Source organism: Tepidiphilus baoligensis (assembly GCF_012911495.1).
In the GTDB taxonomy this organism is placed as follows: domain Bacteria; phylum Pseudomonadota; class Gammaproteobacteria; order Burkholderiales; family Rhodocyclaceae; genus Tepidiphilus; species Tepidiphilus olei.
The window spans coordinates 110,906-204,819 of the sequence record NZ_JAAAUB010000003.1; the positions used below are offsets into that span (position 1 = coordinate 110,906).

Annotated in this window: 91 protein-coding genes and 4 pseudogenes; 51 read left to right on the forward strand and 44 right to left on the reverse strand. The window is 63.4% G+C overall.

Annotation, left to right across the window (positions count from 1 at the left end; all coding sequences use genetic code 11):
* Positions 1–13 precede the first annotated feature (13 nt).
* On the reverse strand, positions 14–283 hold the full coding sequence (locus GV368_RS03460; RefSeq protein WP_142803950.1) for an HPr family phosphocarrier protein: 270 nt from the start codon (positions 281–283) through the stop codon (positions 14–16).
* A gap of 124 nt (positions 284–407) precedes the next feature.
* On the opposite strand from GV368_RS03460, the gene GV368_RS03465 reads away from it, so the two are divergent.
* The 5 genes from GV368_RS03465 to GV368_RS03485 all read left to right on the forward strand — a co-directional run bounded on the left by GV368_RS03465 (position 408) and on the right by GV368_RS03485 (position 5,563).
* Positions 408–1,199, forward strand: coding sequence for an alpha/beta fold hydrolase (locus GV368_RS03465; protein WP_142803949.1), 792 nt, complete (start codon positions 408–410; stop codon positions 1,197–1,199).
* A 134-nt stretch (positions 1,200–1,333) separates the two neighbouring features.
* Positions 1,334–3,256, forward strand: a complete 1,923-nt coding sequence (gene mnmG / locus GV368_RS03470) for a tRNA uridine-5-carboxymethylaminomethyl(34) synthesis enzyme MnmG (RefSeq protein ID WP_169115458.1) — start codon at positions 1,334–1,336, stop codon at positions 3,254–3,256.
* Positions 3,253–3,921, forward strand: a complete 669-nt coding sequence (gene rsmG, locus GV368_RS03475) for a 16S rRNA (guanine(527)-N(7))-methyltransferase RsmG (protein ID WP_206673248.1) — start codon at positions 3,253–3,255, stop codon at positions 3,919–3,921. Before mnmG ends, rsmG begins: the two co-directional genes overlap by 4 nt.
* Positions 3,921–4,712 (forward strand): ParA family protein, encoded by a 792-nt coding sequence (locus GV368_RS03480; RefSeq protein ID WP_169115459.1) that lies wholly within the window; start codon positions 3,921–3,923, stop codon positions 4,710–4,712. Before rsmG ends, GV368_RS03480 begins: the two co-directional genes overlap by 1 nt.
* Positions 4,712–5,563, forward strand: coding sequence for a ParB/RepB/Spo0J family partition protein (locus GV368_RS03485; RefSeq protein WP_169115460.1), 852 nt, complete (start codon positions 4,712–4,714; stop codon positions 5,561–5,563). Before GV368_RS03480 ends, GV368_RS03485 begins: the two co-directional genes overlap by 1 nt.
* Positions 5,564–5,567: 4 nt before the next feature.
* Here GV368_RS03485 and GV368_RS03490 read toward each other — a convergent pair whose 3' ends face one another.
* Positions 5,568–7,487, reverse strand: a complete 1,920-nt coding sequence (locus GV368_RS03490) for a sigma-54-dependent Fis family transcriptional regulator (RefSeq protein WP_169115461.1) — start codon at positions 7,485–7,487, stop codon at positions 5,568–5,570.
* Positions 7,488–7,741: 254 nt separating this feature from the next.
* Here GV368_RS03490 and adh point away from each other — a divergent pair, with 254 nt between their 5' ends.
* The 9 genes from adh (at position 7,742) to GV368_RS03535 (ending at position 17,995) form a co-directional block, all read left to right on the forward strand.
* A complete protein-coding gene (adh, locus tag GV368_RS03495; protein ID WP_169115462.1) occupies positions 7,742–9,262 on the forward strand; it encodes an aldehyde dehydrogenase in 1,521 nt (506 codons plus the stop codon).
* A 177-nt stretch (positions 9,263–9,439) separates the two neighbouring features.
* Positions 9,440–10,495, forward strand: coding sequence for a zinc-dependent alcohol dehydrogenase family protein (locus tag GV368_RS03500; protein WP_169115463.1), 1,056 nt, complete (start codon positions 9,440–9,442; stop codon positions 10,493–10,495).
* Positions 10,496–10,596: 101 nt separating this feature from the next.
* Positions 10,597–10,974, forward strand: coding sequence for a DUF779 domain-containing protein (locus GV368_RS03505; protein WP_169115464.1), 378 nt, complete (start codon positions 10,597–10,599; stop codon positions 10,972–10,974).
* Between the two features lie 142 nt (positions 10,975–11,116).
* Positions 11,117–11,914 (forward strand): ABC transporter ATP-binding protein, encoded by a 798-nt coding sequence (locus tag GV368_RS03510; RefSeq protein WP_206673249.1) that lies wholly within the window; start codon positions 11,117–11,119, stop codon positions 11,912–11,914.
* Positions 11,904–13,868: an AMP-dependent synthetase/ligase gene (locus GV368_RS03515; RefSeq protein ID WP_169115466.1), complete on the forward strand. Its 1,965-nt coding sequence runs from the start codon at positions 11,904–11,906 to the stop codon at positions 13,866–13,868. The genes GV368_RS03510 and GV368_RS03515 overlap by 11 nt, the downstream gene beginning before the upstream one ends.
* A gap of 1 nt (position 13,869) precedes the next feature.
* Positions 13,870–14,757 (forward strand): branched-chain amino acid ABC transporter permease, encoded by an 888-nt coding sequence (locus GV368_RS03520; RefSeq protein WP_169115467.1) that lies wholly within the window; start codon positions 13,870–13,872, stop codon positions 14,755–14,757.
* A 3-nt stretch (positions 14,758–14,760) separates the two neighbouring features.
* On the forward strand, positions 14,761–15,834 hold the full coding sequence (locus GV368_RS03525) for a branched-chain amino acid ABC transporter permease (RefSeq protein WP_142803940.1): 1,074 nt from the start codon (positions 14,761–14,763) through the stop codon (positions 15,832–15,834).
* 41 nt (positions 15,835–15,875) lie between these two features.
* The gene (locus tag GV368_RS03530; protein WP_142803939.1) at positions 15,876–17,126 is read left to right on the forward strand and encodes an ABC transporter substrate-binding protein; all 1,251 of its coding nucleotides are present in this window, start codon (positions 15,876–15,878) and stop codon (positions 17,124–17,126) included.
* Between the two features lie 47 nt (positions 17,127–17,173).
* Complete coding sequence (locus GV368_RS03535; RefSeq protein WP_169115468.1) at positions 17,174–17,995, forward strand: ABC transporter ATP-binding protein; 822 nt, start codon at positions 17,174–17,176, stop codon at positions 17,993–17,995.
* Positions 17,996–18,032: 37 nt separating this feature from the next.
* On the opposite strand, the gene GV368_RS03540 is transcribed toward GV368_RS03535, so the two are convergent.
* The gene (locus GV368_RS03540) at positions 18,033–18,473 is read right to left on the reverse strand and encodes a PaaI family thioesterase (protein WP_169115469.1); all 441 of its coding nucleotides are present in this window, start codon (positions 18,471–18,473) and stop codon (positions 18,033–18,035) included.
* Positions 18,474–18,620: 147 nt separating this feature from the next.
* Between GV368_RS03540 and GV368_RS03545 the strand changes: the two genes are divergently transcribed.
* The 9 genes and pseudogenes from GV368_RS03545 (at position 18,621) to GV368_RS03585 (ending at position 25,659) form a co-directional block, all read left to right on the forward strand.
* Positions 18,621–18,977, forward strand: coding sequence for an ATP synthase subunit I (locus GV368_RS03545; protein ID WP_169115470.1), 357 nt, complete (start codon positions 18,621–18,623; stop codon positions 18,975–18,977).
* A gap of 9 nt (positions 18,978–18,986) precedes the next feature.
* Positions 18,987–19,838 (forward strand): F0F1 ATP synthase subunit A, encoded by an 852-nt coding sequence (atpB, locus tag GV368_RS03550; protein WP_169115471.1) that lies wholly within the window; start codon positions 18,987–18,989, stop codon positions 19,836–19,838.
* Between the two features lie 101 nt (positions 19,839–19,939).
* Positions 19,940–20,184, forward strand: a pseudogene (gene atpE, locus GV368_RS03555) (F0F1 ATP synthase subunit C).
* Between the two features lie 49 nt (positions 20,185–20,233).
* Positions 20,234–20,707: a F0F1 ATP synthase subunit B gene (locus tag GV368_RS03560; RefSeq protein WP_169115473.1), complete on the forward strand. Its 474-nt coding sequence runs from the start codon at positions 20,234–20,236 to the stop codon at positions 20,705–20,707.
* Positions 20,708–20,710: 3 nt separating this feature from the next.
* Positions 20,711–21,253: a F0F1 ATP synthase subunit delta gene (locus tag GV368_RS03565; protein ID WP_169115475.1), complete on the forward strand. Its 543-nt coding sequence runs from the start codon at positions 20,711–20,713 to the stop codon at positions 21,251–21,253.
* A 10-nt stretch (positions 21,254–21,263) separates the two neighbouring features.
* Complete coding sequence (gene atpA, locus GV368_RS03570; protein ID WP_142803932.1) at positions 21,264–22,802, forward strand: F0F1 ATP synthase subunit alpha; 1,539 nt, start codon at positions 21,264–21,266, stop codon at positions 22,800–22,802.
* A gap of 33 nt (positions 22,803–22,835) precedes the next feature.
* On the forward strand, positions 22,836–23,705 hold the full coding sequence (gene atpG, locus GV368_RS03575) for a F0F1 ATP synthase subunit gamma (protein WP_142803931.1): 870 nt from the start codon (positions 22,836–22,838) through the stop codon (positions 23,703–23,705).
* A 29-nt stretch (positions 23,706–23,734) separates the two neighbouring features.
* Positions 23,735–25,132 (forward strand): F0F1 ATP synthase subunit beta, encoded by a 1,398-nt coding sequence (atpD, locus tag GV368_RS03580; RefSeq protein WP_169115477.1) that lies wholly within the window; start codon positions 23,735–23,737, stop codon positions 25,130–25,132.
* 86 nt (positions 25,133–25,218) lie between these two features.
* Positions 25,219–25,659: a F0F1 ATP synthase subunit epsilon gene (locus GV368_RS03585; RefSeq protein ID WP_169115479.1), complete on the forward strand. Its 441-nt coding sequence runs from the start codon at positions 25,219–25,221 to the stop codon at positions 25,657–25,659.
* 53 nt (positions 25,660–25,712) lie between these two features.
* On the opposite strand, the gene GV368_RS03590 is transcribed toward GV368_RS03585, so the two are convergent.
* From GV368_RS03590 to GV368_RS03605, 4 genes are read right to left on the reverse strand one after another with little or no spacing between them, the layout of a single operon-like run.
* Entirely contained in the window at positions 25,713–26,300 is a 588-nt protein-coding gene (locus GV368_RS03590) for a hypothetical protein (RefSeq protein WP_169115481.1), read from the reverse strand.
* Between the two features lie 3 nt (positions 26,301–26,303).
* Entirely contained in the window at positions 26,304–27,176 is an 873-nt protein-coding gene (locus GV368_RS03595; protein ID WP_169115483.1) for a Tim44 domain-containing protein, read from the reverse strand.
* Between the two features lie 18 nt (positions 27,177–27,194).
* Complete coding sequence (gene ubiE / locus GV368_RS03600) at positions 27,195–27,929, reverse strand: bifunctional demethylmenaquinone methyltransferase/2-methoxy-6-polyprenyl-1,4-benzoquinol methylase UbiE (protein WP_055423307.1); 735 nt, start codon at positions 27,927–27,929, stop codon at positions 27,195–27,197.
* A gap of 37 nt (positions 27,930–27,966) precedes the next feature.
* Positions 27,967–28,587 (reverse strand): TetR/AcrR family transcriptional regulator, encoded by a 621-nt coding sequence (locus tag GV368_RS03605; RefSeq protein WP_055423306.1) that lies wholly within the window; start codon positions 28,585–28,587, stop codon positions 27,967–27,969.
* A gap of 213 nt (positions 28,588–28,800) precedes the next feature.
* Between GV368_RS03605 and GV368_RS03610 the strand changes: the two genes are divergently transcribed.
* Complete coding sequence (locus GV368_RS03610; protein ID WP_198289008.1) at positions 28,801–29,238, forward strand: HPP family protein; 438 nt, start codon at positions 28,801–28,803, stop codon at positions 29,236–29,238.
* 181 nt (positions 29,239–29,419) lie between these two features.
* On the opposite strand, the pseudogene GV368_RS03615 reads toward GV368_RS03610, so the two are convergent.
* From GV368_RS03615 to nifH, 14 genes and pseudogenes are all read right to left on the reverse strand, one after another.
* Positions 29,420–29,554, reverse strand: a pseudogene (locus tag GV368_RS03615) (arsenical-resistance protein); the annotation flags it as partial.
* Positions 29,555–29,681: 127 nt separating this feature from the next.
* Positions 29,682–30,764, reverse strand: coding sequence for a molybdenum ABC transporter ATP-binding protein (modC, locus tag GV368_RS03620; protein WP_169115485.1), 1,083 nt, complete (start codon positions 30,762–30,764; stop codon positions 29,682–29,684).
* On the reverse strand, positions 30,761–31,432 hold the full coding sequence (gene modB, locus GV368_RS03625; protein WP_169115487.1) for a molybdate ABC transporter permease subunit: 672 nt from the start codon (positions 31,430–31,432) through the stop codon (positions 30,761–30,763). The genes modC and modB overlap by 4 nt, the downstream gene beginning before the upstream one ends.
* A gap of 6 nt (positions 31,433–31,438) precedes the next feature.
* Positions 31,439–32,182, reverse strand: a complete 744-nt coding sequence (modA, locus tag GV368_RS03630) for a molybdate ABC transporter substrate-binding protein (RefSeq protein ID WP_169115489.1) — start codon at positions 32,180–32,182, stop codon at positions 31,439–31,441.
* Positions 32,176–32,769, reverse strand: a complete 594-nt coding sequence (locus GV368_RS03635; RefSeq protein ID WP_169115491.1) for a nitrogen fixation protein NifQ — start codon at positions 32,767–32,769, stop codon at positions 32,176–32,178. The genes modA and GV368_RS03635 overlap by 7 nt, the downstream gene beginning before the upstream one ends.
* Positions 32,770–32,774: 5 nt before the next feature.
* Positions 32,775–33,092, reverse strand: a complete 318-nt coding sequence (gene fdxB, locus GV368_RS03640) for a ferredoxin III, nif-specific (protein ID WP_169115493.1) — start codon at positions 33,090–33,092, stop codon at positions 32,775–32,777.
* 9 nt (positions 33,093–33,101) lie between these two features.
* Positions 33,102–33,317, reverse strand: a complete 216-nt coding sequence (locus tag GV368_RS03645; RefSeq protein WP_206673251.1) for a CCE_0567 family metalloprotein — start codon at positions 33,315–33,317, stop codon at positions 33,102–33,104.
* On the reverse strand, positions 33,314–33,781 hold the full coding sequence (locus tag GV368_RS03650; protein ID WP_206673252.1) for a NifX-associated nitrogen fixation protein: 468 nt from the start codon (positions 33,779–33,781) through the stop codon (positions 33,314–33,316). Before GV368_RS03650 ends, GV368_RS03645 begins: the two co-directional genes overlap by 4 nt.
* Before the next feature lie 11 nt (positions 33,782–33,792).
* Positions 33,793–34,191 carry a nitrogen fixation protein NifX gene (gene nifX / locus GV368_RS03655; protein WP_169115495.1) on the reverse strand — a complete coding sequence of 133 codons (399 nt, stop codon included), beginning with the start codon at positions 34,189–34,191 and terminating at the stop codon, positions 33,793–33,795.
* A gap of 34 nt (positions 34,192–34,225) precedes the next feature.
* On the reverse strand, positions 34,226–35,572 hold the full coding sequence (gene nifN, locus GV368_RS03660) for a nitrogenase iron-molybdenum cofactor biosynthesis protein NifN (protein ID WP_169115497.1): 1,347 nt from the start codon (positions 35,570–35,572) through the stop codon (positions 34,226–34,228).
* Positions 35,573–35,575: 3 nt separating this feature from the next.
* Entirely contained in the window at positions 35,576–36,985 is a 1,410-nt protein-coding gene (nifE, locus tag GV368_RS03665) for a nitrogenase iron-molybdenum cofactor biosynthesis protein NifE (protein WP_169115499.1), read from the reverse strand.
* A gap of 19 nt (positions 36,986–37,004) precedes the next feature.
* Positions 37,005–38,543 (reverse strand): nitrogenase molybdenum-iron protein subunit beta, encoded by a 1,539-nt coding sequence (nifK, locus tag GV368_RS03670; protein ID WP_169115501.1) that lies wholly within the window; start codon positions 38,541–38,543, stop codon positions 37,005–37,007.
* A gap of 65 nt (positions 38,544–38,608) precedes the next feature.
* Positions 38,609–40,063, reverse strand: a complete 1,455-nt coding sequence (nifD, locus tag GV368_RS03675; protein ID WP_169115503.1) for a nitrogenase molybdenum-iron protein alpha chain — start codon at positions 40,061–40,063, stop codon at positions 38,609–38,611.
* A 133-nt stretch (positions 40,064–40,196) separates the two neighbouring features.
* Positions 40,197–41,072: a nitrogenase iron protein gene (gene nifH, locus GV368_RS03680; protein ID WP_169115505.1), complete on the reverse strand. Its 876-nt coding sequence runs from the start codon at positions 41,070–41,072 to the stop codon at positions 40,197–40,199.
* A gap of 582 nt (positions 41,073–41,654) precedes the next feature.
* On the opposite strand from nifH, the gene GV368_RS03685 reads away from it, so the two are divergent.
* Positions 41,655–41,876 (forward strand): P-loop NTPase family protein, encoded by a 222-nt coding sequence (locus tag GV368_RS03685; protein WP_169115507.1) that lies wholly within the window; start codon positions 41,655–41,657, stop codon positions 41,874–41,876.
* 8 nt (positions 41,877–41,884) lie between these two features.
* Here the strand turns inward: GV368_RS03685 and GV368_RS03690 are convergent, their stop codons facing one another.
* The 9 genes from GV368_RS03690 to GV368_RS03730 all read right to left on the reverse strand — a co-directional run bounded on the left by GV368_RS03690 (position 41,885) and on the right by GV368_RS03730 (position 49,335).
* Entirely contained in the window at positions 41,885–42,784 is a 900-nt protein-coding gene (locus tag GV368_RS03690; protein ID WP_169115509.1) for an SIR2 family NAD-dependent protein deacylase, read from the reverse strand.
* A gap of 2 nt (positions 42,785–42,786) precedes the next feature.
* The gene (gene nifT / locus GV368_RS03695; RefSeq protein ID WP_169115511.1) at positions 42,787–42,996 is read right to left on the reverse strand and encodes a putative nitrogen fixation protein NifT; all 210 of its coding nucleotides are present in this window, start codon (positions 42,994–42,996) and stop codon (positions 42,787–42,789) included.
* Positions 42,993–43,295 (reverse strand): nitrogen fixation protein NifZ, encoded by a 303-nt coding sequence (locus tag GV368_RS03700; protein ID WP_169115513.1) that lies wholly within the window; start codon positions 43,293–43,295, stop codon positions 42,993–42,995. Before GV368_RS03700 ends, nifT begins: the two co-directional genes overlap by 4 nt.
* A 20-nt stretch (positions 43,296–43,315) precedes the next feature.
* Positions 43,316–43,639: a HesB/IscA family protein gene (locus GV368_RS03705; RefSeq protein ID WP_169115515.1), complete on the reverse strand. Its 324-nt coding sequence runs from the start codon at positions 43,637–43,639 to the stop codon at positions 43,316–43,318.
* A gap of 15 nt (positions 43,640–43,654) precedes the next feature.
* Positions 43,655–43,873, reverse strand: coding sequence for a 4Fe-4S binding protein (locus GV368_RS03710; RefSeq protein ID WP_169115516.1), 219 nt, complete (start codon positions 43,871–43,873; stop codon positions 43,655–43,657).
* 33 nt (positions 43,874–43,906) lie between these two features.
* The gene (gene nifB, locus GV368_RS03715) at positions 43,907–45,463 is read right to left on the reverse strand and encodes a nitrogenase cofactor biosynthesis protein NifB (RefSeq protein ID WP_169115517.1); all 1,557 of its coding nucleotides are present in this window, start codon (positions 45,461–45,463) and stop codon (positions 43,907–43,909) included.
* 254 nt (positions 45,464–45,717) lie between these two features.
* Positions 45,718–47,343, reverse strand: coding sequence for a nif-specific transcriptional activator NifA (nifA, locus tag GV368_RS03720; protein ID WP_235933657.1), 1,626 nt, complete (start codon positions 47,341–47,343; stop codon positions 45,718–45,720).
* Positions 47,344–47,614: 271 nt separating this feature from the next.
* On the reverse strand, positions 47,615–48,904 hold the full coding sequence (locus tag GV368_RS11610) for a methyl-accepting chemotaxis protein (RefSeq protein ID WP_408033896.1): 1,290 nt from the start codon (positions 48,902–48,904) through the stop codon (positions 47,615–47,617).
* Between the two features lie 104 nt (positions 48,905–49,008).
* Positions 49,009–49,335: a PAS domain-containing protein gene (locus tag GV368_RS03730; protein ID WP_169115519.1), complete on the reverse strand. Its 327-nt coding sequence runs from the start codon at positions 49,333–49,335 to the stop codon at positions 49,009–49,011.
* A gap of 303 nt (positions 49,336–49,638) precedes the next feature.
* Here GV368_RS03730 and nifV point away from each other — a divergent pair, with 303 nt between their 5' ends.
* From nifV to GV368_RS03760, 7 genes and pseudogenes are all read left to right on the forward strand, one after another.
* Complete coding sequence (gene nifV / locus GV368_RS03735) at positions 49,639–50,760, forward strand: homocitrate synthase (protein ID WP_169115568.1); 1,122 nt, start codon at positions 49,639–49,641, stop codon at positions 50,758–50,760.
* A 45-nt stretch (positions 50,761–50,805) separates the two neighbouring features.
* On the forward strand, positions 50,806–51,117 hold the full coding sequence (gene nifW / locus GV368_RS03740) for a nitrogenase-stabilizing/protective protein NifW (RefSeq protein WP_206673255.1): 312 nt from the start codon (positions 50,806–50,808) through the stop codon (positions 51,115–51,117).
* Positions 51,118–51,131: 14 nt separating this feature from the next.
* Positions 51,132–51,983 (forward strand): electron transfer flavoprotein subunit beta/FixA family protein, encoded by an 852-nt coding sequence (locus GV368_RS03745; RefSeq protein ID WP_169115521.1) that lies wholly within the window; start codon positions 51,132–51,134, stop codon positions 51,981–51,983.
* A gap of 161 nt (positions 51,984–52,144) precedes the next feature.
* Positions 52,145–52,884: pseudogene (locus tag GV368_RS03750) on the forward strand (electron transfer flavoprotein subunit alpha/FixB family protein); the annotation flags it as partial.
* 69 nt (positions 52,885–52,953) lie between these two features.
* Positions 52,954–53,097 carry a hypothetical protein gene (locus tag GV368_RS11070; RefSeq protein WP_206673257.1) on the forward strand — a complete coding sequence of 48 codons (144 nt, stop codon included), beginning with the start codon at positions 52,954–52,956 and terminating at the stop codon, positions 53,095–53,097.
* 18 nt (positions 53,098–53,115) lie between these two features.
* Positions 53,116–54,414, forward strand: a complete 1,299-nt coding sequence (locus GV368_RS03755) for an FAD-dependent oxidoreductase (RefSeq protein ID WP_169115522.1) — start codon at positions 53,116–53,118, stop codon at positions 54,412–54,414.
* Positions 54,411–54,704 (forward strand): ferredoxin family protein, encoded by a 294-nt coding sequence (locus tag GV368_RS03760; protein ID WP_169115523.1) that lies wholly within the window; start codon positions 54,411–54,413, stop codon positions 54,702–54,704. The genes GV368_RS03755 and GV368_RS03760 overlap by 4 nt, the downstream gene beginning before the upstream one ends.
* Positions 54,705–54,798: 94 nt before the next feature.
* On the opposite strand, the gene arsA is transcribed toward GV368_RS03760, so the two are convergent.
* The 5 genes from arsA to GV368_RS03785 form a co-directional block, all read right to left on the reverse strand.
* A complete protein-coding gene (gene arsA, locus GV368_RS03765) occupies positions 54,799–56,583 on the reverse strand; it encodes an arsenical pump-driving ATPase (RefSeq protein ID WP_055423305.1) in 1,785 nt (594 codons plus the stop codon).
* 26 nt (positions 56,584–56,609) lie between these two features.
* Positions 56,610–56,993 (reverse strand): arsenite efflux transporter metallochaperone ArsD, encoded by a 384-nt coding sequence (arsD, locus tag GV368_RS03770; RefSeq protein WP_055423304.1) that lies wholly within the window; start codon positions 56,991–56,993, stop codon positions 56,610–56,612.
* A gap of 66 nt (positions 56,994–57,059) precedes the next feature.
* Positions 57,060–58,106, reverse strand: coding sequence for an ACR3 family arsenite efflux transporter (gene arsB / locus GV368_RS03775; protein ID WP_169115524.1), 1,047 nt, complete (start codon positions 58,104–58,106; stop codon positions 57,060–57,062).
* Entirely contained in the window at positions 58,103–58,528 is a 426-nt protein-coding gene (locus GV368_RS03780) for an arsenate reductase ArsC (protein ID WP_206673258.1), read from the reverse strand. The genes arsB and GV368_RS03780 overlap by 4 nt, the downstream gene beginning before the upstream one ends.
* A gap of 2 nt (positions 58,529–58,530) precedes the next feature.
* Positions 58,531–58,893 carry an ArsR/SmtB family transcription factor gene (locus GV368_RS03785; RefSeq protein ID WP_169115526.1) on the reverse strand — a complete coding sequence of 121 codons (363 nt, stop codon included), beginning with the start codon at positions 58,891–58,893 and terminating at the stop codon, positions 58,531–58,533.
* Positions 58,894–59,028: 135 nt separating this feature from the next.
* On the opposite strand from GV368_RS03785, the gene chrA reads away from it, so the two are divergent.
* Positions 59,029–60,195 (forward strand): chromate efflux transporter, encoded by a 1,167-nt coding sequence (gene chrA, locus GV368_RS03790; RefSeq protein ID WP_169115527.1) that lies wholly within the window; start codon positions 59,029–59,031, stop codon positions 60,193–60,195.
* A gap of 100 nt (positions 60,196–60,295) precedes the next feature.
* Positions 60,296–61,087, forward strand: a complete 792-nt coding sequence (locus GV368_RS03795; protein WP_169115528.1) for a GNAT family N-acetyltransferase — start codon at positions 60,296–60,298, stop codon at positions 61,085–61,087.
* A 178-nt stretch (positions 61,088–61,265) separates the two neighbouring features.
* On the opposite strand, the gene GV368_RS03800 is transcribed toward GV368_RS03795, so the two are convergent.
* Both GV368_RS03800 and GV368_RS03805 read right to left on the reverse strand, forming a co-directional pair.
* Positions 61,266–61,772, reverse strand: coding sequence for a GNAT family N-acetyltransferase (locus GV368_RS03800; protein ID WP_169115529.1), 507 nt, complete (start codon positions 61,770–61,772; stop codon positions 61,266–61,268).
* Entirely contained in the window at positions 61,769–62,047 is a 279-nt protein-coding gene (locus GV368_RS03805) for a type II toxin-antitoxin system TacA family antitoxin (protein ID WP_169115530.1), read from the reverse strand. The genes GV368_RS03800 and GV368_RS03805 overlap by 4 nt, the downstream gene beginning before the upstream one ends.
* A 350-nt stretch (positions 62,048–62,397) precedes the next feature.
* Here GV368_RS03805 and mads1 point away from each other — a divergent pair, with 350 nt between their 5' ends.
* Genes mads1 through GV368_RS03850 form a run of 9 tightly spaced genes read left to right on the forward strand, consistent with a single transcriptional unit; the run spans position 62,398 to position 74,520 of the window.
* Positions 62,398–62,634 (forward strand): methylation-associated defense system helix-turn-helix domain-containing protein MAD1, encoded by a 237-nt coding sequence (gene mads1 / locus GV368_RS03810; RefSeq protein ID WP_169115531.1) that lies wholly within the window; start codon positions 62,398–62,400, stop codon positions 62,632–62,634.
* Positions 62,634–65,363 (forward strand): DUF499 domain-containing protein, encoded by a 2,730-nt coding sequence (locus tag GV368_RS03815; RefSeq protein WP_169115532.1) that lies wholly within the window; start codon positions 62,634–62,636, stop codon positions 65,361–65,363. The genes mads1 and GV368_RS03815 overlap by 1 nt, the downstream gene beginning before the upstream one ends.
* Complete coding sequence (locus GV368_RS03820; RefSeq protein WP_169115533.1) at positions 65,363–66,361, forward strand: hypothetical protein; 999 nt, start codon at positions 65,363–65,365, stop codon at positions 66,359–66,361. The genes GV368_RS03815 and GV368_RS03820 overlap by 1 nt, the downstream gene beginning before the upstream one ends.
* Before the next feature lies 1 nt (position 66,362).
* Positions 66,363–67,103 carry a TIGR04255 family protein gene (locus GV368_RS03825; protein WP_169115534.1) on the forward strand — a complete coding sequence of 247 codons (741 nt, stop codon included), beginning with the start codon at positions 66,363–66,365 and terminating at the stop codon, positions 67,101–67,103.
* 1 nt (position 67,104) lies between these two features.
* Positions 67,105–67,581, forward strand: coding sequence for a hypothetical protein (locus GV368_RS03830; RefSeq protein WP_169115535.1), 477 nt, complete (start codon positions 67,105–67,107; stop codon positions 67,579–67,581).
* Positions 67,559–67,960 carry a type II toxin-antitoxin system VapC family toxin gene (locus tag GV368_RS03835; RefSeq protein WP_169115536.1) on the forward strand — a complete coding sequence of 134 codons (402 nt, stop codon included), beginning with the start codon at positions 67,559–67,561 and terminating at the stop codon, positions 67,958–67,960. Before GV368_RS03830 ends, GV368_RS03835 begins: the two co-directional genes overlap by 23 nt.
* Before the next feature lie 12 nt (positions 67,961–67,972).
* Positions 67,973–71,239: a DUF1156 domain-containing protein gene (locus tag GV368_RS03840; RefSeq protein WP_169115537.1), complete on the forward strand. Its 3,267-nt coding sequence runs from the start codon at positions 67,973–67,975 to the stop codon at positions 71,237–71,239.
* Positions 71,236–71,733 carry a hypothetical protein gene (locus tag GV368_RS03845; RefSeq protein WP_169115538.1) on the forward strand — a complete coding sequence of 166 codons (498 nt, stop codon included), beginning with the start codon at positions 71,236–71,238 and terminating at the stop codon, positions 71,731–71,733. The genes GV368_RS03840 and GV368_RS03845 overlap by 4 nt, the downstream gene beginning before the upstream one ends.
* Before the next feature lie 9 nt (positions 71,734–71,742).
* On the forward strand, positions 71,743–74,520 hold the full coding sequence (locus tag GV368_RS03850; protein ID WP_169115539.1) for a DEAD/DEAH box helicase: 2,778 nt from the start codon (positions 71,743–71,745) through the stop codon (positions 74,518–74,520).
* 138 nt (positions 74,521–74,658) lie between these two features.
* Here the strand turns inward: GV368_RS03850 and GV368_RS11615 are convergent, their stop codons facing one another.
* Positions 74,659–76,161 carry a methyl-accepting chemotaxis protein gene (locus tag GV368_RS11615; RefSeq protein WP_194240881.1) on the reverse strand — a complete coding sequence of 501 codons (1,503 nt, stop codon included), beginning with the start codon at positions 76,159–76,161 and terminating at the stop codon, positions 74,659–74,661.
* On the reverse strand, positions 76,161–76,712 hold the full coding sequence (locus tag GV368_RS03860; RefSeq protein ID WP_169115541.1) for a PAS domain-containing protein: 552 nt from the start codon (positions 76,710–76,712) through the stop codon (positions 76,161–76,163). The genes GV368_RS11615 and GV368_RS03860 overlap by 1 nt, the downstream gene beginning before the upstream one ends.
* A gap of 159 nt (positions 76,713–76,871) precedes the next feature.
* Between GV368_RS03860 and GV368_RS03865 the strand changes: the two genes are divergently transcribed.
* Genes GV368_RS03865 through GV368_RS03880 form a run of 4 tightly spaced genes read left to right on the forward strand, consistent with a single transcriptional unit; the run spans position 76,872 to position 82,473 of the window.
* Positions 76,872–78,821 carry a hypothetical protein gene (locus tag GV368_RS03865; protein WP_206673259.1) on the forward strand — a complete coding sequence of 650 codons (1,950 nt, stop codon included), beginning with the start codon at positions 76,872–76,874 and terminating at the stop codon, positions 78,819–78,821.
* Positions 78,818–80,458 carry a PEP/pyruvate-binding domain-containing protein gene (locus tag GV368_RS03870; protein WP_169115542.1) on the forward strand — a complete coding sequence of 547 codons (1,641 nt, stop codon included), beginning with the start codon at positions 78,818–78,820 and terminating at the stop codon, positions 80,456–80,458. The genes GV368_RS03865 and GV368_RS03870 overlap by 4 nt, the downstream gene beginning before the upstream one ends.
* The gene (locus tag GV368_RS03875; RefSeq protein ID WP_169115543.1) at positions 80,451–81,623 is read left to right on the forward strand and encodes a glycosyltransferase family 4 protein; all 1,173 of its coding nucleotides are present in this window, start codon (positions 80,451–80,453) and stop codon (positions 81,621–81,623) included. Before GV368_RS03870 ends, GV368_RS03875 begins: the two co-directional genes overlap by 8 nt.
* Before the next feature lie 10 nt (positions 81,624–81,633).
* On the forward strand, positions 81,634–82,473 hold the full coding sequence (locus GV368_RS03880) for a UDP-2,3-diacylglucosamine diphosphatase (RefSeq protein WP_169115544.1): 840 nt from the start codon (positions 81,634–81,636) through the stop codon (positions 82,471–82,473).
* On the opposite strand, the gene GV368_RS03885 is transcribed toward GV368_RS03880, so the two are convergent.
* Positions 82,417–84,270: a GGDEF domain-containing protein gene (locus GV368_RS03885; protein ID WP_206673260.1), complete on the reverse strand. Its 1,854-nt coding sequence runs from the start codon at positions 84,268–84,270 to the stop codon at positions 82,417–82,419. The genes GV368_RS03880 and GV368_RS03885 overlap by 57 nt on opposite strands.
* 257 nt (positions 84,271–84,527) lie before the next feature.
* Between GV368_RS03885 and GV368_RS11725 the strand changes: the two are divergent.
* Both GV368_RS11725 and GV368_RS11730 read left to right on the forward strand, forming a co-directional pair.
* Positions 84,528–85,151 (forward strand): annotated as a pseudogene (locus GV368_RS11725) (EAL domain-containing protein); the annotation flags it as partial.
* A gap of 595 nt (positions 85,152–85,746) precedes the next feature.
* Positions 85,747–87,876: a methyl-accepting chemotaxis protein gene (locus tag GV368_RS11730; RefSeq protein WP_169115545.1), complete on the forward strand. Its 2,130-nt coding sequence runs from the start codon at positions 85,747–85,749 to the stop codon at positions 87,874–87,876.
* Positions 87,877–88,129: 253 nt separating this feature from the next.
* On the opposite strand, the gene GV368_RS03895 is transcribed toward GV368_RS11730, so the two are convergent.
* The 3 genes from GV368_RS03895 to GV368_RS03905 all read right to left on the reverse strand — a co-directional run bounded on the left by GV368_RS03895 (position 88,130) and on the right by GV368_RS03905 (position 90,805).
* The gene (locus GV368_RS03895; RefSeq protein WP_169115546.1) at positions 88,130–88,894 is read right to left on the reverse strand and encodes a TorF family putative porin; all 765 of its coding nucleotides are present in this window, start codon (positions 88,892–88,894) and stop codon (positions 88,130–88,132) included.
* Positions 88,895–89,228: 334 nt separating this feature from the next.
* Positions 89,229–90,011 carry a 2-ketocyclohexanecarboxyl-CoA hydrolase gene (badI, locus tag GV368_RS03900; RefSeq protein ID WP_169115547.1) on the reverse strand — a complete coding sequence of 261 codons (783 nt, stop codon included), beginning with the start codon at positions 90,009–90,011 and terminating at the stop codon, positions 89,229–89,231.
* Positions 90,012–90,037: 26 nt separating this feature from the next.
* Complete coding sequence (locus GV368_RS03905; RefSeq protein ID WP_169115571.1) at positions 90,038–90,805, reverse strand: glucose 1-dehydrogenase; 768 nt, start codon at positions 90,803–90,805, stop codon at positions 90,038–90,040.
* A 324-nt stretch (positions 90,806–91,129) separates the two neighbouring features.
* Here GV368_RS03905 and phoB point away from each other — a divergent pair, with 324 nt between their 5' ends.
* Together phoB and GV368_RS03915 are read left to right on the forward strand one after the other, a co-directional pair.
* Positions 91,130–91,831 carry a phosphate regulon transcriptional regulator PhoB gene (gene phoB / locus GV368_RS03910; protein WP_169115548.1) on the forward strand — a complete coding sequence of 234 codons (702 nt, stop codon included), beginning with the start codon at positions 91,130–91,132 and terminating at the stop codon, positions 91,829–91,831.
* Positions 91,828–93,180, forward strand: a complete 1,353-nt coding sequence (locus GV368_RS03915; RefSeq protein ID WP_169115549.1) for an ATP-binding protein — start codon at positions 91,828–91,830, stop codon at positions 93,178–93,180. The genes phoB and GV368_RS03915 overlap by 4 nt, the downstream gene beginning before the upstream one ends.
* Here the strand turns inward: GV368_RS03915 and GV368_RS03920 are convergent.
* The gene (locus tag GV368_RS03920) at positions 93,148–93,810 is read right to left on the reverse strand and encodes a hypothetical protein (RefSeq protein WP_169115550.1); all 663 of its coding nucleotides are present in this window, start codon (positions 93,808–93,810) and stop codon (positions 93,148–93,150) included. The genes GV368_RS03915 and GV368_RS03920 overlap by 33 nt on opposite strands.
* Positions 93,811–93,914 lie beyond the last annotated feature (104 nt).

Here is a 93,914-nt window from a genome sequence, read left to right on the forward strand (position 1 = left end):
GCCGCTCAAGCGTTTACTCCCCTTCGCCGAATCGGTTGCGGATGAGCTCGACGATGGCCTGCAGGGCTTCGTCGGCACGTTCGCCCTCGGTCTCGATCTCGACCTTGCTACCTTTGGCGGCAGCGAGCATCATCACGCCCATGATGCTCTTGGCGTTGACCCGTCGTCCACTACGACTGATCCAGATCTGACAGGGGAACTGGCTGGCGAGCTCGGTGAGCTTGGCCGAGGCCCGCGCGTGCAGTCCGAGCTTGTTGATGATTTCGACTTCGGCTTTGGGCATGGTGGTGGTGATGTCGGAAAAGGAATTGGTCTCATTCTAACGAATGCGACGGAAAAACGCTCCTTTTTCCACCAGAATCGGGGTGATGCTAGACTACATGAACTCAATGGGGTGAAAGGAAATCATGGCGTTCGTCGACATCGACGGAATCAATCTGGAATACGAATGGTGGCGGCCGCGGGAGGCAGCCGCGGAGTCCTCGCCCGTCGTGTTGTTGCATGAAGCTCTGGGATCGGTGTCGATCTGGCGGGATTTCCCGCAGCGCCTCGCGGACGCTCTGCGCCGTCCCGTGATGGCCTATTCACGACAGGGTTATGGGCGCAGTGGGCGAGAAGGTCGTCCGCGCGGTTTGGATTACTTGCACCGCGAGGCTTGGCATTGGTTGCCGCGAGTGCTGGAAGCGCTGGAGATCGAGCGCCCGGTGCTCGTGGGGCACAGCGACGGGGCTTCGATCGCTCTCCTCCACGCCGCTTCCGGTATGGCGCCCCAGCCAGAAGCGGCGGTGCTGATCGCGCCGCACGTCGAGGTGGAACCGGAGGCGATCGCCGGAATCGAAGCGGCCGACCGGCTGTGGCATACGACCGACTGGCCGCAGCGCCTGGCGCGGCATCAGCCCGATCCGCAACGTGTATTCGCCGAGTGGCGTGATACTTGGCTCTCTGCCGCGTTTCGCGCGTGGAACATCGAGGCGGAGATCCCGAAGATCGCCTGTCCGGTGCTGGCAGTGCAGGGTGATCGGGACGAATACGCGACCTTGTCCCAGATCGAGAAAATCGCCCTAGGGGCGCCCCGTGGGAAGATGGTGGTATTGCCGCAGTGTGGCCACAGCCCGCATCGGGAACGGCCCGATGCATTGATCGCGGAGATCGCCCGGTTCCTCGACGAGCTCGACGAGCTCGTCGAAAAGCGTGCATGAACGGCGGGCCTGCTGGGTGTGGTTGAGCAGGCTGTAAGCGGGGCTCTTCGCCCGCGGCGGACACTGAACCCTTTGCTGTTCTTTGGCGTCGAAAACGCCTATAATGAAAAGTTTTCCTCGATCATCGCACGCCCATGATCTTTCCCGAACGCTTCGACGTCATCGTCGTCGGCGGCGGCCACGCCGGGACCGAAGCGGCCTTGGCCGCGGCGCGCGCTGGCGCGCGCACGCTGCTGCTGACCCACAACCTCGACACCCTGGGGCAGATGAGCTGCAACCCCTCCATCGGCGGCATCGGCAAGGGGCATCTCGTCAAGGAAGTCGACGCCTTGGGCGGGGCGATGGCGCTCGCCACGGACGAAGCCGGCATCCAGTTCCGCATCCTCAATGCGAGCAAGGGGCCGGCGGTGCGCGCCACCCGCGCCCAGGCCGATCGCGTGCTCTACCGCAAGGCGATCCGTAAGCGCCTGGAGAACCAGCCCAATTTGTGGCTCTTCCAGCAGGCGGTCGACGACCTGCTGGTGCAGGGCGATCGCGTGCAGGGGGTGGTGACGCAACTCGGTATCCGTTTCGAGGCCCCGGCGGTGGTGCTCACCACCGGCACGTTCCTGAACGGCCTCGTGCACGTGGGCCTGTCGCGCTACACGGCCGGCCGGGCGGGCGATCCGGCTTCCGTGTCGCTGGCGCAGCGGCTCGCCGAGCTGGGGCTGCCCAAGGGGCGCCTGAAAACCGGCACGCCGCCGCGGCTCGATGCGCGCACCATCGACTTCTCCCGCTGCACCGTGCAGCCGGGCGACGATCCCGAGCCGGTGTTCAGCTTTCTCGGCTCGCGCGCCCTGCATCCGCCGCAGCGGCCCTGCTGGATCACGCGCACCAACGCGCGCACGCACGAGATCATCCGCCGCAACCTCGACCGCTCGCCCATGTACTCCGGCGTGATCGAGGGGGTGGGGCCGCGCTACTGTCCCTCGATCGAGGACAAGATCCACCGCTTCGCCGACAAGGACGGGCACAACGTCTTCCTCGAACCCGAGGGGCTGGAGACGAACGAGATCTATCCCAACGGCGTGTCCACGTCGCTGCCCTTCGACGTGCAGATCGAGATGCTGCGCACCATCCCGGGGCTGGAGCGGGTGCATGTGCTGCGTCCCGGCTACGCCATCGAATACGACTACTACGATCCGCGCCACCTCAAGCACAGCCTCGAGACCAAGCACTTCCACGGGCTTTTCTTTGCCGGCCAGATCAACGGCACCACCGGCTACGAAGAGGCCGCGGCGCAGGGGCTCCTCGCCGGGGTCAATGCCGCCCGGTTCGCGCTGGGGCACGAGCCGTGGTGGCCGCGACGCGACGAGGCTTATCTCGGCGTGCTCGTCGATGATCTCGTCACCAAGGGCGTGAGCGAACCTTACCGCATGTTCACCTCGCGCGCCGAGTTCCGCTTGCAGTTGCGCGAGGACAACGCCGATCTGCGGCTCACCGAGATCGGGCGTCGCCTGGGGCTGGTCGATGATCTGCGCTGGACGGCGTTCTGCCGCAAACGCGAGGCGATCGAGCGCGAGACCGCGCGTCTGCAGGCACAGCGGGTCGTGCCGGCCCGACTCTCGGCCGAAGAGGCGCAGACGTTCGCCCAAGTACTGGGCGCGCCGCTCGAGCGCGAGGCGAGCTTCTTCGATCTGCTGCGCCGCCCGGGGGTGCGTTACGAGGAACTCATGACCTTGCCCGGCGCGCCGGATCTGCCCGAATGCGACCCAGCCGTGATCGAGCAGCTCGAGATCGCTGCCAAGTACCACGGTTACCTCGCGCGCCAGCACACCGAGGTCGAGCGGCTCAAGGCTGCCGAGGCGGTCCGCATTCCGCCGGGGATCGATTATTCCCGCATCCCGGGGCTGTCGCGCGAGATCCAGCAGAAACTCGCCCAGCACGCGCCGGAAACCCTGGGGCAGGCGAGCCGCATCCAAGGCGTGACGCCGGCGGCGATCGCCATTTTGCTCGTGTGGCTGCGCCGCGGCGAATCCGCGCCCCAGACCGAAGTGGCGCCGGAGGGCGCCGAGTGAGCCCTCGCGCTCCTGCGCCGCTGGACGAGACCGCGGCGCGCGCCCTGCTCGAAGAAGGCGTCGCTGCGCTCGGGCTTTCCTTGCCCGCGGCGACGCTGGATGCGCTGTGGCGCTACGCCGGGCTGCTCGTGAAGTGGAACCGCGTCTACAACCTCACGGCGATCGCGCGGCTCGACGAAGTCGTCACCCACCACCTGCTCGACGCGCTCGCCGTCTGGCCTTGGGTGCGGCAGGAACGGGTGCTCGTCGACGTCGGCTCCGGCGCAGGGCTGCCGGGGCTCGTGCTTGCCCTCGTGGCGCAGGCCGAGGAAAGTCCGCTCGTCGTCCATTCGCTCGACGCGGTGGCGAAAAAAATCGCCTTTCAGCGCCAGGCGGCGATCGAATTGGGGCTGAAAGGATTCCATCCCTGGCACGAACGGGTCGAGCGCTGGCGGCCGCCGGCGCCGATCTCGGGTATCATCTCGCGAGCATTCGCGCGCTTCGACGAGTTCGTCGCGCTCACCCGCCACCTCCTGTCGCCGGGTGGGCACTGGTATGCCATGAAAGGGCCGCGCCACCGCGACGAACTCGCCGGCCTGCCGGCGGACGTGGTGACACGAGTCGTTCCGCTGGACGTGCCGGGGCTTGCCGAGGCGCGCCATCTCGTGATCGGGGAATTTCGCTGATGGGCCACGTGTTTTGCATCGCCAACCAAAAGGGCGGGGTCGGCAAGACCACGACCAGCGTCAACCTTGCCGCGGCGCTCGCCCGGCGGGGGCACCGCGTGCTGCTCGTCGACCTCGACCCGCAGGGCAACGCCACCATGGGCAGCGGCATCGACAAGCGCACGCTCGAGCGCTCCGTCTATCAGGTGCTGGTGGGGCTGTCGGGCCTGGAAGAGGCAACGTTGCGCTCCGAATCCGGCGGCTACGACGTGCTGCCCGCCAATCGGGAACTCGCCGGGGCCGAAGTGGAGCTCGTCGACCTGCCGCGACGCGAATTCCGTCTGCGTGACGCGCTTGCCGCCACTCCTGCCGCCTACGATTTCGTGCTCATCGACTGTCCGCCGTCGCTGTCGCTGCTCACGCTCAACGCACTCACCTGCGCCCACGGCGTGATCATTCCAATGCAATGCGAATACTATGCGCTCGAAGGCTTGTCGGATCTGGCCAACACCATCAAGCGGGTGCATGCGAACCTCAACCGGGACTTGCGCATCGTCGGGCTGCTGCGGGTGATGTTCGATCCGCGCGTGACGCTGCAGCAGCAGGTCTCGGAGGAAGTGCAGCGCCATTTCGGCGAGAAAGTCTTCACGACGGTGATCCCGCGCAACGTGCGCCTGGCTGAGGCGCCGAGCCACGGCATGCCCGGAGTCGTGTTCGATCCCCGCGCACGAGGCGCGCTCGCCTACCTCGAATTCGCCGCCGAGCTGGAACGGCGCCTGGGCGTGTCAGCCCCGCTCACGGAGGCGCACTGATGGCGGCGGGCAAGCGCAAGGGCCTGGGTCGCGGACTGGACGCGCTGCTGGGCGCACCGGTTTCGACCGCGGAGGAGACGTTGTGCCATGTCGATATCGATCGCATCGATCCCGGCCGCTACCAGCCGCGCACGCGCATGGATCCGCAGGCGCTAGAAGAGCTCGCCGCCTCGATCCGTGCCCAGGGCGTGATGCAGCCGCTGCTGGTGCGTCCCGTGGGCGAGCGCTACGAGCTCATCGCCGGCGAGCGGCGCTGGCGTGCCGCCCGCATGGCCGGGCTGCTGGAAGTGCCTTGCCTCGTGCGTGAGATTCCGGACGAAGCGGCGCTGGCGATGTCGCTCATCGAGAACCTCCAGCGCGAGGATCTCAACCCCATCGAAGAGGCCCTGGGGTTGCAGCGGCTCATCGACGAATTCGGTATGACGCACCAGCAGGCGGCCGAGGCCGTCGGTCGCAGCCGCTCGGCGGTCACCAACCTGCTGCGCCTGTTGCAATTGGCCGAACCGGTGCGCGAGCTGCTGATGGAAGGCGCCTTGGAGATGGGCCACGCGCGGGCGCTGCTCGCGCTCGCCGTGCCGCAGCAGGTGGAGCTCGCCCGGCGCGCCGCGGCGCAGGGTTGGTCGGTGCGCCAGACCGAACGCGCCGTGCAGGCGCTGCTCGCTCCGCCCGCGCCCAAACCCGAAGCGGTGAAAGACCCCGACTGGCGGCGGCTGGAAGAGGCGCTTTCCGAACACTTCGGCGCGCCAGTCCTCATCAAGCGCCGCCGCGACGGGCGCGGCACGCTCGAGATCGCCTTCGCCGACGACGACACGCTCGAGGGCCTGCTCGAACGCCTGGGCGTGCGGGCCTGAACGGTCAACCCGCCGCTTGCGCGGGGGTGCTGCCCATCTCGCGCAATTTGCGGTAGAGCGTGGCGCGGCTGATGCCCAGGCGCCTTGCCGCCGCCGTGCGGTTGCCGCGGCTTGCGACGAGCGCCCGCTCGATCGCGGCGCGCGACAGGGTTGCCAGTTCCAATGTCTCTTCCTGCCCTTGCGGCAGGGAGGGGGACATGCCGGCCCGTGGCCGCAACGCCATCGCCAGCCCCTCGGGCAGCGCATCCCAGCCGATCACCGTTTCCTCCTCATCCACCAAGGCCGCGGCTACGCGCAGCGCCTGCGCCAGTTCCCGCACGTTGCCCGGCCAGGAATGGGCCGCGAACGCGGCGGCCACCTCGGGCGCGAGCCTCAGGTCCCGGTCCGGCGCGCAGGCGCGCAGGATGCGCTCCACCAGCACGGGTAGATCGCTGCGCTCGCGCAGCGGCGGCAGGGTCAGCGTCAGGCCCGCCAGCCGATAGTAGAGATCGGCGCGGAATCGCCCCGCCTCGACTTCTGCCGGCAGGTCGCGGTGCGTGGCCGCGATGAGCGCAAACTCGACGCGCACCGGTTTTCCGCCCAGTGGCACGACCTCCTTCGTCTCCAGCACCCGCAGCAGTCGCCCCTGCAGCGCGAGCGGCATGTCGCCGATCTCGTCGAGAAAGAGCGTGCCGCCGTGCGCCTCGCGGATGCGCCCGAGGCTCCCCTCGCGGCGCGCGCCGGTATAGGCGCCGGGGGCATAGCCGAAGAGCTCGGCCTCGATGAGCGCTTCCGGTAACGCAGCGCAATTGACCGCTACGAACGGTTTGTCGCGCCGCGGCGAGCTGCGATGGAGGGCTTGGGCGAAGAGTTCCTTGCCCACGCCGCTCTCGCCGCGCAGCAGGATGGGGATGTCCTTGTCGAGCACCCGACGGGCCTGGGCGATGACCCGGCGCAGCGCCTCGTCGCCGGTGTCGAGCTCGGCCAAGGCATCGTTGGCCGGTGCAGGATCGGCGCGGCGGATCACGACGCGCGCGCGGCGTCCTTCGAAGCGCGCATAGAGGGGATTGCCCTGCGGATCGTACAGCAGCACCGGTTCGTCGCCGCGCGGCACGGGGGCGGCGCGGCGGAAGAGCCGTTCCAGTGGCACCGCACCAAGCTCCTCGTGCCGTAGAGAAAAAAGGCGGCGGGCAGCGGAATTGGCTGCCACCACGCGACCGTCGTCGTCCACGCAGACGATGGCGTGATCGACGAAGCTGCCCAGGGCGTGCGCATCGCGATGCAAATGGATGCGCAGACCGCGGTGGCGGGCAACGATGGCGTGGTTCTCGATCAGGCGCACCGCCGTATCGACCAGGGCGCGGGTGTGTGGATGGTGGTCGTGCCAGTCGCAGGAGACGTCGAGCACCGCCACCAAGCGGCCAGTGCCGTCGAAGATGGGGGCGGCGGTGCAGGCGAGAAATTCGTTGCAGCTCAGATAATGCTCCGGCCCCAGCACCTCGACCGGAGCCCCTTCGGCGATCGCCGTACCCACGGCGTTGGTGCCGCGCACGCCTTCGTGCCAGATCGCACCGCGGGCCAGGTGGACCCGTTGCGCGCGTTCGAGGAAGCGCGGATCGCCGCTCGTCTCGACGATGACGCCTTCAGGGTCTGCCAGCGCGAGGACGCTTCGTCCCTCCTGCAGATTGCCGAAAACGCTCTCGAATACCGGGCGGGCGTAGCGCAGCCATTCTTCCAATCGTTCGCGGGCGGTGGTGAGTCGAGGCGTATCGACCAGACTCTCCTTGACATCAGGATGTCGATCGCATGAAAGGCCTTTTGCACGGCAGCGCTGCCACGAGCGCACGATCTCGGGTGCCAGGTGCAGCGCGGTGAGCTCTCCCCGTTCGATGAACGTCTGACGGGCGAGTGCGACCGATTCCAGCGATGGAGTCAGCATGGTCATCCTTCGTCCCTCCTTTTCCATGCTTGTATGACTGTTTTTCTTGTTGATTCGTCGAATCTGAGACGATGAGACGGTCGATGTCTCATTTTGCGACGTCTCGCTGAGACAGCATAGCAAAAAAATCCTTGGATCAATGGATAAAGAGGTTCGTTTCAGGATTGGCACGATGCTTGCAATCTCGTCTTGCCTGCGCCTTGGCAAGGGCGCATGGAGTTTTCCATCGGTTTCCTACCATCAGAAGAGGAGAGGAGCACATGACTTATCCGTTCCCTGGCGATCCGTCCGCCCCGGTCCAGTTCAAGGCCAAGTACGACAACTTCATCGGCGGCAAATGGGTGCCGCCCGTCAAGGGGCAGTACTTCGACAACATCACGCCCATCACTGGCAAGGTGTTCTGCCAAGCGGCGCGCTCCACGGCCGAAGACATCGAGCTCGCGCTCGATGCCGCGCATGCCGCCAAGGAGAAATGGGGCAAGACCCCGCCGGCGCAACGCGCGAAGATGCTGTTGGCGATTGCCGACCGCATCGAGCAGAACCTGGAAAAACTCGCCTACGCCGAGACCGTCGACAACGGCAAGCCCATCCGCGAAACCCTTGCGGCCGACATTCCGCTTGCCGTCGATCACTTCCGCTACTTCGCCGGCTGCATCCGCGCCCAAGAAGGGACGCTCTCCGAGATCGACGAAAATACCGTCGCCTACCACTTCCACGAGCCGCTGGGCGTGGTCGGGCAGATCATTCCCTGGAACTTCCCCATCCTGATGGCGGCCTGGAAACTCGCCCCGGCGCTGGCGGCTGGCAACTGCGTGGTGCTCAAGCCCGCCGAGCAGACGCCCGTGAGCATCATGGTGCTCATGGAGCTCATCGCCGACATCATCCCGCCGGGGGTGGTCAACGTCGTCAATGGCTTTGGGCTCGAGGCGGGCAAGCCCCTGGCCACCAGCCCGCGCATCGCCAAGATCGCCTTCACCGGCGAGACCACCACCGGCCGGCTCATCATGCAGTATGCCAGCCAGAATCTCATCCCGGTCACGCTGGAGCTCGGCGGCAAATCGCCCAACGTCTTCTTCGAGGACGTGGCCGCGGCCGACGACGACTTCTTTGACAAGGCAATCGAAGGCATGGTGCTCTTCGCCCTCAACCAGGGCGAAGTGTGCACCTGTCCTTCGCGCGCCCTCATCCAGGAGTCGATCTACGACAAATTCATGTCGCGCGCCCTGGAACGCGTCAAGGCGATCAAACAGGGCAACCCGCTCGATCCGACGACGATGATCGGCGCTCAGGCTTCCTCCGAGCAACTGGAGAAGATCCTCTCCTATCTCGACATCGGCAAGCAAGAGGGGGCGCAGTGTCTCATCGGCGGCGAACAGGCCAAGCTGCCTGGAGAACTCGCCGGCGGTTACTACGTCAAGCCCACGATCTTCAAAGGGCACAACAAGATGCGCATCTTCCAGGAGGAGATCTTCGGCCCCGTGCTGGCGGTCACCACCTTCAAGGACGAGGCCGAGGCGCTCGCGATCGCCAACGATACCCTCTACGGTCTGGGCGCGGGCGTGTGGACGCGCGACGGCAGCCGGGCCTATCGCATGGGCCGCGGCATCCAAGCCGGTCGGGTGTGGACCAACTGCTACCACCTCTATCCGGCGCACGCGGCCTTCGGCGGTTACAAGCAGTCCGGCATCGGCCGTGAGAACCACAAGATGATGCTGGAGCATTATCAGCAGACGAAGAACCTACTGGTGAGCTACTCGCCGAAGAAGCTGGGCTTTTTCTGACGGGTCTAGCAGCACGGTCGGCACAGCCGCCCGTGCTGCAGCCCTGGGCTCATGGGCAATCAAAAAAATCCTACAAGAGAGGGTTGACAAGAAGGTTCGTATAAACTAAGGTTTATACACCTATAGACAGAAGTCGTGGGTGACTCAACATACTAAAAGAATGAAGGAGAGCATGTGATGAAAGCCGCTGTGATGGTCAAACACCGCGAAGCGCTGAAGATCGACGAACTACCCAATCCTAAGCCGGGTCCAGATGATGTTGTCCTACGGGTTGAGGCTTGTGGTATCTGTCGCTCTGATTGGCACGCTTGGCAAGGGGATTGGGCTTGGGTCGGCATCTCGCCCGATCTGCCCATTGTGCCAGGGCATGAGATCGGTGGCGTGGTCGAGGAGGTGGGCAGTAACGTCAAGAAATACCGCAAAGGGGACGCCGTCACGGTGCCTTTTCACTCCGCCTGTGGCCATTGTGAATATTGCCTGCAGGGCAGACCTAACATCTGCGAAAACGTCGTCATTTTTGGTCTGAGTACCGGCTACAACGGCGGCTACGCCCAATACGTAGTTGTGCGCAATGCCGATTTCAACCTCATTCGCCTGCCCGAGAACGTCGATACTATGGCGGCCGCTGCCATCGGCTGCCGCTACATGACCGCTTTCCACGGGGTGGTACGTGCCGGCGGAAAACCTGGAGAGTGGGTGGCGGTGCATGGCGCCGGTGGCGTGGGATTGTCGGCGGTGCAGATCGCTGCAGCCCTGGGCAAAAACGTGATCGCCGTCGACATCGACCAAGCCAAGCTCGAGAAGGCCAAACAGGAAGGGGCGGTGGCCGTGGTCAATGCCAAGCGCGATAAAGTCCCTGAGGCGATCAAGGAAATCACCAAAGGCGGGGCGCATGCCAGCATCGAAGCCTTGGGTGTGCGTGAGACGACGCTCAATTCGGTCTTGTCGCTGCGTCGCGGCGGACGGCACGTGCAGGTCGGGCTCACCACCAAGGAAGAGGGCGGCATGATCTCCTTGCCGGTCGACCTCTTCGTCGCCCTCGAGGCCGAGTTTGTCGGCAGCTTTGGCAATCCGCACCCCGACTATGCCGGCCTGCTCGCCCTCATGTCTCAAGGAAAGCTCAATCCGAAGTCGCTCATCAGTCGTGAGGTGGCGCTCGAGGAGGTCAACGACGTCTTCAAAGCGATGAGTGAATACAAAACGATGGGGTTCAATGTAATCACCCGGTTCTAAACCCTGCTTCACTCGTTGCCCGCGGAGGCAACCGGGTTTAGGCCGCTCATCCATCTTTCGGGGGAGGGTGACCTCCCCCGAAGTGTATTCGGAGAACAGACATGGCCGAGATTTCCCTTCAAGTGATCGCCACGCCGGCCGCGCTCGAGCTCATCAAAAGGCTCCAGGAGAAGTACGGACCCGTGATGTTTCATCAATCCGGCGGTTGCTGCGACGGATCTTCCCCCATGTGCTATCCGCAAGGGGAGTTCATCGTGGGCGACAACGATGTCCTGCTCGGCGAGATCGGCGGGGCGCCGTTCTACATCAGCAAGCCGCAGTTCGAGTACTGGAAACACACGCAGCTCATCATCGACGTCGTGCCCGGCCGCGGCGGCATGTTCTCCCTGGAAAATGGCGAGGGGGTGCGTTTCCTCGTCCGTTCCCGGCTTTTCACCGACGAGGAATATGCGGCCCTGCTGGCGGCCGGCAAGGTGTGAGCATCGTTGCCATGCAACAAATTCCATCTCGTTCCCCCCCCTCTTGACCCCCTATCGGAGTTCCTCTAGTATCTCCCCTATACGATAACAAACGTTCATCGCACCATCATTCGATATTGCGATGCAGTACAAGGAGGGAGGAGTGGCGACGACGGCCGAAGCCGCGCGCAGGGTTGCGCTGCGCTGTGAAAACGTCAATCGCTGGTTCGGCGGCCTGCATGCGCTCAAGGGCCCCGATCTGGCGATCTTCCAAGGTGAAATCTTCGGGTTGGTGGGGCCGAACGGCTCCGGCAAGACCACCCTCGTCAATACCGTCACCGGTTTTTATCCGCCGCAGAAAGGGCGGGTGTTCCTGTTCGACGAACAGATCAACGGGCTTCCCCCTTATCGCATCGCGCAAAAGGGCGTGGCGCGCACCTTCCAGAACGTCGCGCTCTTTCGCGGCCTCACCGTGCTCGACAACATCCTCGTCGGGCGTCACATCCACATGCGCCCGAGCGCGCTCGCCACGCTCGGCTACTGGTGGTGGGCGAAGAAAGAGGAGGTGGCCCACCGCGCCAAGGTCGAGGACGTGATCAACCTACTGCAGCTCGAAGACGTGCGCGACGAGCCCGTCGACGTCATTCCCCTGGGCCTGCAAAAGCGCGTCGAGCTCGCTCGGGCGCTGGCCGCCGAGCCGCGGCTGCTGGTGCTCGACGAGCCCATGGCCGGCATGAACCAGGAAGAGAAAGAGTACATGGTGCGCTTCATCCTGGATGCGCACGAGGATCTCGGCCTCACCATCCTCATGATCGAACACCACATGGACGTGGTCACCTCGATCTGCCACCGCGTGGCGGTGTTCAACGACGGCGTGAAGATCGCCGAAGGGCCCCCGCGCGAGACCATCAACGACCCGGCCGTCGTGGCCGCCTACATCGGAGCGAGCGATGCGGCCTGACGATCTGCCTCGAGCCCTGCCCTGGCGTCCCCACGACTGGCGTAAAGGGGATCACCTGCTCGCGCTGCTCGCCGCCAACGCCTCGAGCCATCCGGCCGAGATCGCCATGCGCGAACGCGACCGCGGCATCTGGCGCGAATACACCTGGCAGGATTATCACGACACGGTGCTCGCCTTCGCCGCCGGCCTCGAATCCCTTGGCGTGCGTCCCTTCGAGGTGGTGCAGATCGTCGGCGACAACCGGCCGGCGCTCTATTTCGCCATGGTCGCGCTGGGGGCCTTGCGCGCCATCGCCTCGCCGGCGTATCCCGACGCCACGCCCGAGGAGATCGCACTGCTCGCCGAGCGCGAAGACGTGCGCTGTGCCGTCGTCGAAGACCAGGAGCAGGTCGACAAGCTGCTGCAGCTGGAAAAGGAGCACGGTGAACGCTACCGGCTCATCGTCTACGACGACCCGCGCGGTCTGGCGGGCAAGATGCCCGAGCGTTTCGTCGCCTTTGCCGAGGTCGTCGCGCGCGGGCGCGAGCGGCTCGCCGCCGACCCCATGCTGCGTCAGGCCCTACTCGAACGTCCTTCGCCCTACGACGTCGCCGTGCTACTGCATTCATCCGGCACTACCGGCACGCCCAAGGGGGTGCCCCTCAAGCACGGCCACGTGCTCTCGGCGGTACGCAACGCCGCGCAGGCGGGTTACTTCCAGAACGGCGACGTGCACGTCGCCTACCTGCCCATGGCGTGGGTGGGCGACTACATCTTCTCCATCGGGGCGGCCTTCGCCCTGCGTTTCGCGGTGAACATCCCCGAGCGACAGGAAACGGTGATCCGCGACCTGCGCGAGATCGCCCCCACCGTCTTCTTTTCTTCGCCGCGTGCCTGGGCCGGCATGATCACCCGCATCCAGGTGGGGATGGACGAATCCACCCCGCTCAAGCGCCGACTCTACGAGCATTTCATGGCCTTCGCCATCGAGCTCGAGCGGCGGCGCCTGGCCGGCGACCCGCCCTCGCTCGGTGCACGGCTGTGGCGGGCGCTGGGCGAGTGGATGATCTATGGTCCGATCAAGGACCAGCTGGGGCTTGCCCGCGTACGGCGCGCCTATACCGCCGGCGAGGCGATCGGCGAGGACGACTTCCTTTTCCTGCGCGCGCTCGGCGTGCCGCTGCGCCAGTTCTATGGCCAGACCGAGAACTGCGCCCTGTGCGCCGCCCAGTCGGCCGATGACGTCAAGCTGCACACCGTCGGACGTCCCTTCCCCGGCGTGGAGGTGAAAATCGCCGACAGCGGCGAGATCCTCGTGCGCGGTGACAACGTCTTCGACGGCTACTACGACAATCCCAAGGCGAGCGAAGAGGCCCTGGAAGACGGGTGGCTGCACACGGGCGATGCCGGCTACTTCGAAGAAGATGGCTCGCTCGTCGTGCTCGGACGCTTGTCGGAAGTGGCCTACACCGCCTCCGGCGAGCGCTACGTCGCCACCTACGTCGAGAACCGCATCAAGTTCAGCCAGTACGTCAAGGACGTCTGCGTCATCGGCGAGAACCGTCCCTTCCTTTCCGCCATCGTCTGTATCGACCTCGAGGCGGTGGGGCACTGGGCGGAGGAACACGGCGTGCCTTACACCTCCTATGCCGACCTGTCGCAGAAGCCCGAAGTCTACGATTTGGTCGCCGGCGTCATCGCGCACGTCAACGATGTGCTGCCGTCGGGGCTGCGCATCCGCCGTTTCGTCAATTTGCACAAGCCCTTCGACCCGGACGACGGCGAAGTCACGCGCACGCGCAAGCTGCGTCGCAAGGTGATCTACGAGCGCTATGCACCCATCCTCGAGGCGCTCTACGATCCGGCGCGTCGCGAGATCGACTTCCAAGCGACGATCACCTACGAAACCGGCGAGACCGGCGTCATCGCCCGCCGTCTGCGGCTCTACGACGTCGCCTCGGCGCAGGGAGAGTGAGATGGACTTCTTGTTTCTGGCCGAACTCTTCGTCAATGGCCTGAGCACCGGGCTCATGTACAGCCTCGTGGCACTGGGCATCACCTTGATCTACAAGGCGAGCGGCGTGCCCAATCTGGCGCAGGGCGCGATGGTGATGTTGTCGGGTTATCTCGTCTGGGCCGTGGTGAGCCTTCTTTCCTGGCCGCTGTGGCTGGCGATCGCGCTCGCGGCGGTGGGCATGTTCCTCTTCGGTCTGGCCACCGAACGCTGGCTGCTGCGCCGCATGGTGGGGCAGCCGGTCATCATGATCGTCATGCTCACGCTCGGGCTGGACATCTTCCTGCGTGGAGTCGTACCGGGGCTGCTGGGTGCGGCGCCCAAGCGGCTCGACCTGGGCATCGGCCTCGCGCCCATCGTCGTGGCCGACGTTTTCGTCAACCGCGCCTACCTCATCGGGGCGATCGGGGCCATGGTGCTCATCGCCGCGGCCATGCTTTTTTTCCGCACGCGGCTCGGCACCAAGCTGCGGGCGGTCTCGGACGATCACGTCGCCAGCTGGGCGGTAGGCATTTCCGTGGAGCGCGCGATCGGCATCTCTTGGGGCATCGCCGGCGTGGCCGCCGTGGGGGCCGGTACCATCTGGGGCTCGGTGCAGGGGGTGGACTGGACCTTGTCTGCGTTGCTCTTTCCCGCCATCGCCGTGGTGATCCTGGGCGGTATCGACAGCCTCATCGGGGTATTCGTCGGCGGGCTGGTGGTAGGCGTGCTCGGCTCGGTGATCCCGGGCTATCTCGACCCCATCGTCGGCGGCGGCACGCGCGACGTCGTTACTTCCCTGCTGATCGTGCTCACCATCCTCTTCCGGCCCTACGGCATGTTCGGTCGCGAAGACATCGAGAGGGTCTGATCCATGTTCTACCGTCTCTCCGGCGTCCACCATACCCGCTACGAAGACACGCGTCGGCTGTGGCCCATTCCTGCCGACCGGCGGCTGGTGGCGGTGCTCTTCCTGCTCGCGCTCAGCGCCCCCCTGTGGCTCTCCGAGCTCTACCTGCAAAACTACCTCCTGCCCTGGCTCATCTGGAGCGCGGCCGTTCTGTCGCTGACGCTCCTCATGGGGGTCGCCGGGCAGCTGCACTTCGGCTACGCCGCGGTGATGGCCATCGGAGCCTATTCGGCGATCCACCTCGTGCGCCTGGGAGTGCCCTTCGAACTCGCCTTCATCGGGGCGGGGCTCGTCGCGGCGGTGATCGGTTGTCTGTTTGGGGCGGCAGCCCTGCGCGTCAAGGGGCTCTACCTCGTGATGGCCACGCTCGCCATGCAGTACCTCGTCGACTGGGTCATCGTGAACGTTCCGGCGATCTCGGGCGGGGCGCACGCCACGCTACAGGCGCCCGAAGCCCGCGTGCTCTTTTTCTCCTTGTCCGATGGACTCACTCGGTACTACTTCGCCTTCTTCTGGGCGGTGTTCATGACGCTTTTCCTGCTCAACACCAAGCGCACCAGTTTTGGACGGGCACTGGTGGCCATCCGTGACAAGGATTACGCCGCCTCGGTGATCGGCGTGAGCCCCTTCAAATACAAGCTGCTCGCGTTCTTCACCAGCTCGTTTTTCGGCGGCATGAGCGGGGCCGTGCTGGCCTTCTGCTTTTACCGGGCCGTGACGCCGGAGCAATTCGGTTTCAACGTCTCGACCCAGCTCGTGGCCATGGTGCTCGTCGGCGGCCTGGGCAGTGTGATCGGCGCCTATCTCGGTGCGGCCTTCGTGCTACTCACGCCGATGATCCTCTCCAACGGCATCGCGGCGCTGTCGGATGCCGGCTGGCTGTCGGTGTCGGCAAACCTGCTCGCGCACCTGCCGCTCATGATCTACGGCGCGCTCATCATCGGCTTTCTGCTCGCCGAACCGTTGGGGCTGGCGAAGCTCTACGACAACATCCGCAATTACTTTCTCGTGTGGCCGTTCAAGCACTCGCGCCGCTGATGGAAATTTCAGGTGGTTCATCACGACAAGGAGGAGACGTAATGGAAACGACGTTCAAGAAAGGCATGCTGGGGGCGCTATTCGCCACGGCTGTATTGGCCGGCGCGCCAGCACTGCAGGCGCAGGAGACGGTGAAGTTCGGCCTGTTCCACGACTTCACCAAGGTCTACACCTTCGTGGCCGACGAGTTCAGCCAGGGGCAGCGCGACTACCTCACGCTGATCAACGAGGAGGGTGGCATCAAGGGGCAGAAGTTCGAGGCCATCGTGCGCGACCACGGCAACGAGCCGCAGCGCGGCCTGGAGCTCTACAACCGCGCGCGCGAGGAAGGCGCGATCTACTTCATGTTCCTGAGCACGCCGGTGGCCAACGCCGTCGTACCGCGGGCGTTGCAGGACAAGGTGGTACTGGGTACGCCGCTGCACGGGCGAGGTGACGCCATGGTGGGCGAGGCCTTCCCCTACGTCTTCCCCATGATGGCCACTTACTGGTCGCAGGCGACGCGTCTGCTCAAGTACGTCGAGGACACCCAAGGGGGGCTCAAGGGCAAGAAAATCGCGCACGTGCACATCGATACTCCCTTCGGGCGTGAGCCTTTGCCCATCTTGCAAAAGCTCGCGGAGCAGAAGTCCTTCGAGTTGCGCACGTTCGCTTATCCGAGCCCGGGTAATGAGCAATCGGCGGTATGGTCGGACGTTCGACGGTATCGTCCCGACTTCGTGCTGATCTGGGGAGCGGGCAACTCGCAAATGGTGTCGGTGCGCGAAGCAGTGCGCAACGGCATCGATCCGGCGAAGATCCTGTCGGTGGTCTGGCTCACCGAGACCGACATGAAGAACATCGGCGAGAGCACGGCCATCGGCATCAAGCGCGTCGAAGTGGTGCAGCCCGGCCGCGATCATCCCATCATCCAGCGCATCCTCGACAAGGTCTACAAGACCGGCAAGGGCGCCGGGCCAGAAGCGCGAGTGGGTAACACCTACTACAACTACGGCGTGGCCGACATGGTGATCGCGACCGAAGGGGCCAAACTCGCCCTGGAAAAACTCGGTCCGCCGCTCACCGCCGAAAAACTCAAGGCAGGGTTGGAGATGGTGAACAATCTCGACACCCAAGGCTTCATGCCACCCGTGACGATCACGCCGCAAGATCACCAGGGTGGCGGTCAGGCGCGCGTGTCGCAGTGGGACGGCAAAGCCTGGGTTCCCGTGAGCGATTGGGCTGCGGCCTATCAGGACGTGGTGTGGGAAGAAGCCCGCGCGAGCGCGGCGAAGTTCAGCCAGGCGAAATGAGGGGAGGCGGCGCCGGGGATGTCCCCGGCGCCGTACAGGGAGCGAGCATGAGCCAAACGGGCGATACGCGTGGCACGGCCCCCGTGCTGTTGCGACTATCCAACGTCGAAGTGATCTACGACAAGGTGTTCTTGGCGATCAAGGGGATCTCGCTCGAGATCCGCGAGGGGGACATGGTGGCCTTGCTCGGCGCGAATGGCGCCGGCAAGAGCACCACGCTGAAATCGGTGAGCGGTCTGCTCGCGCCCGAGCGCGGCGAGGTCACCCGCGGGCACATCGAGTTCGCCGGGCGCGATCTGGGCACGATGCCCGCGCCGCAGCGCGTGCACCTGGGTATCGCCCACGTGCTCGAGGGGCGGCGCGTCTTCGGGCATCTCACGCCGGAGGAAAACCTCATCGCCGCCTACCGGGGGCGCGACCAGCGCCGCTACCTGCAGCTGCGAGACATGGTCTATGGTTACTTCCCGCGCCTGGTCGAGCGGGCGAAATCGAAGGCAGGTTATCTCTCCGGCGGCGAGCAGCAGATGCTGGCCATCGGCCGGGCGCTGATGACCGAGCCGAAACTTCTGATGCTCGATGAGCCGAGCTTGGGGCTCTCGCCGCTCTTCGTCAAGGAGATCTTCGGCATCATCCGCACGATCAACGAGAAAGAGCGCATGAGCGTCCTCCTCGTGGAGCAGAACGCCGTGGCGGCCCTGAACGTGGTGCAGTATGCTTACGTCGTCGACCAGGGGCGCATCGTGATGGACGGTCCTGCCGAGGTGCTACGGCAAAACCCCGATATCCAAGATTTTTACCTGGGGGGCAGTCACGCCGTCGATTACCACAACGTCAAGCACTACCGCCGGCGCAAGCGCTGGCTGGCTTGAAATGGCGAGGGCGCGGCCGCCGCGGCGGCTGCGCCCATTATTCCCGATCGGGCAAGCCGATCATGGTGGCCGTCATCAACGCCACCTGCTCGCGCCCGTCCGCGCGTTCCATCCAGCCTTCGCCCAGACACACCGTGAGGGTGCGCCCGGCGCGTACCACGCGCCCTATCGCCACCAAGCGATCGCCTCGGGCGGGTGCGAGCAGGTTGGTCTTGATTTCCACCGAGAGCACCGCATGGCCGGGAGGCATGAGCGAATAGGCGGCATAGCCGAGCGCGCTGTCGAGGACGGTGATGACGACCCCGGCGTGCAGGAAGCCGTGCTGCTGCGTCAGATCGGCGCGAAAGGGCAGAACGATCTCCACTTCGCCCGGTTCGACCCGGGTGATCTCGGCGCCAAGGGTCTGCATCACGCGCTGGCGGGAGAAACTATCGCGCACGCGGGCCACGTAGTCGGGATCGACGGCAGTGAAAGGCATGAATTTCTCCTGGACAGGAAATCGAACCGTGATTTTAATCGAGGGAAAAGCGGATTCGATCGAAACGGGCGAATGGTGTAACGAAGTTTGACAGCAGCGCTCGATGTGCTTTAGAATCCACGGGATTTTTCGCAGGGGGTGGCCGCTGTGGGCACGGGTTTGATGCGCCTCGCGGCATGGCAGTTGGTTGTCGGGCTGCTCGTCGTGCTGGCGGCTTGGGCCGTGGCCGGGGAGGCGGTGGGTCGATCGGCGGCGATCGGAGCGCTCTCGGTGTGTATCCCCAATGCCGCGTTCGCCGCTTATCTGACGTTGCGCGCATGCTTGGGCTCACCCTCGGCAGTCGGATTCTTGGCCGGTGAGTTTTTGAAGATCGCCGCCATCGTGCTGTTGCTGTTCGCGTTCGTGCGACAGGGGGCCGTGGAGAGCTGGCCGGCGCTGCTCGCGGGCTTGATCGTGGCGCTCTATGCGAACGTGGCGGTTGCTGGATTTTTACGCAAAATCTGAGGGAAAAGCATGACTGCAAGCGCACAGGGGCCAACGGCGTCCGAATATGTCGTCCATCACTTGACCCACTTGAATACCCTGGGTGGGCCGCAGAAAGACATCGTCGACTTTTCGGTGATCAATCTCGATACGCTCTTTTTTTCGGTTCTGCTGGGATGGCTGACGGTCTACCTCCTGTATCGGGCGGCGAGAAAAGCCACATCCGGCGTGCCGACGCGCTTTCAGGCGGCGGTCGAGATCCTGGTCGAGATGGTTGCCGATCAGGCCAAGGGGGTGATTCACAGCGCCGAATCGCGCAAGTTCGTCGCGCCCCTCGGGCTGACCGTGTTCATCTGGATTTTCTTCATGAACGCGATGGATCTGGTGCCGGTCGACCTATTGCCCCGTATCTGGGAAGGTATTTATGTGGCTGCCGGGGGTGACCCGCACCACGCTTATCTCCGCGTGGTGGCCACGGCGGACATCAATGCTACTCTGGGGATGTCCATCGGAGTTCTGCTCATCTGCATTTATTACAACGTGAAGATCAAGGGACTCGGGGGGTGGTTGCATGAGCTCTTCACCGCGCCCTTCGGCAGCCATCCGCTGCTCTACCCGATCAACTTTCTCATGCAGATCATCGAGTTCCTTGCGAAAACGCTCTCGCACGGGCTGCGACTCTTCGGCAACATGTACGCCGGTGAGCTCATCTTCATTCTGATTGCGCTGCTCGGTGGTACCGCCACCGTGCTCGGTTTCGTCGGCCATGTCCTGGCCGGTACGGCGTGGGCCATCTTTCACATTCTGATCATCACCTTGCAGGCGTTCATCTTCATGATGCTGACGCTGGTCTATGTGGGACAAGCCCACGAGGGGCATTGAGCCGAGGCCGGTGGCGGGATCGCGTTTCGCTGCCGGCAGTCGCGCGTAAACGTTGTAAAATCTTGCTTTTCTTTTTTCGTCATCAACCACTAGGAGTCGTCATGGAAAACGTTCTGGGTCTCGTCGCGCTCGCCGCTGGTCTCATCGTCGGTCTTGGGGCCATCGGCGCCTGTATCGGTATCGCCATCATGGGGTCGAAATACCTCGAAGCCTCCGCCCGTCAGCCCGAGCTGATGAACGCGCTGCAAACCAAGATGTTCCTGCTCGCCGGTCTGATCGACGCGGCGTTCCTGTCGGCGTCGGTATCGCGATGATGTTCGCGTTCGCCAACCCGTTCCAGCTCTGATCCTCGGAGTCGTGAACGCCCATCCGTTTTTTCATAGGGGGCAGACGTCGTGAATTTGAACGCAACCCTCATCGCCCAGCTGGTGGTGTTCTTCATCCTCGGCTGGTTCACGATGAAATACGTGTGGCCGCCGATCGTCAAAGCGCTCGACGAGCGTTCGGCCAAGATCGCGGAAGGGCTCGCAGCAGCCGACAAGGCCAAGGCGGATCTCGCGCTGGCCGAAAAGAAAGCCGTCGAAGAGCTGCGCAAGGCGCGCGAGGAAGCGGCCCAGATGCGTGCCGCGGCCGACAAGCAGATCGCCAAGCTGATGGAAGAGGCTCGTGCCGAATCTGCCCGCATCATCGCCCAGGCGCGTGAGGCGGCCGAACAGGAAGCGCGCGCTGCCGTCGAGCGGGTCAAGGAGGAGCTGCGTGAGGAAGTCGCCCGGCTCGCCGTTGCCGGGGCCGAACGCATCTTGCGCCGCGAGATCGACGCCAAGGCTCACGCCGAGCTCTTGGCCAACCTCAAAAAGGAACTCGTCTAAGCCATGGCCGAAAAAGTCACCATCGCTCGCCCCTATGCGGAGGCTGCGTTCTCGCTGGCGCTCGGGGCTGGTGCGCTGGAGGCCTGGTCGCAAGCGCTGGAGCGGCTCGCTGCCCTCGTCACCCTCGACGAGGTGCGTAGCGTCCTGCTCGATCCCAAGGTCGACGATGAAAGCAAGGCGGGTCTGCTCCTGGATCTCGCCGGAGTCGACCAGCAGCTGCCCGAAGCGGTGCGGAATTTCGTGCAGATGTTGGTAAAGAACGACCGTGTCTTGCTCTTACCGGAGATCCATGCGCTGTTCGTCGCCCGGAAGAACGATCACGAAGGCGTCGCCGTCGCCAAGGTCACGAGCGCGTTTGCGCTCGACGAGGCGACTCGGGAACGTCTCAGGCAAGACCTGGAAGCCCATTTCAAGAAAAAACTGCAACTCGAAATCACCGTCGATCCGGATCTGATCGGAGGGGTGCGGGTGCAGGTGGGCGACGAAGTGATCGACGCTTCCGTACGTGGCAAGCTCGCGAACCTGGCCGCTGCGCTCAAAATCTAGGAGTCATTCGATGCAACTCAATCCCTCTGAAATCAGCGACCTGATCAAGAGCCGGATCCAGAACCTGCAGCTGTCCGCCCAGGCCCGCAACGAGGGCACCGTGGTGTCGATCGCCGACGGCATCTGCCGTATCCACGGTCTGGCCGACGCGATGCAGGGCGAAATGCTGGAGTTTCCCGGCAATACCTACGGACTCGCGCTCAACCTGGAGCGTGATTCGGTTGGTGCGGTGGTGCTCGGCGACTACGAGCACATCTCCGAAGGCGATACGGTCAAGGCCACCGGCCGCATCCTCGAAGTGCCGGTCGGTCCCGAACTGCTCGGACGCGTGGTCAATGCGCTGGGTCAGCCGATCGACGGCAAGGGTCCGATCGAGGCCAAACTCACCGACAAGATCGAGAAAGTCGCCCCTGGCGTCATCTGGCGTAAATCGGTGTCCCAGCCGGTGCAGACGGGCCTCAAGGCCGTCGATACGATGATCCCGATCGGCCGTGGCCAGCGCGAGCTGATCATCGGCGACCGCCAAACCGGTAAGACCGCGGTGGCCGTCGACACGATCATCAACCAGAAAGGCCAGAACATGTACTGCATCTACGTGGCGATCGGGCAGAAAGCCTCGACGATTGCCAACGTGGTGCGCAAGCTCGAAGAACACGGTGCGATGGAGTACACCACCGTGGTGGCCGCCTCGGCTTCCGATTCAGCTGCCATGCAGTATCTGGCTGCCTACGCCGGCTGCACCATGGGCGAATACTTCCGCGACCGCGGTCTGGACGCCCTCATCATTTACGACGACCTAACGAAACAGGCTTGGGCCTATCGTCAGATTTCGCTCCTGCTGCGTCGTCCGCCGGGGCGCGAGGCTTATCCGGGGGACGTGTTCTACCTGCATTCGCGGCTGCTGGAGCGCGCTGCTCGGGTCAACGAGCAGTACGTCGAAAACTTCACCAAGGGCGAGGTCAAGGGCAAAACCGGCTCGCTCACGGCACTGCCGATCATCGAGACGCAGGCCGGTGACGTTTCCGCCTTCGTGCCGACCAACGTGATCTCGATCACCGACGGTCAGATCTTCCTCGAAACCGATCTCTTCAACGCCGGCATTCGTCCGGCGGTCAACCCCGGCATCTCGGTGTCGCGGGTGGGGGGTGCGGCCCAGACCAAGGTCATCAAAAAGCTCTCGGGCGGTATCCGAACCGACCTCGCGCAGTATCGGGAACTGGCGGCGTTCGCCCAGTTCGCATCCGATCTCGACGAGGCCACCCGCAAGCAGCTCGAGCGCGGCCGCCGCGTCACGGAACTGCTGAAACAGCCGCAATACTCGCCGATGAACATCGCACAGATGGCGGTGTCGCTGCTGGCGGTCAACAACGGCTACTTCGACGACGTTCCCGTGGAAAAAGTGCTGGCGTGCGAGCATGACATGCACCAGTACGTGGCGCAGCAGCTGCCCGAAGTGATCGAGCGCATTCTGAAGACGGGTGAGCTTTCCGCGGAGGACGAAGCGCGTCTCAAGGATGCGATCGCCGCGTTCAAGAAATCCTGGGTCTGAGCGCACGGGCCACGGCACTAGGAGAAACGGGATATGGCCGGTAGCAAAGAGATACGAGGCAAGATCAAGAGCGTGCAGAACACGCGCAAGATCACCAAAGCCATGGAAATGGTGGCGGCCTCCAAGATGCGCAAAGCTCAGGAGCGGATGCGGACGGCCCGTCCCTACGCCGAGAAGATCCGTCGGCTCGCCGCCCATCTGTCGCATGCCACCGTCACCGAGTTTCGCCATCCTTTCCTCATCCAGAGGAAGCCGGTGAAGCGGGTCGGGCTCGTGCTCGTGACGACGGACAAAGGGCTTTGCGGTGGCCTCAATACCAACATCCTGCGGCACACCGTCAACACCATGAAGTCTTGGCAGGAAAACGGGGTCGAGGACATTCGCGTGGTGGCGATCGGCAACAAGGGCCTGGGGTTCATGCAGCGCATCAAGGCCAACGTCGTGGCCGAACGCACCCATCTGGGTGACCTGCCACATCTCGACCAGATCATCGGACCGGTGCGCGTGCTGCTCGACGCCTATACCGCCGGTGAGATCGAGGCGGTGCATCTGGCTTATACCCGTTTCGTCAATACGATGAAACAGGAGCCGGTGGTCGAGCAGCTGCTGCCACTGACCGGTGAGCGGCTAGGGGCGCCGGAGCATGCGTGGGATTACCTCTACGAGCCCGATCCCCAGTCGATCATCGAGGAGCTGCTGGTACGCTATCTCGAGACGATCGTCTATCAGGCGGTGGCCGAGAACATGGCCTCCGAGCAGAGCGCCCGGATGGTGGCGATGAAGGCGGCTTCCGACAATGCGGGCAACGTGATCAAGGAGCTGCAGCTCATCTACAACAAATCGCGGCAGGCGGCGATCACGAAAGAGCTCGCCGAGATCGTCGGCGGCGCGGCGGCGGTGTGACGGACAATGCACAATCGAGGAAATACACGATGACAACGGGTACGATCGTTCAATGCATCGGCGCGGTGGTGGACATCCAGTTCCCCCGCGATGCGATGCCGAAAATCTACGAAGCCTTGAAGCTGGAAGATACGAGCGAGTTTGCCGAGACCGGGCTCACGTTCGAGGTGCAGCAGCAGATGGGCGATGGTGTCGTTCGTACCATCGCCTTGGGTTCGAGCGACGGGCTGCGCCGCGGCATGAAAGTCAAGGCCACGGGGGCGCCGATCTCCGTTCCGGTCGGTTCCGGCACGCTGGGCCGCATCATGGACGTGCTGGGGCGCCCCATCGACGAGGCCGGCCCCATCCAGGCCGAAGAATACCGCTCGATCCACCAGAAGGCGCCGAAATTCGACGAGCTCTCCCCGTCGGTGGAGCTGCTGGAGACCGGCATCAAGGTGATCGACCTCATCTGCCCCTTTGCCAAAGGAGGCAAGGTGGGTCTGTTCGGCGGCGCCGGCGTGGGCAAGACCGTCAACATGATGGAGCTCATCAACAACATCGCCAAGCAGCACTCGGGTCTGTCGGTGTTCGCCGGTGTGGGCGAGCGTACCCGCGAGGGCAACGACTTCTACCATGAGATGCAGGAGTCGAACGTTCTCGACAAGGTGGCGATGGTCTTCGGCCAGATGAACGAGCCGCCGGGCAACCGTCTGCGCGTGGCGCTCACGGGTCTGACCATGGCGGAGAAGTTCCGCGACGAGGGTCGCGACATCCTCTTCTTCGTCGACAACATCTACCGCTACACGCTGGCCGGTACCGAAGTGTCGGCGCTACTCGGGCGGATGCCTTCGGCGGTGGGTTACCAGCCGACGCTCGCCGAGGAGATGGGCAAGCTGCAGGAGCGCATCACCTCGACCAAGGTGGGTTCGATCACCTCGATCCAGGCGGTGTATGTGCCGGCGGACGACCTGACCGACCCGTCGCCCGCCACCACCTTCCTTCACCTCGACTCGACCGTGGTGCTGTCGCGCGACATCGCCGCGCTGGGGATCTATCCCGCGGTCGATCCGCTCGATTCCACCTCGCGCCAGCTCGACCCGCTCGTCGTGGGTGAGGAGCACTACAACGTGGCCCGTGCCGTGCAGGCGACGCTGCAGCGCTACAAGGAACTGCGCGACATCATCGCCATTCTCGGCATGGACGAACTCTCGCCGGAAGACAAGTTGGTCGTGGCCCGCGCGCGCAAGATCCAGCGCTTCCTGTCGCAGCCCTTCCACGTGGCCGAGGTGTTCACCGGCAGCCCCGGCAAGTTCGTGCCGCTCAAGGAGACGATCCGCGGCTTCAAGATGATCGTCGAAGGGCAGTGCGACGACATTCCCGAGCAGGCGTTCTACATGGTCGGCACCATCGACGAAGCGATGGAAAAGGCCAAGAAACTGCAATGACGGTCTCGGCCGCCGTGGTGTTGTGGCGGCCGTGATCGCGCGCCGCGGCATCTCGTCCGCGGCGCCTTCGACGAGGGGATGCAAAGATGGCGATGACCGTACATGTCGATGTCGTGAGCGCCGAGGAGCAGATTTTCTCGGGGCTCGCGGAGCTGGTCGTGCTGCCCGGCGAGGCGGGCGAGCTGGGGGTGCTGCCGGGGCATGCGCCGCTGCTTTCCCGTATCCGTCCGGGAGCAGTGCGCATCAAGGTGCCGGATCGCGACGAGCCGGAGATCATTTTCGTGGCTGGCGGCATGCTGGAGGTGCAGCCCAGCCTGGTGACGGTGCTCGCCGATACGGCGATCCGCGGCCGCGATCTGGACGAGGCGCGGGCGATGGAGGCCAAGCGCCGGGCCGAGGAGGCTTTGAAGGACCAGCAGGCGAAGATCGACTACGCGCGGGCGCAGGCCGAGCTGCTCGAGGCCGTGGCGCAGCTGCAGACGATCGAGCAGATGAAGCGCCTGAAGAACCGCGTGGGCGGCACCTGAGCCGCCTGCTGTTCGGAGGTGGAAAAGAAAAAGGCCGCGACATGCGGCCTTTTTCACTTGTGTGCCGCTGTGCCGGAGGCCAGGCGTGCGATGCGCCGGCGTAGGGCGTCGAGTTCGCGGGTGAGCGCCGCCGCGTCTGCCTGCAGCCGTTCGTATTCGGCGCGAGAGGGGAGCAGCCCCTCTTCTTCTTTCAGGGTTTCGATCAGGTTGCCGCTGATCGCCTCGCCGGCATTGCGCAGGGCGGCGAGACCGGCGCGCATGAGCGCATGCAGGCGCAGCCCCAGGATGGGGCCAAACCGCTCGGCAAACCAGTGTTCCAGCGTTGGGGCAGGTTCGGAGAAGGCCTTGGCGAGCAGCTCGGCGATCGCCGCTTCGCCCTCGACGTGCGTGCGCACCGCGGCGCCTTCGGCGAGCAGCCTCCGCCGCAGGACTTCTTCGAGGCGCAGGCGGATCGTCACGGCGGGCGCAACGGCAGCATCGGGCAGCAGTCGGCCGTTTGCGTCGATTCGCAATCCCAAGGGCGGCAAGGGTTCGATTTCGAGGCGTACCGCAGCGCCGGCGTGGGCGGCGAGCCGCTCGCGCCACCAGGGGACTTCGTCGAGGTGACGCTCGAGCGCCGCCGTGAGCACCCCTTGCCACATGGTTCAGGCAACCGGTTGGATGCCGGCAAGCCGCCAGCCGCCGCCGTGGAGCGGTTTGACCAGATGCCAGTATTCGCTGAAGGGTTGCGGCGGGGCGTCGCGCGACTCGCGCAGGCTACCGGAGAATTCGACCGTGGCGACGTAGTGGTCCCCTTCGAGGGAGAGATCGACGAGGCGCGCTTCCAGCATCACGATGTCGGTCTTCTCACCGGGAGTCTGCCCACCCTGGCGGTGCAGGTCGGCGAGCAGCTCCGGCGTGACGAGGGAGGCAATGGCTTCCCAGTCGCCGCGGTCGTGCGCTGCCTGCAGTTCGACGAAACGCCGCTTGGCTTCGGCGAGGAAGGCGGCTTCGTCGAGCTGGGCGCGCAGGTCGTCAGCGACAGGAGTGCCGTTGGCCGGCGCTGCAGGGGGCGCGCTCATGGCGGGCCCGGTCATCGTGCGCTCGGTCGCTCCGGCGTAGGCCGGTTCGGGCGCGCGCCGTGCTCCGGCGAAGCGGCGAAAGAGGGCGAAGAGCACGACGGCGAAGAGCACGAGGAGGAGCAGAGAACCGAATTCTTCGCTCAAGCCCAGGTGCTGGAAGAGCGCTGCCAGCCCTAGGCCGGCAGCGAGTCCAGCGAGGGGACCGAGCCAGGAGCGTTTGGGCGCCGGCTGCGGCGCGGTGCTGGGTTGCTGCGCCGGTGTCTGGCGCTGGGCGGGGGCCTGGGTGGGAGAGGTCGGACTTGCCGGTTTCGGCGCCGGGGAGAGGGGGGCAGAGGGGGTGATGTTGCGCTGCAGGCCGCCACCGCTGCCGCCGCCGAGGCGTTTGGCTTCGGCTGCGTCGAAGAAAGTAAAGGAGGCGAAGAGCGCGAGCAGCAGGGTGAGGAAGGGGCGTTTCATGGGACCTCCGTTAAGGGCTTACAGCTTGCGGCCGAGGTGCAGGGCGACCACGCCGGCGGTGAGGTTGTAATAATCGACGCGATGAAAGCCGATGCGTTCCATCATTGCCTTGAGCGTTTCCTGGTCGGGATGCACGCGGATCGATTCGGCGAGGTAGCGGTAGCTCTCGGCGTCGTGGGCGATTTTCTCGCCCAGCCAAGGTAGGACCTTGAAGGAATAGAGGTCGTAGGCCGGTGAAAGAGGGGCCCAGACGCGGGAGAATTCGAGCACGAGGAGTCGCCCGCCGGGCTTGAGCACGCGGTGCATCTCGGCGAGCGCCGTTTCCTTGTGCGTCATGTTGCGCAGGCCGAAGGCGACGCTGACGCAGTCGAAATGATCCGAGGGGAAGGGGAGCGCTTCGGCGTCGCACTGCGCCGTGGGCACGAGCACCCCTTCGTCGAGGAGCCGGTCGCGCCCGCGCGCGAGCATGGCACCGTTGATGTCGGTGAGCCAGACTTCCCCGGTGGGGCCCACGCGCCGGGCGAAGGCGAGCGCCAGATCGCCCGTGCCGCCGGCGATGTCGAGCACGCGGTGGCCGGGGCGTACGCCGGAGACGGTCACGGCGAACTTTTTCCACAGCCGGTGCAGGCCGAGCGACATGAGATCATTCATCAGGTCGTACTTGCCGGCGACCGAGGAAAATACCCGGCCAACGAGGTGTTTCTTTTCGGGTTCGGGTACCTTGCGGAAGCCGAAGTCGGTGACTTCGTTCATGGCGTACCTGTTTCTCCACGGCATCGATGCGAAGCATTCATGATAACGCATCGTGCCGCGGGGTGGACGAATCAGCCGAAACGGTCGGTGCTGTCGTCTTCGGTCTGCTCTGCGCCAGGATGGTCTGGGTTGCTTGCCAGGCGCTGCGAGGGGAATCTTTCTCTCCGAGCACGAGCGCCGTCACGATGGCTCCTTCGAGGAGCAAGAGTACTTGTGCAGCGAGGCGTCCGGCGGCGGATTCCTCGGTGAGTGGTGACACGATCTCTTTGATCTTCTTTCGGATCGCTTCCTTGTGAGCCTTGGCGGCGAGGTGGATCGGATCATCCGGTGCTGGATACTCCGCCGCGGCGCTGATGAACATGCAGCCGTTGAAGGTGGGTTCGTTGAACCAGCGTTCGTGCCAGACGAACACCGCTTCGAGTCGTTCCCAAGGTGAGTCGAACGAGGCGACGAAGGCATCCATCGCAGCGCGAAACGCTGCGTCGCGTCGCTCGAGGACGGCGGCGATCAGGGCGTCCTTCGAGGGAAAGTGTTTGTAGAGCGTCATCTTGGAGACGCCGGATTCGGCCACGATCCGATCGATGCCGACGGCGTGGTAGCCGTGAGCGTAGAAAAGGCGCTCGGCCGTATCGAGTAGGAGCTGGCGGGTGTCGCGCATCGGAAGCATCGCTGTGGCAGGCAAGGTGAAGTATATGGGAAGAGAAGGGCAAGCCCAAGTTGACATATACAGACAGGTCTGTATTATCAGTTTCGTGCCTCTTGCACGCCATCTTTCGACGACGCTTTGGGAGCCCCTCATGATCGGATTCGTCAGCAAATGGAAAATTGGCGGTGCCGTATGCCCGCCGCGAGCCCCTTTGGGGGATATCGCTTGGGCCGGACTCGGGGGGCAATCGCGATCGCCGTGGTGGCCTATGCTTCGAGCCGGGCGCAGCTGCCGCTCGTTCTGGGTTCGTTCGGCGCCAGTTGCGTGTTGCTCTTTGGATTTCCCGATAGCCCCTTTTCCCAGCCGCGCAACGTGATCGGTGGCCACTTGCTCGCTTCACTCGTGGGCTTGGTGTTCCTGCATCTGCTCGGGGATGCTTGGTGGAGCATGGCGCTGGCGGCGGGCTGCACGATCGCCGGGATGCAACTCACCCGTACCGTCCATCCGCCGGCCGGCTCGAACCCGGTCATCGTCATGCTCTCGGGGGCGTCGTGGCCGTTCTTGCTCACGCCGACCTTATGCGGGGCGCTCGCCCTGGTCGGGGTGGCGTTGATCGTCAATAACTTGCGCACGGGGCGAGCGTATCCCACATACTGGTGGTGAGCGTGGAAAGGGGCGTTCGGTGCAACGAGGCGTCCCTTTCCTTTTCCTGCCTCAGGCCGCAGCGCAGTAACGGCTCTTTTCCCCGGCATCGACGAGCTGCCACAGACCGTCGCGACCGACGGGTTCCTGGGCACGCCGCGGGATGAGCACACAGGGATTGCCGGCGTGCAGGGTTCGGTGCTCACGCCGCGCGGCGTTCGTACCAGCCGCGGGTGAGAGGCACGAATTTCACGACCAGCAGCATCGCCGGCACCTCGATCAGCACGCCGACCACCGTGGCGAGCGTCGCCCCGGAGGAGAGGCCGAAGAGGCTGATGAGCAGAGGATTGCGGCTTGCTGCGGGAATGCGCGCGTCGAGCACCTTACCTTGATGAGCACATCGACGTCGGCAAGCGTCTGGCGCCTAGCGATTGCCTCGCGCGCGACGATTGCCCCACGAGCTTTCAACGCAGCACCGCCACCGCCTTGATCTGCGCCCATACGGTTTGTCCGGGGTGCAGATCGAGCCGGGCCACAGAGCGGCGCGTGACGCGCGCGAGCAGGGCGGATTCTCCCACAGTGAGCCGCACCAAGGCGTCGGCCGGATGATCGTCTTCGCCGATTTCCTCCACCCTCGCTGGCAACATGTTGAGCACGTTGGTGTCCTGATGCGGCGAGCGCGCGAGGCTCACGTCGCGCGCGAGCACTCGCAAGCGCAAAGGGGCGCCCAGGGGCAGATCCTCACGGCGCACCCACAGCCGGCCGCCCAGGAAGGCGACGCACATCAAGGCCCACGTCTCGTCGTGCTCGGCAACGTTTCCCTGCAAGACCACGCCGGCCTCCTCGCCCAGGCGGATCGGCGTATCCAGCAGCACGAGCACTTCTTGCAAGGGGCCGCTGGCGAGCACTTTACCCGTGCGCAAAACCACCAGGTAGTCGGCCAGGCGCGCAACTTCATCGGGCGCGTGGCTGACGTAGACGATGGGAAGGTCGAGCTCGTGCGGCAGACGTTCCAGGTAGGGAATGATCTCCTCCTTGCGCCCGACGTCCAGGGCCGAGAGCGGCTCGTCCATCAGCAAGAGGCGCGGCGAGACGGCCAAGGCTCGGGCGATGGCCACCCGTTGGCGCTCACCGCCGGACAAAGTCTGGGGACGACGCTCGAGCAGTGGGGCGATCCCCAGCAACTCGATCGCCTGCTCCAAGGCGATGCGCCGCTGCGCCGGCGGGACGCGCCGCAGACCATATTCGACATTGCCGCGCACCGACAGATGGGCAAAAAGGCTCGCCTCCTGGAAGACTACCCCGATCGCCCGTCGATGCGCCGGTACGAAAACTCCCTTGGCGTCGTCTTGCCAGATTTCGTCTGCGAAGCGAACGAACCCTCGCGCTCGCATCAAGCCGGCCAGGGCGCGCAGGCAGCTCGTCTTGCCCGAACCGGAAGGGCCGAAGAGGGCGCTCACCCCGCGTCCGGGCAGGGACAAGGATACCCCCAGCGAAAAATCGGCGAAATCGGTGTGTAACTCGGCCTCGATGCCTCTCTGCTTCATCGCTTGCCCTGCCCGAAGAAGTTGAGCAGCACCAGGACGACGAAAGAGAAGAGCACGAGGATGAGCGCGAGCCGATGCGCTTCGCCATATTCCATCGCCTCGACGAACTCATAGAGTTGGACCGAGGCGACGCGCGTCTTCCCCGGGATGTTTCCCCCGATCATCAGGACGACGCCGAATTCTCCCATCGTATGGGCGAAACTGAGTACTCCGGCGGTGAGAAAACCTGGGCGGGCGAGCGGCACGGCCACGGTGAAAAAACGATCCCACGGCCCGGCGCGCAAAGTGGCGGCCACCTCCAAGGGGCGATCGCCCATCGCTTCGAAGGCATTCTGGAGGGGCTGGACGAGGAAGGGCAGAGAAAAAATCACCGAGCCCACCACGAGTCCGGAAAAGGAGAACGGCAGCAGCCCCCAACCGAGCTGCTGGGTGAGCCAACCCACTGGCCCATGGGGCCCCAAGACGAGGAGGAGATAGAAACCGATCACGGTGGGCGGCAGGACGAGCGGTAGCGCCACGACCGCGGCGATCACTCCCTTGAGGCGGCGAGACCGCGTGCGCGCGAGCCACCATGCGAGCGGCGTTCCTAACAAGAACAATACCGCTGTCGTCACCGCTGCGAGCCGCAGCGACAGGGCCAAGGCCGCCCAAGCTCCCGCGCTCACCACACCGGCTCACTCGAAGGAATAGCCGTAGCGCTGGATGATCGCCCGGGCCGGTTCGCGCTTCAGATAGGTGAGCAGTTCGCGCGCCGCCGGTTCGTCCTTGCCCCGGACGAGCAAGACGGCGTCTTGCCGGATCGGATCATAGTCTTCTTGCGGTACCAACCACGCCGATCCCTTTATCTTTCCATCTTCATAGACTTGCGACAACGCGACGAACCCGAGCTCGGCCGCCCCGCTCACGACGAATTGGTACGTCTGGGTGATCGACTCGCCCCAGACGATCTTCGGTTCGAGGCGCGTGGCCAGTCCTCGTTTCTGCAGGACCTGCATCGCCGCTTTGCCATAAGGAGCGAGCTTGGGGTTGGCGACGGCCAGATGCGTGAATTCCCCCGTCTCCAGGATCTTGCCTTGGTCATCCACGACGAGCGTGGGACTCCACAGCACCAGTTTTCCCACCGCGTAGGTAAAACGCGTACCCGGCACGGCGTAGCCATCGCGTTCGAGGGCGGCCGGTGTTTCGTCGTCGGCGGCCAGGAAGACCTGGAATGGGGCGCCATTGACGATCTGGGTGCGGAAATTGCCGGTCGAACCGAAACTCAGGCTCACCTTGTGCCCCGTCTCGCGCTCGAAGGCGGCGGCGATCTCTTTCATCGGGGCGGTGAAGTTGGCCGCCACGGCCACGATCACTTCGGCGGCCCCAGCAGACGAGGACGAACCGAGGGCCCAAGCGACGAAGCACACCAGCTTCAGCATACCCCCACCGATTCGGGTACCGTCTCGGGACCGAAGCAGTCGCGATAATCCTCGCAGGCGGTGCACTGGGGGGCTCGACATGCGATTGCTTCTTTCTCGCACAGCTGTTTGTACAAAAATCGTTTCCATTTCATGTCCTGGGTATTACGACGCACCAACGAAGGGAAATACTGCCCCAGCAGTGTAGTCAGTGCCGCACGATGGGGGAGACGCATATCCTGCCATAGATGCTGCTCCCCGAGACAAGCGAGCGCCACGGCTCGGGCAAGCCACAACGTCGTCTCATCCCGCACCGCAGCATGCTCGAGCAGCAACACCACCAAGTCCGGAATCTCCTCCGCCTCGCGGGGAAATTCGCGTGGCGCGTGTTCGAGCGCCGTGCGCAAGCTCGCCGCCGCTGCGCCCGGAAAACACCGAGCCAGGAGCCGATCGAGTGCTGCGCGTGGCCACCCCAGTCGCTCCAAAGACAAGCGCATACCCGCCGCTCGCGCCAACATCGCCGCCAAGGGACGCGTCGCCTCGTCCGGGGCGGCCGCCCGCTCCAGCAAGTACGTGAAAAGTTTCTCGTCTAAGCCACAGGCCGCCATGAGACTCACTCCAGCGCCGCCGGAGCGTGCGTATAACACGATTTGGGACAGATCTTCGCGCACGCCTCGCAACCGACGCAATGCTCTGGATGCACGATAGTCATCACCTTACGCTCGTAGGATTCGTCGTCCTCATCGCCATCGTCCCCCAGCGTCAGGACGATGGCCTCGCCCCCCTCGGTCAAGCCCATCAGTTGCAAGACATTCCGGCCACAGACGCGAAAACAGCGCCCACAACCGATGCATCGGCTCTGATCCAAGGCAGCGACGAAGCGCGGCGTCCACGTCGATCCGCTGGGTAATGTCACCTGGAAAACGGCCATGTCGCACTCCTAACTTCCTGCCTGCGCCAGTCGCCGGCGTGCCGCCTCGAGCTGTTCGAATGCGGTCACGGTCTCTTGCGCCACCGCCATCACCCGGTCCAACCCCACCGGTAATTCCTCGGACAAATCATGCAGCGCCATGCGCGCCGCCATCGCTCGAGCATTGAGCCGCTTGACCTCTGCCTTCAACGCCTCCTGTGTCTCCATTGCCTTGCCCCCGTTCATCCGTCTTTGCCCGCCAGCGCTGGATAACGCAAGATCATCGCCACACCAGCCTCAACCAAGGACTCACCCGCGGCAGCGAGCAACTCCACGGTCTCGAATCCAAAGCGGTGTACATCGCGCAATGTCTTGTCGAGGACGACGAGCCGCCCCGCTACTAGGACGACCCGCCCAAACCCCTCGGGATGCATCTTCAGCAGCGGCGTCACTATGACGCCGGTGCGCCGCTCGATCGCTAGCCCCACCGCGTTGTAGAACATCTCCAAACGCCACAACGTCTCCGGGTCGGGGTTATCCAACAACGGTAAGGTGCGCTTCTGCGCGCGCGTCACCACGTACGGAGCGAGTAGCTGCGCATCGCGCTTTCCTTCCCACGTCCCATGCAGATCCTGCGCCCGCCACTGCTTGACGAGCTCGCCAAGGAACGCCGAATCGGGCAATACCGTCGGCACTTCCTTCTCAATCATTTCTTTCGCCATCATTCCTCCTCGAATGCGAATGATTGTCGCTGCCTTTTCAATACCGCCTTGCGTAACCAGGGTGGCGGCGTGCCGCGCAGGACATTCTCCAATTGGCGCAGCAAGGACTCGATCGGCTCCGGTTGTGCCACCTTGATCGGATGGATGTTCTTGGCTACCACCCGCGCCGCTCCTGACCCGCCGATGGCCGCGACGTAGAGAATGGCGCACTCCTCGATCGCCGTGAGCTTCGGTCCGAGTTTATCCTCGTTGCCATCCTCCTCGAGGCCTTCGCTAAACTGCACCAGTTCGACCAAATGCGACCCTTCGGCCGTCACCTCGTAGATGGCGATGTGCTTGGCCCAACCGAAATGCGCATCGACTCGTTGGAGGTCTTGCGTACAAAATGCGACTTTCATGAAAGCTCCTTGCGTCCCGATGGATGGATCCGTCTCAATGAGCTGCAAGCGACGCACGAAGATCGTCATTGCATCGCTCCCCACCCTCGTGTCCCGACTCGTGTGCCAGCAGGGTGTTGGCCACACGAAACAGCAATTCCCGGGTACCGCGATAGCCGATCGACACGCGGTGCGCCGCCCCCAGACGATCGAATACAGGCAAACCCACGCGCAGCAGCGGCACCCCGAGGCGTTCGGCCATCTGCCGACCGTGCGAGTGCGTCAGCAACAGGTCACAGCCAGCGGCTCGTTGTTCGAGATCGTCGAGATCCCCGACGACCACCTCGCGCGTCGGCAGCGTCTCGAGCAGCGGCGATTCGGAGGTCGTCACCACGGCATCGAGTTGTGCGCCCATTCCGGCAAGAAAGGTTCCCAAGCCCAACAGGAGATCGGGTTCCGCACCGAGGGCGACCCGCTTCCCCCCGGTGAAAAAATGGGCGTCGAGCATCGCGTCGAGCAGCTGGCTGCGTTGTCGGCGCAATCGCGCTGGCACCGGCCGTCCCGAGAAGCGAGCAAGCGTCTCCATGAGCCGGTCACTTGGTTCGAGCCCGATGAGCGTATCGAAGCATTCGTAAGGCACCCCACAGCGTTCGGCCAACAGCCTGGCAGCCGGCTCCTGCGCCCGACCGACGGCGAGCGTATACTCGGCCGCACCGAGGCTGCGCAGCTCTCCGATCGTCGTCCCTCCCATCGTCGTCGGTACGAATTGTTGTGGGACGTGCCCATCCATCGACCCCGAGAGATCGGGCACCAGCACTGCACGCAAACCGAAGGCTTCGATCATCTCGCGCAAGCATTCTAGATCACCCGGCGTCAGGGACGGGCCGGCGAACACGTTGACCCGCCCCGCTTCGCGCGGGCACGGTTCGGCGAAAGTCTCGACGCACCGCAGCACCGCTTTTGCCCACCCTTCTTGCAAACCTCCAAGATAATCCGGGGTCGAAACGTAAAGAATCGCCAACTCGTCGAGCTCGGGATGTGCCTGGCGAAAAAGGCGAAGCTGTCCCTCGACGTCCTCGCCTTTGGTCTCAGTAAGACCGGTCGACGCAATGCCGATGAGACCCGCCTTGGTTCGCTCGGCGATGTTGAGGATCGCCTGTTCCAGATTGTCCATGCCGCCAAGGATGGTGGAAACTTCGTTCATCGCCGTGGTCTGCAGCGGGACCATCTCCCGAAAATGGCGCACGAGGAGCACCAGGGCGAAGGCCGTACACCCTTGCGACCCATGTAGCGTCGGCATGCAACGATCCAAGCCGAGGAAAGCGAGCGCAGCCCCCAAGGGAGCACTCATCTTGAGAGGGTTGATCACTCCCGCTTTGGGCGAACGCAGGATCGTGGCCATCGCTCACTCCCTTCCCGTCGTCGAGGAGACCCTCTCGTCCCACGGTGCAGGCCGGCGTACCTGCTGCCACATCGGATTGGAGAGTGCCTTGTCGATTTCCCGTACCAGATTCAGCATTCCACGGTAGCCCGCATAGGGATGGTGCCGCTCCTGATTGATGTCGAGCCAAGGCATCTTCGCCTTGAGCGCCACGAACTGTGAGCGTCCGCCCGAGAGCATGATGTCGGCACGCGATTCGCGCAGCATGGCGTACATGGTGCGCTGAGGCAATTCGTCGAACATGTGCGCCTCCTCGCCCATCAACGCCTTGATGCGCTCCTTGTCCTCGGCGGTAGATTTCTTCACACTGGTGCCGACGATCTCCATTCCCAGTTCCTGCAGGGCCGAGACCACTGACCAGGACTTAACCCCGCCGGTGACGAGCAGCACACGCTTGCCGTGCAAACGCTCTCGGTAGAACTGGGCCTCACGCCAGAACGCCGCTTCCTCGCGCGCGATGATCGCCTCAGTACGCGCGCGCAGCCCCTCGTCGGCGCCTTGGGCGATCAGCAGCTCGGCGAAGCTTCGCAGCGCCGCGCTGGTGTCGGAGACGCCGTAGAAGGATCCTTCGAAAAACGGGATTCCATAGCGCTCCTGCATCTTGCGCGCAAGGTTGATCATCGCTTTCGAGCACACGAGCATCGCGGCGCGAGCCCGATGACTGCGCGCGATGTCGTGGTAGCGACCGTCGCCGGAGATGCTGGCGCGTACCCGCAGCCCCATCTCCTCCAGCAGAGGTTTGACTTGCCAGAATTCGCCGGCGAGGTTGTATTCCCCAATGATATTGACGTCGTAGGGCGAAATGTCGTCGGGCTCTTCGGTCCCGATGACGTACTCGAGTAAGGTCTCGGCAGCGAGCTTGTTGCCTAAATTCTTGCTGCCGACGAAACCCGGCGCATTGACGGGAATGACGGGTTTGCCGAAGCGCTCGCGCGCGGCCTGACACACGGCCTCGACGTCATCGCCGATCATCGCCGGCACGCAGGTTTGATAGACGAAGATCGCCGGCGGATCGTAGCGCTCGATGAGCGCCTTGATCGTGCGAAAGAGTTTCTTCTCCCCACCGTAGATTACCTCCAGCTCGCCAAGATCGGTGGTACAGCCAGTGCGATACAAGCGGGGCCCCGAAGAGCAGGCGCCGCGGTTGTCCCAAGAGTTGCCTTCGCAGGCGATGGGGCCGTGAACCAGATGCAGCGCGTCGGCGATCGGTTGCAAGGCGATCTTCGCCCCATCGAAGGCGCAGCCCCCGGCGGCCGCTCCCGGTTGCAAGACTTTGCTGCACCCTTTCTTGCGAGCCTCGTTCGATTTGCCCTGATTCTTTGTACACCCAGGCTCGTCGAAAACCTGCTGGATCTTTTGGGCTAGCGCGCTCACGGCCTGCTCCCAGGAAGTTTCAACGGATGATGTCGAAGCTATAGTCCGTCTTGGCCGTCGTCATCGAACGACGATCCATCTCATCGAAGATTTTGTCGAGGATCCAGACCAGCACGTTCATCCCTCCCTGATAGCCCCACACTGGATAGCGGTGATGATGATGGCGATCGAAGATCGGAAAACCGATGCGGATAAGCGGAGTGCCCGTGTCGCGCTCAAGGAACTTGCCGTAGGTATTGCCGATGAGAAAATCGACTGGTTCGGTAAAAAGCAGCGAACGCATGTGCCACAAGTCCTTGCCAGGATAGACGTGACATCCCTTGCCAAAAGGCGAGGCGTCGAAGAGCGCTTGGACGCGCTCGGCCCAATGCGTACCGCCGTTGGTCGAGAGCACATGGACGGGTTCAGCCCCGAGTTCGAGGAGAAATTCCGTGAGCCCGAGGCAGAGGTCAGGGTCGCCGTAGAGGGCAAAGCGCTTACCGTGCAAGTGACTGCACGAATCAGCGATGGCATCGACGAGCCGGCCACGTTCCTTGGTGAGCTCGGCCGGGATCGGGCGCCCGCTGAGGCGGGACACCGCCATGAGGAAGCGGTCGGTCGCGGCTACGCCGATCGGATGATTGAACGCTACCGTCTCCTGCCCCTTGTCTGCAATATAGGCGAGCGTCTTCTCGGTGCAATATTCCTGCATCGAAAGGGTCGCGGTCGCATTGAGGGCGGCTTTTGTCTCTTCAAGCGTGGTCCCCCCGTCGTACATACGGAAGGTTCCGTCGGTCGGAGTATCCCAAACGTCACTGGTATCCGAAAGGATGGTGTACTTGACCCCCATAAGAGAGAGGATGCGCTTGATCTCGCGCAGGTTGCCGACGGTGTAGCCATCGAAGCCGCCGATGAAGTTGATCCGCTCTTCCGGCACCCGCTCTCGGTGCTCCCAGAAGTGCGTCAAGATGCCGCGCATTGTGTTGTCGTACCCCGTGACGTGGCTACCAACGAAGGCTGGCGTGTGCGCGAATGGGACGTCGAAGGTCTCGGGCACGCTGCCCTTCGCTTTGGCATTCTGGATGAAGGCATTCAAGTCGTCACCGATGACCTCGGCCATGCAGGTGGTCGAGACGGCAATCATCTTGGGCCGGTATAGTGTGTAGGCGTTGGCCAAACCGTCGATCAGATTGTTGAGGCCCCCAAACACTGCCGCATCTTCAGTCATCGACGAGGACACGCAGGACGTGGGCTCCTTGAAATGCCGCGAAAAGTGGCTGCGATAATAAGCGACGCAGCCTTGGGAACCATGCACGAAAGGCAAGGTCCCCTCGAAGCCCAAGGAAGCGAACACCGCCCCCAGCGGCTGGCATGCCTTGGCAGGGTTGATGGTGAGCGCCTCGCGGGCGAAGTTCTTCTCGCGGTATTCCCAGCCTTTCGTCCAGTCGCGTACTTCCTGCACCCGATCGTCGGGCGTCCCGCATTCGAAGTTCTTTTTCTTGTTCTCGAACATCTCGGTGTATTCCGGCTGGCGGAACAAGGTGAAATGGTCGAGCACGTGATCGGCACTTTGTGTCATTTTTCGCTACCTCGGTAAAGGTACCCGAAGGCACCGTATCGCATCAAAACCCCGTGTGAACTGCGTCACAGCCAGGGAGCCTTGGTTCGGTTCCACACCGGGTTGTTGATCGCCATGTCCATGTCGCGGGCAAAGATGGCGAAGCCGTCATAGCCGTGGTACGGACCGGAGTAGTCCCAGGAGTGCATCTGACGGAACGGGACCCCCATCTTTTGGAAGACGTATTTCTCCTTGATGCCAGAGCCGACGAGGTCGGGACGGATCTTCTCGACGAACCGCTCTAGTTCGAATTCGGTCACGTCGTCGTAGATCAGCGTGCCACCCTTGATGTCATGCGTCGTCCGTTGATAATCGTCGTTGTGCCCGAATTCATAGCCGGTGCCGACGACCTCCATGCCGAGGTCTTCGTAGGCGCCGATCACGTGGCGCGGGCGCAAGCCGCCCACATAGAGCATCACCTTCTTGCCCTCAAGCCGCGGACGGAACTTGGCGATCACGGCGTCGACCATCGGCTGATATTTCGCGATCACCCGCTCGGCCCCTTCCTTGATGTGATCGTCGAAGAAACTGGCGATCGTGCGCAGCGATTCAGCGATCTTGGTCGGACCGAAGAAGTTGTACTCGACCCAAGGGATGCCGTACTTTTCTTCCATGTGCCGGCTGATGTAATTCATCGAACGGTAACAGTGCAGCACGTTGAGCTTGGCCTTGGGCGTGTTCTCCAGCTCGGCCAAGGTCCCGTCCCCCGACCATTGCGCGATCACGCGTAAGCCCATCTCTTCGAGCAAAATGCGCGACGCCCAGGCATCGCCACCGATGTTGTAGTCCCCGATGATGGCCACATCGTAGGGGCTCGGTTCGAAAGTGGGGGAACGCTCCCCGGCTTTGTCGAATACCCAATCGCGGATCGCATCGTTGGCGATGTGATGCCCCAGCGACTGGCTCACGCCACGAAAACCCTCGCAGCGCACTGGAACGATGGTCTTACCGCCATACTCTTTCGACTTATTCTTGGAGACGGCCTCAATGTCATCGCCGATCAGCCCGATCGGGCATTCGGACTGGATCGAGATGCCGTGATTGAGCGGGAAAAGGTCCTGAATCTCGTCGATGATCTTGGCGAGCTTCTTGTCCCCACCGAAAACGATGTCCTTTTCCTGGAAATCGGAGGTGAATTGCATCGTCACGAAAGTGTCTACGCCCGTCGTGCCGATGTAGTAATTGCGGCGGGCCGCCCAGGAATATTGCCCACAGCCGACTGGGCCATGGGAGAGATGGATCATGTCCTTGATCGGTCCCCAAACGACGCCTTTCGACCCGGCGTAGGCGCAGCCGCGGATCGTCATTACTCCGGGGATGGACTTGATGTTGGATTTGACCCCACAATCAGCTTTACCTTCCTCGTAGACTCCGAGGTGCTTGGCACGGCGTTTGGCGGTCTTCTCCGGATAAGCTTCGAGGACCTCCTTGATGAGCTCTTCCGGATTCACTTCGTCGATGCGTTCGGCGACGGCACTCATGTTTCGACTCCTTCCTAACATCTGTTCGTGGGTTCTGGGGGCAAGGCAGCTCTAGCAAGCGCTCGGCAAAAGGCCGCTCCCTTTGGCAAGATCTCGCCGAAGGAGGGCCGGCCATGACGACCGGCCCATGACCTCAAGCCACCGCCGCTGCTTTGCCGACGACGGACTCGTCGACCTGGGCCATGACGCCATGTTCCATGAGCAAGTCTTCGAGTTCGTCCATCGTGATTGGCGTCGGGATTACGCCTTTGCCGGCGTTGTTGTGGATCTTGTTGGCCAAGGCCCGGTACTCATCAGCTTGCTTCGAATCAGGGGCATACTCGACTACCGTCATGCGTCGCAGCTCGGCATGCTGAACGATGTTGTCACGCGGGACGAAATGGATCAGCGTTGTGCCCAGCTTCTTTGCCAAAGCATCGGCCAGTTCCCACTCTTTGTCGGTCTTGCGCTCATTGCAGATCAGACCGCCCAGACGAACTCCGCCCGAATTGGCGTACTTCAGGATGCCTTTGGCGATGTTGTTCGCCGCGTACATCGCCATCATCTCGCCGGACATGACGATGTAGATCTCCTGTGCCTTGTTCTCCCGAATCGGCATGGCGAAACCGCCGCAGACCACATCACCGAGCACATCGTAGGAAACATAGTCGATGCCCTCATAAGCCCCTTCTTCCTCGAGAAAGTTGATCGAAGTGATCACACCGCGTCCGGCGCAGCCGACCCCTGGCTCGGGACCACCCGACTCGACGCAGCGAATCCCTTTGTAGCCGATTTTCATCACATCATCGAGTTCGAGATCCTCGACCGTCCCGGCCTCGGCCGCCAACGACAGAATGGTGTCCTGCGCCTTGGCGTGCAGGATCAGGCGAGTGGAATCGGCCTTAGGGTCGCAGCCGACGATGAGGATGCTCTTGCCCATATCGGCGAGCGCGGCGAGGGTATTTTGTGACGTGGTGGACTTCCCAATGCCACCTTTACCGTAAAACGCGATTTGGCGCAGTCCAGACATGACGTTCTCCTTCAAGGGTTGAGGTTCGGCGAAGACAGAAAGCGTTTCGGAACCCTACTTACTCGCATCCCCCATTGCTCTTCTTCTCGATGCGCCCGAAGCCAACTTTACTGCTCGATTTCTAAATAGCAAAGGTCGTGCCAACCTCGATAATTTGCATAGCTGATTGATTTAATTGAAAATTTTTAAAAAATGATGAGATTGAGCTCTGTCGTTACCCAGACAAAGAAGTGTCGTTTTGTCTCGAACCGGACAAACTCCCTCACCAAGGAAGCACTGTAAGCTCATTGTCTCCCGTCGCTTCTGCTCGAATGTTCCATACCTGTTGGGGTAGCGCGTATTGGGCGACACGCTAAATTGACCCCCTGGCGTCGTCAGCCAGGAGGTGTGTCATGCGGGAGAAAAAGTGGCCCGGCACGCGGTGCGCTCTGGCCGCCGTGCCCGCGCGATCGATCCGCAGCCCTTCGAAGGGTTGGTAGGCCGCGCGTTCCAGGCGGGCTCACCCACGGTCGAATCCGTGGGCACGAGCCCGTTGGCCCTGGCACTCACCGAGTACGAGGCGCTCGTCGGAGGAAGCTTTTGGTGCACCCCGATCACGAACGGCTTATGGCCATGCTCACGCGCTTGAAGCTCATCGCCATGCGCGATCAGATCGACAGCCTCCTCGACGAAGCGGCCCGACGTGAGCTCAGCCTGCACGAGACGCTCGGCTTTCTGTGCGAGCACAAGATCGCTCGTAAAGACGAGCGGCACATCCAGATGGGGCTGTCTGTCGCAGGTGGATCAATTCCTGATGTCGATTGAAACCATTATCATGCAAGCGCAAGCGCAGAACATTTCTCAGGGACAGGATCTTCCCTGTTTGTTTCCTGGAATAGGGTTGCGACCACGGCCTCCAGTGGCGAAGCAAGCGGCGTGATGCCATGGCGTTCGAGGAAACGGGCTTCGTTACGCGTTGGCGGCTCGGACAGGACCGCCCAGTGCCGTTCGCTCGATCGTTTCATGATCTGCGCTGCGAAAATGCGCTCGAGTTGGGTACGAAAGCGGCAACCCAGGAAGAGAAAGCTACGCCCTCGTCGCAGGGTGCGTACGACCTGGGGAATGGGCGTCTGGATGTCGATCTCCGTCAGGATTTCAACGAAATCGGAATCCGACACGAGGCAATGTCCGTTGGGCTTCACTGAACCCAAGGGGCTATAGATGACGGTATTCCACGTCTCCGCTTCTTCGAGATCAGTGAGGCTGCCATCGGCTTCGTAGGCAGCGACCCAACCGCCCCGAGACTCGGTCTGGCTCAGTCCCAGGAGCTGTCCCCACAATGAGTGAGTGTCGGCTAGCGCTCGGGCCATAGCGTCGTCGTACCAGGTGTTGACGATCAGGAGCGGTTTGCCCGGCAAACGGCCAAGATGGCGGTGCAAGGCAGTGAGCGGGGCTGCTGCGGCAAAGGCGTCTTGCATGAGCCGCGCAAGCGTCTTGCGGTGCTTGAAATTCTCGATGAACTGGGCTGCCGCCGTAAGATTGCTCTGCAGACGGTGCGGTACGCTCACCTTGGCGGCGAGTTCGGCGACGAGTCGTTCCGGGGAATCGGGAATCGGGCACGGCGCGGCGCTCAGGGAGAATACGCCGGGACCAAGATAGGGAACGACGTCACCGAGCGCGATCGCTCGCGAGATCGCGCGCAGGTGCGCTACGTCTTCCTCGTGGCATTGCATTTTCATTCTCCCAGGCGGCGGGCCTCGACCGTGACCGGAAAGGAAGTCTCTGCCGCCATTTCGGGTAACATGAGGCGCCAGCCGTTGGCCAAAGTGACTTCGCCGCCCCAGAGCTGCGCTCGTTCCATTGCGACGATAGGTTCTTCAAGATCTTTCTTCGCCACGTAGGCGGTGAAGCCGCCGTCGGCCTGCTTGCGAATCATGACTTTCACGCGCACTCCTTGGGTTGCCCGCCTCCAGCGGCTTCGACGGCCTCGAGTTCCTTGGCTCGCATGCCGACGAGTCGGGCCCGGTCGACGAAATCCACGGCGTAGATGTAGAACTGCTGCAAAAAAGTTCCGATCCCTTGGACGTAGCCGACATCTCCTTTACACACCAGGATCTCGCCAATCTCAGCGCCTGGGAAGGTACCGTCGTTGCGCACGTTCTTGCGCGCACGAACTTTCTGCCCATAGGTAAATACCGGTGCCTGCAAGAGTTCGATTTCCTCGTTGCGGCGAATCTGGCTCATTGCCTTTTCTCCGTCGTGATTCAGACCGTGGCGCAGGTCGAGAGCGTTACCGGTTTGGGCACCAGGCACATGAGCACGCTGCTCGTCGGGCTTTCAGCGTAGTGCAGGATCGTTCCTTCGAGGAGGGGCAGGCTCTCCGGCGGAACGAAGAAAGTCAGCCCTTTTACCTCGATTACCTGATCGCCATCGATCGGCTCGGGTTCCACGCTAAAGTCCGCCGTCACGCCGATGCACCCACCTCCTTTGACCAGCAGGCGAAACCCGCCCCGGCCTTCGAGGCCGCTCATGCGAAGCATCCGGCGTACGAATTTTTCTGCCGTCGTCGTCAGTTTGAACGTCTCCATGGGCGAGCTCCTGATTTAGGCGACATAGCGCGGTCGACTCGTGTCGATGACGCAGGTATTGTCGACGGGGCAAGCCAGGACGCACTGAGGATCGTCGAAATAGCCGATACACTCGGTGCATTTTTCCGGGTTGATGACGAAGATGCCCCCCTTCTCGCGAATCGCTTGGTTCGGACACTCGGCTTCGCAGGCGGAGCAACCGGTGCATTGCGAGGCGATGATTTTGTACGGCATGAGCGTTCTCCTTGGGTGAGGGTCAAAGATGGATCAAGCGGCGACGTAAGCACCTTGGCGAATTTGCGCATCGCCTCGACGGCGGACAACATATTCACCTCGGTGATACAACTCCAGGCATTCTTGGTAATAACGCAAGACGGAGGGTTCGATGTATTCGAAGCGGTACCGATCGATCACGGCGATACCGGCAGCGTCGAGCTGCTCCTGAGGGCAGCGACCGATCTTGGCGACGAAAACGGCATCGCAGTCGGCGATCGCCTGGATCACGGTCTCGAGTGTTTCCTCTTCGCCGTACCCCCCCTGACAATAGGCGTCTACCCTACGGTGGCCGATGAACACCACTCCCGCAGCTCCCACCTCATAGATTTGGAATTCCCGCACGTGGCCGAAGTGCTCGTTGATGCGTCCGTGCCCTCGGGTAGCGACGGCGATACGCAAGGTCAAGGATTCGTTACCCAGGCTGGAGAGCTTGTCGCGTTCGGCGCGGGTGGCTGCTTCCATCGCTGCGCGTTCGGCCTCGACCGTCTCACGATAGAGGCGACGCGCTTCGAGGTCATAGGCAGGAAGGCGCTCGTCCAGTTGATCGAGCGCAAACTCGCTGCTGCGGTCTTCACCTAACAGCCCCACTGCGTCGGCACGGCATTGTCGGCAGTGCCGCATGAGGTTGGCACCGCCGGCACAACGGTCTTGCAAGGCTTTGAGCTCTTGCGCCGTCGGGCCACGGCGCCCTGATAGGCCGAAAACCGTGCCATGCTCCGGTGCAGAGATGAGCGGCATGATGTTGTGCAGGAACGCGCCTCGGCTCTTGATGGCAGCGTTGACCTCGATCAAGTGTTCGTCATTGATGCCAGGAATCATGACGGAGTTGACCTTACAGAGAATGCCGCGCTCCGTCAGGCGCTCCAGCCCGAGCAGCTGCTGTTCACTGAGGATGCGAGCCGCTTCCTTCCCCGTCCAGCGCCGATGGCGCCAGAAGATCCAGGGGTAAATCTCCTGTCCGATCTCCGGGTCGATCATGTTGATGGTGATCGTGACGTGGTCGATGTTGTAAGCGGCGATCCGATCGACGAGGGCGGGCAGCGCCAAGCCGTTGGTCGACAGGCACAGTTTGAGATCCGGTGCAAGCTGCGCCACACGCTCGAAGGTCTCAAAGGTCTTCTGAGGATTTGCCAAAGGGTCTCCCGGCCCGGCAATCCCCAGAACTGAGAGCTGCGGCAGACGCGCGGCCACGGCAGCAACCTTGCGCGCTGCTTGCTCCGGCGTCAGGCGTTCGCTGACCACGCCGGGACGGGATTCGTTCGCGCAATCGTACTTGCGATTGCAGTAGTTGCATTGAATGTTGCACGCCGGGGCCACCGCCACGTGCATGCGGGCATAGTGGTGGTGCGCTGCTTCACTGTAACAGGGATGATCCTTTACTTTTTCCCAGATCGCGGCGGGGAGCTCTTCGGCCACGGCCCTCGAGCCACAGCCGCTCTTGCCCGCTGACGCGGTGCTGGAACATCCGCCGGCAAGCACAGCTTCCCCTCTCCCGAGCGACTTGAGTTGATCGAGGCGAATGACGGCCGTCGTGTGTTGCGGGTTCATGTCAGACTCCTTTCTGGGGTCACGGGAGCATCGAGCGACCTCCTCTAGCATTGTCATGCAAGAAGCTTGCCAGATAAAAGTTCATTGTTTTTAAAAGGCATTTTTTCCAGAACTAGGGCTCTTGTCGCGATTCGGACATAAACCGCACATCGTTTGGGCACGTCTTGTCGCGAACTGGACAGTCAGAAACGACGACGCCCGAGCGCAGTCTCGGCTCGGGCGTGTCCAGGAAGGGAGGAAAGGAGATAAAGGGGCTACAGGCGTTTGATGGGGATGCCATACTTGCGTAAGGCGTAGCCGATCTGCCGCGGCGTCAGGTTGAGCATCCGCGCTGCCTTGGCCTGCACCCAACCGCACTGCTCCATCGCCCGTAGCAAGCGTTCACGCTCCCCTGGCAAGGCGGCCGCCGAGTCGGGTTCGAGCTCTGCTGGGGCGATAGGAAGCTCGACGGGTAGATCCTCGGGCCAAGCCTGCGCGGCCGGTTTTTCGGGCATTCTGCCGGCGAAGTTCCTCTGTAACATCCGGCTGAGGCATCGGTCATGCCGGCATGGGAGATCATCGAGCTCGATGCGCTCGCCCCGCGCCATTGTCGCGACCCGTTCGACGCAGTTTTCCAACTCACGCACGTTACCAGGCCAGTTGCAGCGCACCATCGCTTCGAGCGCTGCGGGAGCGATACGCAACGCTCGATCATTGTCGCGATTGAACCGATCGAGGAAATGCTCGATGAGCAAAGGAATATCCTCTCGTCGTTCGCGCAAAGGGGGCAAGAAAATAGAAATGACGTTGATCCGGTAATACAAATCGGCGCGAAACAGCCCCTTGGCAACGTCGGCTTCGAGATTGCGGTTCGTCGCCGCGATCAGGCGGACATCTACTTTGATGGTTCGATTGCCTCCAACCCGCTCAAACTCACGCTCCTGCAAGACACGTAGTAATTTCGTCTGAAACCCGGGGGAAATCTCACCCAGCTCGTCGAGAAACAGCGTCCCCCCGTGTGCCAGCTCGAAGCGCCCCTTGCGTTCTTGCGTGGCACCAGTGAATGCGCCTTTTTCATGACCAAACAGCTCGGATTCGAGTAAGGTCTCGGTCAAGGCGGCACAGTTGACCTTGATGAACGGCCCATCGCGGCGAGGGCTCAGATAATGGATTGCCCGTGCAATGACCTCTTTACCCGTACCACTTTCGCCACGTAAGAGTACGGTGGCTTTGCTCGGTGCTGCTTGGTGAACTTCGGCAAAGACTTCTTGCATACACTTGCTGCGGCCGATCACGTTGTCGAGACGGTATTTGTCTTGCAAGGCACGTCGCATGTGGCGTTGTTGCATCAACAACGCCTCGCGCTCACTGATCACGCTCTGATAAAGGCGAGCCGCCTGTCCGAAGAGATTGGCCACCATGGTCAGAAAACGCAAGTCGGCTTCGAAGTTGACCTCGGACTGTCGCCCATATTCGCGATCGATGCTCAATACCCCGATCGCCTCGCGCCCGACCTTGATTGGCACCCCCAGGAACGCAATCCGAGAAACACCATCTAGACTGCGGGCACCGGTCCGGTTCAAGAAAAAAGGCTCTTGGGCCACGTCGGGAATCACAATGGGCATCCCGTTTTGCAGGATGCGGCCGACAACCCCCTCTCCAGGGCGGAAACGACCTCGCAGCTTTTCTGCCTCGGACAGCTCGGATGCTTCAAAAACGTGCAATTCCCCAGAGGGTTGCACCAAACTGATCATGCCGCGGCGCATGTCCATGTGTGAGGACAGGATTGACAACACCTGTCGCACGGTTCTTTGCAGGTCAAGGGAAGAATTTAGTATCTTGCTGATTTCGTAGATGGTTACGAGCTCGATCTTATGACGTTGTGTCAACACCGTTCCCATGTTCATGCCCTCGGTCGACTCCAGAGCCAAGGCGGCCCTAGAGAACATACAGCAAAATCCAAGCCATCTTTCGTGGAATCGGACTGTGGTGAGGGTGAGCGTCACCGCTCCCATTGGCTGGTGATCGCCGCCGCGATGGTGTTGGTCGAAATTGGCACTAACAAGGATATTTTTGGCATTGCCGACACCTAGTCTCCTAGGAAGGCATCCGCCCAGGCAACAACAAGTCGGCCGGCAAGCGCAAGTCCGGTTACATCCACAAGGGCAATCTCTACGCGATCAGCTCGCGCATCGTATCACGACGAATGAATAATGCATCGCGTTGGGCGTCTATGAAATTGTCTTGGGCCAGACACTTCGATGGTTCCGGAACGGAACGTGTTGCGAGGCAGAATTGCCCCAGCATCATTCCCATGCCTTGGGCGGTAGACTCCAAAGTCACCACGGCCTGCTCTCCTTGGCGAGCGAGCTGCTCGAGTCCTTCAGCCATCTTCGCCATCTGGTCGATGGTGATGGTCTCCTCTTCCATCGCATGAGCCAAGCCTTCGACTCGATCGGAAATAGCGTGCGAAGCGTGCTCGATCTCTTCGATCCTGCGTTCGACCCCACGGATTTCCTCTACCGAAGCCTGTGTAGACTGCACGGCGTCTTCGACCGAACGAAGCCCCAACTGCATGAGTTCGAGCGTCTTTTGCACCTCCAGCTCCATGCCCTTGATCATCGCTTCGATTGACGTACTTGCCTTGGCGGAGGACTCGGCGAGCTTGCGGACCTCGTCGGCGACGACAGCAAACCCTTTGCCCTGTTCCCCTGCTCTAGCTGCTTCGATCGCCGCGTTGAGCGCCAAGAGATTCGTCTGTTCGGCCAAGGTGTGGATCGAACCGATTCGGTGATGCATCTCGTCCATCGAAGCCTGCAGCGAATCGCAGGCAGACGCGAGGTGCTGAAGATGGGACGACACCGTTTGCGTCTGTTGCGTCCCCTCCTGCACCGTCTGCGTCACGGCCCGGGTCGTCGCCAAAATCTCCGTCACGCGTGCGGACGCATGCGCCGCGTGCTCGGTGATTTCCTCCAAGGTCAACGCTAGGCGGCGCGTCGACTCAGTCATGTTCTGGGCGACTTCGGCCTGCTCCATTGCTGTTTCCAATGTTCGTCTCGCCCGCGCCTTCTCTTCGCCAATTTCCTCTCCCAGACGACGATCGGTCTGTCGCAGTGTGATCACCGTCTCGTAGAAGCGCGCCCGAATGACTTTCAAGGTATCAATCAGATCGCGCAATTCGTCCTGATGGTCATCATCACGGTCTTCTTGCAGATCGAGCTTCGCCAAAGCACCGGCCATCGCCTGGACGTTGCGCAATCCCCGGCGCAGGCGGCGATCCAGAGCTGCGGCGAAGACCAAGGACAGCAATACCGCTGCAGCCGTCACACCCCCGGCAGCAAACTCCTGCTGCCGCCACGCTAGTGCCCAAGCCGACGCGACCCAAGTTATCATGAACACGACCAAGGTCCACAGCCTCTGGCGCAGACTCAGCCGGGCGAAAACCCGCCGGTAAAGCGGCAAACGCGGTTTCCCCCGCTCGAGCGTGACCGCAAAGCCAGCGCTCATCTTCGTGTAGAGCGCCTCGGCCGCCTTGCGTTCCTGCGGGGACACAGGCAAGCGGATGCTCATGTAGCCCGAGCCATCGGGCAGGGGGCTACCGTCGCTTTGACCCAATAATGGTCACCGTCACTGCGTCGATTCTTGACGATTCCTTGCCAGACGTGCCCCGTTCGAACCGTCTCCCATAAATCGCGAAACGCCTCCGGTGGCATGTCGGGATGGCGGATGACGTTGTGTGACTTTCCCAGAAGCTCCTCCCGCGGCATGCCGACGTAATCGCAAAAATCCTCATTGGCATAAGTGATCCGTCCTTGGAGGTCGGTATGGGAGACGATCACGACATCGTCGCGTACGGGATATTCCTTCTGGGTGACGGGTTGATTGTTGCGCATCGATGGAACTCCCTGAAAGTGGGCGACAGACCCTTCTAGGAATAACAGCAAGATCGGTGCCATTTTTTGCAATGCAGCAATCCCATCGCGGAGCAAAATTTTCCTCGTCCCGACAAGCACATGGTCGACACTGCCAATGTCCGGCCTTCGTTTCTAAACTGTCGCAAACACGACAAGGATGTCGCATTTGCAGCATTCGTCGTCGCGAGATTCATCATAACACATTGTTTTTATGAGTAATTAGACGATGGCACGCTCGTTGCTACCTGCTGAATGCAGAATGCACGACCAAGGAGCACGATGATGATCACCATTAACGACACGACGCTTCGCGACGGTGAACAAACCGCCGGTGTCGCGTTTACGCTCGAAGAGCGCCTCACGATCGCCCAATCCCTCGCGCGCGCAGGCGTCCCGGAGATGGAAATCGGCATCCCGGCCATGGGCCCTCAAGAACGCGAGGAAATCCGCGCCATCGCCCGCCTCGGTCTGCCGAGCAAACTGATGGTCTGGGGACGCATGTGCGAAGCCGACCTCAATGCCGCCCTTCAATGCGGGGTCGACCTCGTCCACCTCTCGATTCCGGTTTCCGATCTGCAGATCCAGCACAAGCTCAAACGCGACCGCCCTTGGGTGCTGTACACCCTCACCGAGCTTGTCACCCGAGCCCGTTGTCAGGGCGTCGCCGTCAGCGTCGGCGGTGAAGACGCTTCCCGCGCCGACCCAGAATTCCTGCTGCGCGTCGTCGAGACCGCCGAACGCGCCGGCGCGCGACGCTTCCGTTTCGCCGATACCCTCGGCCTGCTCGATCCCTTCACCACTCATGAACACTTCGTACGTCTTAGGCAGCACACCGACCTCGAACTCGAGATCCACGCCCACGATGACCTCGGGTTAGCTACGGCAAATACCATGGCTGCCGTACGTGGAGGCGCCACCCATGTCAACACCACGGTCAACGGCCTGGGCGAACGGGCGGGCAACGCCGCCCTCGAAGAAGTCGTGGTTGCCCTGCAGCAGCTCCACAATATAGACACAGGCATCGACCCGAGGACATTCCCCGAGCTCTCCCGTCTCGTCGCTCGAGCCTCGGGGCGGCCCGTCGCGGCCAATAAGAGCATCGTCGGCGAAGGCGTATTCACCCACGAAGCCGGCATCCACGTCGACGGGCTCCTTAAATACCCAGCGACCTACCAAGGGATCCCCCCGCAGACGGTCGGGCGCACGAACCGTATCGTCCTCGGCAAACATTCAGGCTCACAAGCCATCGCCCAAGCCTACGCCGCGCTGGGCATCCACCTTACGCCGCTTGAAACCCAGCGCATTCTTGCACTGGTCCGAGAATTTGCCGTCCGGACCAAGACCTCGCCTACCAGCGACGATCTTGACCGTTTCTACCTCGAGGTCGCCCACGCCTTCGCCTGAGGCCCCTTACCGGAGTACCGAAAAATGGACCCCCTGCGTCAACGTATGGCCCGATTCACCGCAGCCGAAGAATTTTTCTGGGCCCTCGACATCCCCTACGATCGCCACGTCCTCGACGTGAACCGGCTGCATATCCTTAAACGCTTCCGCCAATATCTTTCACAACATTCCGGCTGGGAAACGCTGCCCGAAGGCGAGCTCCTCCCTTTGTGTCGCGCCGCCCTCGCCCGAGCGCACGACGACTTCGTCCACTCCTCTGCGCTACAAGAGCGGGTATTCAAAGTCTTCCACGAAGCGCGCGGTCAGCAGCACATTCCCCTGCAGCGCCTGCACGCCACGCTGCCCTCCCGACGCTAACCGGAGCCTCGATCATGCACTTCGTCGTCTGCCTCAAGCAAGTCCCGGACAGCACTCAAATTCGCGTGCATCCGGTCACCAACACCATTATGCGCCAAGGCGTCCCGGCGATCATCAACCCCTATGACCTCTTCGCCCTCGAAGAAGCGCTGCGACTCAAGGACCGCTACGGGGGGAGGGTCACGGCGCTGACCATGGGCCCACCACAGGCCGAGGATGCCCTGCGCAAGGCCATCTCCTTTGGTGCCGACGAGGCCATTCTCGTCACTGATCGCGCCTTCGCGGGTTCAGATACCCTGGCCACTAGCTTTGCCCTAGCCTCGGCGATCCGCAAGATCGGTGAAGACATCCCCGTCGACCTCGTCTTCACTGGCAAACAAACCATCGACGGTGACACTGCCCAAGTCGGCCCTGGCATCGCCAAACGTCTCGATCTACAACTGCTCACCTACGTCTCCCGGATCGTCGAGCTCGACACCGAGAAGCGCGAGCTCCTCGCCCACCGCCGGGCCGAAGGCGGAGTCCAAGTCCTGCGGACCAAACTCCCTTGCCTGATCACCATGCTCGAAGGCACCAACGAGATCCGCTTTGCCACTCTGGAAAACATGTTTCGCGCTGCCCGTCATCCTGTCAAGCTCTGGGATCGGGTCGCCGCTGGCATCGACGACCCTAGTCGGATCGGTCTCAAAGGCTCGCCCACCGTGGTCAGCAAAGTCTTCGCGCCCCGCCCCAAGTCACAGCGCGCAGAGATGATCGATTGTGAAGGACGCTCACCCGAAAATTTGGCAACGACCCTGCTGAGCAAACTCTTTACCCGTCACCCTGAACTCGGCGCTGCCCTTGGCAAGCCGGGTGCGGGCGCCTGAATACCGCACATCGAGGAGCGACCGTCATGAGCGAGACCCCCGACGACAAAAAAAACCTCCGCCGCAAGGCTGAGCTCGATCCCCGTTTCGCCAGCTACCGTGGCGTCTGGGTCTTCGTCGAACACGAGCGCGGCAGCGTCCACCCCGTTTCTTGGGAGCTGATGGGAGAAGGACGAAAATTGGCCGATAAACTCGGTGTACCGCTGGCCGGCGTCGTTTTTGGCCCCCCTGGCCCTTCGAGCCGCAGCTTCTGCCAGGAAGCCTTCGCCTACGGCGCCGATCTCTGTTATTTGATCGAGGATCCCCTCCTCGGTGACTACCGCAACCAACCTTTCACCAAGGGACTCACCGACCTCGTCAACACCTATCAACCGGAAATCCTTCTTCTGGGTGCCACCACCCTCGGGCGCGACCTGGCCGGTAGCGTTGCCACCACCCTGCAAACGGGCCTGACGGCTGATTGCACCGAGCTTGGCATCGATCTCGAAAACCGCAGTCTCGCCGCCACTCGCCCAACCTTTGGTGGCAGCTTGCTATGCACCATCCTCACCTTAAGACATCGCCCGCAAATGGCCACCGTCCGCCCTCGCGTTATGAAGATGCCGCCCAAGATCCCAGGGCGGACCGGTCCCATCATCGAACACCCCCTCGGCATGATCGAGACTCAGATCGTCACCAAGATCCTCGATTACCTCCCCGACGATCGTACTGGGAAACCCCAACTCGCGTTCGCCGATTTCATTGTCGCCGGCGGACGCGGCATGAAACGCCCCGAAAATTTCCAGCTCATCTGGGATCTCGCCACTGTCCTCGGTGCCGAAGTCGGCGCCTCCCGACCGGTCGTCCAAGCCGGCTGGGTCGACCTCGAACGACAAATCGGACAATCCGGTAAAACAGTGCGGCCAAACTCTACATCGCCGCTGGCATCTCTGGCGCCGTGCAACACCGCGTTGGCATGGAGGGCGCCGACGTGATCGTCGCGATCAACATCGACGAAAACGCCCCGATCTTCGATTTTGCCACCTTCGGCATCGTCGGCAACGCCATGACGATCCTCCCGGCACTGACCGAGGCCTTTCGTCATCACCTGCACCCCGAATCATTGGTAGCCTAGCGCGCCAGGAGAATTTCGATGAACGAGAAATTTGATGCCATCGTCGTCGGCGCGGGTCCCTCGGGGAACGCTGCCGCCTACACCCTAGCCAAGGCCGGACTCGACGTCCTGCAAATCGAACGGGGAGAGAGCCCCGGTACGAAAAACGTACAAGGCGCCATCCTCTACGCCCACGCCCTTGAAGCGCTCATTCCCGATTTTAGGGAAGACGCCCCTCTCGAGCGACACATTGTCGAGCAACGCCTTTGGGTGTTGGACGACCAAGCCTATCTCGGTAGTACCTATCGCTCGGCCGAGTTCAACACCCCCCCCTACAACCGCTACACCATCATCCGTGCCCAGTTCGACAAGTGGTTCTCACAAAAAGTCAAAGAAGCAGGCGCTCTGCTGCTGTGCGAGACCACCGTCAAAGATCTCATCATGGACGGAAACCGTGTCGTCGGAGTCGAAACCGATCGCGAAGGCGGCAATGTCTATGCCGATATCGTCATACTGGCCGACGGCGTCAACTCCCTTCTCGCCAAGAAGGCCGGATTTCACCCCGAGATCGCTCCCAAGGACGTAGCCCTCGCCGTCAAAGAAATTCACTTTCTGCCCGAAGAGACGATTCAGTCGCGCTTCAATGTCGGCGAAGATGAGGGCGTGGTCATCGAGATGGTCGGCAAGATCACACAAGGCATGGCAGGGATGGGATTTCTCTATACCAACCGTGAGTCAATCAGCATCGGTATCGGTTGCCTTTTGTCCGACTACAAAAAACGGCGCATCGCCCCGTATCACCTCCTCGAACAGATGAAGGCACACCCCGCCATTGCTCCGCTGCTCGAAGGCGGCGAGATGAAGGAGTACACCGCCCACCTGATCCCAGAAGGAGGTTACAACGCTATTCCTCGTCTCTACGGAGACGGCTGGATGATGGTAGGCGACGCAGCCATGTTCAACAACGCCGTACACCGTGAAGGTTCGAACCTCGCGATGACTACCGGACGGCTTGCCGCTGAAGTTGCCGTCGCCCTCAAAAACGAGGGGCTAGACATGAATCGCCGCAACCTCGCCCGCTACGCCGCCGCTCTCGAAAAGAGCTTCGTGATGAAAGATCTCGAGAAATATAAAGACTTGCCAGATATCCTGCACCACAACCCCCATTTCTTCACCGACTACCCCGAGCTCCTCAACCGTGCTGCCCATGTGATGCTCACGGTCGATGGCGTGGACAAACGCAGCAAAGAAGGACAGATCCGACGTGCGTTTCGCCAACGGCGATCGATCTTCGGGCTATTGGGCGACGCCTACAAAATGTGGAGGGCATTCGAATGAACCCCGTCAAAGTCGAAGAAAAACTCTTCCAGAACCGTTATCGCGTCGACGCCGGTCGGCCGCACATTCGGATCCTCGATCCAGCGCTCTGTCAAGCAGAATGCCGGACCAAGGAATGCACAGCTTGCTGCCCTGCGGGATGCTATACCCTAGAAGGTAACGGCGAAGTCGTCCTCATCACCGACGGCTGCCTCGAATGCGGCACCTGCCGCATCATCTGCACCACCTACCGCAACATCGACTGGGACTACCCTCGCGGTGGGTACGGCATCCTCTTCAAATTCGGCTGACTCAGCGCAGCACCGCCTTGATCTGCGCCTATCCTGGTGGTGAGCGCGCAAAGGGGCGCTCGGTGCGACGAGGCGTCCCTTTCCTTTTCCTGCCTCAGGCCGCAGCGCAGTAACGGCTCTTTTCCCCGGCATCGACGAGCTGCCACAGACCGTCGCGGCCGACCGGCTCTCGGGCGAACCACGGAATCAGCACGCAGCGGCCGCGTGTGTGTTGCTGTACGCGGCGGATGAAGGGCAGTTCGTAGGCGGCGCGTTCGGCAAGGCACGGATGGCGCGTGCCGCTCGCGAGCAGCGACTGGTTGATCACCCAGCCGAAGGGGTGGATGCCGGCGCGCTCGAGGTCGGCTTCGAGCGCCTCGGCTTCGGAAACCGGCGTGGATTCCGGTAGGGTGACGATGCAGACGTGCGTGAAGTCAGGGTCGCGCAGGCGCGGCAGCAGTTCGCGCACCGCTTCGGGCAGGTCGCCCTGGGTGCGCAGGACTTCGCGGTGGTAAGCCTCGGTCGCGTCGAGCAACAGAATGGTATGGCCGGTAGGTGCCGTGTCAAGCACGACGAAACCGGAGGTACCGCCGGCCACGGTGTGGGCGAAGGCGCGGAAGACGGCGATTTCCTCGGTGCAGGGCGAGCGTAGGTCTTCTTCCAGCATGGCGCGCGCCTCTGGCGTGAGGTCCTTGCCCTTTTGTTCGAGTACTTCGGAGGTGTAACGGGCGAGTTCGGCAGCCGGGTCGATGCGCGTCACCGTGAGGCCGGCGGTTTCGCCCGCGAGCGCGTCGGCAAGGTGCGCCGCCGGGTCGGTGGTCGACAAGGTGACTTTCTTGCCGCGCTCGGCGAGCGCGAGCGCAATCGCCGCAGCTACCGAAGTCTTGCCCACGCCGCCTTTGCCCATGGTGAGGACGACGCCGTGATCCTGGCGGGCAAGTTCGTCGATAAAAGCGGACAAGCCTGGCGGCAGGTCGGTGACTTCCGGCAGCGCTACCGGCCCCTGCGGGGCGGGTGGCGTGCCAGAGAGCAATTGCTGCAAACCGGCAAGCCCGGTCGTACCGCGCGGCAGGAAGGGCAGGGTACTTTGCGGCAGGGCGGCGAGTCCGGGTGGGATGGCGGCAAGCGCCGCGGCGTGACGCTCGGCCATGGCACGGGCGATGGCATCGTCGCCGGTTTCGTCGGCGAATAGCCCGTTGATCACCAGATGCAGGTTGCGGATGCCGAGTTCTGCCAGCTCGACGCGGGTGCGCTCGGCCTCGCGCAGCGCGGCGCGTTCGGGACGGCTGACGAGCACCAGGGTGGTCTCGGCCGGATTGCCCAGCCGGGCGACCGTGGCGGCGTAGCGTTCGCGCTGTTGCTGTAGCCCGGCGAGCGGCCCCAGGCAGGAGGCGCCACCGGTCGTGGATGCGATGAATTCATCCCAGGCGCTCGGCAGGGTGAGGAGCCGCAGGGTGTGACCGGTAGGGGCGGTGTCGAAGATGACGTGGTCGAATCCGGCGGTGGCGGATGGGTCGCCCAAGAGTCGCGCGAATTCGTCGAAGGCGGCAATTTCCACGGTGCAGGCCCCGGAAAACTGCTCTTCCATGCTCTGGATGGCCGCCTCGGGCAAGATGCCACGGTAGGGTGCGACCATGCGTTCGCGGTAGGCCGCTGCCGCGGCGCGCGGGTCGAGATCGAGCGCAAAAAGGTTCGGCGCCCCCACGATCGGCGTCGGGGCATGCCCGACCGGCGTGCCGAGTACTTCGCTCAGATTGGAGGCCGGGTCGGTGCTGACGATGAGAACTTTCCTGCCGCGCTGCGCCAGGGAGAGGCCGGTGGCGCAGGAGAGCGAGGTCTTGCCGACTCCGCCCTTGCCGGTGAAGAAGAGATAGCGTGTGTCGAGGGTGAGCAGGTTCATGGTGGCGGATTCCTTGTTGGTGGCGTTCAACAGCAGCTTTTGCCCTGGACGGCGGCGGGTTGAGCGGCGCAGCAGGTGCCGCTTGCCGGGGCGTCGGTGGCGGAAACATCGGTCAGGCCGAGTTTTGCGGCCAACGCGTGGCGATCGGGGTAGGCGCCGCTGGCGAGCAGTTCGCCGTCGAGAAAAACGGCCGGCAGGCGGTCGTTGCCCTGTTGCAAAAGCGCCAGCACGCGCGGATTGGTGGCGAACGCGGCGGGGTCCTGGCCGAGGTTGTGGCGTTCGACCGTCACGCCGTGCGCTTCCAGCCACTTGAGATCGGCGGCGAATTGCGCGAGCGCCGGGTCGACATCGACGCCGCAGACGCCGGTCGCGCAGCACAGGGCGGGATCGAAGACTTCGAGTTTGGGCATGATGGAACTCCTTGGGTTCGAGGGAGGGAGGTTTGCCTACCGTCGCCGGCGGGCAGGGGTCGTGGCTCACACCGTGCGGTGTTCGTACCAGCCGCGTGAGAGACGCACGAATTTCACGACAAACAACATGGCCGGCACTTCGATCAGCACGCCGACCACCGTGGCGAGCGTCGCACCGGAGGCAAGACCGAACAGGCTGATGGCCGTGGCCACCGCCAGTTCAAAGAAGTTGGAGGCACCGATCAGGGCCGACGGGCAGGCGACGGCGTGGTCCTCGCCCAAGGCGCGGTTGAGACCGTAGGCGAGTGCGGCGTTGAATGCGACCTGTACCACGATGGGAATGGCCAACAGTGCGATTACCAGAGGCTGCGCGAGGATGGCCTGCCCCTGGAAGGCGAAGATCAGCACCAGGGTGGCCAGGAGCGCCGCCGTCGACCACGGTGCGATGCGGCGCATTGCCGCGGCAAAGGCCGCCTCGCCGCGTTGCATGAGCCTTTTGCGCCAGAGTTGGGCGAGGACGACCGGAATGACGAGGTAGAGGAGCACCGAGACGATGAGCGTCTGCCACGGCACCGTGATCGCCGATAGGCCGAGCAGAAAACCGACGAGCGGCGCGAAGGCAAAGACCATGATGAGATCGTTGACGGCCACCTGAGTGAGGGTGAACAGCGGGTCGCCGTCGGCGAGCCGGCTCCAGACGAAGACCATCGCCGTGCACGGCGCAGCGGCGAGCAGGATGAGCCCGGCGAGATAGGCATCGATTTCGCCGGCCGGTAGCCACGGGGCAAAAAGCTGGCGAATGAAGAACCAGCCGAAGAATGCCATCGAAAAGGGTTTGACCAGCCAATTGACGAAGAGCGTCACGCCGATGCCGCGCACGTGGCGGCGCAGGTCGTGCAGGGCGCTGAAATCGACCTTCACCAGCATCGGAACGATCATTACCCAGATGAGGAGACCCACCGGCAAATTGACTTCGGCCACCGTGCAGCGGGAGAGTGCCGCGAACACCTCGGGCAGCGCCTGCCCCAGCCCGATGCCGGCGCCGATGCACAGGAGCACCCAGAGCGTGAGATAGCGTTCGAAGAATCCCAAAGGCGAGGCGGGATCGCTCATGGACGGGCTTCTCGTTCAGCATCCAGAGCCTGGCAAACGGCAGGCACCAGCCGGGCACGGATTTCGTCGCGCACTTCGAGGAAACGCGCGAGCGGCTGCCCCATCGGGTCGGGGAAGGAGACGTGCAGCCGCGGCACCGGGCGCGGGAAGACGGGGCAGGTTTCCTTGGCGCCGTCGCAGACGGTGACGACGAGATCGACCGCTTCGTCGCGCACGGCCTCGAGGGATTTGGGTACGAGATCCTCGGCTGCGATCCCAGCCAGGCGCAAGGCGGCGAACACTTCGGCCGGCACGGCCTGCGCCGGCTGTGTGCCCGCCGAGATCGCCCGCAGCGCCGGCGCGAGTTCGTGTTCGAGGAGAGCCTGCGCCAGTTGCGAACGACAGGCGTTGTGCGTACACAGCACGAGCACGGTCTTTGTCATCGTCATGCTCCTTGGGGCGCAGGGGCGGTCGTCGGGGGAAGTTTCTCGTCCGGCTCGGTTGCCACCCCTGACAGACAGGTTGCCCCGCCACAGCAGTTCCGCATCAGGAAGGCGAGCAGCCCGTCCATCGTCTCGTAGGCAGCGGCGTAGCGCAGAAAGCGTCCCTCCTTGTGTCGACGGATGAGTCCTACCCGCTTGAGGTGTGCGAGGTGAAAGGACAAGGTGGCCGGCGGCAAAGCGAGCGCCTCGCCCAGTTCGTTCGGATAGCGCCCCTGCGGCCCGGCCTCGACGAGCAAGCGGAAAATGGCCAGGCGCGTCTCATGACCCAGGGCAGCGAGCAGCTCGGCGGCGTGTAATGTTTCCATATTTCCATTATCGTAGAATAATTAAAGAAAAGTCAACGATCCACGGCAAAGATCGGCGAAGATACTCCTCGTATCCTGGCGCCTGCGGTCACCACCGAGACGAAAAGCATCCCATCCAAGACAAGGGGAAACACGATGAGCGACGTCTTTCTCGTTTTCCTGCGACTCGGCCTCACCTCCTTCGGCGGGCCGATCGCGCACCTGGGCTATTTCCGCGAGGAGTTCGTGGTGCGCCGTGGCTGGCTCGACGAGCGGGAATATGCCGATCTGGTGGCGCTGTGCCAGTTCCTGCCGGGACCGGCGAGCAGTCAGGTGGGAATGGCATTAGGCTATCTGCGGGCCGGATACGGCGGGGCGCTCGCCGCCTGGCTCGGGTTCACCCTGCCCTCGGCGGTGGCGATGATCCTGTTCGCGCTGGGCCTGACGCACTACGCCCAGGCGGTTCCCGCCGGCGTCTTGCACGGTTTGAAAGTGGCGGCGGTGGCGGTGGTGGCGCAGGCGGTGTGGGGCATGGCGCGCACGCTGTGTCCCGATGCGCGGCGCGTGACGCTGATGACGGTGGCGGCGTGCTGCGTCGCGCTCGCGCCACTGGCCTGGGTGCAGGTGGCGGTCATCGCGGCGGCGGGCGTGGCCGGTTTGGCACTACTCCCAGGGCGGGAATTGCCGTCGCCCGAGCCATTGCCGATCGCGATGCGACGGCGGATCGGCCTCTTTTGGCTCGCGCTCTTCGCCGCGCTGCTCATGGTCCTGCCGCTGCTCGCCCACTTGACCGAAAACCCCACGCTCACGCTCGTCGATGCATTCTACCGCGCCGGCGCGCTCGTCTTCGGCGGAGGGCACGTGGTGCTGCCGCTGCTGCAGGCGGAGACGGTGCCGCGCGGCTGGGTGGACGCGCAGACGTTCCTCGCCGGCTACGGGGCGGCGCAGGCGGTGCCGGGGCCACTCTTCACTTTTGCCGCTTTTCTCGGTGCCGTTCGCGAGATACCGCCGACGGGCTGGGCCGGCGGTCTGCTCGCGCTCACCGCGATTTTCCTGCCTTCGTTCTTCCTGATCCTCGGCGCACTGCCGTTCTGGGCGAAATGGCGCCACCTGCGGCACACGCAGGCGGCGCTCGCCGGCGTCAATGCCGCAGTGGTCGGCCTCCTGCTTGCCGCGCTCTATCAGCCGGTGTGGACCAGCGCGATCCTGCGGCCGCAGGATTTCTGTCTCGCGCTCGTCGCCTTCGTCGCGCTGCTCTTCTGGCGCGTGCCGCCTTGGGCAGTGGTCGGCGGGTGCGGTTTCCTGGGTGGTGTGCTGGGGTGAGGGAAGGGTTGCAGCGATGTGCCGTTGACATCACCATGTAACCTGACGTGCTTACTCTGCCGCCGTCGTCCCGATCGGGACTCGTGCCGCAGGAGCCGTCATGACCCTTGCCGTTGCCGTGCAACACCAGCGCGCCACCTTGCCGGCGCTGGGACGCTATGAACTGGCGCTCGCCGCGAGCGAGCTCGACGTGTATGAGGCGCAGCGTCTGCGCTACCGCGTCTTTCACGATGAACTCGGGGCGCGTCTGACGAGCCGCATTCCTGGGCTCGATTGCGATTTCTTCGATCCGTATTGCGAGCACCTCATCGTGCGCGATCGGGTGGAGCAGCGCGTGGTCGGCTGCTATCGCGTGCTCACGCCGGAAGGGGCGAAGCGCGTGGGCGGCTTGTATTCCGAGCAGGAATACGATCTGGTGCGCCTCGACCCCTTGCGCGAGCGCATGGTGGAGGTGGGGCGGGCCTGCATCGCGCCGGGACACCGTCATGGCGGGGTGATCGCGCTGCTCTTTGCCGGCCTGGCGAGCTATCTGGACGTGCGCGGGTACCGCTATCTCTTCGGTCTGGCCTCGGTGCCGTTGCATGGCGGGATCGATGCGGTTCATGCCCTGTTCGCGGCGCAGTGGGCGGCACACGCCGCACCGATCGAATACCGCGTCACGCCGCGCCAACCGCTGTCGGAAGTCGGGGGGGCGTCGAGCGTCAAGCCGGCGCCTTGCCCGCCGCTCCTCAAGGCTTATCTCAACGCAGGGGCGTGGTTGTGTGGAGCGCCGGCGCTGGATGCGGATTTCCAGTGCGTGGACGTGCCGGTTCTGCTCTCGGCCGAGCGCATTTCGCGGCGCTATGCGCGGCATTTCCGGGCAGAGGTGGGGAGGATGGGTTCCGGGGGATGAGGGGCATTCTGTGGTGGTTCATCCCAGCGGTCGGCCGGCAAATCCGTTTAGCTGTCGGGTCCTGGACGATTGCATCGATCTACAACGTCGTACATTATTCTTGGGTCGCGCGACGATGCGTGAGTTGAGCGAGAACTCGAGCGGCAAAAACGTGCCGCTTGTCAAGCGGTTCTGCACATTACCCTGCAAGCAACGTCTTGAGATCCTTGAGCATGAGAAACAGGTGGTAGGGATCGGTCGGGCTGGGCTCAAACTCCCAAGCCTCGTACCACTGCCTTGCTGCCTCATCCTTGGCGTGAACCAGCAGACAGCGAATACCGGCGATGTCCGCTGCTCGAGCCGTTCGCAGCAGGGCGTCTTTGAGCAGTGCCTTGCCCAGTCCTTTGCCTTGATGACACTTATCCACCGCGAGGCGCGCCAAGATCATCACTGGCACGGGGTGTCGGGCCAACCCCTTCATCACCCGGGCAGGGACCTTCTCGGGAGCGACGCTGCCGACGGCCAAGCTGTAGAAACCGACCACTTGGCCATTCAGACAACAGACGTAGGTTTGTGCGCTGTGGGCCTTTTGATTGACCAAGGCATAGCGTTGCAGGAACTGATTGAGCGCCGGCTGCCCGCAGTCGAACGCATCCACCGAATCCGAAGCCGATAGCTTGCGGACCGGCTCATAGGCTGCGCTCAATCCAGAACCCCGGGCTCAGTGAGCAGTTTCTTCAGGCGCGGCTTGGCCTGCACGGGACGATCCAGGGTTTGCTGGAAGGCTTGCCATTGCACTTCGCTCAGCACGAAATAATGACGATCCGCCAAGGCTTGGTTGGCGGCGATCAGGCCGGCGTCAAGCAGGAAATCGCTGACGCTCTTGTGGCAAGAGCGGGCGGCTTCCTGTAGCAGCTGCTTGGCAGATCGGCTGGCGCGGATATCGATCCGTTCGGTTTTTGATCGGTGCAATGTGCTCATGGCAAAGTCCCTCTTCATTCATTGCCGCGATCTTAGCGTCCGGACGATGTCCTGACAAGTCAACGAGGCGCAGTCAACGAGGCGCTGGGGCCTCGCGGATGCCTGTCGCCCCGTTTCGTCCCTGTAAGCGGCCGTTGAAAATCGTATGGACGCCTTCGGTTACCGGGCCAAAATGTCTGCAAGTGCTTGTCGGGACTCTCATTCGTTGATTTAGAGCGACCCCCTTGCGGCGCAGTCTCACCGGGTGATCCAGTGATTTTGAAAAAAATAAGGCAGGACGGCCTCTTATCGCTTAATGGTGGAAAATTTTGTACTATCCTATCGTCGTTTGACCACGATTGGCCACCTCCATGCCCACGAACAGTAGCGAAGGCGAGATCCTCACCATTAAGGAGGTCGCCGACTACCTGAAGGTCACTGAACGGACGATTTACCGGCTTGCTGGGGCGAAGACCATTCCCGCCTTCAAGGTCGGCGGGACGTGGCGGTTCTCGCGCAGCGACATCGAGAGCTGGATCAAGCAGCAATCGGCGGGCAGTCCCGAACGCGCCGCGAACAAGGCATCGAACAAGGGGGGTCGGAAGTAATGCTTGGGCTGACGCTACGAGAAGAATTCCGGGGCAAACGCCTCAAAGGTACGGCCATCGAGCTGTCCAACGACCAGCAGACCGGTGCGACCCAGATCGCAGCCAAGCAGTTTCTGGAGATCACCTATCCTACGCGCGACCTGCTGAAGGGCATCAAGGCCATCGGCCCCAACCAAGGTCGCCCGGTTGTTGTGATCGGCGAACGCGGCCTCGGTAAATCACACTTGATGGCCGCACTCTATCATGCGGTGACCGATCCATCTTCAACCAGCTCTTGGCTCAAATCGTGGGCAACCATACTTGGCGATGCGAGCATCGCCAAGATCGCCCTGCGCGAGGGGATGCACGTTATCGGCGAAAGCCTGCATCGTCACCGCTACAAATTTTTGTGGGATGTCCTGTTCGAGAACCATCCCCACGGCACCTACATCAAGGGTAAATGGGAAGGCCAGGGCGCGTCCAAGACCGAAATCCCGTCCGACAAGCTCATCATCGAACTGCTGGAAAATAAGCCGACGATGCTGCTGCTGGACGAGTTCCAGACGTGGTACGACGGCCTCACCAACACCAAGCAGTACCCCTGGAAGAACTGGGCGTTCAACTTCATCCAAATTCTTGCGGAAATCGCCAAGGAACGGCCAGACCTGCTGGTGCTAGTGATCTCGGTACGCAACGGCGGCAGCGACGCCTATCAGCAGGTGCATCGCGTAAACCCCGTCATCATCGATTTCAAGGCGGGCGGCAGCGCCGAGCGCATCCAGCAGGATCGTCGCCGGATGCTACTGCACCGCCTGTTCGACAACCGCTTGCAGATTTCCATTGACACCATCGAATCGCTGATCGCGCAGCACGTCGCCGAATCCTTCCGGTTGCTGGATGTGCCGCCCACCGAGCAGGAACGCAAGCGCAGGGAATTCATCGAATCGTGGCCCTACTCGCCGTACCTGCTGCGCCTACTCGAAGAACAGGTGCTCATCGCCACCGATGCGCAGGAAACGCGCGACCTGATCCGCATCCTCGCCAACCTCTACAAGAGCCGTGGCGAATCTGTGCCCGTGCTGACCGCAGCCGACTTTCGGCTCGATGACGACTCTTCCGGCATCGGCGCCTTGCTCGAAGCGGTTGCCAATCAGCACCACCGCACGCTGCGCGAAAAGGCGCAGCAGAACATCATCTCGGTGCAGGAAGCGCGGCACGACCATGCCAGCATCGCACCACACCTGCAAGAAATCGTCAGCGCGCTGTGGCTGCGCTCGATTGCCGTCGGCAATCTCGCCGGAGCCGAGCCCAACACGCTGCAGCTGGACATCACCCGTGACAAGCCGGTGGACGACAACGCCTTCCAAGTCGAGCTGGCCACCATCGTCGAGAACAGCTTCAACATCCACCAGGAAGGCACCAAGCTGCTGTTCCGTGAGGAGGAAAACCCGCGTGCCAAGCTCATGGCCTACGCGCGCAACGACAAGCTGTTTGCCGACGGCGCGGATCAGGCGCAGCTCGCCCGGCAGGTGCGCTATGTCATCGGCGGTAGCGATGAGGTTGCCAAAACTTTCCGCGTGATCGCCCTGCCGAAGTCGTGGGATAAGGACCCGTGGACGTCGCTCGATGAATCCGAGCAGCCCGACAATTGGGACGACCGCCTGCCCATCCTTGTGCTGCCTGAAGAACCAGAAAAGCTTGACGCCACGCTGGGGCGCTGGCTCAAAGACCATTTGCAGAAGCGCCGCAACACCGTGCGCTTCTTGCTGCCGCGTGCAGGCAGCACCAACGCCTTCGTGGATCGCGACCTGCTCATCCTCACCCGCGCCGCAATGAAGGCACAGGAATGGAGCAGCCAGCACCCCGAATACAAGAAACTGCACAAGGAATTCGAGAACGCCCTACGCGAAAACCTCAAGAAGCGCTTCGACCGATTCGCCGTACTGCAACGCTGGAATTTCGCCGACCCCGCGCAGTGCAAATTCAGCGTCGAACGTCTCGACAAGCAGGGCTCACAGATTCCCGAAGCCATCGAAGAGGTGCTGACCAGCGACCTATTCGTGCCGGAGGATTTCGAGGAGCTGGTGCTCGAATTCGCCAACAACAACGAATCGGTCGGCAAGCTGCTGCGCGAGCTGCAAGAGCCGCGCCCTGCAGGGAAGGACTGCATCCCTTGGCTGGGCGAAACAGCGATGAAAGAGCGTCTGCTGCGCTTGTGCGCCAAGGGTAAGGTCGCAATCAACCTGCGCGGCATGGAATACCTGCAAACGAACCCGGGCGAGGACGAGGACACCGCGTGGCGGCGTTTGCGCCCCAAACTCTCCCTCACCGGCCGCCATCTCGACGATGTGTTCGTGATGCTGCCCTCGGCGGTGCCTGCTACCGGCGGTTCCACGCCGCACGCGCCAGCCGGTAGCGGCGGGCTGTTCGCTGGCGACGGCGCAATGCCACGCATGCCCGGGGTATCGGAACCGGCGCCCGGTAGTTCTCCCGTGCCTGCGCCCACGCCGGGCGGGATCTTCGGTGGCGAAGGCACCTCCACCAAGCCGCGCATCCCGCTGTCGAACCCCGCCACGTCGCCGCTCAACCTGATCGGCAAGATCGAAGCTTGGGGCATCGGCCCGGCCACGAAGCTGGCGGAGGTGTCCATCAAGGTATCCGCTGCCACCGGAGCGCAGCTCAAGGACTTGCTGAAGAAGCTTCCTGAAAGCATGGCCTTCGAGCTGAACCTCGAGAAGGAGGATGACTGATGGCGCTGAACGCTGCCACGCTATACGCTCTGACGCAGGGTTCGGACGCCGACGCTTGGCGCGTCATCGTCGACCATGCAGTCGAAATTACCAGGAAACCGCTGGTCGCAAGCAACGCGCCCAGCGAGGTCGTCAAGCGCGACCGTGAAGTCGGCGAGCTGGATCTGTTCCTTTCTTCCAGTGGCTGGGACTTGTGGCAAGCTTTTGGCGACAGCGTGGAGCGCACCTCGGATCGTCTGCAACGCTGGTGGGCCGAACCTTTCGCTGCCCGCGCGGTGTTGATCCTCGACGGCCTGTCTTTGCGCGAACTGCCGTGGCTATTGCAGGGCGCGCAGGAGCATGGATTCACCTTGCACGAGGTCAGCGCCACCGGCTCCGAGCTGCCCGGCGAAACCGACGAATTCGCCCGCGCACTCGGCTTTGCCAACCGCAGCAAACTGCAGAACAACGGCGGCGGCCTCGCACATAAGTTGCAACCGGCCAGCACCGAAACCGTGGATTTACCGTGGAAGGACTGCGAAGCCCTGATCGGCAGCGCGCCGAACCAGATCTTCTGGCACCAATGGCCCGACGCCAAACTGCACGACGGCTCCGGTGCAGGCCAGGGGCTGGAGCTACTGACCAAGGATGTGGCCGAACAGTTGTCCAGCGACGACTTCTGGAACTTCGTCGAGCGCCTCGCCACCGGGCGGCGGCTGGTCATCACCTCCGATCACGGTTACGCGGCCACTGGCTACTTTCCCGATGCGGAGGGCGAGGTGGGCCAGTTCCTGAAGCAGACATTCGGAAGCTCGCGCAGCAAGACCGGCACTGGTGACACCGGCCCCTTCGTGCCGCCCGTCGCATTGCAGATCAACAGCCCCCACGGCGAGTACCTGTTGGCCTTGGGCCGCAGGAAGTGGAAAAGCCAGGGAGGCTACCCGACGTTGACACATGGCGGCTTATCGCTGCTAGAAGTGCTGTCGCCGTGGGTTGAGATTTCAAAAACTGGAGCCTGACGTGAACAAAATTCCCAAACGTCTCAAGAAAGAACCGCTCATCGAGGCGATCTGGCAGGTTCAGTTCGAAAGTGCGGGAGCGGGAGATGTGCTACCAGGCCTTCTTTATGCCAAGCTGAGAAAAGATTATCCCGGGATACAACTGCACCGCTTACCGACAGCGGACATTCCAGCCATCGTCGCGCAAATGGACCCGAACTTGCGGTTTGCTGCCAAGGTTCGGCTTGAATCGTCCGAGGCATCCTTTCTCTGGCAAGTCGGCGATCGGGTTGCTACTCTGAATTGCCGAAAGCCCTATACGGGATGGACATCATTTAAAAAAGCCATCCTTGATCTTATCCAAAGCATTGAGGAGAGCAGTCTCGTACCCGAGCCGCAACGCCACTCTCTGCGTTACATCGACCTCCTCACCCTGGATGAGCCACCCGATCTGTCTGCATTGCAGATCAACATGCAGCTTGGCCAGTACCAGATAAAAAAACTGCCGCTGCAAACGCGCGTGGAGCTGGCAGACGGTGATTGTGCGCATGTCGTGCAGGTTGCCACCCCCGCCCAGGTTCAGTTGCCCGAAGGGGTCCGTGTTGGCAGCGTAGTCGATCTGGAAACCTTTATCGCCAAACCGATCGAGAATTGGGAGCAGGTTCGAAATCAACTGGATCTACTACACGATCGATCCATGCATTTGTTCTTTGAACACCTGCTCACGCCGCAAGCCATCGCAGCATTGGATCCGGAGTACTGAAATGCTTTCCGCAACGACCATGGACCTTGACTTTCCGCCGGCCTGGAATATTGCTGTGTTGGAAATTCGCCGGGCAGGGGTCGAAGACGGGCCCGTAGCTCATTTTTCCGCATCCACTAGCAGCAAATCTTGGTCCTACCTCGCCGGCAATGCGTTGACAACGTCAAGGATTGTTCCAGCCCGGAGCATCGACGCCTTGGGATGGACGCCCGCTGAAGCGTTGGAGACCCACCTGCGTCTACGCGCCTTCGCGGAGGATTGGGACGCCCCTGGTATGGAAGCTTATGACGCGCCCCTCATTCAACGCGATCCAGTTAGCGAAACGTTTCAGCCAAAAACAGAATTAGGTAAGAAATTGCTGGCCTTGCGTCGCGCGTACGTCTCAAAAGGTGGTCCTTTGCTGGATGCCGAGACTTTCGATCGAGAATTGCAACAACGCCGTGGCGGAGTGCCGGATGAACAAGCGAACCTACCTTGATAGCAGCGTGTTACTTGCCGCAATTGCGCGCAAGGATGAAGTGGGTTTGAGAGCGTTGGAAATTCTCGATGATTCAGCACGTCATTTTGTGCTGAGCGATGCCGTCAGGCTGGAAATCTTGCCCAAGGCAGTTTTTGAAAAGCAGTACGAAGAGGTGGAATTTTACGAGACCGTGTTCTCAAAAAGCGAGGAGCGGAAGTGGTGCATTGACACGCTTCAACGCGCCTTCGATGTGGCAAAAAGGTACGGCATTGCGGCAATGGATGCCATCCATGTCGCCACGGCGTTGGATGCGGGCGTAGATGAATTCGTCACGGCGGAAAAGCCGACCAAACCGATGTTCCGTGTTGTGGAACTTCGGGTGCAGTCAATACGATAAAAGCGACACGGAATGGCCACCAAAAAAGAACTGATCCAACAAGCCGTTGCCAAAGCCGTCGGCGCAGGCAGGGCGGTCGCGCTGGAAACGGTGGATTTCAACGACCCCAACCGCCCCAAGACCTGCCTGGAGGTGGATTTCCCCATCCTGCCGGTCAATCAGGTGGCGGTGATCGAGGGCAACGCGGGCAAGCCGATCTACCAGATGTCGAAGTGGTGGGCACGGCGGCGTTCCAGCGTGTTTCGCTCGATGCTGATCGCGGCGGCCACCAAAGCGCCGGACGACCCTTCGCACGCGGCCAAGCAGGTGTGGGACAACTACTACGCCAACCACCAGAAAAAAGGCGCGTTCAAGCATCTGAAGGTGGCCGACATCTTCATGGGCGGCGGCACCACGCTGGTGGAAGGCTCACGCCTCGGCATGCAGATGGTCGGCAACGACCTCAACCCGGTCGCGTGGTTCGTGGTCAAGCAGGAGCTGGCGAATGTCGATTTGGAGCAAGTGAAAAAGCTCCTCGCCGACATCGAGGCCGAGGTCAAGCCGCAGATCATGCCGTACTACTACTGCGACGGCCCGGAGGGTGAAAAAGGAACGTGGACGCATCTGCCGACCAACAAGGTGATGCCCGCGGATTTCGACCCGCTCACCATTCCGCGCGAAGAGCGCAAGGACTACCGCTACGAAGGCCCGGAGATCATCTACACCTTCTGGGCCAAGCACGGCCCCTGTCAGGTGACGGGCTGCGGCCACCGTACGCCGATCATGACCAGCCCGGTGATGGCGGTGAAGACACTCACCGTCAAGCACTGGGAGCACACCTGCAGCCAATGCGGCGGCAAGTTCCATGTCGAGGAGGATGCCGCGCGGATGGCGCCGGATGTGCCCCTGTTCGTAGCGCCCACCGAAGCGCCGTACTCCGTGCTCGATCCCAAGAGTGGCGTGATCTGTCCGCACTGCGGCCATACGGCGGCTGCGGCCATTCGCACCAGAGACGGCCTGGTGATCGATGGCGCGCGCGGGCAGATCAAGCTCGGCAAGGGCAAGAACAAGAAGGTGGAACTGAGCCTGCTGGTGCATCCGCAATGGCTCTCGGGCGAGGCGAAGCAGGATGCCAATGGTCAGCCCTACGGCGGTTCGGCGCAGGACGATGCGGCATCCACTGCGCGGTGGAACCAGGCGCGCGCGGCCAAGATTCGCCTCCTTGAAGTACGTGGGGCCTTGCCGGATCAGGTGACCTGCCCCGAGACCCAAGTCACCTTCCGCACCGACCGTGCCACGGTACCGAAGAAGTCGAACTATGCCTGCTCGGCCTGCGGTACGGTGCAGGATATCTTGACCACGGTTAAAGCGACCGGGAAGACAGGTCCAATGGCCGCCTACGCGGTGCAGGGGTACGCACCGAAGCGCGATGAAGCGGGCAAGCCCTACAGCGGTCGCTTTTTTGCGCCGTTCGATGCGCGCTTGGCCCGCCAGTACGACGCCGCGCTCGCCGAATGGGAAGCGCGCAAGGACGCCGACCTCAAGGACTACTGGCCGCGCTCAGCCGTACCCTACGGGTTTATGACCGGCATCGCCAATGGCGACATCCGCGAGGGGCACGGATTCACGCATTGGTGGACGATGTTCAATCCGCGCCAACTTCTGGTGCATGCGCAGCTCCTCAAGGCCATCGTCGAAGTCGGAAACTACGACTGGACGGTGCGGGAGTATGTACTTGGAGCATTCCAGAACTTCCTTAGAAACCAGAACCTCTTTGCGTTCTGGCACATGAAGCTCGACAAGCTAGCTCCGGCAATGTCGAACAGCAATTTCCATCCGAAGAACAATGTGGTGGAAGTTGGCGTATTTCCGACGATGGGCTATGGCCCTTGGTCATCCACAGTAGAGGTGTTATTTAGGGGTGGCGAATGGGCAAAAACGCCGTGGGAAGCTGTTAGCGCAGAACATTTAAAGCGTCACGCTCCTGCAGTTGCGCGTGAAATTTCAGGGAAGAGTGAGAAAGTATATACTGGCGACCCGTTGTTGGGCGCCGATGCCTATTGTGGCTCATCTACCGATCTCGCGCAGGTCGCCACGGCCAGCCTCGATCTGGTCATTACCGATCCGCCTTTCGGCGGCCTGTTGCACTACTCGGAGCTGTCCGACTTCTTCTACGTCTGGCTGCGTCTCGTGCTGAAGGACAAATACCCCGACTACTTCAGCGCCGAGTACACGCCCAAAGCGCTGGAGGCGGTTGCGAACAAGGCACGGGAGCCGGAAGACCCGGATGGCTTTTATCAGCGCCTGCTCACGCAGTGCTGGCGCGAGGCGCACCGCATTCTCAAGCCCGGCGGCATCCTGGCCTTTACCTTCCACCACAGCGAGGACGAGCCGTGGGTGGCGGTGCTGGAGTCGCTGTTCGACGCAGGCTTTTACTTGGAGGCGACCTACCCGATCCGCTCCGACGAAACCAAGGGCGAAGGCGAGTTCGGCTCCAAGACCATCGAGTACGACATCATCCACGTCTGCCGCAAGCGCACGGAAGAACCCAAGCCGGTGAGTTGGGGCCGCATGCGCCGCGAGGTGATGGCCGATGTGCGCCAGTTGCAGGCCATGCTGGAAAACCACGCGAAAGAAGGTCTGCCCGCTGCCGACCTTCAGGTGATCCGGCGCGGCAAGGCGCTGGAATACTACTCGCGCCACTACGGCAAGGTCTATGTGGACGAAGGCCGCAGTCTCTCGGTGAAGGATGCGCTGGTCGGTATCAACCAGCTCATCGACGAGGACGCCGACAAGGGCAAGGAAGCGCCGCCGGTCAACGCCGAGCCGATCACGCGCCAGTTCTTGCGCACCTTCGGCACGGCCAGTGAGCTCAAGCGCGACCAGTTGCAGAAGTTTCTGCGTGGCACCATCACCACCCCAGATGACTTCGTCCAGCGCGGCTGGTGCATGGAGAAGAACAAGGTCTTTACGCGCACCCATCCGCTGGATTTCGCCCGCGAATGGTCGGGCAAACACCGGCGGCGCCTGACATCCGATCTGGATCAGGCGCTGGTGCTGATCGGCGCGTGTTTCGACGGCAGCGGCATCAATGCCTCGGACACGCTGAAAAACGAAAATTTCAAGCCGCACGTGGCTCTGAAACCCTTGCTGGAATGGCTGCAGCGCAATGGCCCGGATCAGGCCACGCGTAACGCCGCCTCGCGCGCGGTGTCCATCTACAACACATGGCAAGCGAGCCAGGCTCCCCAGCCCGCGCAGGGCTCCTTGTTCGATGACGATGGGGAGTACGCGCGATGAGACAACTACGCGACCCGGTCTGGCAGGTGCGCGGCACCAGCTGGGTGTGGGACGAGGAAGCGCGCAACCAGATCTGCGTGGCCAGCGAGGTTTGGAGTCTGCGCCAGTTCCTGCGTGCGAAAGGAAACTGGCCGGATGAACTGCCGAGCAATGGTGGCAGGACGCTGGTGGTGGCCGGGTTGGATGGCAGCCTCGACCTGCTCACTCCGGACGATGCCGAAACGTGGCTGGGCGATGCGATCAAGCCTGCCATCCTGTCGTTTCAGGACGCATGGGGAAGCGAGGGCGCGCTGGTGTTCTGGTTGCCCGGCGGTCACAACCGGATCACGGTCCAAGCGGCGACCGATGAGGTGGGCTGGCTGTGCCACACGCCCCGCGGACATCAGCTCGACTTTGGCCGCATCTTGTGGGGCCAAGCCAACGAGTACCCGCAGGAGATTCTGCTGCGGGACGGCAGCAGGCCGGCGGGGCTGTTCCATCTGCGGATTACCTGAGGTGGGCGTGTGACGGCAGAGATTCAGTTCCACCCCGGTGAGCGCATCACCCACCATGAGTACGGCCAAGGCGTCGTGCTCGACCCGGCGCGCGATGGCTACCTGCGTGCATTCTTCAGCGTGGGCGAACGTCGTGTGCCCGTCGCCTCGCTGCGGCGAGAGCTCACGCGCACCGAGCGCATCCTGCGCGCCGTGGATGGCGGCGCGGAGCGTTCGCGCAAGGCGTGGCTGTCGTATGAAGCGCACGCGCTGCCGGTGATGGAAAGCGCCTCGGCGCTGACCTCGGCCAAGATCGACCTGCTGCCGCATCAAGTGGTGCTGACGCACCGCATCGCCACGGCCTCACCCCGGCGCTACCTGATCGCCGACGAGGTGGGCTTGGGCAAGACCATCGAAACCGCGCTGATCCTGCGTGAGCTGGCCAGCCGGGGCGAATTGACCCGTGCTTTGATGGTGGTGCCTGCGGGCCTCGTGAACAACTGGCACCGTGAGCTGAACGAAGTGTTCAATCTCGACTTCGAGGTGTTCGGCTCCGAGGGCGACATCACCGACCGCAAGACCAATGCCTTCGCCAAGCACGACCGGCTGATCGCGAGCATCGACACCCTGAAGCGCCCCGCACGGATCAAGCGCCTGCTGGATGCGCCGCGCTGGGATCTGGTGGTGTTTGACGAAGCGCATCACCTCACGGCCTACAAGACCGGCGGCAAGGTGCGCAAGACCGAGAACTACAAGCTGGCCGAGGCGCTGAAAGATCACTCGCGCGACCTCTTGCTGCTGTCGGCCACGCCGCACCAAGGCAATCACTTTCAGTTTTGGATGTTGGTGCAACTACTGAATCCGACGCTGTTCCGCAGCCCCGAGGAGATGGTGGAAGAACGGCACCGGCTCAACACGGTGATGTTTCGCCGCACCAAGGCCGACGCCTGCCAACCCGATGGCTCACCGCTGTTTGCGCGCCGTTGGGTTCACACCGAATCCTTCGTGATGAGCCAGACCGAACGGTTGTTCTACGAGAAGCTGCGCGAGTATCTGGAGGACGGTTTCAACCTCGCGCGCCGCCAAGGCAACCAAGGGCGGGCGCTGGGCTTCCTGATGGCGATCTTCCAGAAGATCGCGGCATCGAGCTTCGCCGCCGTTCGCCGCACCCTCAAGCGCCGCCTGCTGATGCTGACGCTGCACGAGGCGTTTCTGCGCGACAAGGAGCTGGACATCGAAGGCCGCGAGCGCCTGACCGAAGAAGCGCGCGAGCTGATCCACGAGGAATTCGGTCTGTCGCGCGACAGCATCGGACGCAGCGAGGTGGATCGCGTGCTGGCCGATCTGAAGTACCGGCTGGTGAAGAAGCTGGACGAAGATGCGCTGGAAATGGCCTCCGATCCTTACGGCAGCGAATATTCGGCTACACACGCGGAAGAAGCCGCGTCGGCGGCGGTAAACCTGCGCCTTCCGGAGGAGCGCCTGCGCATCGGCGACCTGCTGCGCGCCTTCCCGGCAGGGCGCGAAACCAAGATGCAAAAGCTGCTGGACGGCTTGGGCACGCTGTGGCGGCAGAACCCCAACGAGAAGATCGTGATCTTTGCCACCTACCTTGGCACGGTGGACATGATCGCGCGCGAAATCGAGCAAACCTTCCCCGGTCAGGGCGTGGTGGTGCTGCGCGGCGGCGACCACGGCGCGAAGGTGGCGGCGGAGCGACGCTTCCGCCTGAAGGACGGCCCGCGCGTGCTGGTCTGCACGGCGGCCGGGCGCGAAGGCATCAACCTGCAGTTCGCGCGCATTTTGTTCAATTTCGATCTGCCGTGGAATCCGATGGACATGGAGCAGCGCATCGGGCGCATCCATCGTTACGGCCAGCGCGACACTGCGCAGGTCTACAATCTCGTGCTGTCGGACACCATCGAGGGGCGCATCTTCCTGCTGCTGGACGAGAAACTGACCGAAATCGCGCGCACGGTCGGCAAGGTGGATGAGCAGGGCAACGTGGCCGAAGACCTGCGCGCGCAGATTCTTGGGCAGTTGTCGGAACGCTTGAACTACGACCGGCTGTACCAGGAAGCGCTGTCCGACCCGGAGCTGAAGCGCACACAGGTGGAGCTGGAGGCGGCGCTGTCGAATTCCCGCGAGGCGCGGCAGGTGGTGTTCGATTTGTTCCAAGACCTCGAAGGCTTTAGCCTCGAAGACTACAAGCCCTTCTCGGACGTGTCCTCCAGCTTGGACCGGCTGGTGCGCTTCCTCTCGGCGGCGGTCGCGGATCGCCGGCAGAAGCTGGTCAAGGTAGACGATGCAACCTACGACCTCGTCACCGTCGAAGGCACGCGCCGCGCCCGCTTCACCCTGAGCCGTGAAGCCGCGACCAATCAGGACGATCTTCAACTGCTGGGCCTGGATCACCCCTTGGTGCAGGACGAGTTGGGCCGCTGGCGCAGCGTGCCGCCGGAGGATTTGGGCATTGCCGTGTCCGGCGACGTGGACGAGCCGGTGTTGCTGTCGCTGTGGATGGTCGAGGCATTGGCTGGCAAGAGCGAACGCCGCGTAATGGTGCAGCCCATCGCAGTCAACCAGGACGGCACGCGCGTTCCGGCGGTCGAGCGCCTGTGCGACAAATATCTACAAGCACCGCCAGCTACGCCAATCTTCCAACCAGAACAGCGGATCGATCTGTTCATCAGAGCAGTCGAGCCGACCTTGCAGCGCGAGCTGAAGCACAAGGGCACGGCAAATGGAGATGGCAGCTATTCGGCGGAGCTGATCGGCTACGTCGAGATCATTGGTCGGGAGGCGTAATGCTGCTACGCGGCAGGCAATTTTTCCGGCCGATCGCTCTATACCATGCCCAACCGCCAGCCAAAGTCGAGCTGATTCTTGGTGCTGGTCATCGCCGAGATCGGGCAGCGCCTTCGGGGTGGGGAGCATCTTTGATCATCATCCCCGATTTCCGGTGCTTCCATGTTTTTCTCGCACGAGCTCGCCGAGCAGGCGAAAGATCTCGGTACTGGCGGTTTCCGCCCGTTGCAGGTGATCGAGAATCCGCTCAAGGATGCTTTCGTCGTTCTTCCAGTCGTCGCGTGAGGCTTCGACCGCGGCGCGGACGGCGGCATGCACCTCGCGGTGCGGGGTTTCGAGTTTGGGCCAAGAGGGCAGCTTGGAGAAAGTCTGTCGTCCCAGCCCCTCGTAATACCATTGGCCGAGCCGGCAGTGCTGGTGATCGGTCTGGATGGCCGCCGTGGCTTCCCGGTCTTCGGGGTGCTCGGCGGCGACATACGCCCGCTGCATGTAGACGAGGTGGTCGAGTTTCGCCAGCGAGGCGAAGGCGAGATCTTTCACGTGATCGACCATCAGCATGGTCTCGCCGGCGGAGCGGGCCATGTCGGCGAAATCGTGCCTGAAGGCGTCGACGGAATCCGAGATGGTGCGGGTTTTCGCCCTCAGGCTGGCGCTCTTTTGTACCATCATCAGGATGCGCTGCTGCAGGTCGGCCACGACATTCGAGACTTCCGTGGTGGCGGTACGGGTGTGCTCGGCGAGTTTGCGTACTTCGTCGGCCACCACGGCGAAGCCGCGCCCCACTTCGCCGGCGCGTGCGGCCTCGATCGCCGCGTTGAGCGCGAGGAGGTTGGTTTGTTCGGTGATACCGTCGATGAGATCGACGGTGTGGCCGATCGCCATGCCGGCTTTTTCGAGCGACAGGCTCATTTCGCCCAGCGATTCCATCTCGTGGTCGATGGCCGTGAGTTCATCGGCGATTTTCCGGCTGGTGCCGAGATTTTCTTCGGCGTTTTTCCGGTTGTGTTCGGCGAGACGGTGCAGCTCGTCCATTTCCTTGCTCACCTCCATCAGGTCGTTCTGGTTGCTGGCGAGCTTGGGGATGAGTTTGGCGAGATTGAGGTGATGCAGGGCGCTGCTGAGCCGGCTCTGGGCCGCGAGTTCATTGACCTGCCGCATCGTGTTTTGTGCTGCCTGCAGGGAGTCGAGGGAACGTCCCATCTCGCCGGGCAGGGCGTCGGCGAACACGGGGCGGGCGAAGTCTTTGCGGGCGGCGCGTCCGGCGCTGGCGGTGGTATCGCGGACGTGAATCTCGACCGCGTCGAGGAACTCGTTGAAGCGCCACAGGGTGGCAGCGCAGGGACCGCAGAGGTCGGGATCGGTGATGCGGGCACCGAGCGTACCCTTTTTGAGGCGTTCGAGCGCCTCGTCGAGCAGGGCGAGCGCCGTCAGCGCGCTTTCCCGACGGCGGGCATAGAAGAAGAGGAACACGGCAGCCAGCAGCGGCTGGACTACGGCGATCAGGAGCTGTCCCCAGGGCAGCGAGGAGGCGAGGCTCAGGGGTAGGAGGATGAGCAGGAGCAGCGCCGCGGGTCGCAGGGCTTTGGTGGTGAAGCGGAGCGAACCCACCGTGACGGGGGTTGTTCGGAGTCCGGTATCCATCATGCAGCCCTCGCAGTGTTGGATCGCTGGAGATCCAGGAGACGGAAGATCCACCGCTCGTAGCCGCGATGGAGATCCCCGAGGCGACGTTCGAGCCAGGCGAGGGAGCTCGCCGCGGCAGCGCCGTGTTTCGCCTCGTGTTCGATGCGGCGCATCTCGCCGTAGAGGGTCTCGATTTCGGGAAGGGCGGATCGCGGCGCCGGGCGGTAGATGGCGTGGTAGCCGTGCAGCTCGTCTCCGTTGCGATCGGGCATGAGCTGGGCAAAGCTCCAGAAGAAGTCCCCGCGCGCCGTCAGGTTCTTGAGAAAACCGAACCATTCCTGGCCTTGTTCGAGGTGTCGCCACAGGTGGGCGAAAAGCCCTTTGGGCATGTCGGGGTGGCGCAGGGCGGAGTGCTTGCGCCCGAGTAGTTCCTTGAGGCGGTGGCCGGTGAAGTGCAGGAAAGCGGGATTGCAGTAGGTGATTCGCCCATCGGGGCCGGTCTTGCAGACGAGCAGGCGGTCGCCGGGAATGAGGATTTCATGGGATGGAATGAGGGAAGGGTGCTTCATGGTCGTTTCCTCCAGGGCAAAGACCCGCATGCACGATAGAGGGGATCCGTTTCATCCCTGTGACAAGCAGGGGATTGGTTTTGCCCGTTTCCATGCGTCGTCATCGTCGCGCAATCTTTCCGCGTCAGACTCGGAACATCTTGGTGGGAGCAGGGGACGATGATGCGCAAGGAAGAGGCGGTGGCCGCGCTGGGGCAGCGCTCTTTGCTCTTGCCCGGTTGGGTCCGGGCGGCGCTGGCGGCGAACGACCGGCTCAAATTGTATCTGTCGCTGCTGCAGGAGGCGGCGCGGCACGCCGCCGAGCCGCAGGCGGTGGGGACGGACTGGTCGGCCGAGTTCGTCCGGGCGGGGGTGAGGGAAACGGGATGGCTGCAGGAACTGGTGCGCAGCGCCTATTTCGACGATGGGGTGTTGATGTTGCGCCACCTCGATCGGTGGTCCGAGGTGGTGGCAGCCGACCTGCAGACGATGGCCCGTCCCGTGTGCGAGTCTGCACAAGCGGCGCCGGCCGAGCTGGTGGCGCGGCGCGATGCTTGGCTCGAATTCCTGCGCGGGCTCGATCCGCAGGAGGGGCTGGAACCCGAGCAGCTCGCCGCCTTGACGCATGGCGAGCGTGAGCGCGGCGACAGCCTGCACCTGCTGGTGATGGACCTGCACAAGGCGCTCAATGTGCTGGCCCGGGAGATCGCCACCGAGGAGCTCGACGGGGCCCACGTCTGGGGGCTCGCGCCCGAGGATCGGTCGCTCGTGCGCGCCTTCATGCGCGGACTGCGTCGCACCGCGCCGCTCAAATTCTCTCACCCGGGGTTGGACACGGCTGCGACCCGCGACGGGCCCCGCCTGCTCATCCAGAACGACATCGGCACGAACGACGTTCACGTGCTGGTGGTGACGGTGGAGGAGTGGGAGATCCGCTTGACTTATTCGGATCTGCATCGGGGGCGTTTCCGGTTCTTCCAGCGTTTGCTGGAGGAGATCGGTTTCACCTGGACGGTGCAGACGTCCGCCGCCGGTTCCGGCTTGAACGAAGGACGGCCTTACGTGGTGGGGGAGGCGGTATTTCGCGGACAGGATCGCGCCGCGCTCGAGGCGGCGCTGGAAGCGTTGGGCGCGAAGATCGTATTCGTGATCGACTGGAACCGGGCGCGCAAGCGGCTACAGCAGTTCGTCGGCAAGGAAGAGGCGCGGGACTTGCTCTACCGCGCGGCCAAGGAGGAGTGCGGACACATGGGCTGGCTGCTGGCCGGCGGCGAGCGCCTGGTGTTTTCGGCCATGCAGTCGGTCGATGGCGAAGCCTTTCGCATCGGTGAGCGGCTCGACGAGGTGCTGGGGCCGCAGGCGGCGAGCGAGTATCTCTTCGCCCTGATGCGCGTGTCGACCCGGATACTGCTCGAACGTCAGCCGCCCGATCTGGTCGCCGACGAGGCGCGCATCCTGCTCGCCCGTCTGCTGCGGCAGCGTACTTTCGAACTGGATCTGCTCGCCGAGCATGCGGCGTACACCCACGCCATTGCTCGCGAGGTCTGCGCCGCCCTGGAGGAGGCCGACCCCGCGACGCTCGAAGCGCAGGGGCAGCGCGGCAAGCAGTGGGAGCGTGAGGCCGATCACCTCCTGATGCAGGCGCGCGAGCGGGCGGAGCAGCACGCGCGCTGGCAGCCGCTGGTGCGCTTGATGGAGCATGCCGACGATGTGGCCGATGCGCTCGAGGAGGCGCTCTTCCTGCATACCCTGCTCTTCGTGGAGCCCTTGGCCGGACTTTCGCCGGGGGCGAGGGAGCCTTTGATCCGGCTGGCGGACACGACGCTGGCGGCGATCCAGGATTTGGTGCGTGCGGTCGAGATTGCCCGCTCGATGAGTGTGCAGGGCGAGGCCGAGGATGGGGACGCGTTCCTGCAGACGCTGTGGCGCATCTTGCGTGCCGAGCGGCTGTGCGACCAGCTCGCGCGCGAGGCGTATCGCGCCATCGTCGCGACCATGGCCGGGACGCCCACGGGAGCGCAGATCGCCGGGCAGATGGCGTCCGCGGTGGAGAAAGCATCCGACGGACTGCTCGCCGTGGGGTATGCCTTGCGCCAGAGGGTGATGGCGCGCACGGGGGTGACGTCATGAGCGTGCGTCATTGGCCCGAGGCGTGTTACCTGATCGCCGGTCGCGACGAGCTGGAGTCGTTGCCACGCAAGGCGCATCCTCCGCAGAGCGAGGGCGCGTTGCGGCTCGGCAACAAGGCGTGGAACCTGTGGTGTATGGCGCAAGCCGGCTTGCGCGTGCCGCCGGCGTTGGTGCTGGGCACCCCCTACGCGCACCGGCCAGCGTCCGATTGGGACGAGGCGCTCTTCTCCGTGGGGCTGCCGGAGCTGGAGCGGATCACCGGCCGGCGCCTGGGGGATGCGCGTCGTCCCTTGCTCGTGTCGGTGCGCTCGGGAGCGCCGGTGTCGATGCCGGGGATGATGGAGACGGTGCTCGACGTGGGGCTGTGCGACGAGACGGTGCCGGGGATGTTGCGCCTGACCGGCAATCCGCGGCTGGTGTGGGATTCGTACCGGCGGTTGGTGGCGGGCTATGGCGAGGTGGTGGCCGGCATCGATCCGGGGGTGTTCGAGGCGGCGCTTGCCGAGCTCGCCCAAGGGCAGGAGGAGCAGACGCTCGCGTTCGATGCGTTGCGCACCCTCACGCGACGTTATCTGGAATGCTACCGCGAGCAGGCGGGGGAACCTTTTCCGCAATCGGTACGGGTGCAACTGCGCGAGTCGGTGCGGGCGGTGTTCGCTTCGTGGAACGCGCCCAAGGCCGTGGATTACCGGCGACATCAGGGGATCGACGGTGCGCTGGGCACGGCGGTGACCATCCAGCAGATGGTTTTCGGCAACGCGGATCGGCGCTCCGGGGCCGGGGTGGGTTTCACGCGCGATCCCACCGACGGCACGCCGCGGCCGTGGGTGGATTTCCTCTTCGAGGCGCAGGGCGAGGACGTGGTCTCGGGGCGGCGCAGCGCCGTGGGACATGAGCGACTGGCGGCTCGTCTGCCCCAGGTGTGGGCGGAACTGGGCGAGGGCGCAGCGAGGCTGGAGCGGCTGTTCGCCGACATGCAGGATTTCGAGTTTACGGTGGAGGAGGGCACGCTCTTCTGGTTGCAGGCGCGCGCGGGCAAGCGCACGCTGCGGGCGGCCGCGCGCATCGCCCTCGATTTGCTCGCGGAGGGGGTGATCGACGCGCGGACCGCCTGGGAGCGCACGCGCGACCTCGCCCTGGAGGAGTTGGCGACGGTGCGCTTGGCGACTGCCGAGGGCGAGGCGCCGCAGCGGCTCGGGAGCGGGATTCCGGCTTCGCCCGGCATCGCCGGCGGCGAGCTCGCGCTCGATGCCGAACGGGTGGCGGCGCGGGTGGCGCAGGGAGCCAAGGTCATTCTGGTGCGGCAGGACGCCGAGACGGCCGACGTCGCGGCGCTGCGTCAGGCCGAGGGGTTGCTCACGCGGCGCGGGGCGCGCACCTCGCACGCGGCGGTGGTCGCACGCCAGATGGGCAAGGTGTGCGTGGTCGGCTGCGAGACCTTGACGCTCCTGCCCGAGCAGCGCGCCGTGCGCTTCGGCGAGCGCGTCGTGGCCGAGGGGGAGACGATCACACTCGATGGCAACGAGGGCAGCGTCTATGCCGGTCTGGTGCGCACGCAGACCGTGCCCGATGCGGCGCTGCAAGCGCAGATCATGGCGCTGCGGGCGCGCTTTGCCGGGGAGGGGCAGGATGCCTGAGCGCCGGTTGCGTCTGGCCGTGGTCACCGAGACCCATCCGCCCGAGATCAACGGGGTGGCACGGACCGTGGGGCGGATGCTGCAGGAGGCGCTCGCCGCCGGGTACGAGCTCGAAGTGGTGCGGCCGCATCAGGGCGAGGAAGCGCATGAAGTGCTGACGGGCGTGGAGACGGTACGGGTGCGCGCGATCGCCCTGCCACGCTATCCGGGCTTGCGCATGGGCTGGCCGGCCCATGGGCGGCTCGTGCGCCGCTGGCGGGAACGTCGCCCGGATCTGGTCCATCTGGTCACCGAAGGGCCGCTGGGTCTGGCAGCGCTGCTGGCGGCGCGCCGTCTGGGCATTCCGCTCACTTCGGCCTTGCACACCAATTTCGACGCCTATGGAGCGCATTACGGCCTGGGTTGGCTGCGCGGTGCGATCGCGGCGTATCTGCGCGCCTTCCACAACGCCACGGCGCTCACGTTCGTGCCGACGCAGCGTCAGAGCGAATCCTTGCGGGCCCAAGGCTATCGCCACGTCGAAGTGCTCGCACGGGGCGTCGATACGGCGCTCTTCACGCCTGCTCGGCGCGATCCGTCGCTGCGGGCGCAGTGGGGCGTCGGGGAAGAAGGAGTGGCGGTGCTCTACGTCGGACGTCTCGCGCCGGAGAAGAATCTCGGTCTGCTCGCGCGGGCGTTTCATGCCCTTGCCGGGCAGCAGCCTCGGGCGAAACTCGTCGTGGTCGGCGACGGGCCGCTCGCTGCGCGCTGGCGGCGCGAGCATCCGGAATTCATCTTCTGCGGCCCGCGCCGGGGCGAGGATCTGGCGGCGCACTACGCTTCGGCCGATCTCTTCCTCTTTCCGAGCTTGACCGAGACGTTCGGCAACGTCGTGCTCGAGGCGATGGCGAGCGGTCTGCCCGTGGTGGGCTACGACGAGGCGGCCGTGGCCGAATGCATTGAAGATGGGGTCAATGGCCTTTCCTGCCCACCGGGCGACGAGGAGGCGTTCATCGCGCAGGCGTGCCGGCTGGCGACGGATGCGTCGCTGCGGCTGCGCTTGGGTATTGCGGCGCGGGCTTCGGCGTCCGAGCGTTCCTGGTCGGACATTTTTCGCCGGGCGGAAACCGCGATTCATGACGTTTTGCGCGCGGCGGGGGAGCCGATCCTCTGCCGAGCCCCCTAGGAGGTTGGCGATGCCAGCAGTTCGCTCCGTTTTTCTCTCGGACATCCATCTCGGGACGCGCGCCTGCAAGGCCGAGCGCCTGGTCGATTTCCTGCGCGAATATCCGGCGCAGTACCTCTACCTCGTCGGCGACATCGTCGATTTCTGGGCGATGCGCCGTGGCATCTACTGGAGCGCGGCGCAGAATACCGTGGTGCAGAAGATTCTGCGGCGGGCGCGGCATGGCGCACGGGTGATTTTCATTCCGGGTAATCACGACGAGGCCCTGCGCGACTATGTCGGGACGGCCTTTGGCGACATCACGCTGCACGCCGAGTACGTGCACGAGACGGCCGACGGCCGGCGGTTTCTGCTCATCCACGGCGACGAGTTCGACGAGGTGACGCGTCACCACCGCTGGGTGGCCCTGCTCGGGGACGTTGCCTACGGCGCGCTCGTGCGCGCCAACGTCCTCTGGGCCTGGGTTCGCCGCCAGATGGGACGGCCGGGCTATTGGTCGCTCGCCGGTCACGTCAAGCGCAAGGTGAAGAAAGCCCTGGAGTTCAGGTACGGCTTCGAAGACGCGGTGATGCGCAGCGTGCGCGAGCGGGGTCTGGATGGCGTGATCTGTGGCCACATCCACTGGGCAGCGATCAAGGAGGTGGAAGGGCTGTTCTACGTCAATTGCGGCGACTGGGTGGATTCCTGCACGGCCATCGTCGAGCACATCGACGGTCGGTTGGAGCTGGTGGATTGGCACCAGGAAATCGCCCCGCCGCAACCGCCCCAGGCGCCGCGCCGGGCGCTCGAGCCACTACCGCCCGAGGTCGAGCTCGCCGATGTGCTCCATCGTGCCGACGGCATCCTGTGAGGCCACGCTCCCCCGGCGACGTTCGACGAAGAGCGAGCTGCCGGTCGCTTTTTTCGCCATTTTCGCCATTTTCTTCGCCACAGAGGCGGCCTCGGCCACGGCGTGATGACTCTCGTAGCGCTGCGGCTCGTCGATGACGACGGCGCCGACCGACAAGGCGCACAGCGGGAAGAAGACCGTTCGCCCTTGCCGGTCCTCGGCCTCGATGCCGCCGCGGGCGCGGTCTTCGGGATGGTAGAACTCTGGGATACGCGCATCGAAGGTGCGCAGCAGCGCCTCGGTGCGTTCCTGCCAGTCGGGACTGCCCCACAGCACGATGAAGTCGTCCCCGCCGATGTGGCCGACGAAATCCCTGGCCGGATCGGTGTGCTCACGCAGCAGTTCGCCCACCAGCCGCAGGATGTCGTCCCCGCGGCGGAAGCCATAGATGTCGTTGTACGGTTTGAAATGATCGAGATCGAGGTAGGCAGCCACGAACGGCTCGCCGCGTTTGAGCCGGGTGTCGATTTCCCGCTGGATCGGCACGTTGCCCGGCAGGTTGGTGAGCGGATTGGCATGACGGGCGGCTTCGAGCTGCAGGCGGGTGATCTCGCGCAGCAGCGCGTGCCCGTTGCCCAGACCGAGGTAGCGGCCGGCATCGGTGATGATGAACCCCTGAACCAGGTGCTTGGCATCGAGCTGGGTGATGAGATCCGACAGTTGCTGCAGACTCATGCGCCGGTCGATCACCAGGGCGTTGCGATCGAGGTACATGGTGCAGGGGCGGTGCCCGTAGAGTTCGCGCCGGTAGGGACGGGCGTAGGCATCCATGAAGTGGTTACGCGCGATGAGGCCCAATGGCTCGCCATCAGCGACGACGGGTATAGCATAGAGATCCGGGTCGCGTTCGAAACGGGAGAAGACCTGCTCGTTCGTCGTCTCGGGCGCGACGGGGGCGACGTAGTGCACGAGCGAGGCCACGCTCGCTTCCGTGCTCGACGACATGGTTAGCTCGGGCTCGGGTTCAGCGCGGAAATGTGCCGGCTCGGGCCGATACTCGGGCCGGGGCTCGGGGCGTCCGAAGAGATAGCCTTGCCCGAGAGGAATCCCGCATTCGCGCACCACCGCGAGTTCGGCCGGAGTCTCGATGCCTTCGGCGATCACCCGTGTGGGACTGTTGCGCGCGATGCGCGCGATCGATTCCAGGAATTGCCACTTGATCGGGTCGGCGTGCGCCCCTTGCACGAAGTGCTTGTCGATCTTGACGAAATCCGGCTCGAGCTCCGACCACAATCGCAGCGAAGAAAAGCCTTCGCCCAGATCGTCGATGGCGATGGCAAAGCCGAGGCTGCGGTAGTGCGCCACGGCATGGCGCAATTGGGCGTAGTCCAGGCCCGGCGTGGCTTCGGTGAGCTCGATGACGACTTCCCGCGGTGACAATCCCGCCTGTTCGATCCAGGCGAGCGTCCGGCTTTGATCGCCCGGCTGCACCACCATCGCCCCCGGATCGACGTTGAGCAGCAGTTTCCCTTGGCCGCCTTGAGCAGCGAAAGCGGCGATGACCGTCTCGCGGCAGAGGTATTCGAGCTCGCTCAACCGCCCGAGACGGCGCGCCGCGTCGAAGAGCACCAGGGGAGCGTGCAGCGAACTGTCGCTGGGGCCGCGGATGAGCCCTTCGAAGCCGAGGAGTCCGCCGTCCTCCAGCGTGATCACCGGCTGGAAACGCGCTGCCAGGCGTCGTTCCTGCAACAGGCGTTCCAGCTCGGGGAGGACGTCGGCGGGATAGGGAGGGCACATGATTTCGGTCAGGGAATCCATGGACGAATTTCGCCACGACAAGGCGCATCGCCCGCCATCGTAGGCGAGCTGTGTGACGAGGATGTGACGCCGACGCCGTTGCTGCAAAGAGGCTCAGGCATGATTATTGCTGGTTCTAGTGGGCATGCCGCACGGTGCGGTGGAAATCGGAGGAACCCCCAATGCGCGAGCACGACGCGCCGGAATGCCTGGAAACATCGGTGCGCTGGCACCGCCATCCCGAGGACACGATCCTGAGCTATCGTGATTGGCAGCTCATGAGCCATTTCCAGCCGATCTTCAGCATCGCGCACGGGCGCATCGTCGGGCTGGAAGCCTTGCTGCGGCCACAGCACGAGGGGGTGGAGGTGCCACCGCTGCGGTTTTTCACCTCGAGTCTGCACCCCGAAGAGCTCATTCTGCGCGACCGGCTCGCCCGTCGGTTGCACTACGAAAACTTTCGGCCGCTGGCAGGCGACGATCTGTGGCTTTTCGTCAATCGGGCACCGCAGGCACAGCTCACCGAAGAAGACGATCTCCCGGCCGGGCTCGATCCGCACCAGGTCGTGGTCGAGCTCACCGAGGACGAGAGTACCGATTCCGGGTGGCTGCGCGAACTCATGGCCCGCTACCGGGCGCTCGGCTGCCTGGTCGCGCTCGACGACTTTGGTGCTCGTCATTCGAACCTCGACCGGCTCTTCACGCTCGCGCCCGACATCGTCAAGCTCGATCGCACGCTGATTTTGTTCGCGGAAGAGGACGCGCGGGTGCGCCGCAGTCTCCAGCGGCTGGTGGCGCTCATCCGCGACACCGGTGCCTTGGTGCTCTTCGAGGGCGTGGAAACCGCGGCGCAGGCGCAGCTCGCCGTGCAGGCCGAAGCCGATCTCGTGCAAGGTTTCTACTACGCCCGGCCGCAGCCGCGCGCTTTCGCCCTCAAGAGCACCTGGGGCGCGCGGGAGAAACTGCACGACCCGCTGCGGGCGTGTCCTGTGCGCCGTCGTGAGGCGGTACCCAAAACGCTCGAAGAGGTGTTCCGGCAGACCTTGCGCCGCGTCGCTTTGGGAGAAGACTTTGCTCTGGCGAGCGCCGAGTTGATCGCCCGCCCCGAGGTCTATCGCGCCTATCTGCTCGACGCAAACGGCCGCCAGCTCGGGCACAGCGCCTCGCGTGTGCCGCTGACCCTGCTGCGTTACCTGCCGCTGGCCGATGGCGCCGGTGCCCTGTGGAGCGCCCGGCCCTATTTTCGCCGCGCCATCGCCATGCCCGGGCGAATCCATTTGACCGACCCCTACCTCTCGGTACCCGATGGTACCTGGGTACGCACCCTTTCTGCCACGGCCCACGGCGAGGCCGGCACTTTCGTCGTCTGCGCCGACTTGGCGGCCGATACCCTCGATGCGAGAATGCACCATGACGGCACAAACCTTGACCCATTCGAACCCTTTTGGTGCAAGTTATTCCCCGCCGCGCGCGGACGGCACGCTCAAGAGCCGGCGCATGGCGCTCACCCCCGCCGAGCGGCACTGGCTGCCCTGGTTCGGCAAAACCGGCAAGCTCGCCATGGGCTGGGCCTGCTGGCTCAACCGCCACCGCTATCCGGCGATCGAGCGCACCTTCGAGAGCATCGCCGCAACCCGCGTGCGTCTGCTCGAAGACTGGACGCGGACGCAGTGGGAACACCTCGCCGACCTCGCCCAAATCTACGCTGACCGGTTCGACGAACCGCTCGATCCCGAACCCTTGCGCCAGAAACGGCTGCTCGCTACCGATTGCTCCGAACTCTTCGTCATCGATCCGGCGGGGCGGGTGCTCGCCTCGACCGCCCCGCAGCACGTCGGCAAGCGGGATCTGCCCGAGAAAGCCGTCGCTGCCGGGCTGCGCGGCCCCTTTCTGCACGGACCCTACGCCGATCCCCTCACCGAGGCGCTGGGGCCGACCACTTCCCGTTTTCACGACGAAGTCACGCTGATGTTTTATCACCCGATCGCGCGTTCGGGCACGGTGCTGGGCTGCGTCTGCGCCCGTGTGCCCAACGACGTGATCGGGGATCTCATCCAGCGCGAGGCCGGACACGTCTACCGCGACTCGGGCGACAACTACCTCTTCATGGTGGAGTCGCGCTTCGACCCGACGATCGCCCCGGGCACGGCCCTGTCGCGTTCGCGCTTCGAAGATGAAACCTTCACCCTCGGCGACAACTTGAAACGCGGCGTCGCCACCCCCTACGGCACCGTGCGCGTGCAGCGGCATACCGAGCTCGAGCTGCGCTTCGTCGACCCGGCCACGGGGCAACTGCACCCCGGCGTGCGCGAGACGATCCGCTGCGGCGAGAACCTCTTCGTCATCTATCCCGGTTATCCGGACTATCGTCACATCCCGGTGATCGGCAAGGGGGTCACGTTTCAGCTACCCGGTTCACCCGATCGCTGGGGGATGATGTGCGAGGCCGATCTCGAAGAGGTCTATCGTCATCGCCCGCTGGGTTTCCAGCTCACACGCGACTTTCTGCTGCTCGTCGGGGCCGCGGCGTTGCTGGCGGCGGGATTTGCGGTCTATGCCGAACCGCCAGCGTCGACCGTGGTGGCGGTGATGGCCGCCATGCTGCTCCTTGGCTACGCACCGCTGCTGCAGCGCCGCGTGCGGGCATTCACCGGACGGCTCGATGCCATGGCCGAGGTGATGCGCTCGCTCGCCGAGGGCGAGGCGAACCTCACCCAGCGCTTCGATCGCCGCCTGCTCGCCGAAGACGAGAGCGGCGAACTCGGGCGCTGGATCGACAGCTTCATCGATTCGCTCGACGGCACCTTGGGGCAGGTGGTACGCACCACCGACGAGGTGCGCCAGACGCATGGCGAGATGATCGACAAGAACACCGCGGCTGCCGGTACGGCCAATGAGCTGCTCGCCGAGGTGCAGCGCCTGCTCGACTCGCTCGGCGAACAGCTCGCCGAGATCGACACCGCCACCCACACCGCCGAGGAAGTGCGCAGCGCGCTCGGCGCGGTGGTGGAGAACGCCCAAACCCAGTTTCAGACGGTACGCACCCAGACCCAGGCGATCCGCGATTCGATCGATACCGCCAGCCGCACCATCCAGGCGCTCAATCAGCGCACCGAGGAGATCGGCGACATCGTGGCCGTGATCAGCGACATCGCCGCCCAGACGAACCTGCTTGCGCTCAACGCGGCGATCGAGGCGGCACGCGCTGGCGAGCACGGGCGCGGTTTCGCCGTGGTGGCCGACGAGGTGCGTAAACTGGCGCAACGTACGGCCAGCGCCACCGGTGACATCCGCGGCAAGATCGAGGGGATCCAGCACGGCGCACGCGAGGCGGTCGCGATCATGGAATCGGGCGTGGCCGACGTCGAGAACGGCCTGCGGCTTGCCGAAGAGGCCGTCTCCGAACAGGGCGAGGTGCACGAACTCGCCGAACGACTGCTGGGTGTGATCGAGCGCGTGGCCGATCGCAGCCGCGCGAACGGAGCCGTGATGCAGCGCGTGGCGACGATCGCCGATGGCGTGCGCGCCTCCTTGGCGGCAGTTGCGGCGAGTGTCGACCGGGTCAAGCACGCTGCCGGCAAACTGGGCGCGTCGATACGGCGTTTCCGTGTGACCGGCGTACGGTGAGGCTCGCTCACTTCACACCCGATCGCCCCTCGTCGCTTGCGCTCGCTCTGCAGCCCACGCCCGGAGGCGCTGCGGGTACAAGCTCGGAGGCGTGGCGTGGGCTTGCGGCGGCCGGCAGGGGAGGCGGTGGAGGTGTGGTTCGCGCGACTCGGGTTCTGAGGCGGCGATTCATCCCCACTCGTGCCGCCCTGATTCGAAACTCCCCCCACCGCGCTTCGGTGTGGTACGAACCTCAGCCGGGGGAGGGCGATGGTCAAAAGCCCGTTTGGAACGAAAGGATGACTCTCGCATCGGCTACTTTTTCACCATCCCACGTATAGGCCGACTTGCTGGCATCGGTGTCCGTATATGCCAATGACACGATACCGAAACCGAGATCCTTGCTCACACCGAGCTTCCAATCGGTGTAGGATGCCTCGTCGTTGTCCTTTATGTCTTGGTACCCAACGTGTGCGAGCACACTCCAGCCGCTCCCTAAATCGTAAGTGCCGGAAAGATCGAGGTAGTAGCTGCCGCGCGTTTTTCCTCCATCATCGGCCGTCCAGCCAAACAAGTGTTTGGAGACCGCATGCGAATACTTGAAGGAGATCGTCCGCCACGATACGCCGGCGTAGACTTCCGTCGTATCCGGGTCGGTTGCCCCCGAAATCTTGTTGCCAGGATAGTAATAGGTGATGATCCCTGCGTCGTAACCGAAATCTTCGGTGAAATTGCCACGAAAACCGCCGTAGAGATCGACTTCGAGACTGTTGTCGTCTTTGTAGCCGCCATCTTTCACCCAGGCGACGTTCGAGCCCCACAGTCCGATGTAGATGCCACTGGCGTGAGCGAATTCCAAGCCGCCTTGGACGGCGGGTTCGTTTTGTGTCTGCGACACGCCGCGAAAGACGTAGTCGCTGGTGGCGCCAAGCGAGAAGCTCAGCGAATAGGGGGTTTGGGGCGATTCTTCGGCGTGGGCGGAAGGAATCACGTGGAGTGCGCAAAACATAGCCGTCAGGGGTAGGGCAAAGGATTTCATGGAAGTTCTCCGGTCGAGGATACCGGACAAGGATGAGCAAATAGCGTACCAATATTTTTTTCTTTGTTTTTCAAGCACTGGCGTCGGGGCGCCAGTGATCATTCGCCCCATCGTGGCGCAACGGCGCACCACTTTCGTCGTCCCCCGGGCCGGCTGTGCCGAGATCCGGGGCGCTTCGGTCCGTGCTCCGCGCTCGTCGCGCCACGAACGGTCTCACCCGTAGCGTTTCTTCCGCATCGGAGCGCGCGCCATCGCCAGCTGCTGGCTCTGGTTCTGCGTCGTCCCTTCGTAGAGGTGGGCCAAGGTCTCCTCGTCCCGGATCATCGGCATAATCTCATTTGACGTATTTGCGAAAATCGGGCTTGCGCTTCTCCTGGAACGCGCGCACGCCCTCGGCCGATTCCGGCGTGTCGTAATAGAGACGCAGTGCCTGCATCGCCAGCGCTCCCATGCCGCGGATCATTTCGGTGTCGACGTTGAACGACTTCTTCGCCAACGCGATCGCGGTCGGGCTCTTCTCCAGGATCTCGTCGCACCAGCGGCGCACCTCCTCGTCGAGCTTGTCCGGAGGGACCACGGCATTGACGAGCCCCATGGCCAGCGCTTCCTGGGCCGTATAGCGCCGGCATAGGTACCAGATCTCGCGCGCCTTCTTCTCGCCCACGACGCGCGCCAGCAGGGCCGTGCCGAAGCCGGGGTCCACCGAGCCCACCTTGGGACCGACCTGGCCGAACTGCGCCGTTTCGGAGGCGATCGCCAGATCGCACAGCGTCACGAGTACGTTGCCGCCGCCGATCGCATAGCCGTTTACCCGGGCGATCACCGGTTTGGCGATGTCGCGGATCACGCTCTGTACTTCCTCGATCGGCAGACCGATGGTCCCTCGCCCGCCGTAGCCACCCTCGTGGGTGCTTTGGTCGCCCCCGGTGCAGAACGCCCTGTCGCCGGCACCGGTGAGCACCACCACGCCGATGCTGCGGTCGAAGTCCGCATCCTTGAATGCGTGGATCATTTCCTCGCAGGTCTGGGCGCGGAAGGCGTTGTAGCGTTGCGGGCGGTTGATCGTGATCGTGGCCACGCCGTCGACCTTGGTGTAGAGAATGTCCTGATATTCCATTTTGTCCTCCTTCCTTTGTGGGTGGATCAACCGGCCATCGTCAGACCACCGGAGACGCTGATGACCTGGCCGGTGATGAAGGCCGCTTCGTCGCTGGCGAGAAACACCACGATACCCGCCACGTCTTCCGGTTCGCCCAGACGGCCGAAGGGAATCGCCTTGATGAGCGCTGCCCGCAGTTTCTCCCCTCGTTCACCTTCGCCGGCGAAATCGCGAAAGAGTGCCGTGTCGGTGGGGCCGGGACAGACGACGTTCACGTTGATCTTCTGCCGGGCGAGCTCGCGGGCGATCGTCTTGGAGAACGCCACCAATCCGCCTTTACAGAAGGCATAGACCGATTCGCCCGAGGAACCTACCCGCGCCGCGTCCGAGGAGATATTCACGACCCTCCCCTTGCCGCGCGCCGCCATCCGGCTCAGCACCGCGTGGTGCATGTAGAGCGGCCCGTAGAGATTGACCGCCACGATCTTGTCCCACAGCGCTTTGTCGGTTTCAAGGAAAGGAGCCGCCCGATCCCAGCCGGCGTTATTGACGAGCACGTCGATGGGGCCGAGATCCTGCTCGAGCGCTGCCACCGTGGCTTGCACCTGCTCCTGTACCGTGAGGTCGACCGGGTAAGCCTTCGCCTTGCCGCCCGCGGCGTGGATCTCCCCGGCCACACGGTCGGCGGCTTCACCGTCGAGATCGAGCACCGCCACCACCGTGTCCTCCTCGGCGAAACGGCGACAGATGGCCGCCCCGATCCCTCCTCCCCCGCCCGTGACCACCGCCACCTTGTCGCGCAATCCTTTCATCATCTTTCTCCTTCCTCGTCGGTATCGAAAGTGATCCCGGTGCCGGGATCCCTGTGGTTATACTCTCGTGGAAGGCGCACCCGGCGCTACCGTGGCGGCGTGCTCCGGTTTCCGGATGCTCCCCCAGTCTCGTGATGAGCCGCGCATTCCGCGTTTTTGTCGTTCGTTTTTGGCCAACACGAGCCTAACATGTCCCTCGTTCCACGGGAACGTCCAGTGGGGATCCGACACGAGGGGACCAGAACATTTCCAGGAATGAATTGTCACGAAAACGTCACCATTTCGCGATATAACGGCAACGTTCTTCAGGCAAGCGGAGGGAGCATGGCGGCCAACGTGCTGGTGGTCGAGGACGAGCCGGCGATCCTGGAATTGATCGCGGTGAATCTGGAGCAAGCGGGATTTCACGTGCTGCGCGCGGCCGACGCGGAAAGTGCATTGCGCTTGATCGGCGAAGCCTTGCCGGATTTGATGCTCATCGATTGGATGCTGCCGGGGCTGTCGGGCATCGAACTGGTGCGGCGTTTGCGGCGAGAGGAGCGGACCCGGGCTCTGCCGCTCATCCTGCTCACGGCGCGTGGGGCAGAAGTGGATAAGGTGCTCGGGCTGGAGGCCGGGGCGGACGACTACGTGACCAAGCCTTTTTCGCCCCGCGAGCTGGTGGCGCGTATCCGGGCGGTGCTGCGCCGGCGCCGGCCGGAGGTGGGCGAGGAGGTGCTCGAGGCGGGTGGCTTGAAGCTCGATCCGGCGGCGCGGCGGGTGCTGGTGCAAGGTCGGGTCGTGGCGCTGGGCCCGACCGAATTTCGCTTGCTGCATTTTCTCATGACCCATCCGGAACGGGTGCATAGCCGCTCTCAGCTGCTCGATCGCGTCTGGGGGGATCACGTCTTCGTCGAGGAGCGCACGGTGGATGTGCACGTGCGCCGCCTGCGTGCAGCGCTCGAACCTCATGGTCTCGCGGGTCTGATCCAGACGGTGCGCGGAGCAGGATATCGATTCTCGGTGCAGATGGCGCAGGAAGCATGAAAACGGCGCAGCGCCTGCGGCGGCATGGGCGCTTTGCGTGGCGGCGATTGCTTGGCGTTGGGGCGCTCGTGGTGCCGGTTTCCTTCTTTTCCTGGCAGGCGGGGTTGGGGGTGCTCGTGCTCGGCCTGGGCTGGGCATGGTGGCGGCTCGAGCGCGAATTTGCCGAGGTTCTGGAGCAGGCGTTTTCCGGGAGACCCTTGGAGGAGGTGTCCGCACGGTCGCGCCTGATACTCGAGCCGTTGCGGGCGCAGGAGCGGGTGTGGCGACGTCGGGTGGAGGCGGCACGGCGCGATCGGGAGCGCCTGATCGCGGCTTGGGATCGACTGCCGGTCGGGGTCGTATGGTTGCGCGACGATGGAACGATCCGTAGGCTCAACCGTCGCGCCGAGGAATTGTTGCAATTGCAGCCCCGTTTGCATGCAGGGCAGCCCTTGGCGCTCTTTCTGCCCGAGCCGCGTTGGGTCGAACGCATCCGCGCGGCGGGCGAGGCTGGTTTCACCGGTGAAGTACCCCGGCGCGGTGAGGCGCTCTACTGCCGCCTACAGTGGGTGCCACTCGAAGAAGGGGAGGCGCTGCTGCTCGTCGAGGATCGCACCGAGGCGATACGCCTGGAGCGGATGCGGCGCGACTTCGTCGCCAACGTCTCGCACGAGCTGCGCACGCCGCTCACCATCGTGCGTGGCTACCTCGAGATGGCACTGGATGCGCAGATGCCACTTCCTCCTTCGGTGTCGAGCTATCTGGAGCAGGTCCATGCTCAGGCAGTGCGCATGCAGCGGCTGGTGGAGGATCTTCTGACCCTGGCGCAACTCGAGGGCACACAGCCGGCACCGGCACGCTGGGTGGAGGTGGCCGAGCTGTTGGAGACGGTAGCGACCCAGGCCAGAAGCGTGGCGCCGGATGGTCTGACGGTGGAGGTGTCTCTGCCGCCGGAACCTTGCGCGATCCTGGGAGTGCGCACGGAGTTGGAATCGGCCTTGGGCAATCTCGCGCTCAACGCGGTGCGCTACACCCCGGCACCGGGACGGGTGGTGATCGGCGCCCGCAGCGTGAAAAACGCAGAAGGAGAGCTGTTCGTGCGCGACACCGGGATCGGCATCGCTCCGGAGCACCTGCCGAGGCTCACGGAGCGATTCTACCGGGTCGACCGGGCGCGCTCTCGTGATCGCGGGGGGACCGGACTGGGGTTGGCGATCGTCAACCACGTGGCGCAGCGCCACGGGGCGCGACTCCTCATCGAGAGCACGCTGGGGCAGGGGAGCGAGTTCCGGCTGCGCTTTCCTGCCACACGCTGGCGTTGGAGCGAAGCGAATCGATCAGAGGATGACGGGATCGATCCAGAAGAATGAAAGGAGGATATAGTCCTCGCCTTTTTCGAGGACTTCTTGGACGCGGGCACCTCGCGTTTTGTGGTCGACCCACAGATTGATGAGCTTGGTGTCGGTGCCGATTTCCAGCGGGGCGAGCAGGCGGTGCGTGCCTTCGTCGCCGCGTGTCGTGTCGGAGAACCAGAAAGCGGGATGCCAGGGGCTGGGCGGGGCGCCCACCACGGGAAAGTGTTGTACCGCCGTGGGGCGGGGGATGCCTGGAATCTGCTCGAGTCCGAGGTGGATTTCGCCGTCGAACGTGGCTTGGCGCCAGCGCACACGGGTGAGCATGCCGCCGTAGACTTTGGGGCTTTTGCGCACGAGAATCAGTCGCCCCGGCGGCCAGCGAGTGAGCTCGCTGCGCGCGCCGCTGCGGCGGATGCGCCACCCTTTGGGACTGCGGTCCATCGCGTCCCACTGGCTGAGATGGGGGGAGTAGAGGAGTTCATTCTTTTCGCGCTCGCGCTCGGTGAGGTCGACCTCGCTGAGGGTGCCGCCGAAGAGCTGGATGCGTTGTGCTTCCTCGAAAGTGCGGCGAACCGATACGGCGGTGGGGGGTTCGAAGGGGTGCCCCGTGAAATAGAAATAGATCGCTGGCCAGTCGCTGACCACGTGTAGTCCTTCGCTGCTCGGTGCACGAGGCTCCTGCCGGGCACCTCGAAAAACCCCTGCCCCTCGCCTCTGATAAAATTCCCCTGTCCTGATTCGTGAGGAGC

What these genes read in the sequence shown, in the direction of transcription:
- GV368_RS03805 (WP_169115530.1), bottom strand. Translation starts at nt 62,047, where the DNA reads ATGAGCACATTGCACCGATCAAAAACCGAACGGATCGATATCCGCGCC.
- GV368_RS03840 (WP_169115537.1), top strand. Translation starts at nt 67,973, where the DNA reads ATGGCCACCAAAAAAGAACTGATCCAACAAGCCGTTGCCAAAGCCGTC.
- GV368_RS03755 (WP_169115522.1), top strand. Translation starts at nt 53,116, where the DNA reads ATGAACGAGAAATTTGATGCCATCGTCGTCGGCGCGGGTCCCTCGGGG.
- GV368_RS03540 (WP_169115469.1), bottom strand. Translation starts at nt 18,473, where the DNA reads ATGCCTTTCACTGCCGTCGATCCCGACTACGTGGCCCGCGTGCGCGAT.
- GV368_RS03650 (WP_206673252.1), bottom strand. Translation starts at nt 33,781, where the DNA reads ATGATTGAGAAGGAAGTGCCGACGGTATTGCCCGATTCGGCGTTCCTT.
- GV368_RS03835 (WP_169115536.1), top strand. Translation starts at nt 67,559, where the DNA reads ATGAACAAGCGAACCTACCTTGATAGCAGCGTGTTACTTGCCGCAATT.
- modC (WP_169115485.1), bottom strand. Translation starts at nt 30,764, where the DNA reads ATGAAGCAGAGAGGCATCGAGGCCGAGTTACACACCGATTTCGCCGAT.
- GV368_RS03585 (WP_169115479.1), top strand. Translation starts at nt 25,219, where the DNA reads ATGGCGATGACCGTACATGTCGATGTCGTGAGCGCCGAGGAGCAGATT.
- GV368_RS03885 (WP_206673260.1), bottom strand. Translation starts at nt 84,270, where the DNA reads ATGGATTCCCTGACCGAAATCATGTGCCCTCCCTATCCCGCCGACGTC.
- GV368_RS03690 (WP_169115509.1), bottom strand. Translation starts at nt 42,784, where the DNA reads ATGCAATGCCACGAGGAAGACGTAGCGCACCTGCGCGCGATCTCGCGA.
- GV368_RS03905 (WP_169115571.1), bottom strand. Translation starts at nt 90,805, where the DNA reads ATGAAAGGATTGCGCGACAAGGTGGCGGTGGTCACGGGCGGGGGAGGA.
- GV368_RS03500 (WP_169115463.1), top strand. Translation starts at nt 9,440, where the DNA reads ATGAAAGCCGCTGTGATGGTCAAACACCGCGAAGCGCTGAAGATCGAC.
- fdxB (WP_169115493.1), bottom strand. Translation starts at nt 33,092, where the DNA reads ATGGCCGTTTTCCAGGTGACATTACCCAGCGGATCGACGTGGACGCCG.
- GV368_RS03785 (WP_169115526.1), bottom strand. Translation starts at nt 58,893, where the DNA reads ATGGAAACATTACACGCCGCCGAGCTGCTCGCTGCCCTGGGTCATGAG.
- badI (WP_169115547.1), bottom strand. Translation starts at nt 90,011, where the DNA reads ATGGAATATCAGGACATTCTCTACACCAAGGTCGACGGCGTGGCCACG.
- GV368_RS03505 (WP_169115464.1), top strand. Translation starts at nt 10,597, where the DNA reads ATGGCCGAGATTTCCCTTCAAGTGATCGCCACGCCGGCCGCGCTCGAG.
- GV368_RS03710 (WP_169115516.1), bottom strand. Translation starts at nt 43,873, where the DNA reads ATGCCGTACAAAATCATCGCCTCGCAATGCACCGGTTGCTCCGCCTGC.
- GV368_RS03460 (WP_142803950.1), bottom strand. Translation starts at nt 283, where the DNA reads ATGCCCAAAGCCGAAGTCGAAATCATCAACAAGCTCGGACTGCACGCG.
- GV368_RS03535 (WP_169115468.1), top strand. Translation starts at nt 17,174, where the DNA reads ATGAGCCAAACGGGCGATACGCGTGGCACGGCCCCCGTGCTGTTGCGA.
- GV368_RS03705 (WP_169115515.1), bottom strand. Translation starts at nt 43,639, where the DNA reads ATGGAGACGTTCAAACTGACGACGACGGCAGAAAAATTCGTACGCCGG.
- mnmG (WP_169115458.1), top strand. Translation starts at nt 1,334, where the DNA reads ATGATCTTTCCCGAACGCTTCGACGTCATCGTCGTCGGCGGCGGCCAC.
- nifX (WP_169115495.1), bottom strand. Translation starts at nt 34,191, where the DNA reads ATGAAAGTCGCATTTTGTACGCAAGACCTCCAACGAGTCGATGCGCAT.
- mads1 (WP_169115531.1), top strand. Translation starts at nt 62,398, where the DNA reads ATGCCCACGAACAGTAGCGAAGGCGAGATCCTCACCATTAAGGAGGTC.
- GV368_RS03915 (WP_169115549.1), top strand. Translation starts at nt 91,828, where the DNA reads ATGAAAACGGCGCAGCGCCTGCGGCGGCATGGGCGCTTTGCGTGGCGG.
- phoB (WP_169115548.1), top strand. Translation starts at nt 91,130, where the DNA reads ATGGCGGCCAACGTGCTGGTGGTCGAGGACGAGCCGGCGATCCTGGAA.
- GV368_RS03870 (WP_169115542.1), top strand. Translation starts at nt 78,818, where the DNA reads ATGAGCGTGCGTCATTGGCCCGAGGCGTGTTACCTGATCGCCGGTCGC.
- atpG (WP_142803931.1), top strand. Translation starts at nt 22,836, where the DNA reads ATGGCCGGTAGCAAAGAGATACGAGGCAAGATCAAGAGCGTGCAGAAC.
- GV368_RS03525 (WP_142803940.1), top strand. Translation starts at nt 14,761, where the DNA reads ATGTTCTACCGTCTCTCCGGCGTCCACCATACCCGCTACGAAGACACG.
- nifH (WP_169115505.1), bottom strand. Translation starts at nt 41,072, where the DNA reads ATGTCTGGACTGCGCCAAATCGCGTTTTACGGTAAAGGTGGCATTGGG.
- arsD (WP_055423304.1), bottom strand. Translation starts at nt 56,993, where the DNA reads ATGCCCAAACTCGAAGTCTTCGATCCCGCCCTGTGCTGCGCGACCGGC.
- GV368_RS03860 (WP_169115541.1), bottom strand. Translation starts at nt 76,712, where the DNA reads ATGAAGCACCCTTCCCTCATTCCATCCCATGAAATCCTCATTCCCGGC.
- GV368_RS03730 (WP_169115519.1), bottom strand. Translation starts at nt 49,335, where the DNA reads ATGCGCAACAATCAACCCGTCACCCAGAAGGAATATCCCGTACGCGAC.
- nifV (WP_169115568.1), top strand. Translation starts at nt 49,639, where the DNA reads ATGATCACCATTAACGACACGACGCTTCGCGACGGTGAACAAACCGCC.
- nifB (WP_169115517.1), bottom strand. Translation starts at nt 45,463, where the DNA reads ATGAACCCGCAACACACGACGGCCGTCATTCGCCTCGATCAACTCAAG.
- arsA (WP_055423305.1), bottom strand. Translation starts at nt 56,583, where the DNA reads ATGAACCTGCTCACCCTCGACACACGCTATCTCTTCTTCACCGGCAAG.
- GV368_RS03465 (WP_142803949.1), top strand. Translation starts at nt 408, where the DNA reads ATGGCGTTCGTCGACATCGACGGAATCAATCTGGAATACGAATGGTGG.
- GV368_RS11730 (WP_169115545.1), top strand. Translation starts at nt 85,747, where the DNA reads ATGGCGCTCACCCCCGCCGAGCGGCACTGGCTGCCCTGGTTCGGCAAA.
- GV368_RS03590 (WP_169115481.1), bottom strand. Translation starts at nt 26,300, where the DNA reads ATGTGGCAAGGGGTGCTCACGGCGGCGCTCGAGCGTCACCTCGACGAA.
- modA (WP_169115489.1), bottom strand. Translation starts at nt 32,182, where the DNA reads ATGCTGAAGCTGGTGTGCTTCGTCGCTTGGGCCCTCGGTTCGTCCTCG.
- GV368_RS03865 (WP_206673259.1), top strand. Translation starts at nt 76,872, where the DNA reads ATGATGCGCAAGGAAGAGGCGGTGGCCGCGCTGGGGCAGCGCTCTTTG.
- GV368_RS11615 (WP_194240881.1), bottom strand. Translation starts at nt 76,161, where the DNA reads ATGGATACCGGACTCCGAACAACCCCCGTCACGGTGGGTTCGCTCCGC.
- GV368_RS03745 (WP_169115521.1), top strand. Translation starts at nt 51,132, where the DNA reads ATGCACTTCGTCGTCTGCCTCAAGCAAGTCCCGGACAGCACTCAAATT.
- GV368_RS03830 (WP_169115535.1), top strand. Translation starts at nt 67,105, where the DNA reads ATGCTTTCCGCAACGACCATGGACCTTGACTTTCCGCCGGCCTGGAAT.
- GV368_RS03820 (WP_169115533.1), top strand. Translation starts at nt 65,363, where the DNA reads ATGGCGCTGAACGCTGCCACGCTATACGCTCTGACGCAGGGTTCGGAC.
- GV368_RS03565 (WP_169115475.1), top strand. Translation starts at nt 20,711, where the DNA reads ATGGCCGAAAAAGTCACCATCGCTCGCCCCTATGCGGAGGCTGCGTTC.
- GV368_RS03880 (WP_169115544.1), top strand. Translation starts at nt 81,634, where the DNA reads ATGCCAGCAGTTCGCTCCGTTTTTCTCTCGGACATCCATCTCGGGACG.
- atpA (WP_142803932.1), top strand. Translation starts at nt 21,264, where the DNA reads ATGCAACTCAATCCCTCTGAAATCAGCGACCTGATCAAGAGCCGGATC.
- GV368_RS03795 (WP_169115528.1), top strand. Translation starts at nt 60,296, where the DNA reads ATGACCCTTGCCGTTGCCGTGCAACACCAGCGCGCCACCTTGCCGGCG.
- GV368_RS03520 (WP_169115467.1), top strand. Translation starts at nt 13,870, where the DNA reads ATGGACTTCTTGTTTCTGGCCGAACTCTTCGTCAATGGCCTGAGCACC.
- GV368_RS03895 (WP_169115546.1), bottom strand. Translation starts at nt 88,894, where the DNA reads ATGAAATCCTTTGCCCTACCCCTGACGGCTATGTTTTGCGCACTCCAC.
- chrA (WP_169115527.1), top strand. Translation starts at nt 59,029, where the DNA reads ATGAGCGACGTCTTTCTCGTTTTCCTGCGACTCGGCCTCACCTCCTTC.
- GV368_RS03515 (WP_169115466.1), top strand. Translation starts at nt 11,904, where the DNA reads ATGCGGCCTGACGATCTGCCTCGAGCCCTGCCCTGGCGTCCCCACGAC.
- GV368_RS03530 (WP_142803939.1), top strand. Translation starts at nt 15,876, where the DNA reads ATGGAAACGACGTTCAAGAAAGGCATGCTGGGGGCGCTATTCGCCACG.
- GV368_RS03480 (WP_169115459.1), top strand. Translation starts at nt 3,921, where the DNA reads ATGGGCCACGTGTTTTGCATCGCCAACCAAAAGGGCGGGGTCGGCAAG.
- ubiE (WP_055423307.1), bottom strand. Translation starts at nt 27,929, where the DNA reads ATGAACGAAGTCACCGACTTCGGCTTCCGCAAGGTACCCGAACCCGAA.
- atpD (WP_169115477.1), top strand. Translation starts at nt 23,735, where the DNA reads ATGACAACGGGTACGATCGTTCAATGCATCGGCGCGGTGGTGGACATC.
- adh (WP_169115462.1), top strand. Translation starts at nt 7,742, where the DNA reads ATGACTTATCCGTTCCCTGGCGATCCGTCCGCCCCGGTCCAGTTCAAG.
- GV368_RS03760 (WP_169115523.1), top strand. Translation starts at nt 54,411, where the DNA reads ATGAACCCCGTCAAAGTCGAAGAAAAACTCTTCCAGAACCGTTATCGC.
- GV368_RS03875 (WP_169115543.1), top strand. Translation starts at nt 80,451, where the DNA reads ATGCCTGAGCGCCGGTTGCGTCTGGCCGTGGTCACCGAGACCCATCCG.
- GV368_RS03815 (WP_169115532.1), top strand. Translation starts at nt 62,634, where the DNA reads ATGCTTGGGCTGACGCTACGAGAAGAATTCCGGGGCAAACGCCTCAAA.
- GV368_RS03635 (WP_169115491.1), bottom strand. Translation starts at nt 32,769, where the DNA reads ATGGCGGCCTGTGGCTTAGACGAGAAACTTTTCACGTACTTGCTGGAG.
- GV368_RS03645 (WP_206673251.1), bottom strand. Translation starts at nt 33,317, where the DNA reads ATGAACGGGGGCAAGGCAATGGAGACACAGGAGGCGTTGAAGGCAGAG.
- arsB (WP_169115524.1), bottom strand. Translation starts at nt 58,106, where the DNA reads ATGAGCGATCCCGCCTCGCCTTTGGGATTCTTCGAACGCTATCTCACG.
- nifN (WP_169115497.1), bottom strand. Translation starts at nt 35,572, where the DNA reads ATGGCCACGATCCTGCGTTCGCCCAAAGCGGGAGTGATCAACCCTCTC.
- GV368_RS03780 (WP_206673258.1), bottom strand. Translation starts at nt 58,528, where the DNA reads ATGACAAAGACCGTGCTCGTGCTGTGTACGCACAACGCCTGTCGTTCG.
- GV368_RS03845 (WP_169115538.1), top strand. Translation starts at nt 71,236, where the DNA reads ATGAGACAACTACGCGACCCGGTCTGGCAGGTGCGCGGCACCAGCTGG.
- GV368_RS03700 (WP_169115513.1), bottom strand. Translation starts at nt 43,295, where the DNA reads ATGAGCCAGATTCGCCGCAACGAGGAAATCGAACTCTTGCAGGCACCG.
- nifK (WP_169115501.1), bottom strand. Translation starts at nt 38,543, where the DNA reads ATGACACAAAGTGCCGATCACGTGCTCGACCATTTCACCTTGTTCCGC.
- GV368_RS03485 (WP_169115460.1), top strand. Translation starts at nt 4,712, where the DNA reads ATGGCGGCGGGCAAGCGCAAGGGCCTGGGTCGCGGACTGGACGCGCTG.
- GV368_RS03595 (WP_169115483.1), bottom strand. Translation starts at nt 27,176, where the DNA reads ATGAAACGCCCCTTCCTCACCCTGCTGCTCGCGCTCTTCGCCTCCTTT.
- GV368_RS03490 (WP_169115461.1), bottom strand. Translation starts at nt 7,487, where the DNA reads ATGACCATGCTGACTCCATCGCTGGAATCGGTCGCACTCGCCCGTCAG.
- atpB (WP_169115471.1), top strand. Translation starts at nt 18,987, where the DNA reads ATGACTGCAAGCGCACAGGGGCCAACGGCGTCCGAATATGTCGTCCAT.
- nifA (WP_235933657.1), bottom strand. Translation starts at nt 47,343, where the DNA reads ATGGGAACGGTGTTGACACAACGTCATAAGATCGAGCTCGTAACCATC.
- GV368_RS03605 (WP_055423306.1), bottom strand. Translation starts at nt 28,587, where the DNA reads ATGCGCGACACCCGCCAGCTCCTACTCGATACGGCCGAGCGCCTTTTC.
- nifD (WP_169115503.1), bottom strand. Translation starts at nt 40,063, where the DNA reads ATGAGTGCCGTCGCCGAACGCATCGACGAAGTGAATCCGGAAGAGCTC.
- nifW (WP_206673255.1), top strand. Translation starts at nt 50,806, where the DNA reads ATGGCCCGATTCACCGCAGCCGAAGAATTTTTCTGGGCCCTCGACATC.